Origin of the sequence: Lelliottia jeotgali (assembly GCF_016771845.1) — a bacterium.
GTDB classification, from domain to species: Bacteria; Pseudomonadota; Gammaproteobacteria; order Enterobacterales; family Enterobacteriaceae; genus Enterobacter; species Enterobacter jeotgali.
Genome location: NZ_JAENMQ010000002.1, coordinates 1 through 115,343, shown reverse-complemented (window position 1 = coordinate 115,343; position 115,343 = coordinate 1). Strand labels below are relative to the sequence as shown.

Annotated in this window: 101 protein-coding genes (1 of these 101 running past the window's edge); 59 read left to right on the top strand and 42 right to left on the bottom strand. The window is 54.0% G+C overall.

Going from position 1 to position 115,343, the window contains the following annotated elements:
• The 9 genes from murC to mutT form a co-directional block, all read left to right on the top strand.
• Nucleotides 1-1,281, top strand: partial view of a UDP-N-acetylmuramate--L-alanine ligase gene (gene murC / locus JBO43_RS06970; RefSeq protein WP_095280774.1) — the 3' portion only. Its footprint begins 195 nt before the window's first position; only the last 1,281 of its 1,476 coding nucleotides appear in the window; its start codon lies off the left edge, out of view; its stop codon occupies nucleotides 1,279-1,281.
• Nucleotides 1,274-2,194, top strand: a complete 921-nt coding sequence (locus JBO43_RS06965) for a D-alanine--D-alanine ligase (RefSeq protein WP_202673992.1) — start codon at nucleotides 1,274-1,276, stop codon at nucleotides 2,192-2,194. Before murC ends, JBO43_RS06965 begins: the two co-directional genes overlap by 8 nt.
• Before the next feature lies 1 nt (nucleotide 2,195).
• A complete protein-coding gene (gene ftsQ / locus JBO43_RS06960; protein WP_095280776.1) occupies nucleotides 2,196-3,038 on the top strand; it encodes a cell division protein FtsQ in 843 nt (280 codons plus the stop codon).
• Nucleotides 3,035-4,291 (top strand): cell division protein FtsA, encoded by a 1,257-nt coding sequence (gene ftsA, locus JBO43_RS06955; protein WP_095280777.1) that lies wholly within the window; start codon nucleotides 3,035-3,037, stop codon nucleotides 4,289-4,291. The genes ftsQ and ftsA overlap by 4 nt, the downstream gene beginning before the upstream one ends.
• 110 nt (nucleotides 4,292-4,401) lie before the next feature.
• Nucleotides 4,402-5,553 (top strand): cell division protein FtsZ, encoded by a 1,152-nt coding sequence (gene ftsZ, locus JBO43_RS06950; protein WP_006173842.1) that lies wholly within the window; start codon nucleotides 4,402-4,404, stop codon nucleotides 5,551-5,553.
• A gap of 101 nt (nucleotides 5,554-5,654) precedes the next feature.
• Entirely contained in the window at nucleotides 5,655-6,572 is a 918-nt protein-coding gene (gene lpxC, locus JBO43_RS06945; RefSeq protein ID WP_095280778.1) for a UDP-3-O-acyl-N-acetylglucosamine deacetylase, read from the top strand.
• 275 nt (nucleotides 6,573-6,847) lie between these two features.
• On the top strand, nucleotides 6,848-7,351 hold the full coding sequence (secM, locus tag JBO43_RS06940; RefSeq protein WP_095280779.1) for a secA translation cis-regulator SecM: 504 nt from the start codon (nucleotides 6,848-6,850) through the stop codon (nucleotides 7,349-7,351).
• Between the two features lie 60 nt (nucleotides 7,352-7,411).
• On the top strand, nucleotides 7,412-10,117 hold the full coding sequence (gene secA, locus JBO43_RS06935; RefSeq protein ID WP_103947091.1) for a preprotein translocase subunit SecA: 2,706 nt from the start codon (nucleotides 7,412-7,414) through the stop codon (nucleotides 10,115-10,117).
• 60 nt (nucleotides 10,118-10,177) lie between these two features.
• Nucleotides 10,178-10,579, top strand: coding sequence for an 8-oxo-dGTP diphosphatase MutT (gene mutT, locus JBO43_RS06930; protein ID WP_095280781.1), 402 nt, complete (start codon nucleotides 10,178-10,180; stop codon nucleotides 10,577-10,579).
• 32 nt (nucleotides 10,580-10,611) lie between these two features.
• Here the strand turns inward: mutT and yacG are convergent, their stop codons facing one another.
• Genes yacG through coaE form a run of 3 tightly spaced genes read right to left on the bottom strand, consistent with a single transcriptional unit; the run spans nucleotide 10,612 to nucleotide 12,179 of the window.
• Nucleotides 10,612-10,806 (bottom strand): DNA gyrase inhibitor YacG, encoded by a 195-nt coding sequence (gene yacG / locus JBO43_RS06925; RefSeq protein ID WP_095280782.1) that lies wholly within the window; start codon nucleotides 10,804-10,806, stop codon nucleotides 10,612-10,614.
• 9 nt (nucleotides 10,807-10,815) lie between these two features.
• Nucleotides 10,816-11,559: a cell division protein ZapD gene (zapD, locus tag JBO43_RS06920; protein ID WP_095280783.1), complete on the bottom strand. Its 744-nt coding sequence runs from the start codon at nucleotides 11,557-11,559 to the stop codon at nucleotides 10,816-10,818.
• Nucleotides 11,559-12,179, bottom strand: a complete 621-nt coding sequence (coaE, locus tag JBO43_RS06915) for a dephospho-CoA kinase (protein WP_095280784.1) — start codon at nucleotides 12,177-12,179, stop codon at nucleotides 11,559-11,561. Before coaE ends, zapD begins: the two co-directional genes overlap by 1 nt.
• Nucleotides 12,180-12,407: 228 nt before the next feature.
• Between coaE and JBO43_RS06910 the strand changes: the two genes are divergently transcribed.
• Nucleotides 12,408-13,451: a GMP reductase gene (locus tag JBO43_RS06910; protein ID WP_095280785.1), complete on the top strand. Its 1,044-nt coding sequence runs from the start codon at nucleotides 12,408-12,410 to the stop codon at nucleotides 13,449-13,451.
• Nucleotides 13,452-13,486: 35 nt separating this feature from the next.
• Here the strand turns inward: JBO43_RS06910 and hofC are convergent, their stop codons facing one another.
• The 4 genes from hofC to nadC all read right to left on the bottom strand — a co-directional run bounded on the left by hofC (nucleotide 13,487) and on the right by nadC (nucleotide 17,591).
• A complete protein-coding gene (gene hofC / locus JBO43_RS06905) occupies nucleotides 13,487-14,683 on the bottom strand; it encodes a protein transport protein HofC (RefSeq protein ID WP_202673991.1) in 1,197 nt (398 codons plus the stop codon).
• A complete protein-coding gene (gspE, locus tag JBO43_RS06900) occupies nucleotides 14,673-16,055 on the bottom strand; it encodes a type II secretion system protein GspE (protein ID WP_202673990.1) in 1,383 nt (460 codons plus the stop codon). Before gspE ends, hofC begins: the two co-directional genes overlap by 11 nt.
• Before the next feature lie 12 nt (nucleotides 16,056-16,067).
• Complete coding sequence (gene ppdD, locus JBO43_RS06895) at nucleotides 16,068-16,505, bottom strand: prepilin peptidase-dependent pilin (protein ID WP_095280788.1); 438 nt, start codon at nucleotides 16,503-16,505, stop codon at nucleotides 16,068-16,070.
• A 192-nt stretch (nucleotides 16,506-16,697) separates the two neighbouring features.
• Nucleotides 16,698-17,591 (bottom strand): carboxylating nicotinate-nucleotide diphosphorylase, encoded by an 894-nt coding sequence (nadC, locus tag JBO43_RS06890; RefSeq protein ID WP_202673989.1) that lies wholly within the window; start codon nucleotides 17,589-17,591, stop codon nucleotides 16,698-16,700.
• A gap of 87 nt (nucleotides 17,592-17,678) precedes the next feature.
• Here nadC and ampD point away from each other — a divergent pair, with 87 nt between their 5' ends.
• Nucleotides 17,679-18,242 carry a 1,6-anhydro-N-acetylmuramyl-L-alanine amidase AmpD gene (gene ampD, locus JBO43_RS06885; protein WP_095280790.1) on the top strand — a complete coding sequence of 188 codons (564 nt, stop codon included), beginning with the start codon at nucleotides 17,679-17,681 and terminating at the stop codon, nucleotides 18,240-18,242.
• Nucleotides 18,239-19,093: a beta-lactamase regulator AmpE gene (ampE, locus tag JBO43_RS06880; protein WP_095280791.1), complete on the top strand. Its 855-nt coding sequence runs from the start codon at nucleotides 18,239-18,241 to the stop codon at nucleotides 19,091-19,093. The genes ampD and ampE overlap by 4 nt, the downstream gene beginning before the upstream one ends.
• Nucleotides 19,094-19,111: 18 nt before the next feature.
• On the opposite strand, the gene JBO43_RS06875 is transcribed toward ampE, so the two are convergent.
• The 3 genes from JBO43_RS06875 to aroP all read right to left on the bottom strand — a co-directional run bounded on the left by JBO43_RS06875 (nucleotide 19,112) and on the right by aroP (nucleotide 23,002).
• Entirely contained in the window at nucleotides 19,112-20,062 is a 951-nt protein-coding gene (locus tag JBO43_RS06875) for a glycoside hydrolase family 43 protein (RefSeq protein WP_095280792.1), read from the bottom strand.
• Nucleotides 20,063-20,072: 10 nt separating this feature from the next.
• Nucleotides 20,073-21,470: a glycoside-pentoside-hexuronide (GPH):cation symporter gene (locus JBO43_RS06870; RefSeq protein WP_095280793.1), complete on the bottom strand. Its 1,398-nt coding sequence runs from the start codon at nucleotides 21,468-21,470 to the stop codon at nucleotides 20,073-20,075.
• 161 nt (nucleotides 21,471-21,631) lie between these two features.
• Entirely contained in the window at nucleotides 21,632-23,002 is a 1,371-nt protein-coding gene (gene aroP, locus JBO43_RS06865; protein ID WP_202673988.1) for an aromatic amino acid transporter AroP, read from the bottom strand.
• A gap of 537 nt (nucleotides 23,003-23,539) precedes the next feature.
• Between aroP and pdhR the strand changes: the two genes are divergently transcribed.
• The 4 genes from pdhR to lpdA all read left to right on the top strand — a co-directional run bounded on the left by pdhR (nucleotide 23,540) and on the right by lpdA (nucleotide 30,759).
• A complete protein-coding gene (gene pdhR, locus JBO43_RS06860; RefSeq protein WP_103947083.1) occupies nucleotides 23,540-24,304 on the top strand; it encodes a pyruvate dehydrogenase complex transcriptional repressor PdhR in 765 nt (254 codons plus the stop codon).
• 242 nt (nucleotides 24,305-24,546) lie between these two features.
• Nucleotides 24,547-27,210, top strand: coding sequence for a pyruvate dehydrogenase (acetyl-transferring), homodimeric type (aceE, locus tag JBO43_RS06855; protein ID WP_095280796.1), 2,664 nt, complete (start codon nucleotides 24,547-24,549; stop codon nucleotides 27,208-27,210).
• 14 nt (nucleotides 27,211-27,224) lie between these two features.
• Entirely contained in the window at nucleotides 27,225-29,135 is a 1,911-nt protein-coding gene (gene aceF / locus JBO43_RS06850; RefSeq protein ID WP_202673987.1) for a pyruvate dehydrogenase complex dihydrolipoyllysine-residue acetyltransferase, read from the top strand.
• A gap of 199 nt (nucleotides 29,136-29,334) precedes the next feature.
• The gene (gene lpdA, locus JBO43_RS06845; RefSeq protein ID WP_095280798.1) at nucleotides 29,335-30,759 is read left to right on the top strand and encodes a dihydrolipoyl dehydrogenase; all 1,425 of its coding nucleotides are present in this window, start codon (nucleotides 29,335-29,337) and stop codon (nucleotides 30,757-30,759) included.
• A gap of 41 nt (nucleotides 30,760-30,800) precedes the next feature.
• On the opposite strand, the gene JBO43_RS06840 is transcribed toward lpdA, so the two are convergent.
• Together JBO43_RS06840 and JBO43_RS06835 are read right to left on the bottom strand one after the other, a co-directional pair.
• Nucleotides 30,801-31,595: a DUF2950 family protein gene (locus JBO43_RS06840; protein WP_202673986.1), complete on the bottom strand. Its 795-nt coding sequence runs from the start codon at nucleotides 31,593-31,595 to the stop codon at nucleotides 30,801-30,803.
• A gap of 10 nt (nucleotides 31,596-31,605) precedes the next feature.
• A complete protein-coding gene (locus tag JBO43_RS06835) occupies nucleotides 31,606-33,165 on the bottom strand; it encodes a DUF3300 domain-containing protein (protein WP_202673985.1) in 1,560 nt (519 codons plus the stop codon).
• Between the two features lie 894 nt (nucleotides 33,166-34,059).
• On the opposite strand from JBO43_RS06835, the gene acnB reads away from it, so the two are divergent.
• Together acnB and yacL are read left to right on the top strand one after the other, a co-directional pair.
• The gene (acnB, locus tag JBO43_RS06830) at nucleotides 34,060-36,657 is read left to right on the top strand and encodes a bifunctional aconitate hydratase 2/2-methylisocitrate dehydratase (protein ID WP_095280801.1); all 2,598 of its coding nucleotides are present in this window, start codon (nucleotides 34,060-34,062) and stop codon (nucleotides 36,655-36,657) included.
• Nucleotides 36,658-36,836: 179 nt separating this feature from the next.
• On the top strand, nucleotides 36,837-37,199 hold the full coding sequence (gene yacL / locus JBO43_RS06825; RefSeq protein WP_095280802.1) for a protein YacL: 363 nt from the start codon (nucleotides 36,837-36,839) through the stop codon (nucleotides 37,197-37,199).
• 31 nt (nucleotides 37,200-37,230) lie between these two features.
• On the opposite strand, the gene speD is transcribed toward yacL, so the two are convergent.
• The 3 genes from speD to JBO43_RS06810 form a co-directional block, all read right to left on the bottom strand.
• Entirely contained in the window at nucleotides 37,231-38,025 is a 795-nt protein-coding gene (gene speD / locus JBO43_RS06820; protein ID WP_095280803.1) for an adenosylmethionine decarboxylase, read from the bottom strand.
• Nucleotide 38,026: 1 nt separating this feature from the next.
• The gene (gene speE / locus JBO43_RS06815) at nucleotides 38,027-38,896 is read right to left on the bottom strand and encodes a polyamine aminopropyltransferase (RefSeq protein ID WP_095280804.1); all 870 of its coding nucleotides are present in this window, start codon (nucleotides 38,894-38,896) and stop codon (nucleotides 38,027-38,029) included.
• 117 nt (nucleotides 38,897-39,013) lie between these two features.
• Nucleotides 39,014-39,361 (bottom strand): YacC family pilotin-like protein, encoded by a 348-nt coding sequence (locus JBO43_RS06810; RefSeq protein WP_095284177.1) that lies wholly within the window; start codon nucleotides 39,359-39,361, stop codon nucleotides 39,014-39,016.
• Nucleotides 39,362-39,506: 145 nt separating this feature from the next.
• Between JBO43_RS06810 and cueO the strand changes: the two genes are divergently transcribed.
• Complete coding sequence (gene cueO / locus JBO43_RS06805; RefSeq protein WP_202673984.1) at nucleotides 39,507-41,078, top strand: multicopper oxidase CueO; 1,572 nt, start codon at nucleotides 39,507-39,509, stop codon at nucleotides 41,076-41,078.
• A gap of 138 nt (nucleotides 41,079-41,216) precedes the next feature.
• On the opposite strand, the gene JBO43_RS06800 is transcribed toward cueO, so the two are convergent.
• Nucleotides 41,217-43,607, bottom strand: a complete 2,391-nt coding sequence (locus JBO43_RS06800; protein WP_202673983.1) for a glucose/quinate/shikimate family membrane-bound PQQ-dependent dehydrogenase — start codon at nucleotides 43,605-43,607, stop codon at nucleotides 41,217-41,219.
• A 204-nt stretch (nucleotides 43,608-43,811) separates the two neighbouring features.
• Here JBO43_RS06800 and hpt point away from each other — a divergent pair, with 204 nt between their 5' ends.
• Nucleotides 43,812-44,348 carry a hypoxanthine phosphoribosyltransferase gene (hpt, locus tag JBO43_RS06795; RefSeq protein ID WP_095280807.1) on the top strand — a complete coding sequence of 179 codons (537 nt, stop codon included), beginning with the start codon at nucleotides 43,812-43,814 and terminating at the stop codon, nucleotides 44,346-44,348.
• Nucleotides 44,349-44,561: 213 nt separating this feature from the next.
• On the opposite strand, the gene can is transcribed toward hpt, so the two are convergent.
• Entirely contained in the window at nucleotides 44,562-45,224 is a 663-nt protein-coding gene (can, locus tag JBO43_RS06790; RefSeq protein WP_095280808.1) for a carbonate dehydratase, read from the bottom strand.
• A 107-nt stretch (nucleotides 45,225-45,331) separates the two neighbouring features.
• On the opposite strand from can, the gene JBO43_RS06785 reads away from it, so the two are divergent.
• The 4 genes from JBO43_RS06785 (at nucleotide 45,332) to JBO43_RS06770 (ending at nucleotide 48,884) form a co-directional block, all read left to right on the top strand.
• Nucleotides 45,332-46,258, top strand: a complete 927-nt coding sequence (locus tag JBO43_RS06785; RefSeq protein ID WP_202673982.1) for an ABC transporter ATP-binding protein — start codon at nucleotides 45,332-45,334, stop codon at nucleotides 46,256-46,258.
• Nucleotides 46,255-47,025 (top strand): ABC transporter permease, encoded by a 771-nt coding sequence (locus JBO43_RS06780; protein ID WP_095280810.1) that lies wholly within the window; start codon nucleotides 46,255-46,257, stop codon nucleotides 47,023-47,025. The genes JBO43_RS06785 and JBO43_RS06780 overlap by 4 nt, the downstream gene beginning before the upstream one ends.
• A gap of 107 nt (nucleotides 47,026-47,132) precedes the next feature.
• Nucleotides 47,133-47,573 (top strand): PTS sugar transporter subunit IIA, encoded by a 441-nt coding sequence (locus JBO43_RS06775; RefSeq protein WP_095280811.1) that lies wholly within the window; start codon nucleotides 47,133-47,135, stop codon nucleotides 47,571-47,573.
• A gap of 63 nt (nucleotides 47,574-47,636) precedes the next feature.
• A complete protein-coding gene (locus JBO43_RS06770) occupies nucleotides 47,637-48,884 on the top strand; it encodes a polysaccharide deacetylase family protein (RefSeq protein ID WP_202673981.1) in 1,248 nt (415 codons plus the stop codon).
• Nucleotide 48,885: 1 nt separating this feature from the next.
• On the opposite strand, the gene panD is transcribed toward JBO43_RS06770, so the two are convergent.
• The 9 genes from panD to thpR all read right to left on the bottom strand — a co-directional run bounded on the left by panD (nucleotide 48,886) and on the right by thpR (nucleotide 55,926).
• A complete protein-coding gene (panD, locus tag JBO43_RS06765; RefSeq protein ID WP_095284178.1) occupies nucleotides 48,886-49,266 on the bottom strand; it encodes an aspartate 1-decarboxylase in 381 nt (126 codons plus the stop codon).
• A 111-nt stretch (nucleotides 49,267-49,377) separates the two neighbouring features.
• Nucleotides 49,378-50,232: a pantoate--beta-alanine ligase gene (gene panC / locus JBO43_RS06760; protein WP_095280813.1), complete on the bottom strand. Its 855-nt coding sequence runs from the start codon at nucleotides 50,230-50,232 to the stop codon at nucleotides 49,378-49,380.
• 11 nt (nucleotides 50,233-50,243) lie between these two features.
• Complete coding sequence (panB, locus tag JBO43_RS06755; RefSeq protein WP_202673980.1) at nucleotides 50,244-51,035, bottom strand: 3-methyl-2-oxobutanoate hydroxymethyltransferase; 792 nt, start codon at nucleotides 51,033-51,035, stop codon at nucleotides 50,244-50,246.
• Between the two features lie 122 nt (nucleotides 51,036-51,157).
• On the bottom strand, nucleotides 51,158-51,637 hold the full coding sequence (gene folK, locus JBO43_RS06750; RefSeq protein WP_202673979.1) for a 2-amino-4-hydroxy-6-hydroxymethyldihydropteridine diphosphokinase: 480 nt from the start codon (nucleotides 51,635-51,637) through the stop codon (nucleotides 51,158-51,160).
• Nucleotides 51,634-53,034 (bottom strand): polynucleotide adenylyltransferase PcnB, encoded by a 1,401-nt coding sequence (pcnB, locus tag JBO43_RS06745; RefSeq protein WP_207765889.1) that lies wholly within the window; start codon nucleotides 53,032-53,034, stop codon nucleotides 51,634-51,636. Before pcnB ends, folK begins: the two co-directional genes overlap by 4 nt.
• Nucleotides 53,035-53,085: 51 nt before the next feature.
• Complete coding sequence (gene gluQRS / locus JBO43_RS06740) at nucleotides 53,086-53,976, bottom strand: tRNA glutamyl-Q(34) synthetase GluQRS (RefSeq protein WP_103948066.1); 891 nt, start codon at nucleotides 53,974-53,976, stop codon at nucleotides 53,086-53,088.
• 71 nt (nucleotides 53,977-54,047) lie between these two features.
• Complete coding sequence (gene dksA / locus JBO43_RS06735) at nucleotides 54,048-54,503, bottom strand: RNA polymerase-binding protein DksA (RefSeq protein ID WP_003829221.1); 456 nt, start codon at nucleotides 54,501-54,503, stop codon at nucleotides 54,048-54,050.
• Between the two features lie 174 nt (nucleotides 54,504-54,677).
• On the bottom strand, nucleotides 54,678-55,382 hold the full coding sequence (sfsA, locus tag JBO43_RS06730; protein ID WP_202673978.1) for a DNA/RNA nuclease SfsA: 705 nt from the start codon (nucleotides 55,380-55,382) through the stop codon (nucleotides 54,678-54,680).
• 13 nt (nucleotides 55,383-55,395) lie between these two features.
• Nucleotides 55,396-55,926 carry an RNA 2',3'-cyclic phosphodiesterase gene (gene thpR, locus JBO43_RS06725; protein ID WP_202673977.1) on the bottom strand — a complete coding sequence of 177 codons (531 nt, stop codon included), beginning with the start codon at nucleotides 55,924-55,926 and terminating at the stop codon, nucleotides 55,396-55,398.
• A 73-nt stretch (nucleotides 55,927-55,999) separates the two neighbouring features.
• Here thpR and hrpB point away from each other — a divergent pair, with 73 nt between their 5' ends.
• The 6 genes from hrpB (at nucleotide 56,000) to fhuB (ending at nucleotide 67,299) form a co-directional block, all read left to right on the top strand.
• Nucleotides 56,000-58,429 carry an ATP-dependent helicase HrpB gene (gene hrpB, locus JBO43_RS06720; RefSeq protein ID WP_202673976.1) on the top strand — a complete coding sequence of 810 codons (2,430 nt, stop codon included), beginning with the start codon at nucleotides 56,000-56,002 and terminating at the stop codon, nucleotides 58,427-58,429.
• A 130-nt stretch (nucleotides 58,430-58,559) separates the two neighbouring features.
• Nucleotides 58,560-61,100 (top strand): bifunctional glycosyl transferase/transpeptidase, encoded by a 2,541-nt coding sequence (gene mrcB / locus JBO43_RS06715; protein ID WP_202673975.1) that lies wholly within the window; start codon nucleotides 58,560-58,562, stop codon nucleotides 61,098-61,100.
• Between the two features lie 238 nt (nucleotides 61,101-61,338).
• Entirely contained in the window at nucleotides 61,339-63,585 is a 2,247-nt protein-coding gene (gene fhuA, locus JBO43_RS06710; protein WP_095280821.1) for a ferrichrome porin FhuA, read from the top strand.
• Nucleotides 63,586-63,632: 47 nt separating this feature from the next.
• Nucleotides 63,633-64,430, top strand: a complete 798-nt coding sequence (gene fhuC / locus JBO43_RS06705) for a Fe3+-hydroxamate ABC transporter ATP-binding protein FhuC (protein ID WP_103948051.1) — start codon at nucleotides 63,633-63,635, stop codon at nucleotides 64,428-64,430.
• Complete coding sequence (gene fhuD / locus JBO43_RS06700) at nucleotides 64,430-65,320, top strand: Fe(3+)-hydroxamate ABC transporter substrate-binding protein FhuD (protein WP_103949111.1); 891 nt, start codon at nucleotides 64,430-64,432, stop codon at nucleotides 65,318-65,320. Before fhuC ends, fhuD begins: the two co-directional genes overlap by 1 nt.
• Nucleotides 65,317-67,299: a Fe(3+)-hydroxamate ABC transporter permease FhuB gene (gene fhuB / locus JBO43_RS06695; protein WP_202673974.1), complete on the top strand. Its 1,983-nt coding sequence runs from the start codon at nucleotides 65,317-65,319 to the stop codon at nucleotides 67,297-67,299. The genes fhuD and fhuB overlap by 4 nt, the downstream gene beginning before the upstream one ends.
• A 97-nt stretch (nucleotides 67,300-67,396) precedes the next feature.
• On the opposite strand, the gene hemL is transcribed toward fhuB, so the two are convergent.
• Nucleotides 67,397-68,677, bottom strand: coding sequence for a glutamate-1-semialdehyde 2,1-aminomutase (hemL, locus tag JBO43_RS06690; RefSeq protein WP_202673973.1), 1,281 nt, complete (start codon nucleotides 68,675-68,677; stop codon nucleotides 67,397-67,399).
• Between the two features lie 178 nt (nucleotides 68,678-68,855).
• Between hemL and clcA the strand changes: the two genes are divergently transcribed.
• Together clcA and erpA are read left to right on the top strand one after the other, a co-directional pair.
• Nucleotides 68,856-70,256 (top strand): H(+)/Cl(-) exchange transporter ClcA, encoded by a 1,401-nt coding sequence (clcA, locus tag JBO43_RS06685; protein WP_095280826.1) that lies wholly within the window; start codon nucleotides 68,856-68,858, stop codon nucleotides 70,254-70,256.
• Nucleotides 70,257-70,341: 85 nt separating this feature from the next.
• The gene (erpA, locus tag JBO43_RS06680) at nucleotides 70,342-70,686 is read left to right on the top strand and encodes an iron-sulfur cluster insertion protein ErpA (RefSeq protein WP_095280827.1); all 345 of its coding nucleotides are present in this window, start codon (nucleotides 70,342-70,344) and stop codon (nucleotides 70,684-70,686) included.
• 102 nt (nucleotides 70,687-70,788) lie between these two features.
• Here the strand turns inward: erpA and JBO43_RS06675 are convergent, their stop codons facing one another.
• From JBO43_RS06675 to mtnN, 3 genes are read right to left on the bottom strand one after another with little or no spacing between them, the layout of a single operon-like run.
• Nucleotides 70,789-71,412 carry a TRIC cation channel family protein gene (locus tag JBO43_RS06675; RefSeq protein WP_095280828.1) on the bottom strand — a complete coding sequence of 208 codons (624 nt, stop codon included), beginning with the start codon at nucleotides 71,410-71,412 and terminating at the stop codon, nucleotides 70,789-70,791.
• A 28-nt stretch (nucleotides 71,413-71,440) separates the two neighbouring features.
• Complete coding sequence (gene btuF / locus JBO43_RS06670; RefSeq protein ID WP_202673972.1) at nucleotides 71,441-72,238, bottom strand: vitamin B12 ABC transporter substrate-binding protein BtuF; 798 nt, start codon at nucleotides 72,236-72,238, stop codon at nucleotides 71,441-71,443.
• On the bottom strand, nucleotides 72,231-72,929 hold the full coding sequence (gene mtnN / locus JBO43_RS06665; protein ID WP_202673971.1) for a 5'-methylthioadenosine/S-adenosylhomocysteine nucleosidase: 699 nt from the start codon (nucleotides 72,927-72,929) through the stop codon (nucleotides 72,231-72,233). The genes btuF and mtnN overlap by 8 nt, the downstream gene beginning before the upstream one ends.
• A gap of 82 nt (nucleotides 72,930-73,011) precedes the next feature.
• Between mtnN and dgt the strand changes: the two genes are divergently transcribed.
• The 3 genes from dgt (at nucleotide 73,012) to cdaR (ending at nucleotide 77,416) form a co-directional block, all read left to right on the top strand.
• Nucleotides 73,012-74,526, top strand: a complete 1,515-nt coding sequence (gene dgt, locus JBO43_RS06660; protein ID WP_202673970.1) for a dGTPase — start codon at nucleotides 73,012-73,014, stop codon at nucleotides 74,524-74,526.
• A gap of 130 nt (nucleotides 74,527-74,656) precedes the next feature.
• Entirely contained in the window at nucleotides 74,657-76,105 is a 1,449-nt protein-coding gene (degP, locus tag JBO43_RS06655; RefSeq protein ID WP_095280832.1) for a serine endoprotease DegP, read from the top strand.
• A 153-nt stretch (nucleotides 76,106-76,258) separates the two neighbouring features.
• On the top strand, nucleotides 76,259-77,416 hold the full coding sequence (gene cdaR / locus JBO43_RS06650) for a DNA-binding transcriptional regulator CdaR (RefSeq protein ID WP_095280833.1): 1,158 nt from the start codon (nucleotides 76,259-76,261) through the stop codon (nucleotides 77,414-77,416).
• A 122-nt stretch (nucleotides 77,417-77,538) separates the two neighbouring features.
• On the opposite strand, the gene JBO43_RS06645 is transcribed toward cdaR, so the two are convergent.
• The 4 genes from JBO43_RS06645 to map form a co-directional block, all read right to left on the bottom strand.
• Nucleotides 77,539-77,928 carry a DUF3461 family protein gene (locus JBO43_RS06645; RefSeq protein ID WP_095280834.1) on the bottom strand — a complete coding sequence of 130 codons (390 nt, stop codon included), beginning with the start codon at nucleotides 77,926-77,928 and terminating at the stop codon, nucleotides 77,539-77,541.
• 111 nt (nucleotides 77,929-78,039) lie between these two features.
• Complete coding sequence (gene dapD, locus JBO43_RS06640) at nucleotides 78,040-78,864, bottom strand: 2,3,4,5-tetrahydropyridine-2,6-dicarboxylate N-succinyltransferase (RefSeq protein WP_095280835.1); 825 nt, start codon at nucleotides 78,862-78,864, stop codon at nucleotides 78,040-78,042.
• 34 nt (nucleotides 78,865-78,898) lie between these two features.
• Complete coding sequence (gene glnD, locus JBO43_RS06635; protein ID WP_103949107.1) at nucleotides 78,899-81,574, bottom strand: bifunctional uridylyltransferase/uridylyl-removing protein GlnD; 2,676 nt, start codon at nucleotides 81,572-81,574, stop codon at nucleotides 78,899-78,901.
• Nucleotides 81,575-81,638: 64 nt separating this feature from the next.
• A complete protein-coding gene (gene map / locus JBO43_RS06630; protein ID WP_095280837.1) occupies nucleotides 81,639-82,433 on the bottom strand; it encodes a type I methionyl aminopeptidase in 795 nt (264 codons plus the stop codon).
• 321 nt (nucleotides 82,434-82,754) lie between these two features.
• On the opposite strand from map, the gene rpsB reads away from it, so the two are divergent.
• The 20 genes from rpsB (at nucleotide 82,755) to tilS (ending at nucleotide 106,177) form a co-directional block, all read left to right on the top strand.
• Nucleotides 82,755-83,480 (top strand): 30S ribosomal protein S2, encoded by a 726-nt coding sequence (gene rpsB / locus JBO43_RS06625; RefSeq protein WP_095280838.1) that lies wholly within the window; start codon nucleotides 82,755-82,757, stop codon nucleotides 83,478-83,480.
• Nucleotides 83,481-83,598: 118 nt separating this feature from the next.
• Complete coding sequence (gene tsf, locus JBO43_RS06620) at nucleotides 83,599-84,450, top strand: translation elongation factor Ts (RefSeq protein WP_095280839.1); 852 nt, start codon at nucleotides 83,599-83,601, stop codon at nucleotides 84,448-84,450.
• A gap of 148 nt (nucleotides 84,451-84,598) precedes the next feature.
• Nucleotides 84,599-85,324, top strand: a complete 726-nt coding sequence (gene pyrH / locus JBO43_RS06615; protein WP_095280840.1) for a UMP kinase — start codon at nucleotides 84,599-84,601, stop codon at nucleotides 85,322-85,324.
• Nucleotides 85,325-85,493: 169 nt separating this feature from the next.
• The gene (gene frr, locus JBO43_RS06610) at nucleotides 85,494-86,051 is read left to right on the top strand and encodes a ribosome recycling factor (RefSeq protein WP_095280841.1); all 558 of its coding nucleotides are present in this window, start codon (nucleotides 85,494-85,496) and stop codon (nucleotides 86,049-86,051) included.
• A gap of 97 nt (nucleotides 86,052-86,148) precedes the next feature.
• On the top strand, nucleotides 86,149-87,348 hold the full coding sequence (gene ispC / locus JBO43_RS06605; protein ID WP_202673969.1) for a 1-deoxy-D-xylulose-5-phosphate reductoisomerase: 1,200 nt from the start codon (nucleotides 86,149-86,151) through the stop codon (nucleotides 87,346-87,348).
• Nucleotides 87,349-87,532: 184 nt separating this feature from the next.
• Complete coding sequence (ispU, locus tag JBO43_RS06600) at nucleotides 87,533-88,291, top strand: (2E,6E)-farnesyl-diphosphate-specific ditrans,polycis-undecaprenyl-diphosphate synthase (RefSeq protein ID WP_095280843.1); 759 nt, start codon at nucleotides 87,533-87,535, stop codon at nucleotides 88,289-88,291.
• A 12-nt stretch (nucleotides 88,292-88,303) separates the two neighbouring features.
• A complete protein-coding gene (gene cdsA, locus JBO43_RS06595) occupies nucleotides 88,304-89,161 on the top strand; it encodes a phosphatidate cytidylyltransferase (protein ID WP_202673968.1) in 858 nt (285 codons plus the stop codon).
• Nucleotides 89,162-89,172: 11 nt separating this feature from the next.
• Nucleotides 89,173-90,525 carry a sigma E protease regulator RseP gene (rseP, locus tag JBO43_RS06590; protein WP_095280845.1) on the top strand — a complete coding sequence of 451 codons (1,353 nt, stop codon included), beginning with the start codon at nucleotides 89,173-89,175 and terminating at the stop codon, nucleotides 90,523-90,525.
• Nucleotides 90,526-90,556: 31 nt separating this feature from the next.
• A complete protein-coding gene (bamA, locus tag JBO43_RS06585) occupies nucleotides 90,557-92,974 on the top strand; it encodes an outer membrane protein assembly factor BamA (protein ID WP_095280846.1) in 2,418 nt (805 codons plus the stop codon).
• A 122-nt stretch (nucleotides 92,975-93,096) separates the two neighbouring features.
• Nucleotides 93,097-93,591: a molecular chaperone Skp gene (gene skp / locus JBO43_RS06580; RefSeq protein WP_095280847.1), complete on the top strand. Its 495-nt coding sequence runs from the start codon at nucleotides 93,097-93,099 to the stop codon at nucleotides 93,589-93,591.
• A 3-nt stretch (nucleotides 93,592-93,594) separates the two neighbouring features.
• Nucleotides 93,595-94,620 carry a UDP-3-O-(3-hydroxymyristoyl)glucosamine N-acyltransferase gene (lpxD, locus tag JBO43_RS06575; protein ID WP_095280848.1) on the top strand — a complete coding sequence of 342 codons (1,026 nt, stop codon included), beginning with the start codon at nucleotides 93,595-93,597 and terminating at the stop codon, nucleotides 94,618-94,620.
• 104 nt (nucleotides 94,621-94,724) lie between these two features.
• Nucleotides 94,725-95,180, top strand: a complete 456-nt coding sequence (gene fabZ / locus JBO43_RS06570; protein ID WP_007373234.1) for a 3-hydroxyacyl-ACP dehydratase FabZ — start codon at nucleotides 94,725-94,727, stop codon at nucleotides 95,178-95,180.
• 3 nt (nucleotides 95,181-95,183) lie between these two features.
• Complete coding sequence (lpxA, locus tag JBO43_RS06565) at nucleotides 95,184-95,972, top strand: acyl-ACP--UDP-N-acetylglucosamine O-acyltransferase (RefSeq protein WP_095280849.1); 789 nt, start codon at nucleotides 95,184-95,186, stop codon at nucleotides 95,970-95,972.
• The gene (gene lpxB / locus JBO43_RS06560) at nucleotides 95,972-97,120 is read left to right on the top strand and encodes a lipid-A-disaccharide synthase (RefSeq protein WP_095280850.1); all 1,149 of its coding nucleotides are present in this window, start codon (nucleotides 95,972-95,974) and stop codon (nucleotides 97,118-97,120) included. The genes lpxA and lpxB overlap by 1 nt, the downstream gene beginning before the upstream one ends.
• The gene (gene rnhB, locus JBO43_RS06555) at nucleotides 97,117-97,713 is read left to right on the top strand and encodes a ribonuclease HII (protein ID WP_095280851.1); all 597 of its coding nucleotides are present in this window, start codon (nucleotides 97,117-97,119) and stop codon (nucleotides 97,711-97,713) included. The genes lpxB and rnhB overlap by 4 nt, the downstream gene beginning before the upstream one ends.
• A 38-nt stretch (nucleotides 97,714-97,751) precedes the next feature.
• Complete coding sequence (gene dnaE / locus JBO43_RS06550) at nucleotides 97,752-101,234, top strand: DNA polymerase III subunit alpha (RefSeq protein ID WP_202673967.1); 3,483 nt, start codon at nucleotides 97,752-97,754, stop codon at nucleotides 101,232-101,234.
• A 12-nt stretch (nucleotides 101,235-101,246) separates the two neighbouring features.
• Complete coding sequence (gene accA / locus JBO43_RS06545; RefSeq protein ID WP_095280853.1) at nucleotides 101,247-102,206, top strand: acetyl-CoA carboxylase carboxyl transferase subunit alpha; 960 nt, start codon at nucleotides 101,247-101,249, stop codon at nucleotides 102,204-102,206.
• A 100-nt stretch (nucleotides 102,207-102,306) separates the two neighbouring features.
• On the top strand, nucleotides 102,307-104,445 hold the full coding sequence (locus JBO43_RS06540; RefSeq protein ID WP_095280854.1) for a lysine decarboxylase LdcC: 2,139 nt from the start codon (nucleotides 102,307-102,309) through the stop codon (nucleotides 104,443-104,445).
• A 59-nt stretch (nucleotides 104,446-104,504) separates the two neighbouring features.
• Nucleotides 104,505-104,894, top strand: coding sequence for a VOC family protein (locus JBO43_RS06535; protein ID WP_095280855.1), 390 nt, complete (start codon nucleotides 104,505-104,507; stop codon nucleotides 104,892-104,894).
• On the top strand, nucleotides 104,891-106,177 hold the full coding sequence (gene tilS / locus JBO43_RS06530; RefSeq protein WP_202673966.1) for a tRNA lysidine(34) synthetase TilS: 1,287 nt from the start codon (nucleotides 104,891-104,893) through the stop codon (nucleotides 106,175-106,177). The genes JBO43_RS06535 and tilS overlap by 4 nt, the downstream gene beginning before the upstream one ends.
• Before the next feature lie 28 nt (nucleotides 106,178-106,205).
• On the opposite strand, the gene rof is transcribed toward tilS, so the two are convergent.
• Nucleotides 106,206-106,466 carry a Rho-binding antiterminator gene (gene rof / locus JBO43_RS06525; protein WP_095280857.1) on the bottom strand — a complete coding sequence of 87 codons (261 nt, stop codon included), beginning with the start codon at nucleotides 106,464-106,466 and terminating at the stop codon, nucleotides 106,206-106,208.
• Complete coding sequence (locus JBO43_RS06520) at nucleotides 106,453-106,653, bottom strand: YaeP family protein (protein ID WP_095280858.1); 201 nt, start codon at nucleotides 106,651-106,653, stop codon at nucleotides 106,453-106,455. The genes rof and JBO43_RS06520 overlap by 14 nt, the downstream gene beginning before the upstream one ends.
• 198 nt (nucleotides 106,654-106,851) lie before the next feature.
• On the opposite strand from JBO43_RS06520, the gene JBO43_RS06515 reads away from it, so the two are divergent.
• Genes JBO43_RS06515 through nlpE form a run of 3 tightly spaced genes read left to right on the top strand, consistent with a single transcriptional unit; the run spans nucleotide 106,852 to nucleotide 108,548 of the window.
• A complete protein-coding gene (locus JBO43_RS06515) occupies nucleotides 106,852-107,397 on the top strand; it encodes a YaeQ family protein (RefSeq protein WP_095280859.1) in 546 nt (181 codons plus the stop codon).
• Nucleotides 107,394-107,816, top strand: a complete 423-nt coding sequence (gene arfB, locus JBO43_RS06510) for an alternative ribosome rescue aminoacyl-tRNA hydrolase ArfB (protein ID WP_103949104.1) — start codon at nucleotides 107,394-107,396, stop codon at nucleotides 107,814-107,816. Before JBO43_RS06515 ends, arfB begins: the two co-directional genes overlap by 4 nt.
• Nucleotides 107,817-107,849: 33 nt before the next feature.
• On the top strand, nucleotides 107,850-108,548 hold the full coding sequence (nlpE, locus tag JBO43_RS06505; protein WP_202673965.1) for an envelope stress response activation lipoprotein NlpE: 699 nt from the start codon (nucleotides 107,850-107,852) through the stop codon (nucleotides 108,546-108,548).
• Between the two features lie 42 nt (nucleotides 108,549-108,590).
• Here nlpE and proS read toward each other — a convergent pair whose 3' ends face one another.
• The 6 genes from proS to metN all read right to left on the bottom strand — a co-directional run bounded on the left by proS (nucleotide 108,591) and on the right by metN (nucleotide 114,169).
• The gene (proS, locus tag JBO43_RS06500) at nucleotides 108,591-110,309 is read right to left on the bottom strand and encodes a proline--tRNA ligase (protein WP_202673964.1); all 1,719 of its coding nucleotides are present in this window, start codon (nucleotides 110,307-110,309) and stop codon (nucleotides 108,591-108,593) included.
• A 112-nt stretch (nucleotides 110,310-110,421) separates the two neighbouring features.
• Nucleotides 110,422-111,129: a tRNA (N6-threonylcarbamoyladenosine(37)-N6)-methyltransferase TrmO gene (tsaA, locus tag JBO43_RS06495; RefSeq protein WP_095280863.1), complete on the bottom strand. Its 708-nt coding sequence runs from the start codon at nucleotides 111,127-111,129 to the stop codon at nucleotides 110,422-110,424.
• A complete protein-coding gene (gene rcsF / locus JBO43_RS06490; RefSeq protein ID WP_095280864.1) occupies nucleotides 111,126-111,530 on the bottom strand; it encodes an envelope stress sensor lipoprotein RcsF in 405 nt (134 codons plus the stop codon). Before rcsF ends, tsaA begins: the two co-directional genes overlap by 4 nt.
• A gap of 107 nt (nucleotides 111,531-111,637) precedes the next feature.
• A complete protein-coding gene (metQ, locus tag JBO43_RS06485) occupies nucleotides 111,638-112,453 on the bottom strand; it encodes a methionine ABC transporter substrate-binding lipoprotein MetQ (RefSeq protein ID WP_095280865.1) in 816 nt (271 codons plus the stop codon).
• 38 nt (nucleotides 112,454-112,491) lie between these two features.
• Nucleotides 112,492-113,145, bottom strand: coding sequence for a methionine ABC transporter permease MetI (locus JBO43_RS06480; protein WP_003856130.1), 654 nt, complete (start codon nucleotides 113,143-113,145; stop codon nucleotides 112,492-112,494).
• Nucleotides 113,138-114,169, bottom strand: a complete 1,032-nt coding sequence (gene metN / locus JBO43_RS06475; protein ID WP_095280866.1) for a methionine ABC transporter ATP-binding protein MetN — start codon at nucleotides 114,167-114,169, stop codon at nucleotides 113,138-113,140. Before metN ends, JBO43_RS06480 begins: the two co-directional genes overlap by 8 nt.
• Nucleotides 114,170-114,357: 188 nt before the next feature.
• On the opposite strand from metN, the gene gmhB reads away from it, so the two are divergent.
• A complete protein-coding gene (gene gmhB, locus JBO43_RS06470) occupies nucleotides 114,358-114,924 on the top strand; it encodes a D-glycero-beta-D-manno-heptose 1,7-bisphosphate 7-phosphatase (RefSeq protein WP_095280867.1) in 567 nt (188 codons plus the stop codon).
• The last annotated feature ends 419 nt before the right edge of the window (nucleotides 114,925-115,343 follow it).

Here is a 115,343-nt window from a genome sequence, read left to right as displayed (position 1 = left end):
ACTATCTATTTCAATCATCGCCCTGAAAACGTGCTCGATGCGAGCGTTGTTGTGGTCTCCAGCGCGATCTCTGCCGATAACCCGGAAATTGTAGCCGCGCATGAAGCGCGCATCCCGGTTATTCGTCGTGCAGAAATGCTGGCTGAGCTGATGCGTTTTCGTCATGGCATCGCGGTTGCCGGTACGCACGGCAAAACCACGACCACGGCGATGGTCTCCAGCATTTATGCGGAAGCCGGTCTCGATCCGACATTTGTTAATGGCGGTCTGGTTAAAGCGGCGGGCGTTCATGCGCGGCTCGGCCACAGTCGTTATCTGATTGCGGAAGCTGATGAGAGCGACGCGTCGTTCCTGCATCTGCAGCCGATGGTAGCGATTGTCACCAATATCGAAGCTGACCACATGGATACTTACCAGGGTGACTTCGAAAATTTAAAGCAGACGTTTATTAATTTCCTGCACAATTTGCCGTTTTATGGTCGTGCAGTGATGTGTGTGGACGATCCGGTCATTCGTGAATTACTGCCACGTGTGGGTCGTCATATTACGACTTACGGTTTCAGTGACGATGCAGACGTGCGCGTAGAAGATTACACGCAACGGGGCGCCCAGGGACATTTCACCCTGGTGCGTCAGGATAAAGCCCCGCTGCGCGTGACGCTGAACGCGCCGGGCCGCCACAATGCGCTCAACTCTGCTGCAGCGGTGGCGGTTGCCACTGAAGAAGGCATTGAAGACGAAGACATTTTACGCGCGCTGGAGAGTTTCCAGGGTACAGGACGGCGCTTCGATTTCCTCGGCGAATTCCCGCTGGAACCGGTAAACGGCAAAACGGGCACGGCGATGCTGGTGGATGACTACGGTCATCACCCGACTGAAGTGGATGCAACGATTAAAGCCGCGCGAGCAGGTTGGCCGGACAGAAATCTGGTGATGGTATTCCAGCCGCACCGTTTCACGCGTACGCGCGACCTGTATGACGACTTCGCTAACGTGCTGTCTCAGGTGGATACGCTGCTGATGCTGGACGTTTATTCAGCGGGTGAAACTCCGATTCCGGGCGCAGACAGTCGATCCTTATGTCGTACTATCCGTGGACGCGGTAAGGTAGACCCGATTCTGGTCTCCGATCCGGCGCAAGTGGCTGAAATTCTGGCTCCTGTACTGACCGGTAACGATTTGATTCTGATTCAGGGTGCGGGAAATATCGGCAAAATCGCCCGTAACTTAGCGCAAATCAAACTGACGCCGCAAACCTCTGAGGATGAACGCAATGGCTGATAAGATTGCGGTCCTGTTTGGTGGCACCTCTGCGGAGCGTGACGTTTCCCTGAACTCTGGCGCGGCTGTGCTGGCGGGGTTGCGTGAAGGTGGCGTGAATGCTCATCCGGTTGATCCGAAAGAGACCGACGTCACCCGCCTGAAAGAAATGGGCTTTGCTAAAGTTTTCATCGCTTTGCATGGGCGCGGTGGTGAAGATGGAACCCTGCAAGGGCTATTGGATTTGATCGGTTTGCCTTACACCGGAAGTGGTGTAATGGCCTCCGCGATTTCAATGGACAAACTGCGCAGCAAATTGCTGTGGCAGGGCGCGGGTTTGCCGGTTGCGCCGTGGGTGGCATTGACGCGCCGTGAGTTTGAAATGGGACTTGAAGATAGCGTTAATGCACGCATTGCGCAGCTGGGGTTACCGGTTATTGTAAAACCCAGCCGTGAAGGCTCTAGCGTCGGAATGTCAAAAGTCGAGAAAGCGGGCGATTTGACCTCTGCGTTAGCGTTGGCTTTTCAACATGATGAAGAAGTTCTGATCGAAAAATGGCTCAGCGGGCCAGAATTTACCGTGGCGATGCTCGGTGAAGAAATTTTGCCGTCAATTCGTATCCAACCCGCTGGAACCTTCTATGATTATGAAGCGAAGTATCTCTCTGATGAGACGCAATATTTCTGCCCAAGTGGTCTGGAAGCAGAACGTGAAGCTGAATTGCAGAGCCTGGTGCTCAAAGCCTGGACTGTTTTAGGTTGCCGTGGTTGGGGTCGTATCGACGTGATGCAGGACAGCGACGGGGAATTTTATTTGCTGGAAGCCAATACCTCACCGGGTATGACCAGCCACAGCCTGGTGCCAATGGCGGCACGTCAGGCGGGCATGAGCTTCTCGCAGTTAGTCGTCCGTATTCTGGACCAGGCGGGCTGATATGTCTCAGGCCGCACTGAACACGCGCAACCGTGAAGAGGAAGAAGAATATTCTTCATCTGGTCGGAGTAATGGAACGCGTCTTGCAGGGATTTTATTCCTGCTGGGTGTGCTGTGTACCGTGTTTATCAGCGGCTGGATGGTGTTGGGCTGGATGGAAGATGCACAACGGTTGCCGCTATCAAAACTGGTGGTCACCGGCGAGCGTCATTACACGCGTAACGATGATATTCGCCAGTCGATCCTGGCGCTGGGCTCGCCCGGAACGTTTATGACGCAGGACGTCAACATTATCCAAAGCCAGATTGAAAGGCTGCCGTGGATAAAACAGGCGAGCGTAAGAAAGCAATGGCCTGATGAATTGAAGATTCATCTGGTTGAATATGTGCCCATTGCGCGTTGGAATGATCAGCATATGGTCGACGTAGACGGAAATTCGTTTAGCGTCCCGGCAGATCGTGTCAGCAAGCAAAGTTTACCGATGTTGTCTGGCCCGGAAGGCAGTGAGAACGAAGTGTTACAAGGTTTTCGCGAGATGGGGCAGGTGCTGGCTAAGGACAGATTTGCGTTAAAAGATGCAGCAATGACGGCGCGCCGTTCATGGCAACTGACGTTAACGAATGGGATTAAGCTCAATCTTGGTCGCGGCGACACGATGAAGCGTTTGGCGCGTTTTGTAGAACTGTACCCGGTTTTACAGCAGCAGGCGCAGACCGACGGCAAACGGATAAGCTACGTTGATTTGCGCTATGACTCAGGCGCAGCAGTCGGCTGGGTACCGGCTCCGGTTGAGGAACCTAATCAGCAACAGAATCAGGCACAGGTACAGGCAGAACAACAATGATCAAGGCGACGGACAGAAAACTGGTAGTTGGACTGGAGATTGGCACCGCTAAGGTTGCCGCTTTAGTAGGGGAAGTTCTGCCCGACGGTATGGTCAATATCATTGGCGTGGGCAGTTGCCCGTCCCGTGGTATGGATAAAGGTGGGGTAAACGACCTCGAGTCGGTGGTGAAATGCGTACAGCGCGCCATCGATCAGGCAGAATTAATGGCAGATTGCCAGATTTCCTCCGTCTATCTGGCCCTCTCTGGTAAGCATATAAGCTGCCAGAACGAAATCGGGATGGTGCCGATTTCCGAAGAGGAAGTGACGCAGGAAGACGTTGAAAACGTGGTGCATACGGCTAAATCCGTGCGCGTGCGCGATGAACATCGTGTGCTGCATGTCATCCCACAGGAATATGCGATCGACTATCAAGAGGGTATCAAAAACCCGGTCGGCCTTTCCGGTGTGCGTATGCAGGCAAAAGTGCACTTGATCACATGTCACAACGATATGGCGAAGAACATTGTTAAAGCCGTGGAACGTTGTGGCCTGAAAGTTGACCAACTTATCTTTGCAGGGCTGGCAGCAAGCTATTCGGTGCTGACAGAAGACGAACGTGAACTGGGCGTCTGTGTGGTTGATATCGGTGGTGGTACAATGGATATGGCCGTGTATACCGGCGGTGCATTGCGTCACACCAAAGTTATCCCTTACGCCGGGAATGTAGTGACCAGTGATATCGCCTACGCCTTTGGTACGCCACCGAGCGATGCAGAGGCAATCAAAGTGCGCCACGGTTGTGCGTTAGGTTCTATCGTTGGCAAAGATGAGAGTGTTGAAGTGCCAAGCGTGGGCGGTCGTCCGCCGCGTAGTCTGCAACGGCAGACTCTGGCCGAAGTGATAGAGCCGCGTTATACCGAGCTGCTCAATCTGGTCAACGAAGAGATTTTACAGTTACAGGAACAGCTTCGTCAGCAGGGTGTGAAACACCATCTTGCGGCGGGGATTGTCTTAACCGGTGGTGCAGCGCAAATTGAAGGTCTCGCTGCCTGTGCCCAGCGCGTGTTCCATACGCAAGTCCGTATTGGTGCGCCGCTGAATATTACCGGTTTAACGGATTACGCTCAGGAGCCGTATTACTCAACGGCGGTGGGCCTGCTGCACTACGGGAAAGAGTCCCATTTAAGTGGTGAAGCAGAAGTCGAAAAACGCACGTCGGTCGGTTCTTGGGTCAAGCGACTCAACTCCTGGCTGAGAAAAGAATTTTAATTTTAAAGAGACCGGAGAGAATTAGCGGTCTCAGGCGACAGGCACATACGCGGAAGCATTCAATACGCCCAGGCAGGCAGAATGGTGAAGTGTAAAAACGGAGAGAAACCATGTTTGAACCAATGGAATTAACCAACGACGCGGTGATTAAAGTCATCGGCGTCGGTGGCGGCGGCGGTAACGCTGTCGAGCATATGGTGCGCGAGCGCATCGAAGGTGTTGAGTTCTTTGCTGTGAACACCGACGCTCAGGCACTGCGAAAGACGGCCGTAGGCCAGACTATTCAGATCGGTGGTGGTATCACCAAAGGTCTGGGCGCAGGGGCTAACCCAGAAGTAGGCCGTAATGCGGCTGAAGAAGACCGCGAAGCACTGCGTGCTGCACTTGATGGCGCCGATATGGTGTTTATCGCAGCGGGCATGGGCGGTGGTACCGGTACAGGTGCTGCGCCAGTGGTGGCTGAAGTGGCCAAAGATTTAGGTATTCTGACCGTTGCTGTCGTGACTAAGCCTTTCAACTTTGAAGGCAAGAAGCGTATGGCATTCGCGGAGCAGGGTATCACTGAGCTGTCCAAACACGTGGACTCTCTGATCACTATTCCGAACGACAAACTGCTGAAAGTGCTGGGTCGCGGTATCTCCCTGCTGGACGCGTTTGGCGCTGCGAACGACGTGCTGAAAGGCGCGGTTCAGGGTATCGCTGAGCTGATTACTCGTCCGGGTCTGATGAACGTCGACTTCGCTGACGTGCGCACCGTGATGTCCGAAATGGGCTATGCGATGATGGGCTCTGGCGTAGCGAGCGGTGAAGACCGTGCAGAAGAAGCGGCTGAAATGGCGATCTCTTCTCCACTGCTGGAAGATATCGACTTGTCTGGTGCGCGCGGCGTGCTGGTCAACATTACCGCTGGCTTCGATCTGCGTCTGGACGAATTTGAAACAGTAGGTAACACCATTCGCGCATTCGCTTCTGATAATGCTACTGTGGTTATCGGTACTTCCCTTGACCCGGAAATGAATGATGAACTGCGTGTGACTGTCGTTGCGACCGGTATCGGTATGGACAAACGTCCTGAGATCACCCTGGTCACCAACAAACAGACTCAGCAGCCGGTGATGGATCGCTACCAGCAGCACGGCATGGCGCCGCTGACGCAGGAGCAAAAACCGGCCGCGAAAGTGGTTAACGACAATACGCCGCAAACTGCGAAAGAACCGGATTATCTGGATATCCCAGCGTTCCTGCGTAAGCAAGCTGACTAAGAATTGGCTGGAATTTGGGGATTTTCGCTCTTTGTGCTAAACTGGCCCACCGTTAGTGATATACACTCTCGGTTGGATAAGTAATTTGGCGAGATTATACGATGATCAAACAAAGGACTCTTAAACGTATCGTTCAGGCGACTGGCGTCGGTTTACATACCGGCAAAAAAGTCACACTGACGTTACGCCCTGCGTCGGCCAATACCGGGGTCATCTATCGTCGCACCGACTTGAATCCACCGGTAGATTTTCCGGCTGATGCCAAATCTGTGCGTGATACTATGCTCTGTACTTGCCTGGTGAATGAGCATGACGTGCGGATTTCTACCGTAGAGCACCTGAACGCCGCCCTGGCGGGTCTGGGTATCGACAACATTGTTATTGAAGTCGATGCACCAGAAATCCCAATTATGGACGGTAGTGCTGCTCCGTTCGTTTATCTGCTGCTGGATGCCGGCATCGATGAACTGAACTGCGCGAAGAAATTTGTACGCATTAAAGAGACTGTTCGCGTTCAAGATGGCGACAAATGGGCTGAATTCAAACCGTTTAATGGTTTCTCGTTGGACTTTACCATCGATTTTAACCATCCAGCGATTGATGGCAGCAACCAGCGCTATGCGATGAACTTCTCTGCTGATGCGTTTATGCGTCAGATTAGCCGTGCACGTACTTTCGGTTTCATGCGTGATATCGAATATCTGCAGTCCCGTGGCCTATGCCTGGGCGGCAGCTTCGATTGTGCCATCGTTGTTGACGATTATCGCGTACTGAACGAAGACGGCCTGCGTTTTGAAGATGAATTCGTTCGTCACAAAATGCTGGATGCGATCGGCGACCTGTTCATGTGTGGTCACAATATCATTGGTGCATTCACCGCGTTTAAATCCGGTCATGCATTGAACAACAAATTGTTGCAGGCAGTCCTTGCAAAACAGGAAGCCTGGGAATTTGTGACCTTCGAAGATGAAGCTGAACTGCCTCTGGCATTCAAAGCTCCGAGCACGGTCCTGGCGTAACGGTTAATTCCGTATCGTAAAATCGACTGGTTGACCTGGTACTCTCTCCGACCAGGAAGACCAGTCGTTTTTGTTTCTAGACCTCTGATTTTCTTCCCCGCATGAAATTTGCCCACTAAGCACAGAATGTGCGCGCGTTCGCTGCATTCTTGACCGAATTTCCCTGAGGCATTACGTCATTCCTGCTGCTGTATTATCGCTTTAGTGATAATATCTGTGCGCTAAATAATATCTGAACGCATGCCTGTACTGGCCTGCATACGATGGTGGATTAGGTGAGCGGAATACTAACGCGCTGGCGACAATTTGGCAGACGTTACTTCTGGCCGCATCTCTTATTAGGGATGGTCGCGGCGAGCTTCGGCTTGCCTGTGCTCAGCCACAGCGCAGAAGCGGCAACGCCTGCAAACACCACCACAACTAAACACGATCTCTCCACGCGGGTTAATTTCACTAACCTCGCGCTGCTTGAAGCCAATCGCCGCCCTAACTTTACGGTCGATTACTGGCATCAACATGCTATCCGGACCGTCATTCGCCATCTTTCATTTGCGATGGCACCGCAGGCTGTGCCTGTCGTAGAAGAATCACTGCCCGTTCAGGCACAACATCTTGCTCTGCTGGATACGCTCAATGCGCTGTTGACGCAAGAAAGCAAACCGCCAGTGATCGTTCGTCAGATGACGAATACCGCTTTTATTCCACACGCTGCCTTTTCGGTGTCGGCCTGGATTAGCCAGGTGCAGGGCATCCGCGCCGGGCCACAACGCCTCAGCTAAATTAACTGTTTTTCAATACCTTAATTTATCTGCCCATGATGGGGCGTGTGAGAATTTATTATGCTAATCAAATTATTAACCAAAGTTTTCGGTAGCCGTAACGATCGTACCCTGCGCCGTATGCGCAAAGCGGTCATCGTCATTAATGGTATGGAACCGGAGATGGAAAAACTCTCCGATGACGAACTGAAAGCGAAAACCGGTGAATTCCGTGAGCGCCTGGCAAAAGGCGCAACCCTGGAAAGCCTGATTCCGGAAGCTTTCGCCGTGGTTCGTGAAGCGAGTAAACGCGTGTTCGGCATGCGTCACTTTGACGTACAGCTGCTCGGCGGTATGGTTCTGAACGAACGCTGCATCGCAGAAATGCGTACTGGTGAAGGTAAAACCCTGACCGCAACGCTGCCTGCATACCTGAACGCACTGACCGGTAAAGGCGTTCACGTCGTCACCGTCAACGACTACCTGGCGCAGCGTGACGCCGAAAACAACCGTCCACTGTTCGAATTCCTCGGCATGTCCGTGGGTATCAACATGTCTGGCCTGCCTGCTCCGGCGAAGCGCGAAGCTTATGGCGCGGACATTACCTACGGCACCAACAACGAATACGGTTTTGACTACCTGCGCGACAATATGGCGTTCAGCCCGGAAGAGCGCGTACAGCGCAAACTGCACTACGCGCTGGTGGATGAGGTCGACTCAATCCTGATCGATGAAGCTCGTACTCCGCTGATCATCTCTGGTCCGGCTGAAGACAGCTCTGAGATGTACCGCAAAGTCGACAAAATCATTCCGCATCTGATTCGTCAGGAGAAAGAAGATTCTGATACGTTCCAGGGCGAAGGCCACTTCTCCGTTGACGAAAAAGCGCGTCAGGTGAACCTGACCGAACGCGGTCTGGTTCAGATTGAAGAGCTGCTGGTTGAGCAGGGCATTATGGATGAAGGCGAGTCACTTTACTCTCCGACCAACATTATGCTGATGCACCATGTGACTGCCGCACTGCGCGCTCACGTGCTGTTCACCCGAGATGTGGATTACATCGTGAAAGACGGCGAAGTGATCATCGTTGATGAACATACCGGTCGTACCATGCAGGGCCGTCGCTGGTCTGATGGTCTGCACCAGGCTGTGGAAGCCAAAGAAGGCGTGGATATTCAGAACGAAAACCAGACGCTGGCTTCTATCACCTTCCAGAACTACTTCCGTCTGTACGAAAAACTGGCGGGCATGACCGGTACTGCAGATACCGAAGCGTTCGAATTCAGCTCCATCTACAAACTGGATACCGTTGTCGTCCCGACTAACCGCCCAATGATCCGTAAAGATATGCCGGATCTGGTGTACATGACCGAAGCGGAAAAAATTCAGGCGATCATCGAAGATATCCGCGAGCGTACCGCTGCAGGTCAACCGGTACTGGTGGGTACCATCTCGATCGAGAAATCCGAAGTGGTTTCTCATGAACTCGATAAAGCGGGTATCAAGCACAACGTACTGAACGCTAAATTCCACGCCAAAGAAGCAGATATCGTTGCTCAGGCCGGTTATCCGGCGGCGGTTACCATCGCCACCAACATGGCAGGTCGTGGTACCGATATTATGCTGGGTGGTAGCTGGCAGGCCGAATTGGCCGAGCTGGAAAACCCAACTCCAGAACAAATTGCGCAGATCAAAGCTGACTGGCAGGTGCGTCACGATGCGGTACTGGCATCTGGTGGTCTGCACATTATCGGCACCGAGCGTCACGAATCTCGTCGTATCGACAACCAGCTGCGTGGTCGTGCGGGTCGTCAGGGTGATGCTGGTTCTTCACGCTTCTACCTGTCAATGGAAGATGCGCTGATGCGTATTTTCGCCTCTGACCGCGTGTCTGGTATGATGCGCAAACTGGGCATGAAACCAGGTGAAGCAATCGAACACCCGTGGGTGACCAAAGCAATTGCCAACGCCCAGCGTAAAGTGGAAAGTCGCAACTTCGATATTCGTAAGCAACTGCTGGAATATGATGACGTTGCGAACGATCAGCGCCGTGCGATCTACTCCCAGCGTAACGAACTGCTGGACGTGTCTGATGTGAGCGAAACCATCAACAGCATCCGCGAAGATGTCTTTAAAGCGACTATTGATGCGTACATTCCGCCACAGTCTCTGGAAGAAATGTGGGACATCGAAGGCCTGCAGGAACGTCTGAAAAACGACTTCGACCTCGAACTGCCGATCAAAGAGTGGCTGGACAAAGAGCCTGAGCTGCACGAAGAGACGCTGCGCGAACGTATTCTGGAAACAGCGATTACTGTTTACAAGCAGAAGGAAGAAGTCGTTGGCATTGAGATGATGCGTCACTTCGAGAAAGGCGTCATGCTGCAGACGCTGGATTCCCTGTGGAAAGAGCATCTGGCAGCGATGGACTATCTGCGTCAAGGTATCCATTTGCGTGGCTATGCGCAGAAAGATCCTAAGCAGGAGTACAAGCGTGAATCCTTCGCGATGTTCGCTTCAATGCTGGAGTCACTGAAGTACGAAGTGATTAGCACCCTGAGTAAAGTTCAGGTGCGTATGCCGGAAGAAGTAGAAGCAATGGAACAGCAGCGTCGTGAAGAAGCTGAGCGCCTGGCACAGATGCAACAGCTGAGCCACCAGACTGACGAAGATGAAGCCGCAGCGGCGATTGCTGCCCAGACGGGCGATCGCAAAGTGGGTCGTAACGATCCATGCCCATGTGGTTCCGGTAAAAAATATAAAGCGTGTCATGGCCGTCTGAGCTAAACGCACATCACTAATCGAAAAGGCGCAGAGATCTGCGCCTTTTTTATGGAAGTCACACATATGAAAGTACTGCAAATCGCTGTCGGGATTATTCGTAACCCGCAAAACCAGATCTTCATTACTCAGCGTGCCGCTGATGCCCATATGGCCAACAAGTGGGAATTTCCGGGCGGTAAAATCGAATCAGGTGAAACGCCGGAACAGGCGCTGGTGCGAGAGCTTCAGGAAGAGGTGGGAATTACTGCGCTGGAACCAACGTTGTTCGATAAGCTCGAATATCAATTCCCGGACAGGCACATTACGTTGTGGTTCTGGATGGTTGAACGCTGGGAAGGCGAACCTTGGGGTAAAGAAGGGCAGCCTGGCAGTTGGTTGGCGTTGGAGGCACTGGACGCCGAGAAATTCCCGCCCGCTAATGAACCAGTAATCGCCAGACTGACCCAGGAACTGAAGGCCTGCTAAGCACGTTGCCAGCAGGCACAACAAAGAAGAGGTTACTGTTGCTCTTCGCTCCAGTCGTCGCTATCTGATAAATCGCCCTCGCTCGGGATGCGTTTCTCTTCTGCGGCCCATTCACCCAGATCGATTAACTGGCAGCGTTTGCAGCAGAACGGGCGAAACGGGCTAATCTCGCCCCAAATAACAGCTTTCCCACAGGTCGGGCAGCTTACGGTAATAATTTCAGACATCAATATTCCTTAGCAGCAAGCCAGTTCAAAATCGAGACGTTCTGGCACTGTGCCATTTTCGCTATCCAGCGGCATAAAGCGAATCGCGAAGCGACTTTTATGCCCGGAAATCTGCGGATAAAGTTGTTCGCTGAGCGACAGATTCAGTCGCAGCAGATCGGCGTCGTCACCATTATCCTGGTAAAAACCATTGAGGCTGGTCTGTTTGCGAAACGGTGCAGAGTGGCGTACGAGATCAAGGATTAGTGTCAATGCCTGGTTCATTGGTTCCAGACTATCCATCCAGCTCTTCACCTGCACATCACGCTGTTCCTGCTGCATATGCAGCCACATGTGCAGCGTCGGCAGATCAAAGCTACAGCATCCGCCTGGAATACTCAGGCGCTGGCGTACCAGGGCAATCAGGCGGTCTTCACGCAGGAACTGCCCCACGCGAGGCGCTGCCATCAGAACTGTGCTGCTTTGTTTCAACTGCAGTCGCAGGGAATCAATTCGGCTCTGATCGACGCCCGGGACTTCAGCCCACCCCTGTAATTTACGCTGTTGGCGCTCAAGTTCTTTCAGTAACTCTGTACGAACATCACCGCGTTCAATGACATCCAGCAGATCGCCAACGTTGCGAAAAAAATGTAGTGCCGCAGCATGATCGGCAATAGGGCGATGGTGTGACATCTGCTGAATCAGAAATTCGATGCGCAACCAGGTGCGCATTTTTTCATTGAGTGGGTGCTCAAAAAGGATGTGCGTATTCATTATGGTTTTTCCTGTGCTACGGCCTGCGCGGCGTAGGTCAGATATTGGGCGTGCAGGCGGGCGACATCCGACGCAATGGAATCGGGTGCGCCATCATTATCAATAACATCATCTGCGACGGCAAGGCGCTCTTCGCGTGTTGCCTGCGCAGCAAGAATTTGTTCAGCATGTTGGCGAGAGACATTATCGCGCAGCATGGTTCGCTTAAGCTGTGTCTCAGGCGACACATCGATCACCAGAATACGATCGGCCTTATGCTGAAGCTGATTTTCAACGAGCAAGGGAACAACCCAGAGTACATAAGGCGACGTGGCTTCAGCGATCTGGCGCTGAGTTTCCTGGTGAATCATGGGGTGCAGGAGGGCGTTGAGCCAGGTTTTTTCTGCGGGTTGCGAAAAGATACTCTCGCGCAGCAGGCGTCTGTTCAGCGTGCCGTCGGCATTCATGATGTTGGGCCCGAAATGTGCAGCGATAGCATTAAGCCCAGGTGAATGAGGCTCTACCACCTGACGGGCAATGATATCGGCATCAATAATCGCAATACCCAAGCGTGAAAAAGCGTCAGCAACGGTGCTTTTGCCACTACCGATACCGCCTGTTAACGCAACAACGTACCCCATTAAATCAAATCCTGGGAATTATTCATTTTTAAAATCAGCTGCTTAGAAATTAAACTTACCGGAGCGGATGGTTAACTCTGTTTACCTGCTTTTGACCAGGTAAATTTATAGGATTGTAGCGTAAAAAAAGAGAAATTCGCAGTCTTGCGGAGCACGTATTAGTGCGTATGATAACGTCACTGGAGTTGTGCTTTGACTATATTTGCCTCTAACCCCAGGAACCCGCACATGCGTATCGAAGAAGATCTGAAGTTAGGTTTCAAAGACGTTCTTATCCGCCCTAAACGCTCTACGCTGAAAAGCCGCTCAGACGTTGAACTCGAACGTCAATTCACCTTTAAACACTCCGGTCAGACCTGGTCTGGCGTGCCTGTTATTGCTGCCAATATGGATACCGTGGGTACCTTTGCGATGGCAACGGCGCTGGCGAGTTTCGATATTCTGACTGCAGTGCACAAACACTACAGCAACGAAGAGTGGAATGCATTTGCGGCTTCCGCTTCTGATGATGTTAAGAAACACGTGATGGTGTCCACGGGTACATCTGACGCTGATTTCGAGAAAACCAAACAAATTCTGGTGGATAATCCAGAGTTTAATTTCGTTTGTATCGACGTAGCGAATGGCTATTCCGAACATTTCGTTCAGTTTGTCAGCAAAGCACGCGCGGCCTGGCCAACCAAAACCATCATCGCGGGTAACGTTGTGACCGGCGAGATGTGTGAAGAGCTGATTCTGTCCGGCGCGGATATCGTGAAAGTGGGGATCGGCCCTGGCTCTGTCTGCACCACGCGTGTCAAAACAGGTGTCGGCTATCCGCAGCTGTCCGCCGTGATTGAGTGTGCCGATGCGGCCCACGGCCTGGGCGGTCAGATCATCAGCGACGGCGGCTGCACCATGCCGGGCGATGTTGCAAAAGCCTTCGGTGGCGGCGCAGATTTCGTGATGCTGGGCGGTATGTTGGCCGGTCATGAAGAGAGCGGTGGTACCGTAGTTGAAGAAAACGGTGAGAAATTCATGCTGTTCTACGGAATGAGTTCTGAATCCGCTATGAATCGCCACGTCGGCGGCGTTGCGCAGTACCGTGCAGCAGAAGGCAAAACCGTGAAACTGTCCCTGCGCGGTCCGGTTGAGAATACCGCTCGTGATGTTCTCGGTGGCCTGCGTTCTGCCTGTACCTACGTCGGTGCATCTCGTCTGAAAGAGTTGACCAAACGCACGACGTTTATCCGCGTTCAGGAACAAGAAAACCGCGTTTTCAACAGCCTGTAATCGCTGTTCCGCTGGTGCGCACCTGTGCACCAGCGTTATCCCGCACTCATCGCATCGCCTAAATGGAAAATTGGCAGATACATTGCCACCACCAGTGTTCCGATAATGATGCCTGTCACAATTAACAGCAGTGGTTCTAACAGCGACGCGAGATTATCCGCGTGCTGGAATGTTTGTTCATTATGATGATGAGCTAGATTTGCCAGCATCGTATCCAGTGAGCCAGAAACCTCCCCTGTTCGCACAAGCTGAATGCACAGAGGGGTGAAAATTCGCGCTTCACTGAGTGAGGACCCAATAGGTGCTCCTTGCGCCACCCGCTCCCTGGCGCCCCGCAGTGCTTCTTGCCAGAATATGCCCGCAACCGATTCTTCTGCACTTTCCAGCCCCTGTAAGAAGGCGATCCCCGCCTGTTGGGTTAGCGATAATACGGTAAATATTTGGCTTAGTTTTTGTCCGCGTACCAATACTCCCATAACAGGTAGACGCAAAACCAGACGCTGACTAAAACGCTGCCAGCCTGGGTGGTGTCGTAAGCCACGCATCATGAATGCCGGAAACAGCATCACGAAGAATAGAGCAATGATGTGCTGATGGACGAAATCAGCAAACCCCATTACCAATTGTGTTAGCAAAGGGAGGGGCGTATTGAACGTTTGATAGATGGCGGCGAATTCAGGTAACACTAATGTCACCATCGCCAGCACCACAACCACCGCGAGAGCCAGAATGATCAGCGGATAACGCAGGGCCTTTTTGACTTTCATACTGAGCAATCGCTGTGATTTTTGCTGCTGAGCCAACTGACTACAGCACTCTTCCAGTTTTCCGGTCAGTTCCCCGGTTTTCATCATTGAGATATAAAGCGGAGGAAATACCTCAGGCCATTTTTTCAGGGCTTCAGAGAATGCGCAGCCTGCGCTGAGATCGTTCGCAAGTCTGGCTAAAAGCGCCTGCCATTGTTTCATCGGATGTTGATCAGCCAGCATTTGCAGGCTGTAGGCGAGTGTAAGCCCGGCCTGAAGCAGCGCGGCAAGTTGGCGGAAAATCTCATAGCAATGTTGAGGCTGCCATTTCTTCAGCATAAGCGTGCGAGACAGTGACAGCGGGCAAAGTGCCTCATATGACAACTGACTAAAGGCTGCTTCTCGATTCACCGCCCAAAGGGTGCCTTGCTGAAGTTCCCCCTGTAAGGTGAGGGCGCGCCAGCGCCAGAGATGATTAGCAGCCATCGGGCAACCCCAAAACGCGGACTATCTCTTTCAGAGTGGTATGTCCTTGTTCCACGGCCATGCAGCCGTGTTCGAAGAGCGTGGTCATGCCTGTCCCCCTTGCTGTGAGGTCTATCTCTTCAATCGACGTACCGCTAGCTATCGCCTGACGAATATCACTGTTGACCGAGAGCACTTCAAACAGAGCGACGCGACCATAAAAGCCGTGATAACAGCGATCGCAGCCTACCGGTTGCCAGTGAGGAAGTTCACGTGGCCAGACGGTCTTAGGCAATTTTGCTTTCATCTCACCCTCTTTTCGACAATGAATGCACAGGCGGCGTACCAGCCTTTGCGCTACCACCAGCGTCAGGGCGGATGACACCATCCAGCGGGCAACACCCATCTGCTGCAATCGTATCAATGTCTCGGTGGTGGAGTTGGTGTGCAATGTTGAGAGCACCAAATGCCCCGTCTGGGCGGCATTGATGGCGATTTCAGCCGTTTCACCATCGCGTATTTCGCCCACCATGATGATGTCCGGGTCCTGGCGTAGCAGTGCTCGAAGCACGCTTTGAAACGTCAGTCCTGCTCGTGGATTGATTTGTGTTTGGTTCAACCCTGCGAGAGGGATCTCTACCGGATCTTCTACACTACAAATATTCACGTCCTGAGCGTTTAGGGCTTGCAGTGCACTGTAGAGCGTGACGGTTTTTCCACTTCCGGTCGGGCCGGTCACCAATAAAAGTCCTTGCGGCTGATAAAGTGCTTCTGCAAAAAGCATCCGTTGGGAATCAGTCATGCCTAATGCGCCAAGTTCCAGTGCCTGTTGCACTTGATGAAGTAAACGCAAAACGATTTTTTCGCCCCCGCGACAAGGAAGCGTGGCGATACGAAAAGAGACTGCACTGCCCGTCAACTCAACGGTAAATTGACCATCCTGCGGCAGGCGGCGTTCTGCAATATCCAGTTCACCCAGTACCTTCAGCCGAGCGATGAGCGTCGTCGCTAATGCTGCTCTTAACGGGGGTTGTGGATAAAGCACGCCATCAATACGCAAGCGGATTTGCCAACTCTCCCCGGCAGGCTCGATATGGATATCGGACGCGCGCTGACTCAGCGCCTGCTGAAGCGTGCGGTTAAGAATATCGACAGCGGAGCTGACGGGAGTGGTTATCGGTAAATGTGCCTGGGATGATGTCTGCTGATATTTCTCCATCCGCTCTTTCGTCCAGCATTCAATATCAATCCGCTTTTGCGTGGCGAAGCGCAGAGCCTCCATCATCTGTGATGCTGGAGTGTCCAGCACGGCAATACTGACCATTTCATCGTTATTGCTTAATAGCAATGCATGATGGCGCTGGCACAGCAGCATTAGTTGTTCTGAATTCATCATCCGCCCCTTTTATTTATTGTCGAAGCGAAAAACATCTTCACACGCTTGTTTCAGGGCGCTGTCATTAGCGATATTGCAGTCTCGCGTCCAGCCGGTTATCCCGTTTCCGTCGTTCCAGATTGGGGCTAAAACCACTTCCAGACCGTTCAGACTCTCCTGACCTGTCAGAGCTACTGAGCCTTTGGCGACGCTCATCGCTGAGGTGTAACGCGTTGTTGTCGGTGAGGAGATCCCGTTGGTTCCACCATCGCAGCTATCGACACCGCCATGATCGAGTGCGCAAAGTTCTATAGCTGTGCGATAGGGCATAAAGGTTTGCAACATATCCGTCAGTGCGGCTTTGCGAAGATAGTTCTGGTATGCGGGAACGCCGATGGCGCTGAGAATCGCGATAATGCCAATGACCACCATTAGCTCAATGAGGGTAAATCCTTGTTGTCTGTTCATGTCTGCTCCTTGGGTTTCGTGGCGCAACTGTGGCAGTGCGCGAAAGTAAAAACGAGGAGCAATAAGGAGATTGTGAAGGGAGGTTCAGAGGATTTTAAAGCAGTTGCATGAAGGCATAAAAATTTTGCGAGAAGCGCCGTAAACGGTGGATTAACTTCGCTCTCCCGGTAGAAGAGAGCGAAGAATCACGTATTATTTGAAGCGCATAGAGAGGTCGAGTGCTTGTACGTGTTTGGTGAGTGCGCCTACGGAGATAAAGTCCACGCCCGTTTCAGCGAATTCACGCAGGGTTTCATGCGTAACGTTGCCGGAGACTTCCAGCTGCGCCTGACCATTGGTGCGTTTGACGGCTTCGCGCATTTGTTCGATTTCGAAGTTGTCGAGCATGATGATGTCCGCCCCGGCTTTGAGTGCGGCGTCTAATTCATCCATGTTTTCAACTTCGACTTCGACAGGCACGTCAGGATGCAGCCAGAAGGCTTTTTCGACCGCCTGGCGTACCGAACCAGACGCGATAATGTGGTTCTCTTTGATCAGGAAGGCATCGGATAATCCCAGACGATGGTTTGCGCCACCGCCGCACAGAACCGCATATTTTAGCGCCGTACGCAGGCCGGGAAGCGTTTTACGAGTATCGAGCAACTGAGTTTTAGTGCCAGCCAGAAGCTCAACGTAGCGACGAACGGCGCTCGCCACGCCAGACAATGTCTGGACGAAGTTCAGAGCGGTACGTTCACCTGTCAACAGCACGCGGGACGGGCCATTGAGTTCAAAAAGAGGTTGATTGGCGCTGATGCTGTCGCCATCCTGAACGTGCCAGGTTATCTGTACGTCGTCGCCAGCGAGCTGGGTAAAGACCTCTTCTACCCAGCGCTTGCCGCAGAATACGCCGTCTTCGCGAGTGATAATCACTGCGTGGGAGCGCGTCTCTTTTGGTAGCAATTGTGCGGTAATATCGTTATCGGCATTCACCTCTCCGCCCAGATCTTCGCGCAGCGCATGGGCGACGCTTGCCGGGATATCGAGGTTAATACGTTCCAGAAGCGCGTCACGTCGGTGGTCGGGGTTGTAGCGGCGAGGCGGCATGATAAAACTCCAAATTGGTAACGAATCATAAGATTGAAACATGCTACTCTGAACCGAGAATCTGCACCATATATAAGGAGAGCCAGCATGCAGTTACAAGACGGATGGCTGGTGGATGCGCGGCACGTACCGTCGCCGCACCATGATGGCCGCCCGGAGGATGAAACGCCCTCACTGCTGGTGGTCCACAATATTAGCCTACCACCGGGTGAATTTGGCGGTCCGTGGATCGACGCATTATTCACCGGAACAATCGATCCTAATGCCCATCCTTTTTTTGCTGAAATTGCCCATCTGCGCGTTTCGGCACATTGTCTGATTCGACGCGACGGTGAAATCGTCCAGTATGTTCCTTTCGATAAACGTGCGTGGCACGCCGGTGTCTCTGTGTATCAAGGGCGTGAACGCTGTAACGATTTTTCGATTGGTATTGAGCTGGAAGGCACAGATACTACGCCTTACACCAATGCGCAGTATCTGGCTTTGGCTGCGGTGACGCGTGCTTTGTCCGCGCTATACCCAAAAATTGCTGAAAATATCACCGGGCATAGCGATATTGCACCCGTGAGAAAAACCGATCCCGGCCCGGCGTTTGACTGGTCCCGGTTTCGCGCCATGCTTACCGCTTCGTCAGATAAGGAGATGACATGACGTTGTTTACCATGCTGCTGGTGATGATCGCTGAACGGTTATTTAAACTGGGCGAGCACTGGCATTTGGATCACCGGATGGAAGTATTCTTCCGCCGGATTAAACATTTTTCGATGCTGCGCACCCTCCTGATGACCGCTGTGGTGATGGGCGTGGTATTTCTGTTGCTGCGTGCGCTGCATGGCCTCTTTTTCAACGTGCCGCTGCTGGTAGTGTGGATCTTGCTTGGCGTACTGTGTATCGGTGCCGGAAAAGTGCGGTTGCACTATCATGCCTATCTGAAAGCCGCATCGCGTGACGATAGCCACGCGCGTGGCGCGATGGCGAGCGAACTGACGCTTATTCACGGCGTGCCGCCGGACTGCAATGAGCGCGATTATCTGCGCGAGCTGCAAAATGCCCTGTTGTGGATCAACTTCCGCTATTATCTCGCGCCGCTGTTCTGGTTTGTCGTGGGCGGCCCGTGGGGCCCGGTGTTCCTGATGGGATACGCTTTCTTACGCGCCTGGCAGACCTGGCTGGCGCGCTATCTGACACCGCACGAGCGTCTGCTGTCGGGCATCGACGCGATTTTACACGTGCTGGACTGGCTGCCGGTTCGTCTGGTCGGTGTGGTCTATGCCTTAATCGGTCACGGCGAAAAAGCACTTCCGGCGTGGTTTGCCTCCCTAGCCGATCGTCATACTTCTCAGTATCAGGTGCTGACGCGCCTGGCGCAGTTCTCACTGGCGCGTGAACCACACACGGATAAAGTCGAAACCCCGAAAGCGGCGGTGTCGATGGCGAAGAAAACTTCGTTTGTGATTGTGGTGCTGGTGGCGTTACTGACCATTTACGGCACGCTGGTGTAAGCCAGCGCACCGCATTCCTCAATACGTATCCGCAGGCGGGATGCCAAAATCAGGCATCCCGTTTTTGTCCCAGCGAACTAACTTCAGGCGGGTATGACGATTCGGATCGTAAAGCGGATCGCCTTCAATTTCTGTGTAGTTTCGTGCGTGATACACCAGCACATCTTCGCCGTCCGGCGTTTGCGTAAAGCTGTTGTGCCCAGGCCCGTACTGGCGATTTTCGTAGCTGGTGGTAAACACCGGTCGCGGTGCTTTGTGCCAGTTGGCTGGATTGCGCGGATCGGCGCTTTTATCAATCCACAATAGCCCCATGCAGTAGTTCTCATCCGTCGCGCTGGCAGAGTAGCTGATAAATAGCGTATTGCTATGCTCCAGCACCGCCGGGCCTTCGTTGACCCAAAACCCCCGACATTCCCAGTCGTATTCCGGTTTGCTGAGCATGATGGGCTCACCTTTGAGCGTCCACGGGTTTTCCATTTCGCACAGATAGAGATTGGAGTTACCGGAAATATGGGGTGCTTTTTGCGCCCACAGATACCAACGTTTGCCCTGATGCACGAAGGTGGTGGCATCGAGCGCAAACGTATCAAACGGCGTGACGATTTGTCCTTTTTCGACCCACTTCCCACTCAGCGGATCGCTGTCTGCGCATTCCAGCGCGAACATCCGGTGCTGGAACATATTCAGTTGGTCGAGAGCTTGGGTGCGCGCGGCGGCAAAATAGATGTACCACTTGCCGTCAATGTAATGCAGTTCCGGCGCCCAGATCAGCTCACTCATCGGGCCGGTATCCGGTTTACGCCAGACCACCACTTCTTCTGCGCTACGTAACCCTTCCAGCGAGTCGGCGCGACGGATCTCCAGCCGGTCGTACTCTGGTACTGAGGCGATGAAATAATAAAGCCCGTCGTGATGCAGAATATACGGGTCGGCACGTTGTTCGATAAACGGGTTTGGCCAGTGACGCATAGGGCTTTCCTTATTTAGTCTCTACAGCTTTGAGTTCCTGGTAATCATTCAGCTCGCGATAGTTATTACGGCGTTTTTCCAGGTCCTCCTGGATCTGCTTCATCATTTCGCGGTCAACTTTCAGCAGGCGAACCACGCCAGCAGTAATCAAATAACCCACGCCCGGAATGATGGTAAACAGCAGGACAATCCCGTTAGTGGCATCGGCGCTTTGTGCTTTTGCTCCGGAATCATAACCGTACCAGGAGAGCAGGAATCCAACCATTGCACCGGCAATCGCCAGCCCGAGTTTGAGGAAGAAGATATTGCCGGAAAAACTGATCCCGGTGATGCGTTTCCCGGTTTTCCACTCACCGTAGTCGTCCACATCCGCCATCAGCGACCAGTGCAGCGGGGAAGGGATCTGATGCAGAATATTGAGCAGGAAATAGAGTACGACGATGGTGGTCGTGGCTTTCGGGTCGAAGAAGTAGAACGCGCAGGAGAAAATCGCCAGTGCGATATTGGTCCAGAAGAACACTTTCAGCTTACACCAGCGGTCGGTCAGGGTTTTCGCAAAAATACTGCCGAGCATCATGCCCACCACGCCGAGGCTGATAAACAGGGTGGCGAAATGGGTGCTTTGTCCCATTACCCAGGTGACGTAATACATGGTCGCCGCCATGCGGATAAAGCCCGGACAGACGTTGCACAGGGTCAGCAGCAGGATGCGCACCCACTGATCGTTCTTCCACACATCTTTCAGATCGTTTTTCAGCTCATCATTGGTTTGCACCGCAGGGCGAATACGTTCCCGTACGGTCGAGAAACTGAACAGGAACATGCAGGTGCCAATCAGCGCCAGCACGGTCATCGCCATTTGATAACCTTTGGCTTTGTCGTCGCCGCCAAAATACTCCACCATTGGCAGCAGCGTTAACGAGAGCAGCAGCGTGGCAATCCCGACCATTACAAAGCGGTACGACTGACAGGCCACGCGCTCTTTAGGGTCGTTGGTGATCACCCCGCCCAGCGAGCAGTATGGGATGTTAATTGCCGTGTAGGTGAGAGACAGCAGGAAGTAAGTGACAAACGCATAGATAACTTTGCTGTTGTAAGTCCACTCTGGGGTGGTGAACATCAGGATGCTGAACAGAGCATAGGGGAAGGCAATCCACAGCAGCCATGGACGAAATCGACCATATTTACTGCGGGTGCGATCGGCAATCGCGCCCATTATCGGGTCGGTGATGGCATCGATGACCCGCACTGACAGCAGCAGTACGCCGACCAGTGCCGGTGCCAGCCCAAAGATATCCGTATAAAAATAGTTAACAAACAACATGATGGCGCCAAAGATGATATTGCATCCCGCGTCGCCCATCCCATAGCCGATCTTTTCTTTTACTGACAGCTTATTGTTATCCATCGACAGATCTCCGAGTTTCGGTATGGAGAGAATTATTCGCTGGCGAAGGAATATATGCGTTGCAGGATAAGGGCGGTGATATGGATGAAATGGCTGTTGGTGAGAATTTGTGAGGCAGGTAACACGCTCTGTGCCGCAATCGGGCACAGAGCGAGACACGATTAATGCGCTTTTACGGTTTTGGCATTTTTCTGTTTAAACATGTAGCCCACACCCAGTATCGCAATCCACACCGGGATCAGATACACGGAGATGGCCATGCCTGGGGTGATCAGCATGATGACCAGTACCGCCGCCATAAAGACCAGGCAGACCCAGTTGCCGAGGGGATAAAGCAGGGCCGGGAAGCGGGTTTTCACACCTTGTTTCTGCTTGGCGCGACGGAATTTAATGTGCGCCAGGCTGATCATCGCCCAGTTGATCACCAGTGCGGAGACCACAAGTGCCATCAGCAGACCAAAGGCAGATTCCGGTGCCAGGTAGTTAATCAGTACGCACAGTGCGGTAACCAGCGCGGACACCATAATGGAGTTCACCGGTACGCCACGTTTATCCACGTTAAGCAGCGCTTTTGGTGCGTTGCCCTGCTGAGCCAGGCCGAACAGCATACGGCTGTTGCAGTATACGCAGCTGTTATAGACGGATAGCGCAGCGGTCAGCACCACGATGTTCAGCGCGTTCGCCACAAAAATGTCGCCCAGTTCATGGAAGATCAATACGAACGGACTGGTGTCTGCGGTCACGCGCGTCCACGGCAGCAGGGAAAGCAGAACCGCCAGGGAGCCCACATAGAAAATCAGAATACGGTAGATAACCTGGTTGGTGGCTTTCGGGATGCTCTGCTCAGGATTATCGGCTTCAGCTGCGGTAATACCCACCAACTCCAGCCCACCGAATGAGAACATAATGATCGCCATCATCATCACCAGACCGGTCATGCCGTGAGGCAGGAACCCGCCTTGCTCCCACAGGTTACGCACAGTGGCCTGCGGGCCGCCGTTGCCGCTGAACAGCAGCCAGCCGCCGAAGATGATCATCGCGACCACGGCGATGACTTTGATAATGGCAAACCAGAACTCCATCTCACCAAACACTTTAACGTTGGTCAGGTTGATGGCGTTGATGATCACGAAGAAGGCCGCCGCTGAAGCCCATGTAGGGATCTCCGGATACCAGAACTGAATGTACTTACCGACGGCAGTCAGTTCCGCCATGGCAACCAGAACGTACAGGACCCAGTAGTTCCAGCCCGATGCGAAACCGGCAAAGCTGCCCCAGTATTTGTAGGCAAAGTGGCTAAAGGAGCCTGCTACCGGCTCTTCAACGACCATTTCGCCCAGCTGGCGCATAATAAGGAAGGCAATAAAGCCTGCGATGGCGTAACCCAGAATAATGCCCGGACCTGCCGACTGAATGACGGATGCGCTGCCCAGAAAAAGGCCGGTACCGATAGCGCCACCCAACGCGATGAGCTGTATATGGCGGTTTTTAAGGCCGCGCTTTAGCTGATCGCCATGCTGTTGAGCTTCCATTTGAAACCTCGTGTGTGGTTGTTATGTTCACGCTCGGGCGTGTGTAATTATGAAAGTCCATTTTCTGTATTTATTTCTTTACGGTTAAGTTAACCGAAAAAATCGGAGATGGCTTCCGTTGACGCCAGAATAGTGGTAAGCGACCGCGAATGCACCTGCTTTATGAAGGGATGTGGATCGCTTGAATAAAAAGAAAGCATTTGTAAATAGTGCCGATTCACTCCCGTACCCAACCTATAGAATAAAAATGCTCCATAAGTGGGCTAATTTTCATTATTTACCTTGTTGAATCGCTTCAGATTGCAAATTCCCTCGTTTCAATATGGTTAAAACACCCTCTTTAGTAGTAACCAGTTCATTTGTGCAAAGTTACATTTCTGAAACGTTATTTCTGTAAGGTTGTTAAAATGTGCAGGGTTTACTGATTTCAATCAAAACCAAGATGGACAGAAGGTGAATACTTTGTTACTTTAGCGATACGAACATGAAATTGGTAAGACCAATTTACTCCGGGCAAAAAGGCGTAAGACAGGGAATATGGCCTACAGCAAAATTCGCCAACCAAAACTATCGGATGTGATAGAGCAGCAGCTGGAGTTTTTAATCCTCGAAGGGACTCTGCGCCCCGGTGAAAAACTCCCGCCTGAACGCGAACTGGCAAAACAGTTCGACGTTTCTCGTCCCTCTCTGCGCGAGGCAATTCAACGTCTCGAAGCGAAGGGCTTGCTGCTTCGTCGTCAGGGCGGTGGAACTTTTGTGCAAAACAGCCTGTGGCAGAGCTTCAGCGATCCGCTGGTAGAGCTTCTATCTGACCACCCAGAATCCCAGTTTGACCTGCTTGAAACCCGTCACGCGCTTGAGGGCATCGCTGCATATTACGCGGCCCTGCGCAGCAATGATGAAGATCGTGAACGTATTCGCGAGCTTCATCAGGCCATTGAACGGGCCCAGCAGTCAGGCGATCTCGACGCCGAGTCCGATGCCGTCGTCCAGTATCAAATTGCCGTCACCGAAGCGGCGCACAATGTGGTGCTGCTCCATCTGCTTCGCTGCATGGAGCCGATGCTGGCACAGAATGTTCGACAAAATTTTGAATTGTTGTACGCCCGCCGGGAGATGCTCCCGTTGGTCAGCAACCATCGCACCCGAGTATTCGAGGCGATAATGGCCGGGGAACCGGAGCAGGCGCGTGAAGCGTCGCACCGTCACCTGGCTTTCATTGAGGAAATCTTGCTGGACCGCAGCCGTGAACAGAGTCGTCGAGAACGTTCACTTCGCCGCATACAGCAACGAAAGGATTAAGCGCCAGGCATTTTTAGAGCGCGGCAACTAAACGCAGAACCTGTCTTATTGTGCTTTTAGTTTTCGAAATAGTTCGAGTTGTATCGCGGCGGCAAGCGCGCGAATCCTGGGAGCATAGTTAACTATGTGACCAGGGTGAGGCAGCGCAGCCAACAAAGAGACAGCCTGAAATAGGAAGAAAAAGAGCACAATGGGACAGGTTCCAGACAAATCAACGTATTAGATAGATAAGGAATACCCCCATGTCAGAACGTCTCCAAAATGACGTGGATCCGATCGAAACTCGCGACTGGCTACAAGCGATCGAATCGGTCATCCGTGAAGAAGGTGTTGAGCGCGCTCAGTATCTGATTGATCAGCTGCTTTCAGAAGCCCGTAAAGGTGGCGTGAAAGTAGCTTCAGGTGCAGGGGCTAGCAACTACGTAAACACGATTGCCGTCGAAGACGAACCGGAATACCCGGGCAATCTGGATCTGGAACGTCGTATTCGTTCTGCCATCCGCTGGAACGCGATCATGACCGTTCTGCGCGCATCCAAGAAAGACCTGGAACTGGGCGGCCACATGGCTTCCTTCCAGTCTTCTGCGACCGTATACGAAGTGTGCTTCAACCACTTCTTCCGCGCGCGCACCGAGAAAGACGGCGGCGACCTGGTGTACTTCCAGGGCCACATCTCTCCGGGCGTTTACGCACGTGCGTTCCTGGAAGGTCGTCTGACTGAAGAGCAGATGAACAACTTCCGTCAGGAAGTTCACGGTAAAGGTCTGTCCTCTTACCCGCACCCTAAACTGATGCCTGAATTCTGGCAGTTCCCGACCGTTTCTATGGGGCTGGGTCCAATCGGTGCAATCTACCAGGCTAAATTCCTGAAATATCTGGAACACCGTGGCCTGAAAGACACTTCTCAGCAGACCGTTTACGCCTTCCTGGGCGACGGCGAAATGGATGAGCCAGAATCTAAAGGTGCGATCACCATCGCCACCCGTGAGAAGCTGGACAACCTGTGCTTCATCATCAACTGTAACCTGCAGCGTCTGGATGGTCCGGTAACCGGCAACGGCAAGATCATCAACGAACTGGAAGGCATCTTCAGCGGTGCTGGCTGGAACGTGGTTAAAGTGATGTGGGGTGGTCGTTGGGATGAGCTGCTGCGTAAAGACACCAGCGGTAAACTGATCCAGCTGATGAACGAAACCGTTGACGGCGACTATCAGACCTTCAAATCCAAAAACGGTGCTTACGTTCGTGAACACTTCTTCGGTAAATACCCTGAAACCGCAGCGCTGGTTGCAGACTGGTCTGACGATCAGATCTGGGCTCTGAACCGCGGCGGCCACGATCCGAAGAAAGTCTACGCAGCACTGAAAAACGCTCAAGACACCAAAGGCAAAGCAACAGTTATCCTGGCACATACCATCAAAGGTTATGGCATGGGTGACACCGCTGAAGGTAAAAACATTGCTCACCAGGTGAAGAAAATGAACATGGACGGCGTGCGTTATATCCGCGACCGTTTCAACGTTCCTGTCACCGACGAGCAGGTTGAAAACCTGTCTTACATCACCTTCCCGGAAGGTTCTGAAGAACACACCTACCTGCATGCACAGCGTCAGAAACTGAACGGCTACCTGCCGTCCCGTCAAGTGAACTTCACTGAGAAACTGGAACTGCCGGTTCTGGAAGACTTCTCCCAACTGCTGGAAGAGCAGAACAAAGAGATCTCTACCACTATCGCTTTCGTTCGTGCCCTGAACGTGATGCTGAAGAACAAGTCGATCAAAGATCGTCTGGTGCCAATCATCGCCGATGAAGCGCGTACTTTCGGTATGGAAGGTCTGTTCCGTCAGATCGGTATTTACAGCCCGAACGGCCAGCAGTACACCCCGCAGGACCGTGAGCAGGTTGCATACTACAAAGAAGACGAGAAAGGCCAGATTCTGCAGGAAGGGATCAACGAGCTGGGTGCAGGCGCATCCTGGTTGGCTGCTGCGACCTCTTACAGCACCAACAACCTGCCGATGATTCCATTCTACATTTACTATTCAATGTTCGGTTTCCAGCGTATCGGTGACCTGTGCTGGCAGGCTGGCGACCAACAGGCTCGCGGCTTCCTGGTCGGTGGTACTTCCGGTCGTACAACGCTGAACGGTGAAGGTCTGCAGCACGAAGATGGTCACAGCCATATTCAGTCGCTGACTATCCCGAACTGTATCTCTTATGACCCGTCTTACGCGTACGAAGTAGCAGTCATCATGCATGACGGCCTGGTTCGTATGTACGGTGAAGCGCAAGAGAACGTTTATTACTACATCACCACTCTGAACGAAAACTACCACATGCCGGCTATGCCAGCAGGTGCCGAGGAAGGTATCCGTAAAGGTATCTACAAACTCGAAACCATCGCGGGTAGCAAAGGTAAAGTTCAGCTGCTGGGCTCCGGTTCTATCCTGCGTCACGTACGTGAAGCAGCGCAGATCCTGGCGAACGACTACGGCGTTGGCTCCGACGTGTACAGCGTGACCTCCTTCACTGAACTGGCGCGTGATGGCCAGGATTGTGAGCGCTGGAACATGCTGCACCCGATGGAAACTCCACGTGTACCGTACATCGCTCAGGTAATGAACGACGCACCGGCAGTGGCATCTACTGACTATATGAAACTGTTCGCCGAGCAGGTTCGTACTTATGTACCGGCTGACGATTACCGCGTACTGGGTACCGACGGCTTCGGTCGCTCTGACAGCCGCGAAAACCTGCGTCACCACTTCGAAGTTGACTCTTCTTACGTGGTTGTAGCAGCGCTGGGCGAACTGGCTAAACGTGGCGAAATCGATAAGAAAGTGGTTGCAGAAGCAATTACCAAATTCAACATCGATGCAGATAAAGTTAACCCGCGTCTGGCGTAAGAGGTAAAAGAATAATGGCTATCGAAATCAATGTACCGGACATCGGGGCTGATGAAGTTGAAATCACCGAGATCCTGGTCAAAGTAGGCGACAAAGTTGAAGCTGAACAGTCGCTGATCACTGTAGAAGGCGATAAAGCCTCTATGGAAGTCCCGTCTCCTCAGGCTGGCATCGTTAAAGAGATCAAAGTCTCTGTTGGCGACAAAACCGAGACCGGCAAACTGATCATGATTTTCGATTCCGCCGACGGTGCAGCAGCTGCTGCACCTGCGCAGGAAGAGAAGAAAGAAGCAGCGGCTCCGGCGGCTGCACCTGCGGCTGCGGCTGCAAAAGACGTTAACGTGCCGGACATCGGCGGTGACGAAGTCGAAGTGACTGAGATCATGGTGAAAGTGGGCGACACCGTTGCCGCTGAACAATCCCTGCTCACCGTAGAAGGCGACAAAGCCTCTATGGAAGTCCCGGCTCCGTTCGCGGGCGTGGTCAAAGAGATCAAAATCAACACCGGTGACAAAGTGTCTACCGGCTCCCTGATTATGGTCTTCGAAGTAGCGGGCGCAGCACCTGCTGCGGCTCCAGCACAGGCAGCTGCTCCGGCAGCAGCGGCGGCACCAGCAGCGTCTGGCGCGAAAGACGTTAACGTTCCGGATATCGGCGGTGACGAAGTTGAAGTGACTGAAGTGATGGTGAAAGTGGGCGACAAAGTTGCCGCTGAGCAGTCACTGATCACCGTAGAAGGCGACAAAGCCTCTATGGAAGTCCCGGCTCCGTTCGCAGGTACCGTGAAAGAAATCAAAATCAGCACCGGCGACAAAGTGTCTACCGGCTCTCTGATCATGGTCTTCGAAGTGGAAGGCGCTGCGCCTGCCGCGGCTCCGGCTGCTGCGCCAGCACCTGCTGCTGCCGCTCCGGCTCCTGCTGCTGCCGCTCCGGCTCCTGCTGCAAAAGCAGCGGCACCGGCGGCGAAATCCGAAGGCAAATCTGAGTTTGCTGAAAACGACGCGTACGTTCACGCCACTCCGCTGATTCGTCGCCTGGCGCGCGAATTCGGTGTGAACCTGGCGAAAGTGAAAGGGACTGGCCGTAAAGGTCGTATCCTGCGCGAAGACGTTCAGACTTACGTGAAAGAAGCGGTGAAACGCGCTGAAGCGGCACCTGCTACTGCCACCGGCGGCGGTATTCCGGGCATGCTGCCTTGGCCGAAAGTGGACTTCAGCAAGTTTGGTGAAATCGAAGAAGTGGAACTGGGTCGTATCCAGAAAATCTCTGGTGCTAACCTGAGCCGTAACTGGGTGATGATCCCGCACGTTACGCACTTCGACAAAACCGATATCACCGATCTGGAAGCGTTCCGTAAACAGCAGAACGCCGAAGCTGAAAAACGTAAACTGGACGTGAAATTCACCCCAGTGGTCTTCATCATGAAAGCCGTTGCGGCAGCGCTTGAGCAGATGCCACGTTTCAACAGCTCTCTGTCTGAAGATGCACAACGTCTGACGCTGAAAAAATACATCAACATCGGTGTTGCGGTTGATACGCCAAATGGTCTGGTTGTTCCGGTCTTCAAAGACGTGAACAAGAAGAGCATTACTGAGCTGTCCCGTGAACTGACAGTGATCTCCAAGAAAGCGCGTGATGGTAAGCTGACAGCCGGCGAAATGCAGGGCGGTTGCTTCACTATCTCCAGCATCGGCGGCCTGGGTACCACCCACTTCGCGCCGATTGTTAACGCGCCAGAAGTGGCGATCCTCGGTGTGTCTAAGTCCGCGATGGAACCAGTGTGGAATGGTAAAGAGTTTGTGCCGCGTCTGATGATGCCAATCTCTCTCTCCTTCGACCACCGCGTGATCGACGGTGCTGATGGTGCTCGCTTCATTACCATCATCAACAACACCCTGAGCGATATTCGCCGCCTGGTGATGTAATCGCAAAAGCCGGCCAGTCGGCCGGCTTTTTGTCTTGTAATCTCATGATAATTGTGAGGTTATGGGTAAAGACAAGAATTCATGAGCCGTTTGTTGTTTCAAAATTGTTAACAATTTTGTAAAATACGGGCGGATAGAACGTCCCGGTGGATGAAGGGCGACAAGTACCTGGACCGCCGGAAATCAATAAGAGGTCATGATGAGTACTGAAATCAAAACTCAGGTCGTGGTACTTGGGGCAGGTCCTGCAGGTTACTCTGCTGCCTTCCGTTGCGCTGATTTAGGTCTGGAAACCGTTATCGTAGAACGTTACAGCACCCTCGGTGGTGTTTGTCTGAACGTCGGTTGTATCCCTTCTAAAGCACTGCTGCACGTAGCAAAAGTTATCGAAGAAGCCAAAGCACTGGCTGACCACGGTATCGTCTTCGGCGAGCCGAAAACCGATATCGACAAGATTCGTACCTGGAAAGAAAAAGTGATCACTCAGCTGACCGGAGGTCTGGCTGGCATGGCCAAAGGCCGTAAAGTGAAAGTGGTCAACGGTCTGGGTAAATTCACCGGGGCAAACACCCTGGAAGTGGAAGGCGAAAACGGCAAAACCGTGATCAACTTTGACAATGCGATCATCGCGGCGGGCTCCCGTCCGATCGAACTGCCGTTCATTCCGCATGAAGATCCACGCGTATGGGATTCCACCGACGCTCTGGAACTGAAAACCGTTCCAAAACGCCTGCTGGTTATGGGTGGCGGTATCATCGGTCTGGAAATGGGTACCGTATACCACGCGCTGGGTTCAGAGATTGACGTGGTTGAAATGTTCGACCAGGTTATCCCGGCTGCCGATAAAGACATCGTTAAAGTCTTCACCAAACGCATCAGCAAGAAATTCAACCTGATGCTGGAAACCAAAGTGACTGCCGTTGAAGCGAAAGAAGACGGTATTTACGTTTCCATGGAAGGCAAAAAAGCCCCTGCTGAAGCGCAGCGTTACGACGCAGTGCTGGTGGCTATCGGTCGTGTACCGAACGGCAAAAACCTGGATGCAGGCGCGGCTGGCGTTGAAGTTGACGACCGTGGCTTTATCCGTGTCGACAAACAGCTGCGCACCAACGTGCCGCACATCTTTGCTATCGGCGATATCGTCGGTCAGCCAATGCTGGCGCACAAAGGTGTTCACGAAGGCCACGTTGCCGCTGAAGTCATCGCGGGCATGAAGCACTACTTCGACCCGAAAGTGATCCCATCGATCGCCTACACTGAGCCAGAAGTTGCCTGGGTGGGTCTGACCGAAAAAGAAGCGAAAGAAAAAGGCATCAGCTACGAAACCGCCACCTTCCCGTGGGCTGCTTCTGGCCGTGCGATCGCTTCTGATTGCGCCGATGGCGTGACCAAACTGATCTTCGACAAAGAGACTCACCGTGTCATCGGTGGTGCGATTGTCGGCACCAACGGCGGCGAGCTGCTGGGTGAGATCGGTCTGGCTATCGAAATGGGCTGCGACGCTGAAGACATCGCGCTGACCATCCACGCGCACCCGACTCTGCATGAGTCAGTGGGCCTGGCGGCAGAGATCTTCGAAGGTAGCATCACCGACCTGCCGAACGCGAAAGCCAAGAAGAAGTAATCTTCTGAATGTGAAAAAGCCGCTCAACTGAGCGGCTTTTTTTATGGCGCTACGGCCTGCCACCCCTTATCCGGATGATAAGTCTTTATCTCCTGCGCTTTTTTCTGCGACTCCTTGCCCAGATCCGTCTGATATACCTGATCTTCACCGTTCACTATAAAACTCATCACTCCGGTCTGCCCGTAGCTGACGGGCCAGGCGATCATCGCAAAGCCGTTATTGCTGTCCGGAAGAATACGGAATTGATAGCCGTGATATCCGGTGCCTGGCACCTGCGGGCTGAATGCCGGACCAAGTGGACTCGGTGCTTCACCGGGTACTGCAGGCCAGTACAAGCCATCTTTTTTCCCTTCTGAGCTGATCACTTTTTTCGCGTACTGATGATTGAGCGCGAAATAGCTTTCCTGAGCATCGACATAGGCGTGAAGGGCTTCAATGGCGGCGAGTTCGTTGCGACCGATTTCACGCGTCAGGATTTCCTCTGAAGCTTTTTGCATATCAAACTGCCAGCCGGAGGCGCGTTTCACCGCCGGAATGGGCAGTTGCCAGTCGCTGTCGCCCACGTTCAGATGCGCAATATCACCTTCGACCACCGTACGATGGCTCACTTTCCAGTCTCGCAGGAAACGGTCAACGGCATCGGGATCGACACCTTCTGGTGGCAGAAAATCACGCCAGTCATCGCCGAGCAGATTTTTCATCTCGCCTTCGTTTTGCGCGTTGATCGCCTTGGCCAGTGCGCTGGTCGCCTCTTCTGGGTTAGTGAAGCTCTGCTGTGCGAGAGTGAACGTCGAGACCATCAACAGCATCATCCCACTGAGTAATTTCTTTTTCATGTTGTTGTCCTTAGCGATGACGGAATTCACGATGTTCACTACGGCCCGCAGGCATTTGCCGTGGCTGCTGACGGTTCTGGTTGTGCGAGGCGAGCTGGCGACTCTGATTGCCACGCTGCTGCTGTGCCTGCCAGTTTGCTGACCGGCTATCGTTCCCGCTCAAGGCATTGGCTCGGGGTTGCGTATTTCGCTGCTGGCTGGTTTGCGCAGCCGGCCTGTTTTGTCGTTGCGTCTGCGTTTGGCGATTTTCGCGCTGCGCTGTGTTATTCGCCCTTTGCGCGGTCTGCGGTTTGCTGTTGTCGTAACCACGGTAATTATTGCGCTGGGAAATCTGCTTCAGCTGATTGTTGGCCGCCTGACGCTGAGCGTCTTTCGTTGCCGGACGCTGGGTTTGCGAAAGGTTTTTCCCGGTGGATTGCTGAACCTGAGCCAGTGCCGCCTGGCGCTGACTGTCGCGGTTAACCGGTTTTTGTTGAGTCGTACTCAGTCCCGTTGCGCTGTTTGTCGAATGGAAACGATTGTTCAGCTGATGAGTCGGGTAAGGAACGCCTTCGCGGTAAGCAGGATTATGCTGCCAGGTACGGTTATTTTCGTTCAGCCGCTGCCCGCTGATTTTATTGAAATTATCCACGTTGATATTGATGTTGTTATCGCCGTTACGGTTATAGCCGCCGTTGTGGTGGTCGTAATCATCGTGGTCATGGTGATGATAATCGTCGTCATCGTCCCAGTCGATATTACTGAAAATGGCGTAGGTCGTTGCGACGCCGAGGCTAAAGCCCAGGCCTTTTACCAGGCTATCGGTAAATTGCTCGCCCGGAGAAGGGGGCAGATAAACCGGCGGATAGCTGGTACTTGGCCAGGTGCCGTAAACCGTGTTGGGGTTGTACGTTGGGACGTAAACCACCTGCGGATCGGCGGATTCGATCTTGATTACCGTTGGGCTGGTTGTCGTTGTGACAGCCGTTGAGCCCGATGTGGTGCTGGTTGCGGGAGCCGCTTTCTTCACGCTCGTCACCGTTTGCTGCGGTGTCGATTGCAGTGCGCCCGTTTGTTGGGCAAGCAGGCGCAAACGCTGGACGGAATCCATCACATCTTTCGGTTGTGCGAGGAAGGCATCGCCGAGACTTTGTATCCACGGCGGGTTTTCACCCATCAGCGACATCAGTTGAGGGAAAGCGACCAGCGATTTTACGCTCGGGTCCCACGGCTGATTACTCACCGCCTGAATCGCCGCATCGCCCTGCATTTTGGGGTTATCTTTCGACCACTGCGCCGCCTGAATAACGTTGGCCGGATAGGTCGAGGCCATCAGGATTTGCGACAGTAGGGCATCAGGATAGAGCGCAACAGGCGCCGTCAATTGATCGATTTGCGCGGCGGTATAGGTCGGTGCGACAACCGGTGCGGGGGGAGGGCTTACGGCCTGAGGAGCGGCGGGAGTTGCCGTTACCGAAGGTGTTGAAACCGTTTCAGGCGCTCGACTCTTCACATACATAACACCGGATGCGGCTAACAGCCCGGCACTGCACAGCAGGACCAGAAGGTGTGGCTTAAAGGGCAACTTCATAGTGTGACTCCAGCGTAAGCAGTGTCGATGGGCGTTCTTGTTGCCGCGAGTATATTCACCCGTGGTTTGCCGTTTTGACGTTTCTTGGGAAACGGCGGAAGTGTCCGGATAAAGAGTGTGAGCATTTATGACACAAATTATATCCGATGGAGGAAAAGACGTCGGAGATTCAGAAGGCCGCCCTTGCGAGCGGCCAGTAGCTAGTTGCCGAGATTGACCACCAACAGCACCGTGATGTCGGAAATATTCCAGCCACCATGCAGCGCCGTCAGCAGTAAACTGGTCACAACGATCAGCGCATAAACATATCGCCTCTCCATTGCGTGCGTTCCTTTGCAGGGCTACGCGGATTCCTTCTTCACCGGGAAAGGCAGAACCAGGCAAGTTGATGATTGCCACGTAGGTTACGGAACTGCTCCCGGGCCCGGTGACTGGTTGCTACACCAGCGAAGCAGGCCGGAGTGGACATTAGCGTATTAATTATTGTGAAAGAAGCTGTGAAATGGCATTACTTTGATTTTCAACTGAAAGCGGAAGAGGCTACGCAAAAAGAAAAACAGAACTTGCACCGCACCGAATGAAAGAGCAAAATTCGCTGTGTTGATGATTGCCGCACAACCTGCCAGCCCGGTGTGCTACCACCGCAAGGCAACAACTAAACCGCTGAAAGGCGGTTTTTTTGTACCCGAAAAATGACACTTTCTTCTCGCTACACCATCCTTAACGATTCAGCAAATTATTCAATGTTGCTTTTTTGTAAACGGATTAACACTGTGCAGAAATCCTGCTATGCTGCCCGACGCGGTATCGGGCATTTACCCTACAAACTGCTGTCTCACAGGAGCGTGAAGAGAACGCCGACCGCATATGACAATGAGAGCGAGGAGAACCGTCGTGCTAGAAGAATACCGTAAGCACGTAGCAGAACGTGCCGCCGAGGGAATTGTACCGAAACCCTTAGATGCAACCCAGATGGCCGGCCTCGTCGAGCTGCTGAAGAATCCGCCTGCGGGCGAAGAAGAATTCCTGTTAGATCTGTTGATCAACCGCGTTCCGCCTGGCGTTGATGAAGCCGCGTATGTAAAAGCCGGATTCCTTGCTGCCGTTGCCAAAGGCGAAGCCACCTCCCCACTGGTCACTCCTGAAAAAGCGATTGAACTGCTCGGCACGATGCAGGGCGGCTACAATATTCACCCGCTAATTGATGCCCTAGAAAGCGAAAAGCTGGCACCGATTGCCGCTAAAGCCCTGTCTCAGACGCTGCTGATGTTTGATAACTTCTACGATGTGGAAGAGAAAGCAAAAGCGGGCAACCCTCATGCGAAGCAGGTGATGCAATCCTGGGCGGATGCCGAATGGTTCCTGAACCGCCCGGCACTGGCTGAAAAAATCACTGTCACCGTCTTTAAAGTGACCGGTGAAACCAACACCGATGACCTGTCTCCGGCCCCGGATGCCTGGTCTCGCCCGGATATCCCACTGCACGCTTTGGCGATGCTGAAAAACGCCCGCGAAGGCATTAATCCAGATCAGCCGGGTGTTGTTGGCCCAATCAAACAGATCGAAGAATTAAATAAGAAAGGTTTCCCGCTGGCTTACGTCGGTGATGTTGTCGGTACCGGTTCTTCGCGCAAATCCGCAACCAACTCCGTGCTGTGGTTCATGGGCGATGATATCCCTCATGTGCCGAACAAGCGCGGCGGTGGCCTGTGTCTTGGCGGTAAAATCGCACCTATCTTCTTCAATACTATGGAAGACGCGGGCGCGCTGCCGATCGAAGTCGATGTGAATGACCTGAACATGGGCGACGTGATTGACGTTTACCCGTTCAAAGGTGAAGTGCGCAACCACGAAACCAACGAACTGCTGGCCAGCTTCGAACTGAAAACTGATGTGCTGATCGATGAAGTGCGTGCCGGTGGCCGTATTCCACTGATCATCGGTCGTGGTCTGACAACCAAAGCGCGTGAAGCGCTGGGTCTGCCACACAGCGATGTGTTCCGTCAGGCGAAAGATGTTGCCGAGAGCAATCGCGGCTTCTCCCTGGCACAGAAAATGGTCGGTCGCGCTTGCGGCGTAGCCGGTGTGCGTCCGGGTGCGTACTGCGAACCAAAAATGACCTCCGTCGGTTCTCAGGACACCACCGGTCCAATGACCCGTGATGAGCTGAAAGATCTGGCGTGTCTGGGCTTCTCGTCTGACCTGGTGATGCAGTCCTTCTGCCACACGGCGGCCTATCCGAAGCCAGTTGACGTGACCACTCACCACACCCTGCCAGACTTCATCATGAACCGTGGCGGCGTGTCGTTGCGTCCGGGCGATGGTGTTATCCACTCCTGGCTGAACCGTATGCTGCTTCCGGATACCGTCGGTACCGGTGGTGACTCCCATACTCGTTTCCCGATCGGTATCTCCTTCCCGGCGGGTTCTGGCCTGGTGGCGTTTGCCGCTGCGACAGGCGTCATGCCGCTGGACATGCCGGAATCCGTTCTGGTGCGCTTCAAAGGCAAAATGCAGCCGGGCATTACGCTGCGCGATCTGGTGCACGCGATCCCGCTGTACGCGATCAAGCAGGGTCTGCTGACCGTTGAGAAGAAAGGGAAGATCAACATCTTCTCTGGCCGTATTCTGGAGATCGAAGGTCTGCCGGATCTGAAAGTCGAGCAGGCGTTTGAGCTGACCGATGCCTCCGCTGAGCGTTCTGCTGCTGGCTGTACCATTAAGCTCAATCAGGAGCCGATCGTTGAGTATCTCAGCTCTAACATCGTGCTGCTGAAGTGGATGATCGCAGAAGGTTACGGCGATCGTCGTACGCTGGAGCGTCGTGTTCAGGGGATGGAAAAATGGCTGGCGGAACCTAATCTGCTCGAAGCAGATGCTGACGCAGAATATGCGGCAGTGATCGACATCGATCTGGCGGATATCAAAGAGCCAATCCTGTGTGCGCCGAACGATCCTGACGATGCACGTCTGCTTTCTGATGTGCAGGGCGATAAGATTGACGAAGTGTTCATCGGTTCTTGCATGACCAATATCGGTCACTTCCGCGCGGCAGGTAAGCTGCTGGATGCGCATAAAGGCCAGCTGCCAACTCGTCTTTGGGTCGCTCCGCCAACGCGTATGGATGCGGCACAGCTGACGGAAGAAGGCTACTACAGCGTGTTTGGTAAGAGCGGTGCGCGTATCGAAATCCCTGGCTGTTCCCTGTGTATGGGTAACCAGGCGCGTGTGGCAGACGGTTCAACGGTGGTTTCCACCTCGACCCGTAACTTCCCGAACCGTTTAGGGACCGGCGCGAACGTCTATCTGGCGTCTGCGGAACTGGCGGCTGTTGCGGCGCTGATCGGCAAACTGCCGACGCCGGAAGAGTATCAGACCTATGTGGCTCAGGTTGATAAGACAGCGGTAGATACCTATCGCTATCTGAACTTCGATAAACTTTCTCAGTACACCGAGAAAGCGGACGGCGTGATCTTCCAGACTGCTGTATAACTGTTTTCTCCCTCTCCCGTGGGAGAGGGCCGGGGTGAGGGCATCAGCCCGCACAATCCCCCCAAAAAACCCCGCGTTTTTCACGCGGGGTTTTTATTTTCCACTCCTGACACCCGTCCCGCTTTTTATCTCCTCTCTATCTGCGATAATTAGGCAATGGCTTTGCAGAGGAAAACATCATGGATTACGAATTTCTGCGCGATATCACCGGAGTGGTGAAAGTGCGTATGTCGATGGGCCACGAAGTGGTCGGGCACTGGTTTAACGAAGAAGTGAAAGAGAACCTTGCCCTGCTTGATGAAGTGGAACAGGCGGCGGGCACGGTGAAAGGGAGCGAGCGCTCATGGCAGCGCGTCGGACATGAATATACTCTGTGGATGGACGGTGAAGAGGTCATGGTTCGCGCCAATCAGCTTGAGTTTTCAGGCGATGAGATCGAAGAGGGGATGAGCTACTACGACGAAGAGAGCCTGTCGCTCTGCGGCGTCGAGGACTTTTTGCAGGTTGTCGCGGCGTACCGTGATTTTATGAAACAGAAGTAAACCAGCGGAGCATCCGTGCTCCCCGTGCGTTTTACACGGCCGGAATATTGCGGCCGTAATAGATTTCGCGCATCTCTTTCCAGAGCAAATCGGTGATCACCTTCCGCTCTTCTTCGCTTAAATCTTCTGGCTTCGTGTGGAACATGTAGTGCTTCAGGTCGAACTCCTTCAGTAACATCTTGGTGTGGAAGATGTTTTCCTGGTACACGTTCACGTCCATCATGTCGTACAGCGCCTTCATGTCGTCTGACATAAAGTTCTGAATCGAGTTAATTTCATGGTCGATAAAATGTTTCATCCCGTTGATATCACGGGTGAAACCGCGCACACGATAATCGACGGTGACGATATCAGATTCCAGCTGGTGGATGAGATAGTTCAGCGCGTTGAGCGGTGAAATCACGCCACAGGTCGACACCTCGATGTCGGCGCGGAAGGTGCACAGCCCGCCTTCAGGATGGCTCTCCGGGTAGGTATGGACGCAGATGTGGCTCTTATCGAGATGGGCGACTACTGCCTCTGGCAACGGGCCAGGATGCTCTGTTGGGTCGATAAGCTTGGGATCAATCGGCTCTTCGCTCACCAGGATAGTGACGCTCGCGCCCTGCGGTTCATAGTCCTGACGGGCAATGTTCAGGATATTAGCCCCGATGATGGAGCAGGTTTCTGACAGGATCTCGGTCAGTCGGTTGGCGTTGTAGAGTTCATCGATATAGGCGATATAACCATCGCGCTCCTCCGCTGTTTTGACGTAGCAGATATCGTAAATACAAAAACTCAGGCTTTTGGTCAGGTTGTTAAAGCCATGCAGTTTCAGCTTTTTCAATTTAGTTCACCCCCTTAGAAGACAGCGCGTCGTGCAGATACTGCGGCAAGGCAAAAGCGGCGGTGTGGACTGCCGGATTATAGTAACGACATTTGAGGTGTGCCTGATGGAATCGGGCCTGAATGATCTCCGTTGAGAGATGGCGTAGCGCCTCGTTATCCGTCGCCCAGGCAAAGGTCATGATGCCACCGTAATAGGTTGGGATCGCCGCCTGATAAAAGCTTACATCACCGAAGTAATTGCTGAGCTTGCGATGACTATCGATGGCTTCGTCCTGCTGCAGGAAACACACACCGTTCTGGGCGACGAAAACACCGCCAGGGTTAAGGCAACGTTTGCAGCCTTCGTAGAAGGATGACGTGAAGAGCGTCGCGCCCGGCCCAATAGGATCGGTGCAGTCGGAGATGATCACATCGAAAGTCTGGCTGGTCTGATTCACAAAGTTGACGCCATCGTCGATCACCAACGAAAAGCGCGGATCGTCGTAGCTGCCCGCATTGTGGTTCGGCAGATACTGGCGGCAGAAGGAGACGACACCGGCGTCGATTTCGACCATCGTAATCGTCTCGACGGTCTTATGACGGGACACTTCGCGCAGCATTGCGCCATCGCCACCGCCAATAATCAGCACGTGTTTTGCGTGGCCGTGCGCCAGCAGCGGCACGTGGGTCATCATTTCGTGATAGATAAACTCATCGCGCTCGGTGGTTTGCACCACGCCGTCCAGCGCCATGACGCGCCCAAATGCTGCGTTCTCGAAGATGACCAGATCCTGATGATCGGTTTTCTCATGATAAAGCACGTTATCAACGGCAAAGTACTGACCAAACTGGTCATGCAGCGTTTCGTGCCACAGGGTTTTCTCGGTCACAGGCTGATACCTCCTTTGTTAACATCCATTACACCCACGCAAAATGGGCGCAACATCATAGCCAACAATGACCGCGCATGCACGGCCATCATGTTTAACAAAGGGGCGTCGGGAAGGTTACTTCACGTAGGCGAGCAGGCTCAGCGAATCGCGGGCCAGCGCTTTGCATTTTTTCGCGACCGGGATGCCGATGCCGCTTAAATCGCGGTAGCTGTCTTCGCCGAGTGCCTTCATGTCAAAGCTATCGTAGTTGCTGAGATCCCATTGGTTTTGCTGGGCAAAAAAGACCAGTGCGCGACGAATTTGCCCGTTGGGTAAATTCTGGTATCCACAATCGTTTTTCAGGAAAACAAAAACTGCCGTTAAATCGGCCATATCTTCTGCTTCGTTTTCACTCAGCGCATAACTGTTCGCACTTGTCGCCACCAGGCAGGCGAACAAAATTGTCCTGAAAAACGTCTTCATTGCTTCTACCACTGCATCACGGAAATTAAACGTTAGCATACTTGATACCAGCCCGACGATCTTTATTATTGCCACTTTACTTGACCTTCCGCTTAGGGGAGGGTTTAAGCTCAAAATATCGCCTGCACGGAAAAAAGGAATGAACATGCAACGTCGTGATTTTTTGAAATATTCGGCTGTAATAGGGGCTGCCAGCGCATTACCTTTATGGAGTCGCGCGGTGTTTGCCGCCGACAGACCGGCGCTCCCGATCCCCGATTTACTGACCGCAGACGCACGTAGCCGCATTCAGCTGATCGTTCAGTCAGGAAAATCCACCTTTGGACCACATCAAGCCACGACATGGGGATATAACGGTAACTTGCTCGGCCCGGCGCTTCAGCTGCGCAGGGGAAAAGAGGTAACGGTGAATATTCACAATACGCTGGCGGAAGAGACGACGTTGCACTGGCACGGCCTGGAGATCCCCGGTGAAGTGGATGGCGGCCCGCAGGGCGTGATTAAAGCGGGCGGTGAGCGTACCGTGACCTTTACCCCAGACCAGCACGCCGCGACCTGCTGGTTCCACCCGCATCAGCATGGCAAAACCGGGCATCAGGTAGCGATGGGGCTGGCGGGATTAGTGCTTATCGAAGATGACGAAAGTCGATTGCTGCGCCTGCCAAAACAGTGGGGCATCGACGATGTGCCGGTGATTGTGCAGGACAAAAAGTTTACCGCCGACGGGCAGATCGACTATCAGCTGGACGTGATGAGCGCAGCCGTCGGTTGGTTTGGCGATACGCTTCTGACCAACGGTGCGATTTACCCCCAGCACGCGGCACCGAAAGGCTGGCTGCGTCTGCGTCTGCTCAACGGCTGTAACGCCCGCTCCCTGAATTTTGCGACCAGCGACCAGCGTCCACTGTACGTGGTGGCGAGCGACGGCGGGCTGTTAGCCGAGCCGGTGAAAGTCAGCGAGCTGCCGATGCTGATGGGCGAGCGCTTTGAAGTGCTGGTGGATATAAGCGACGGCAAGCCGTTTGATCTCGTCACACTGCCGGTGAGTCAGATGGGGATGGCTGTAGCCCCGTTCGATAAGCCACATCCGGTGCTGCGCATTCAGCCTTTGCTGGTCACGGCCTCTGGCGTATTGCCAGACGCGCTTGCCGCCGTGCCAGCGCTGCCGTCACTCGACGGCTTAACCCAGCGCAAACTCCAGCTGTCGATGGACCCGATGCTCGACATGATGGGCATGCAGGCGCTGATGACTAAATATGGCGACCAGGCGATGGCCGGGATGCACCACGATCAGCCGATGGGTCATATGAATATGGATCATGGCAAGATGGGCAACATGGGCCATATGAATCATGGCGGCGGGAAAGGGTTTGATTTCCACAACGCCAACCGTATCAACGGTCAGGCCTTCGATATGAACACGCCGATGTTTGCGGCCCAAAAAGGGCAGTACGAGCGCTGGGTGATTTCAGGCGAGGGCGACATGATGCTGCATCCGTTCCACATTCACGGCACACAGTTCCGCATTTTGTCCGAGAACGGTAAAGCGCCAGCGGCCCATCGTAAGGGCTGGAAAGATACGGTGCGAGTGGAAGGTGGCGTCAGCGAAGTGCTGGTGAAGTTCGAACATGATGCGCCGAAGGAGTTTGCCTATATGGCGCACTGTCATCTGCTGGAGCATGAAGATACGGGGATGATGCTCGGCTTTACGGTGTAAATTCGTGCGGTTTGATGCCCTCACCCCGACCCTCTCCCACAGGGAGAGGGGAAAACCGGGCAGATTATCACTCTTCAGGAAGAACGCACTGAACGGTCCCCTCTCCCTTGAGGGAGAGGGCTAGGGTGAGGGGGAAAATTACTTCACATCATCCGGCAACGCATACGCGACAATATAATCGCCCATCTTGGTGCCAAACGAGCCGTGACCACCCGCTGAAATGACAACGTACTGCTTGCCATTCACTTCGTAGGTCATCGGTGTGGCCTGTCCGCCTGCTGGCAGACGGCCTTGCCACAGTTTCTCACCGTTGGTCATGTTATACGCACGCAGATAGTTATCTGCGGTTGCGGCGATGAACAGGACGTTACCAGCGGTAGAGATCGGGCCGCCGAGCATCGGCATCCCCATATTGAACGGCACCGGAACCGGCATCGGGAACGGCATGCTGTCCTGCGGTGTGCCAATACGTTTTTTCCATACGACCTGATTGGTTTTCAGATCCAGCGCGGAGATATAACCCCAGGCAGGCTGTTTACACGGCAGGCCAAACGGAGAAAGGAACGGGTTCAGCGTCACGCCAAACGGCACGCCGTACTGCGGCTGAATACCGGCTTCGGTACCGCTGCCTTTCGCATCTTTCGGCTGCTCCATCGGGTTACCAGGACCGCGTGGGATCAGCTTCGAGACAAACGGCAATGCCATCGGGTTAGCAATCGCTACCTGACGGTTTGGATCGACTGAGATACCGCCCCACTCAAACATCCCCAGGTTCCCTGGGAAGACCAACGTGCCTTGCTCAGACGGCGGTGTGAAGATGCCTTCATAGCGCAGCTGATGGAACATCACGCGGCACACCAGCTGGTCGAACATCGTGGCGCCCCACATGTCCGCGCCGGTCAGATCTTTCTTCGGACGGAAGCTCAGGTCAGAGAATGGCTGCGTTTTTGAAACGTAGTCGCCTTTCGCCGCACCCTGCGGTACTGGTTTTTCTGGAGCCGGAACCACCAGTTTGCCGTTGGTCCTGTCCAGTACGAAGATGTTGCCGGTTTTCGCCGGAGCGTAAATCACCGGAACCGTTTTACCGTCGACGGTAATGTCGGCCAGCGTCGGCTGGGACGGCATATCCATATCCCACAGATCGTGGTGAACGGTTTGATAGCTCCAGGCCAGTTTCCCGGTCGTGGCGTTCAGCGCCACAATCGCGCTGGCGTAGCGTTCCTGCTCTGGCGTACGGTTTCCGCCCCAGATATCTGGCGTGGTCACGCCCATCGGCAGATAGACCAGATCCAGCTTCGCGTCATACGCCGCCGGTGCCCAGGAGTTAGGAGAGTTAAAGGTAAAGGTATGTTCATCCGACGGGATCGCATTGGGATCTTTCGCGCCCGGATCGAAGGCCCACAGCAGTTTCCCGGTATTCACGTCGAAACCGCGAATCACGCCAGAGGTTTCACGGGTAGAGAAGTTATCCGTGACTGAGCCGGCAATGACGATGGTTTTATCGGTGATGATCGGCGGAGACGTCGGCTCATACAGGCCCGGCGTGGTATCCGGCATGTTGGTCTGCAGATTGAGGATACCTTTGTTGGCAAAGGTTTCGCACAGTTTGCCGGTTTCGGCATTGATGGCAAACAGACGGCCATCGTTCACCGGCAGCATGATACGGCGAGGACAATCAGCCACAACTTCCGGGGAGGCCGTTTCCGCGCGCGCTTCGTGGTAAGAGACACCGCGACAGGTCACGTGCTGGAACGAGGTATTGGTGTTCAGCTGCGGGTCAAAGTGCCACTTCTCCTTACCCGTCGCCGCATCCAGCGCGAACAGACGCTGGTGAGCAGTACACAGGTAAAGCATGTCGCCCACTTTGATCGGCGTGACTTCGTTGGTCAGTTCACCCGGATCGTTCGGCTGCTTCAGATCGCCGGTGCGGAAAGTCCAGGCTTCTTTCAGGTTTTTCACGTTATCGGCGTTGATTTGCTTCAGCGGCGAGTAGCGTTGTCCTTCCTGATTACGGCCATACGCCGGCCAGTCACCGTCTGCCACCTGAGAAATGGCGGCAGCAGGAGTGGAATCAGCGCTGAGGGTGCCTTTCACTTCCTGCGGATCGTTAAACCCGGCCCAGGTCAGAATGCCACCCGTGATGAGCAGGGCAACGACCAGTGCGCTCACGGCACCGCTGGACGGAACCAGCAGGCGACGCCAGACGAACGGCAGAATCAACCAGATACCGAAGAAGACGAGGATGTCGCTACGCGGCGTGAGCGCCCAGAAGTCGAAGCCGACCTCCCAGACACCCCAGACCATCGTTGCGAGCAGTAATGCTGCGTAAAGCCACAGCGCGGAACGTTTACGACGCAAAAGCAGGACGGTCACACCTATCATGACCAGGCCCGCAATCGGGTAGTACCAGGAGCCGCCTAACGCGACCAGCCATACGCCACCGGCTAACAGATACAGCGCGCAGAAAGCGGCAAATGCGGCTGTTAACGTTACCAGTAGACGCGGCTGTGGAGATTTTGTTTCAGCCATAGAAAAGTACTCTGTAGTTTGTTAATTATTTGATAGCAATTAATTATAGGTATTAACAAGTGTGATCGGAATCACAAAATGAGCTTTTTGTAACTCATGCGCCAGGCGAATCCATTTGCTGGTATACTGCTGAACTTGTGAATCATTGCCGGACGTATCTACATCCGCAGTGATAGATTGGTTTTAAATCATACGGTTAGTAATATGAAACATACTGTTGAAGTGATGATCCCGGAAGCCGAGATCAAAGCGCGTATCGCCGAACTGGGTCGTCAAATCACCGAACGTTATCAGGACAGCGGCAGCGATATGGTGCTGGTAGGCCTGCTGCGCGGCTCTTTCATGTTCATGGCAGACCTGTGCCGTGAAGTTCAGGTGTCCCATGAAGTGGATTTCATGACCGCCTCCAGCTACGGCAGCGGGATGTCGACCACCCGTGATGTCAAGATCCTGAAAGACCTGGACGAAGACATTCGCGGCAAAGACGTGTTAATCGTAGAAGACATTATCGATTCCGGTAACACCCTTTCTAAAGTGCGCGAGATCCTGAGCCTGCGTGGACCAAAATCCCTCGCGATTTGCACCCTGCTGGATAAACCGACGCGTCGTGAAGTGGACGTCCCGGTTGAATTTGTCGGTTTCTCGATCCCGGATGAGTTCGTGGTGGGTTACGGCATTGATTACGCACAGCGCTATCGCCATCTGCCGTATGTTGGAAAAGTGGTTCTGCTGGACGAGTAAGACTGATGTGGGTGCGGTCTGATGCCCTCACCCCAACTCTCTCCCACAGGGAGAGGGTCAACAAGGCCGGGTAAGGCGAAGCCACTACCCGGTACAATGTTGATGTTTCTGCGGAATTTCGCCCGGTGGCGCTGCGCTTACCGGGCCTACAAAAGCGTGAACGGTGAATCGTAGGCCGGGTAAGGCGAAGCCGCCACCCGGCTTTTTTACAGGTTATTTATGGTTAACGTGCTTGAGCTTCAGGTTGGCAATGCCGGAACGATAGCGTTGTTCCAGGGTTTCGCGGTTGGTGGCGGTCACTTCCAGGTTACGCAGTAATCCGTCATGAATACCGTACGCCCAGCCGTGAACCGAGACTTTCTGCCCGCGCTTCCATGCCGACTGCATAATCGTGGAATGACCCAGGTTATAAACCTGCTCCATCACGTTCAGCTCGCAGAGGGTATCGAGGCGGCGCTCCTGCGGCATTTCGCCCAGCAGTGAGCTATGTTTGAACCAGATATCGCGAATGTGCAGCAGCCAGTTATCGATTAGCCCTAGCTCCGGGTTTTCGACCGCCGCCTGCACGCCACCGCAGCCGTAGTGGCCGCAAATAATGATGTGCTCCACTTCCAGCACGTCGACTGCGTACTGTACGACGGAAAGACAATTGAGATCGGTGTGAATGACCAGGTTGGCAACGTTACGGTGAACAAAAAGTTCACCCGAATCAAGGCCTGTCAGGCGTTCTGCCGGGACGCGGCTGTCAGAGCAGCCAATCCACAAAAAGCGTGGATTCTGCGCTTTCGCCAGCTTCTCAAAAAATCCCGGATCCTCTTCTACCAGCATTTTTGACCATAGTGCATTGTTGCTGATGAGTGTATCTATGTCATTCATAGAGGTTAACGACCTGTAACCGAGTAATAGCGTTGCGCTAATATAGGGTAACTCGACTTTTATTGAAACCACACAACGTGTGTCAGAACTATAGGTAAGTTTAATTCATGACAATTGCACTTGAGCTAAAGCAGCTTAAAAAAGTCTATTCTGGCGGCGTTCAGGCGCTGCGTGGAATCGATCTGCAGGTCGAAGCGGGGGATTTCTACGCGCTGCTGGGGCCGAATGGCGCAGGGAAATCCACCACCATCGGCATCATCAGTTCACTGGTGAATAAATCTTCCGGCAGCGTCGCGGTATTTGGTTATGACCTCGATAAAGACGTGGTGAACGCCAAGCGTCAGCTGGGACTGGTGCCGCAGGAGTTCAACTTCAACCCGTTTGAAACCGTGCAGCAAATCGTCGTTAACCAGGCCGGTTATTACGGCGTTGAGCGTCAGGACGCCATCGAGCGCAGCGAAAAGTACCTCAAACAGCTCGATCTGTGGGAAAAGCGCGGCGAACGTGCGCGGATGCTCTCAGGCGGTATGAAGCGCCGTCTGATGATCGCCCGTGCGCTGATGCACGAACCAAAGCTGTTGATCCTCGATGAACCCACTGCGGGCGTCGATATCGAATTGCGCCGCTCGATGTGGGGCTTCCTGAAGGATCTGAATGACAAAGGCACCACCATCATTCTGACCACTCACTACCTCGAAGAAGCTGAAATGCTGTGCCGCAATATCGGTATCATTCAGCGCGGCGAGCTGGTGGAAAACACCTCGATGAAAAACCTGCTGTCGAAACTGAAATCTGAAACTTTCATTCTCGATCTGGCGGCGAAAAGCCCGTTGCCGAAGCTGGAGGGCTATCAGTATCGACTGGTAGATACTTCCACCCTGGAAGTCGAAGTGCTGCGTGAGCAGGGCATCAACAGCGTCTTCGCGCAGCTGAGCGCGCAGGGCATTCAGGTATTGAGTATGCGTAACAAAGCCAACCGACTGGAAGAACTGTTTGTCTCTCTGGTTAACGATAAACAAGGAGAGCAGGCATGACACATCTTTACTGGGTGGCGCTCAAGAGTATCTGGGCCAAAGAGATCAACCGCTTTATGCGCATCTGGGTGCAGACCCTGGTGCCGCCGGTGATCACCATGACGCTCTATTTCATCATCTTCGGTAATCTGATTGGTTCCCGCATTGGTGAAATGCACGGTTTTACCTACATGCAGTTTATCGTTCCGGGCCTGATCATGATGGCAGTGATCACCAACGCTTACGCCAACGTGGCCTCGTCGTTCTTCAGCGCTAAGTTCCAGCGCAATATTGAAGAACTGCTGGTGGCCCCGGTGCCGACGCACGTGATTATCGCCGGTTATGTCGGCGGTGGCGTGGCGCGCGGGCTGGCGGTCGGGATTTTGGTCACGGCCATTTCGCTGTTCTTCGTCCCGTTCCAGGTGCATTCATGGATGTTCGTGGCGCTGACCTTGCTGATGACAGCGATCCTGTTCTCGCTGGCCGGTTTGCTGAATGCGGTGTTCGCCACCACGTTCGATGACATCAGCCTGATCCCAACCTTCGTCCTGACGCCGCTGACCTATCTCGGTGGGGTGTTCTACTCCCTGACGCTGCTGCCGCCGTTCTGGCAGGCGCTGTCGCACCTCAACCCGATTGTCTACATGATCAGCGGGTTCCGCTTTGGGTTCCTCGGTATTACCGACGTACCGCTGTTTACCACCGTCATCGTGCTGGCCGTCTTCATCATTGCTTTCTATATTCTGTGCTGGTATCTGATCCAGCGCGGGCGCGGACTGCGCACCTAAATATCCTACCCGGCAGCGCACAACCTGCCGGGTCATTTTCTTGATAGTTATCACCCTAAATCAACCTTCACTCCGCTAAACTACTTTCCCCGTTAAGGAGAGACGCTATGCTGGGTTGGGTAATTACCTGTCACGATGACGATGCCCAGGCAATGATCGATCGCCTGGAAAAGAAGTTTGGCCCGCTGCCGCAGTGTTGGGTGGTCAATTACTGGCGTGGACTGAGCACCAATATGCTGAGCCGCATGATGTGCGATGCTCTGCATCAGACGGACACCGGCGAAGGGGTGATCTTTCTGACCGATAAATCCGGTGCTGCACCTTATCGTGCTGCCGCATTGTTAAGCCACAAACATGAAAACTGCGAAGTGATTTCCGGTATTAACTACCCGTTGCTGGAGATGATGTACCCGCTGCGTCAGACGCTCAGCAGCGCGGAGTTCCGCGACACGCTGGTTGGGCAGGAAATACCTGGTGTCAGCAGTCTCTGGCATCAGCAGCAGAAAAACCCGCCTTTCGTCCTGCTCCACGATCTGTATAAGAATTAAACATTGGTATTGATGTCGCTTTTGCTACAATGGCGACTGATTTTTTGTGTCGATAATAATCCCATGTTTATGCGCGTTTTTTTCCTTCTGATGCTGCTGGTTTCCGGCGGTGCGTCGGCCAGTTTATTAAGCCAGCAAGGCTTACCCGCTCAATATATGCAAACCACCGAAGATGCGGCGATCTGGGCGCAGGTGGGCAACGAGGTAGTGAACGTCGGCAATGTCCGCGCGGGGCAAATTCTCGCGGTGGTCCCGACAGCAGCGGACTATTACGAATTTCGCTTCGGCTTTGGCACCGGTTTTATCGACAAAGGCCACCTCGAAAAGGTGCAGGGGAAACAGCGCGTACAGGACAGCCTGGGCGATCTCAACAAGCCGCTCAGCAATCAGAATCTCATCACCTGGAAAGACACTCCGGTTTACAACGCCCCCAACAGCGGCAGCGCTCCGTTTGGTACGCTCAGTTCAAACCTGCGCTATCCCATTCTCAGTAAGCTGAAAGACAGGCTTAACCAGACGTGGTTCCAGATTCGCATGGGCAACCGGCTTGCGTGGGTAAGCAGCCTGGATGCCCAGGAAGACAACGGCATTCCGGTGATTACCTATCATCATATCCTGCGCGACGAAGAGAATACCCGTTTCCGCCATACCTCCACGACCACCAGCGTGCGCGCGTTCAATAACCAGATGACCTGGCTGCGCGATCAGGGCTATACCACCCTGACGATGTATCAGCTGGAAGGCTATGTGCGCAATAAGATGAACCTGCCCGCGCGGGCGGTGGTGATCACCTTTGATGACGGTCTGAAGTCGGTCAACCGTTACGCCTGGCCGATTCTGAAGCAGTACGGTTTTAAAGCGACGGCGTTTATTATCTCGTCGCGAATCAAAGGCCACCCGCAGAAGTGGGATCCTAAATCACTGCAGTTTATGAGCGTGTCGGAGCTGAAAGAGATCCAGGATGTGTTTGATATCCAGTCGCATACCCACTTCCTGCATCGCGTCGACGCCAACAAACATCCGATTTTGCTGAGCCGCAGCGCACATGTGATCTTGTTTGATTTTGAACGCTCGCGCCGCGCGCTGGCGCAGTTCAATCCGCACGTGCTCTATCTCTCGTATCCGTTCGGTGGGTACGATGACAAAGCGGTGAAAGCGGCGAACGAGGCCGGTTTTCATCTGGCGGTGACGACGGTGAAAGGGAAGGTGAAGCCGGGGGATAATCCGTTCTTACTCAAACGCCTGTACATCTTAAGAACGGATTCGCTGGAGACGATGTCGCGGCTGGTAAGCAACCAGCCGCAGGGGTAAATCAGGCAACCTGAACCGGGACCGCTTTCGCGGTGCGTTTCATCTCGTTGTCGCCGTCAAAATAGGCCACTTTCGGCTGCCAGCTGCGCGCCTGCTCGTCCGGCATGGTGACGTAGGTGGCGATAATCAGGATATCACCCACGTCCGCACAGTGTGCCGCCGCGCCGTTCACGGAGATGATTTTCGAGCCGCGTTCACCGGCAATCGCATAGGTCGAGAAGCGTTTGCCGTTGGTGACGTTGTAAATATCAATGGCTTCGTATTCAAGAATACCCGCCGCCTCAAGGAAATCCTGGTCAATCGCGCAGGAACCTTCGTAATGCAGGTCTGCCTGCGTCACTTTGACGCGGTGAAGCTTACCTTGCAGCATTGTGCGAATCATAACGTTACCTTTACTCTTCATGCAGTCCCTCTCCGGCTGGAGAGGGCAGGGTGAGGGGAAACATTCCCCAGGCAAATATCAGCGCAGTATTGCCCGATTTTTAGTCGCTGTCTACTGCGTCAGTTCAACCACTTTATTGTCGATCAGACGTGCCTGGCCCAGCCACGCGGCTACCAAAATCACGGCGCGTTTGCTGGTCTCTGAAAGCTCCAGCAGAGTGTCGGCATCGCGGATTTGCACGTCGTCAGCACGCAGCCCTTTTTCGTTCAATTCTTGTTCCGCAATGGCGATAATCTCTTCCGCCGTCAGCTCGTTTGCGCTGAGTTTTTCCGCCATTGCATTCATGACTTTGCTGAGTCCCGGCGCGATTTTTCGCTGGTCAGCGGTCAGATAACCGTTGCGGGAGCTGAGCGCCAGACCGTCTTTCGCGCGCACAATCGGCACGCCGACGATCTCGATGTCGTAGCCCATGTCCGCGACCATTTTGCGGATCAGCGCCAACTGCTGGAAATCTTTCTCGCCGAAGCAGGCGATATCCGGCTGTACCAGATTAAAGAGTTTGCTGACGATCGTCGAAACGCCACGGAAATGCCCCGGACGGCTGGCCCCTTCGAGCATCGTTGAAATGCCCGGCACGTCAACGAAAGTCGCCCCTTCGGTACCTTGCGGATAGATATCGCCAGGCGCAGGCGAGAAGACGAAGTCGACGTGGTGTTTTTTGAGCTTTTCGCAATCTTCCTGCAGCGTGCGCGGGTAACGCGCCAGATCGTCGGCGCGGTCAAACTGCATCGGGTTCACGAAGATAGAGACCACCACCACATCGGCGCGGGCTTTGGCCTCTTCGACCAGTTTCATGTGGCCGTCATGCAGATTACCCATAGTCGGGACCAGAGCGATACGTTTACCTTCCTGACGCAGGCGGCGAATGTGCTGGCGCAGCAGCGGCAGGGTTTCAATGATTAGCACAACGAGACTCCTTAATGGAAACTGTGTTCTTCACCCGGGTAAACACCGGATTCGACGTCGGCAATATACTGCCTGACCGCAGCGCGCATGTCGCCCGCTGTGCTTAAGAAATTCTTCGCAAATTTAGGAATGTGGCCGCCGGTAATGCCGAAGGCGTCGTGCATCACCAGGATCTGCCCGTCAGTCACGTTGCCTGCGCCAATGCCGATTACCGGAATGGAGAGCGCTTCGGTGACGCGTTTAGCCAGTTCAACAGGCACGCACTCCAGCACCAGCAGCTGCGCACCGGCAGCTTCCAGCGCCAGGGCATCGTCCAACAGAATTTGCCCGGCGTCGCCGCGACCCTGAACTTTATACCCGCCGAAGATATTCACCGACTGCGGCGTTAATCCGAGATGGCCGCACACCGGTACCGCGCGCTCGGTCAGCTTTTTAACGGTCTCAACCAGCCAGGCACCGCCTTCGATTTTCACCATATTGGCACCCGCGCGCATTACCGCGGCGGCGTTTTCAAAGGCTTGTTCAGGTGTGGCATAAGCCATGAAAGGAAGGTCAGAAAGTAACAGGCAATTTGGTGCACCGCGGCGTACGGCGCGGGTGTGATAAGCAATCTCTTCTACCGTCACTGGCAGGGTGGAATCATGTCCTTGTACCGTCATCCCTAACGAGTCGCCGACCAGCATGACGTTAATGCCTTCATCAGCAAACAGTTTGGCAAAGCTGTAGTCATAAGCAGTAATCGTGGCGAAGCGTCTTTTTTCCTGTTTGCATTTCTGCAATAAGGCGATGGTGGTTGGTTTCATAATGTGTCCTGATAGCCCAAAACGAATCTTTGCGCATTCTATCAGTAACATTCAGGGGAACAATGATTTTAGGCAACCGATTAACAGCAAATGTTTTGTGGGTAATCAGCAAAAAAAACGGTTTACCAGAGGGCGGGTTTGTCGGCGTTGAGTTGCTGCAAAATCGCCTGTAACGATTCGCCAGTAGGGAAGGTGAGTTGCGGGGCAACGTCGAAAAGCGGCCAGAGCATAAAACCGCGATTTTTCATGTCGTAATGCGGCACCGTCAGGCGTTCTGTATGAATCACTTCATCGCCAAATAGCATGATATCGAGATCCAGCGTGCGCGGTCCCCAGCGTTCTGCTTTGCGCTGACGGCCCTGGGTGAGCTCAATACGCTGGGTATTATCCAGCAGCGTATCGGCATCGAGGGAGGTTTCAAGCACCACGGCGGCGTTCAGGTAATCAGGCTGATCCTGCGGCCCAAGCGGCGGAGTGCGGTAAAACGCAGAAACCGCCACCAGGCGGCTCTGTGGGATTTCGCTTAACGCCTGAACGGCAGCGTTAACCTGCTCCAGAGGAGAGGCCAGATTGCTGCCGATGGCGATATAAGCAAGCGTCATGCACTGCCTTCGCGGCGCGGTGCGCGTTTACGCGGGCGGCGATGACGGCGACGCGGCTCAGGCTCTTCGTCGAGATTGGTCAGCATCCCTTTTTGTTCCGGCGGTGCGGAAACCTGGAACTCACCCCACCACTGAACCAGACTTTGCAGCTCTTTGTTGTTTTCGATCTCAGCGCGCAGCGCCAGCAGATCGTAAGCCGCACGGAATTTTGGATGCTCCATCAGCTTCCACGCGCGCTTGCCCTGACGGCGAGACATGCGTAACTGCAACTGCCAGATATCGCGAACCAGCGTGGTGATGCGCTTAGGAATCGCCAGCGTACGGCAGGCTTCATCCAGCACGTCGTTCGCGGCCAGCGCGAAAGCGTCGTAATAGGCCAGACCGCTTTCCTGAGCAATTTTCTGCGCAGTTTCCAGCAGCGGATACCAGAACATCGCCGCAAACAGGAACGCCGGATTCACGCGCATATCGTTATGAATGCGGGTGTCGGTGTTTTTCAGCACCTGCGCGATAATGCGTTCCATCGGGCTGTCACCGTTTTCGGTGAAGTAGCGCACAATGGTCGGGAACAGCGGCTGGAACAGGCTGTTTTCACGCAGCAGTTTATAGGTTTCATACCCATAACCGGCTTGCAGCATTTTCAGCGCTTCTTCGAACAGGCGCGCCGGTGGCACGTCGTTGATAAGCGTCGCCAGACGTGGGATCGGCTCGGCGGTTTCCGCACTGATTTGCATATTCAGCTTGGCGGCAAAGCGCACGGCGCGAAGCATACGCACCGGATCTTCGCGATAGCGCGTTTCTGGATTGCCGATCAGGCGAATCACGCCGTCTTTCAGATCCTGCACGCCGCCGACGAAATCACGCACCGTGAAATCGGCCACGCTGTAATAAAGGCTGTTGATGGTGAAATCGCGACGCTGGGCATCTTCTTCGATAGAACCAAAGATGTTGTCACGCAGCAGCATGCCGTTCTGGCCGCGCTGAGACGTAGTGCGATCCGGTGTTCCGCCCGCTTCGTGGTGACCACGGAAGGTGGCCACTTCGATAATTTCCGGGCCAAACATCACGTGAGCAAGACGGAAACGACGGCCTACCAGACGGCAGTTGCGGAATAATTTACGCACCTGCTCCGGCGTGGCGCTGGTCGTCACGTCAAAATCTTTTGGTTTTTTGCCAAGCAGTAAATCGCGGACCCCGCCGCCCACGAGATAGGCCTCGTATCCTGCTTTATTCAGACGATAGAGCACCTTGAGGGCATTTTCACTGATATCTTTGCGGGAAATAGTGTGCTGCTCACGCGGAATAACCGACATATGTGATTGAGCGATAGCGTCATTTGCTACGCTCTCATCGCGGCTTAGCACCTTACGGCAAAAATTAGCGACTCGAGTAAAAATAGTACACCTCGGTAGTGTGTTTTCATTGATCCGAAAAAAAATAGCGGCTAATCATAGCTCAGCGAGACGCATTTGAGAATGCTGGATTTTAGGCACCGCAGACAGCGACCAGCTATCGACAGCTTTTTTCAGCAATTCTTCAACGGATAGATCCTGCCATTCCTGGGTTACATTCTGGTTTAGAAATCGTAAAGCGTCGATCAAAACAGGGCGCGGATCGCCATCGGGTAACGCTGGCGCGTGATTCTGCTTTGAAAGTTTATTGCCTTGTTCATTCACGGCCAGCGGCAGATGAATATAATCCGGCGTCTGCCAGCCAAACTGCTGATACAAAGAAATTTGCCGCACTGTGGGTTCAATCAAATCTGCACCGCGCACAATTTCGGTCACGCCCTGAAAATGATCGTCGACGACCACAGCAAGATTATAAGCAAATAAGCCATCGCGACGATGAATAATAAAATCTTCCCGCGCCAGACGCTCATCGGCGTTAATTTCACCGAGCAGTACATCTTGAAATCGGGTCACGGGATGATGTTGCAACAAACGGACTGCTGCATTTTCTGGCCCATTGTTCAGAGTACGGCAATGACCGTCGTACACACCGCCAGCGCTCTGAATTCGCGCGCGGGTGCAGGTGCAATAATAAGAAAGCCCTTGTTCATAGAGCCACTTCAGGCGTTCGCGGTAGGCGTCGTGACGTTGCGATTGCCACAGTACGTCGCCGTCCCAGTTAAGGCCGTAATGTTCCAGCTGACGCAGGATGGTTTCTGCTGCACCGGGAACTTCACGAGGGGGATCAATATCTTCAATACGCACGCGCCAGATACCGTGCTGAGAACGTGCTTGCAGGTAGCTGCCGAGAGCGGCAATGAGCGAACCAAAATGCAGCTCACCGGAGGGAGATGGCGCAAAGCGCCCGATATAGTCAGATTGAGGCATATTCACGACAGACAAAAAGCCACAAGGCGGGATTAACTCCCGCCTTTATGATCGTTACGACAGGGTCGGGATTAACCCGCCATCTGTTTTTCGCGGATTTCAGCCAGCGTTTTGCAGTCGATGCACAGATCGGCAGTTGGACGCGCTTCCAGGCGACGAATGCCAATTTCTACACCGCATGATTCGCAGTAGCCAAAATCTTCGTCCTCGACCTTCTTCAGCGTTTTCTCAATCTTTTTGATGAGTTTGCGCTCGCGGTCACGGTTACGCAGTTCGAGGCTGAACTCTTCTTCCTGAGCGGCACGGTCTACCGGATCCGGGAAGTTGGCTGCTTCGTCTTGCATATGTGTAACGGTGCGATCGACTTCATCCCGAAGCTGATTACGCCATGCTTCAAGAATACGCCTGAAGTGAGACAGCTGGGCTTCGTTCATATACTCTTCGCCCGGCTTCTCCTGGTATGGCTCCACCCCAGCGATGGCGAGAATACTCAGGGACGATGTTTTACGGTTTTGCCCTTCTTGCATGTTGCTTCTCCTTAACACGCACTATCGATCCCCGTGTGGGGGAAAAATCAGGTCGCTATAAATAGCAGATGCTTTTCCGTAAGGCAATTATCTATACGTAACACTTGACAAGCCTGTGAGGAAAAGCGTATTTGCGCACGCGGCCAGAACACCAAATAGTCATCTTCTAACCCCTTATAACACAACGGGGAGCGTCGACTTCAGAGTCATATTATCGGCAGAAAGTTCCGCTTTATAAGCGAAAACTTCTACCCCCTGCTTTTGTGCCTCATTCAACAATTGTGCGTACTTCGGGTCAATGTGGCGGGCCGGAGAGAATCGTTCAATTGCTGAATGCAAGACGGCAAACAACAATACGGCGCGCTTGCCCGCCGCCGCAACACTTATCAACTCTCGCAGATGCTTTTGGCCGCGTAGCGTCACCGCATCCGGAAAGTAACCGTTATCCCTGTCTGCTAACGTCACTGATTTGACTTCAATATAGCACTCCGGGCGGTCATTCGCCTGGAGCATAAAGTCAATTCTGCTGCCTTCCTCGCCATATTTCACTTCGCCTTTAATCTGGCTGTATCCCGTAAGCTCAGGAATCAGCCCGGCGTCGATGGCCTCTTTTACCAGAGGATTCGCACGCTGGGTATTCACGCATATAAATGCACCGTCCTGAGTCTCGGTAATTTCCCAGGTGTGCGCATATTTGCGTTTAGGATTATCGGACGTAGAGTACCAGACCGTGTCACCCGGCGTAGCGCAGCCGGTCATCGCCCCGGTATTTGGGCAGTGCAGCGTCAAGTGCTCGCCTTCGGGCGTCACGACGTCGGCGAGAAAACGCTTATAGCGCTGAATCAGAGTGGCTTGCTGTAAAGCAGGGGTAAACTTCATCGTGAATCCTTGATTAGTCGCTCAACGGCCAGCGCGTGAGTCGCGTATAGCGGGTGCGTCCCTGGCTGAATACCGATTCATAAAGCACAAATTCCGTTACCGGAAAACTCCAGCTAAAGCCGGGCGCGGGAATAGCGACGGCATGGTTGGTGTTGCGCAGCAGGGTGATATGCGGGTGAAACGGCTGTGGACTTTGATAGCAGCCGCTGCGTGCGGCCTGAGCGCGCAGTAAATTCGCCAGCTGCAACAAACCGCGCGGCGGCTGACGCGTGCCGAGCCATACCACGCGAGAACGCAGCCACTGGCCGGCGTCATCCAGATTCAACGTAAAACCCGGCTGGCGGATGCGCCCGGCCATCGCCGACAGCGCCTGCTGCTTCTCCGCGCTCACCTCACCGAGAAACGCCAGCGTCAGATGTAAATTGGCGGCCGCCACCGGGCGGCCCGCTTCTGCCGGGAAATTCGCGGCGCGCCAGCGAACAATTTGCCGCTGTATTTTTGCAGGTGGCTCGATGGCGAAAAACAGGCGTTTCGGCTCAGACATAAGGGGGGCTCGGTAATGATATGCGGCGATGCTACAATGTCCGCCGCCTAATGTTAACCCTCTGGAGCTGTTCGTGTCCTTATTGCCGGTCGCCGCCGTACTGCCTGAGCTACTTGCCGCCTTACGACATGCCCCTCAGATCCTGCTGAATGCGCCAACGGGCGCGGGTAAATCGACCTGGTTGCCGCTGCAAATCCTCAAAGAGGGGAATATTCCCGGAAAAATTATTCTGCTGGAGCCGCGCAGGCTGGCGGCCCGCAACGTGGCGCAGCGGCTCGCTGAACTGCTGGGCGAAAAGCCGGGCGAAACGGTCGGGTATCGTATGCGCGCCGAAACCTGCGTCAGCGCCGCGACGCGTCTCGAAGTGGTGACCGAGGGCATTCTCACTCGAATGCTGCAGAACGATCCGGAGTTGAGCGGCGTTGGTCTGGTGATCCTCGATGAATTCCACGAGCGCAGCCTGCAGGCCGATCTGGCGCTGGCGCTGCTGCTCGATGTGCAGCAAGGGCTGCGCGACGATCTCAAATTGTTAATCATGTCCGCGACGCTGGATAACGCACGTTTGCAGCAGATGCTGCCTGATGCCCCCGTGATTTCATCCGAAGGGCGGGCGTTTCCCGTCGATCGTCGCTATCAATCGTTACCCGCTCATCAGCGTTTTGATGAAGCCGTTGCTATTGCCACCGCAGAGTTACTGCGTCACGAGCCCGGCTCGCTGCTGCTGTTTTTACCCGGCGTCAGTGAAATTCAGCGCGTCCAGGAAAAGCTCGCTTCCCGCGTCGGCAGCGATGTCATGCTCTGCCCGCTATACGGCGCACTTTCGCTGAACGAACAGCGCAAAGCGATCCTTCCTGCACCCGCCGGGCAGCGCAAAGTGGTGTTGGCGACTAATATTGCCGAGACCAGTTTAACCATTGAAGGTATTCGTCTGGTGGTCGATACCGCGCAGGAGCGGGTAGCGAGTTTCGATCCCCGTACTGGCCTGACGCGTCTTCTGACACAGCGCATCAGCCAGGCGTCGATGATTCAGCGTGCGGGCCGCGCCGGGCGACTGGAGCCGGGGATTTGCCTGCATCTCATCGGCGCGGAACAGGCAGAACGCGCGACAGTGCAGGGCTCGCCGGAAATCCTGCAAAGCGATCTTTCCGGGCTACTGCTGGAATTACTGCAATGGGGTTGCCTGGATCCGAGCCAACTGACCTGGCTCGACCAGCCGCCAGCAGTGCATCTGGCGGCGGCACGTCGATTGCTCACGCAGCTCGGCGCGCTGGAGAATGAACGCCTGTCGTCACGCGGTCAGAAAATGGCGACGCTAGGCAACGAACCGCGTCTGGCGGCGATGCTGGTGGCGGCAAAAAATGATGACGAAGTGGCAAGCGCCGCGAAACTTGCGGCGATTCTGGAAGAGCCTCCGCGTGGCGGAAGCAGCGATCTGGCCTCGGCATTTTCGCGCAATCAGCCTAACTGGCAGCAGCGCGCGCAGCGGCTTAGCCAGCGCCTGAACAGTCGCGGTGGTGCGCTGGACAGCGATCTTATCGCCGGTCTGCTGGCGCAGGCTTTCCCCGACCGGATTGCGCGCCGTCGCGGGCTGGACGGTCGTTATCAGCTGGCGAACGGCATGGGCGCCATGCTCGACAGCGACGACGCGCTGACCCGCCACGAGTGGCTTATCGCCCCGCTGCTGTTGCAGGGGAGTTCATCCCCGGATGCGCGTATTTTGCAGGCTATCGCCGTGGACATTGAGGTTCTGACTCGCACCTGCCCGCAGCTGTTGCAGCAATCGGACACTATCGAGTGGGACGATGCGCAGGGCACGCTGAAAGCGTTTCGCCGCAGCCAGATTGGCAGGTTGACTGTCAGCGTAAAACCGCTGGCGAAGCCCTCCGAAGAGGAACTGCATCAGGCGATGCTCAATGGCATTCGCGATAAAGGGCTGAACGTGCTCAACTGGACGCCGGAGGCCGAACAATATCGCCTGCGGTTGCACTGTGCCGCGCGCTGGTTGCCGCAATACGCGTGGCCGGCGGTTGACGACGAGTCGCTGTTGGCCTCGCTGGAATCGTGGTTATTGCCGCAAATGAGCGGCGTGCATTCTCTGAGAGCCCTGAAATCGCTGGATGTGAAGCGGGCGCTTGAGAATTTACTCGACTGGTCATTACGTCAACGTCTGGATAGTGAGTTGCCTGGGCATTACACTGTGCCGACCGGAAGCCGGATTGCCATTCGATATCATGAGGATAATCCCCCGGCTCTGGCGGTGCGGATGCAGGAGATGTTTGGCGAAGCGACTACGCCGTCGATTGCCGAAGGGCGCGTTTCGCTGGTGCTGGAGCTGTTGTCGCCCGCCCATCGTCCGCTGCAAATCACCCGCGACCTGGGCGCGTTCTGGGCCGGAAGTTATCGTGAAGTGCAGAAAGAGATGAAAGGGCGCTACCCGAAACACGTCTGGCCGGACGATCCGGCGAATACCGCGCCGACGCGGCGCACGAAGAAGTATTCATAGGTGTGTGCGGTTTGATCCCCTCTCCCTTGAGGGTGAGGGGGGTTAATGTTTTTGAGAGATTTCTTCTTTCACCGCTGGGTGGAAGAAAAGAGAATCGGGCCATTGCGCCTGAATGTTGCGGAGAGAAAGCATGGCGGGGAATGACCGCGAGCCAATAGGACGTAAGGGTAAACCTGCGCGTCCGGCGAAGGAAAAAATCAGCCGTCGTCGCCTCAGAGATGAGGATTATGACGATGACTATGAAGACGATGATGAGGATGAGCCGATGCCACGCAAGGCTAAAGGCAAAGGGGGCAAACCTCGCGGCAGACGCGGCTGGTTCTGGCTGCTGCTGAAGCTGTTTATTGTATTTGTCGTTCTGATGGCAATTTATGGCGTGTATCTGGATCAGAAGATCCGCAGCCGTATCGACGGTAAAGTCTGGCAGTTGCCTGCGGCGGTCTATGGCCGCATGGTCAACCTTGAGCCAGACATGTCCATCAGCAAGAACGAAATGGTCAAACTGCTGGAAGCTACGCAGTACCGCCAGGTGACGAAGATGACCCGTCCCGGCGAATTTACTGTGCAGGCGGGCAGCATTGAGATGATCCGTCGTCCGTTTGATTTCCCGGACAGTAAAGAGGGGCAGGTGCGCGCGCGTCTGACCTTTGACGGCGATCATCTGGAAACTATCGAAAACCTGGACAGCAACCGTCAGTTCGGTTTCTTCCGTCTCGATCCGCGCCTGATCACCATGCTCTCCTCGCCAAACGGCGAGCAGCGTCTGTTCGTGGCGCGTAATGGCTTCCCGGATCTGCTGGTGGATACTCTGCTGGCGACAGAAGACCGTCACTTCTACGAGCACGACGGCGTGAGCCTGTACTCGATTGGTCGTGCGGTACTGGCGAACCTGACGGCTGGCCGTACGGTGCAGGGGGCGAGTACCCTGACCCAGCAGCTGGTGAAAAACCTGTTCCTCTCCAGCGAACGCTCCTACTGGCGTAAGGCCAACGAAGCGTACATGGCTGTGCTGATGGACGCCCGCTACAGCAAAGATCGCATTCTTGAGCTGTATATGAACGAGGTGTACCTCGGTCAGAGTGGCGATAACGAGATCCGCGGCTTCCCGCTGGCGAGCCTGTACTACTTTGGTCGTCCGGTGGAAGAGCTGAGCCTCGACCAGCAGGCACTGCTGGTGGGCATGGTGAAAGGCGCGTCGATCTACAACCCGTGGCGCAACCCGAAACTGGCGCTGGAGCGTCGTAACCTGGTTCTGCGCTTGCTGCAACAGCAGCAGGTTATCGATCAGGAGCTGTACGACATGCTGAGTGCCCGTCCGCTGGGCGTTCAGCCGCGCGGCGGCGTGATTTCACCTCAGCCTGCGTTTATGCAGATGGTGCGTCAGGAGCTGCAAACTAAGCTCGGCGACAAAGTGAAAGATCTCTCCGGCGTGAAGATCTTTACCACCTTTGATTCCGTGGCGCAGGACGCCGCCGAGAAAGCCGCCGTTGACGGTATTCCGGCGCTGAAAAAACAGCGTAAGTTGAGCGATCTGGAAACCGCGATGGTGGTGGTCGACCGCTACAGCGGCGAAGTGCGCGCGATGGTCGGCGGAGCAGAGCCGCAGTTCGCGGGCTACAACCGTGCGATGCAGGCGCGTCGTTCGATTGGTTCCCTGGCCAAACCGGCAACGTATCTCACCGCGCTGAGCCAGCCGAATCAGTACCGACTGAACACCTGGATTGCCGATGCACCGATTGCGCTGCGTCAGCCGAACGGCCAGGTGTGGTCTCCGCAGAACGACGATAAACAGTTCAGCGGACAGGTGATGCTGGTGGATGCGCTCACGCGTTCCATGAACGTCCCGACGGTGAATCTCGGTATGGCGCTGGGCTTGCCAGCGATTACCGATACCTGGGAAAAACTGGGTGTGCCGAAAGATCAGCTTCATGCGGTTCCGGCGATGATTCTGGGGGCGCTGAACCTGACACCAATCGAAGTAGCGCAGGCGTTCCAGACCATTGCCAGCGGCGGTAACCGTGCGCAGCTTTCTGCGGTGCGCTCGGTGATTGCCGAAGACGGCACGGTGCTGTATCAGAGCTTCCCGCAGGCGGAACGCGTGGTTCCGGCGCAGGCGGCGTACATGACGCTGTGGACCATGCAGCAGGTGGTGCAGCGCGGTACGGGTCGTCAGCTTGGCGCGAAATATCCGGGCCTGCATCTGGCGGGTAAAACCGGGACCACCAACAACAACGTCGATACCTGGTTCGCCGGTATTGATGGCCGTGAAGTGGTGATTACCTGGGTGGGACGCGACAACAACCAGCCGACCAAGCTGTATGGTGCCAGCGGGGCGATGTCGATTTACCAGCGCTACCTGACCAACCAGTCGCCGGTGCCGCTGAACCTGACACCGCCGGAAGATATCGTCGATATGGGCGTGGATGAATCCGGTAACTTCGTCTGCGGCGGCGGGATGCGAACGCTTCCGGTATGGACGGACAAACCGGAATCCCTGTGCCAGCAAAGCCAGCCTGAACAGCCGACGGGCAATCCGTTTGAGCAGTCTCAGCCTCAACAGCAGCAGCCGCAGCAACAGCAGCAGCCGCAGCAACAGCAGCAGCCGCAGAATGAGAAGAAAGACAGCGACGGCGTCGCGGGCTGGATCAAAGACATGTTCGGCAGTAACTAAGTCTGTGAATACCCTCTCCTGCGGGAGAGGGGATTTATTCACGCATACAAAACATATTCCTAACCCTTATTTAATCCTGTTTTAACCCCTCATTTTCCCTCTGGTTATTTCTTATACCCTCAATTCTTGTAGGGCCGCATATCGCTTGCTATGCCGCCAGCGTTTCGCATATTATTCTGCGGTCATAATAATAATTCTCGTTTACGTTATCATTCACTCTTTCATCAGAGATATACCAATGGCGTCCAAAACTGCTCAGCCAATGAGTCCTTCACTGCGTAAAATCGCAGTCGTTGTAGCCACAGCGGTGGGTGGCATGTCTGCTTTTGCACATGCGGCTGAAACCACGAAAAAAGAAGAAACGATTACTGTAACGGCGGCTCCTGCTGCGACAGAAAGTGCATGGGGCCCGGCGGCAACGATCGCGGCACGTCAGTCTGCGACCGGCACCAAAACCGATACTCCGATTCAGAAAGTTCCACAGTCTATTTCTGTGGTGACCGCCGAAGAGATGGCACTGCACCAGCCGCGCTCGGTGAAAGAGGCGTTGAGCTACACCCCTGGTGTTGCGGTTGGTACGCGCGGTGCGTCCAACACTTATGACTATCTGGTAATTCGCGGTTTTGCCGCTGATGGTCAGAGCCAGAACAACTACCTCGACGGTATGAAGATGCAGGGCAACTTCTATAACGACGCGGTAATCGACCCTTATATGCTGGAGCGCGCTGAAATCATGCGCGGTCCGGTTTCCGTCCTGTACGGAAAAAGCAGCCCAGGCGGTTTGTTGAATATGGTGAGTAAGCGTCCGATGACGGAACCGCTGAAAGAGATCCAGTTCAAAGTCGGCACCGACAGCCTGTTCCAGACTGGGTTTGACTTCAGCGATGCGATTGATGATGACGGCGTGTATTCCTACCGCCTGACCGGTATCGCGCGTTCGAATAATGCCCAGCAGGAGCGTGCGGAAGAGCAGCGTTATGCCATCGCGCCATCGTTCTCCTGGCGCCCGGATGACAAAACCAACTTCACCTTCCTCTCTTATTTCCAGAACGAACCGGAAACCGGTTATTACGGCTGGTTGCCAAAAGAAGGGACGGTTGATCCGCTGCCGAACGGTAGCCGTCTGCCAACCGATTTCAACGAAGGTGCGAAGAACAATACCTACTCCCGTAACCAGAAAATGGTTGGGTACAGCTTCGACCACGAATTCAACGATACCTTCACTGTGCGTCAGAACCTGCGCTTTGCTGAGAACAAAACCTCGCAAAACAGCGTGTACGGTTACGGCGTCTGCTCCGATCCGGCGAACGCAGGCAGCAAGCAGTGCGCGGCATTAGCGCCAGCGGACAAAGGTCATTACCTGGCACGTAAGTACGTGAAGGATGACGAGAAGCTGCAAAACTTCACCGTCGATACCCAGTTGCAAAGCAAATTTGCCACCGGCGCGTGGGACCACACCCTGCTGACCGGCGTTGACTTTATGCGTATGCGTAACGACATCAACGCCTGGTTCGGTTACGACGACTCCGTACCGTTACTGGATCTCTACAACCCGGTGTACACCGATTTCGATTTCAACTCGAAAGATCCGGCGACATCAGGTCCGTATCAGATCCTGAATCGCCAGAAGCAAACGGGTCTGTACGTACAGGATCAGGCGCAGTGGGATAAAGTGCTGGTCACTCTGGGCGGTCGTTATGACTGGGCCGATCAGGAATCCTACAACCGTGTTTACAACACCACATCCAAGCGTGACGATACTCAGTTTACCTGGCGTGGCGGCGTTAACTACCTGTTTGATAACGGCGTAACCCCGTACTTCAGCTACAGCGAATCCTTCGAACCGGCTTCTCAGACCGATGCGCAGGGTAAACTGTTCTCACCTTCTAAAGGTAAGCAGTACGAAGCGGGCGTGAAATACGTGCCGAGCGATCGTCCAATCGTGTTGACCGGTGCTATTTACCAACTGACCAAAACCAACAACCTGATGGCTGATCCTGCGGGCTCATTCTTCTCCGTTGAAGGCGGCGAAATCCGTTCACGCGGCGTGGAAATCGAAGCCAAAGCGGCGCTGTCTGCCAGTGTTAACGTGGTCGGTTCTTACACTTATACCGATGCGGAATACACCACTGACACCAACTACAAAGGCAACACCCCAGCGCAGGTGCCAAAACACATGGCTTCCCTGTGGGGCGACTACACCTTCTTTGATGGCGCGCTGTCTGGCCTGACCGTCGGTACCGGCGGACGTCTGACCGGTTCCAGCTACGGCGACCCGGCGAACTCCTTCAAAGTGGGCAGTTACACTGTTGTCGATGCCCTGGTACGCTACGATCTGGCGCGCTTCGGCATGGCGGGCTCTAACGTCGCGGTTCACGTCAACAACCTATTGGATCGTGAATACGTCGCGAGCTGCTTCAACACCTACGGCTGCTTCTGGGGTGCTGAACGCCAGGTTGTCGCCACGGCGACCTTCCGCTTCTAATCTCTTTTCGGGCACGGTTCGCCGTGCCCTTTAACAAGTTGGCCACTATGCAGGAAAATAAAACGCACTCCGATACCACGTTTGCGCTTGATAACACCTCCTTTCGCGTCCCTGGACGCACGCTGCTGCATCCGCTCTCTTTGACATTCCCTGTCGGTAAAGTCACAGGCCTTATTGGTCACAACGGTTCGGGTAAATCCACATTGCTGAAAATGTTGGGTCGCCATCAGCCGCCGTCCGAAGGAGAAATCCTGCTCGACGGACAGCCGCTCGACAGCTGGAAAAGCAAAGCGTTTGCCCGCAAGGTCGCCTATCTGCCGCAGCAACTGCCGCAGGCTGAAGGGATGACCGTGCGCGAGCTGGTGGCGATTGGACGTTATCCGTGGCACGGCGCGCTCGGACGTTTTGGGGTGGCTGACAGAGAGAAAGTGGAAGAAGCTATTTCCCTGGTGGGATTAAAACCTCTGGCGCACCGTCTGGTGGATAGCCTTTCGGGCGGCGAGCGCCAGCGCGCGTGGATTGCGATGCTGGTGGCGCAGGACAGCAACTGCCTGCTGCTCGACGAACCAACCTCGGCGCTGGACATCGCTCATCAGGTGGATGTTCTGGCCTTGATTCATCGCCTCAGCCAGCAGAAAGGGCTGACGGTGATTGCGGTTCTGCACGATATCAACATGGCCGCACGCTACTGCGATTATCTGGTGGCCCTGCGCGGCGGCGAGATGATTGCCCAGGGCACGCCTGCTGAGCTAATGCGCGGCGAGACGCTGGAACTGATCTACGGTATTCCAATGGGTATCCTGCCGCATCCGGCAGGGGCTGCACCGGTGAGCTTTGTGTATTGATGCTGGATCCAACTTTGATAAGTCGCCGTCGATTACTGACGGCGCTGGCGCTTTCGCCACTGCTGTTAAAAATGAATACCGCGCGCGCGGCAGCCATCGATCCGCACCGCATCGTGGCGCTGGAATGGCTGCCGGTTGAGCTGATGCTGGCCCTGGGCATCGCGCCCTACGGTGTGGCGGATATTCCCAACTACAACATGTGGGTCAACGAGCCGAAAATCCCTGCCTCGACTATCGACATTGGCCTGCGCACCGAGCCGAATCTCGAGCTGCTGACGCAGATGAAACCCTCTTATCTGGTCTGGTCGGCGGGCTACGGTCCTTCACCAGAAACGCTGGCGCGTATTGCGCCGGGCCGAGGTTTTACTTTCAGCGACGGGAAAAAACCGCTGACGATGGCGCGTCACTCGATCAACGAAATGGCCCAGCTTCTGGACCGCGAAGCGGCGGCAAAAGAGCACCTCGACCATTTCGATAGTTTTATCGACGCGCTCAAACCACGTTTTGCCGCGCGTGGCGACCGTCCGTTGCTAATGGTCACGCTGCTGGATGCGCGTCACGTGCTGGTGTTTGGCAAAAACTGCCTGTTCCAGGAAGTGCTTGATCGTTTCAATATTCATAATGCCTGGGAAGGGGAGATGACCTTCTGGGGCAGCACTACCGTCGGCATCGACCGTCTGGCGCAGTTCCGCGATGTGGATGTGCTCTGTTTCGATCATGGCAATGACCGCGAGATGCAAAGCCTGATGGCGACGCCGCTGTGGCAGGCGATGCCGTTCGTGCGCGAGCAGCGTTTCCAGCGCGTGCCTGCGGTGTGGTTCTACGGAGCGACGCTGTCAGCAATGCACTTTGCCCGCGTGCTTGACGGCGCTCTGGGAGGCAAGGCATGAAGTCACGGATCGCACCATTCCCTGCGCTGTTATTGAGCGTCGTTTTCGTCGCCGCACTGATCTTAACCTGGTCAAATCTGTCGATTGCGCTGCCGCGCGGGCAGTGGGGCCAGGCGTTCTCCGTACCGGATATCGATAACATCCAGCAGATGCTGTTCCACTACAGCCTGTTGCCGCGTCTGGCCATTTCCTTACTGGTGGGCGCGGGGCTGGGGCTGGTCGGCGTGCTGTTCCAGCAGGTGTTGCGTAACCCACTGGCGGAACCGACCACGCTCGGCGTCGCCACTGGCGCACAGCTCGGAATTACGATTACTACGCTCTGGGCGCTGCCCGGCGCACTCACCAGCCAGTTTGCTGCGCTGGCGGGGGCCTGCGTGGTGGGCGCGCTGGTGTTTGGCGTGGCGTGGGGGAAACGACTTTCTCCGGTGACACTGATTCTGGCCGGTCTGGTGGTGAGTCTCTACTGCGGAGCGATCAACCAGCTGCTGGTGCTGTTCCATCACGACCAGCTGCAAAGCATGTTCCTGTGGAGTACCGGGACGCTGACGCAGACCGACTGGAGTATTGTGCAGCGTCTGTGGCCGCAGCTGATCGGCGGCGTATTACTGACCTTGCTGCTGCTGCGCCCGCTGACCCTGATGGGGCTGGACGACGGCGTGGCGCGTAATCTGGGACTGGCCCTTTCGCTGGCGCGCCTCGCGGCGCTGACGCTGGCGATTGTGCTCAGCGCCCTGCTGGTGAATGCGGTCGGGATCATCGGCTTTATTGGGCTGTTTGCACCGCTGCTGGCGAAGATGCTCGGCGCACGTCGTCTGCTGTCGCGCCTGATGCTGGCCCCGCTGATCGGGGCGCTGATCCTCTGGCTTTCAGATCAAATCATTCTCTGGCTGGCGCGCGTGTGGATGGAAGTCTCCACCGGCTCCGTGACTGCCCTGATTGGTGCGCCGCTGCTGCTGTGGCTGCTGCCGCGCCTGCGCAGTATGAGCGCTCCGGCGATGGATGCTGGCGATAAAGTTTACGCCGAGCGTCAGCATATTCAGTGGTTCGTTCTGACGGGCCTGATTGTGCTGCTGATCGTCGCGTACATTGCGCTCTCTCTGGGGCGTGACGCCAGCGGCTGGCACTGGGCGACCGGCCCGATGCTGGATGAACTTATGCAGTGGCGCTGGCCGCGTATTTTCTCCGCGCTCATTGCTGGCGTGATGCTGGCGGTGGCGGGGTGCATTATTCAGCGTCTGACCGGCAACCCGATGGCCAGCCCGGAAGTGTTAGGGATCAGCTCCGGCGCGGCGTTTGGCGTGGTGATGATGCTGTTCTTCGTGCCGGGCGACGCCTTTGGCTGGCTGATGCCTGCGGGGAGTATCGGTGCCGCCGCGACGCTGATGATCATTATGATCGCCGCGGGGCGTGGAGGCTTTTCACCGCACCGGATGTTGCTTGCGGGTATGGCGCTCAGCACCGCGTTTACCATGCTGCTGATGATGCTCCAGGCCAGCGGCGATCCGCGTATGGCGCAGATCCTGACCTGGATCTCCGGCTCGACCTACAGCGCAACGGGCGCGCAGGTAATGCATTCCGGGATCGCGATGGTGCTGCTGCTGGCGATCACGCCGCTATTACGTCGATGGATGACAATCCTGCCGTTGGGCGGCGAAACGGCGCGGGCGGTAGGTGTTGCGCTGACGCCGTCGCGGGTTGGATTGTTGCTACTGGCCGCCTGTTTGACCGCCGTCGCGACCATGACCATTGGCCCGCTGAGCTTTGTCGGTCTGATGGCGCCACACATCGCGCGCATGATGGGCTTTCGCCGCACGATGCCGCATATCGTCATGTCGGCGCTGGTCGGTGGGATGATGCTGGTGATTGCCGACTGGCTGGGCCGGATGGTGCTGTTCCCGTATCAGATTCCGGCAGGACTACTATCGACCTTCATTGGGGCGCCGTACTTTATTTATTTGCTCAGGAAGCAGAGCAGATAATAAAAAGCCGGGTGGCGCTAACGCTTACCCGGCCTACAGGAAAGGCATGGTTTTGTAGGCCGGGTAAGGCGAAGTCGCCACCCGGCAAATACACCCATCAAAGTTTTGCAAACACCTTACGCGCCGCGTCGATGGTGTTGTTGATATCTTCTTCGCTGTGCGCGACTGACATAAAGCCTGCTTCGAACGCCGACGGTGCCAGATACACACCTTCTTCCAGCATCAGATGGAAGAAACGCTTAAAGCGCTCAACGTCGCACTTCACCACGTCCTGATAACTCGTCACGGTTTCCGCATCGGTGAAGAAAATCCCGAACATACCGCCGACATGGTTCACCACCAGCGGAATGCCTTTCTCTTCTGCGGCTTCCAGCAGACCGTTAGCCAGCTGCGTGGTCCGTTCGGTCAGGGTTTCGTGAATTCCTGGCTGCGCCACTTCGGTCAGACAGGCGAAACCGGCGGCCATCGCAATCGGGTTGCCGGACAGCGTTCCCGCCTGATAAACCGGGCCGGTTGGCGCCAGAGCTTCCATCACGTCTTTACGTCCGCCGAATGCGCCCACCGGCATACCGCCGCCGATGATTTTGCCCAGACAGGTCAGGTCTGGTACCACGTCGTAATAAGATTGTGCGCCCGCCAGCGCCACGCGGAAGCCAGTCATCACTTCGTCGATGATCAGCAGTGCGCCGAATTCGTCGCACAGGGCGCGCAGGCCCGGCAGGAATTCTGGCTGCGGCGGGATGCAGTTCATGTTACCCGCGACCGGTTCCACGATGATGCAGGCAACTTCTTGCGGGTACTGCTCGAAGGCGGCACGAACCGTGTCCAGATCGTTATAGGTGCAGGTCAGAGTGTGTTTGGCGAAATCTGCCGGAACGCCCGGAGAGTTCGGCTGGCCGAGGGTCAGCGCGCCGGAACCGGCTTTCACCAGCAGGCAATCGGCGTGGCCGTGGTAGCAGCCTTCAAATTTGATGATTTTGTCGCGGTCGGTAAAGCCACGCGCCAGACGAATCGCGCTCATGGTCGCTTCCGTACCGGAGTTCACCATGCGTACCATGTCCATAGTCGGGACCAGTTCGGTCACCAGCTCCGCCATTTTGACTTCCATCTCGGTTGGTGCGCCGAAACTCAGACCGCGCTGCGCCGCTTCAATCACCGCATTGCGAATGGTTGGGTGGTTATGACCCAGCACCATCGGACCCCAGGAGCCGACATAATCGATATAGGCTTTGCCATCCACATCGTACAGATACGCGCCGTCCGCACGTTCGATGAACAGCGGCGTGCCGCCGACGCCGGTAAAGGCGCGAACGGGAGAGTTGACCCCGCCTGGGATTAGCTCGCGTGCAGCACTGTAGAGGTTTTCAGACTTACTCATAGCGTCGTTCCTGGTTCGTAGAAAAGGGTTAAGCTAGCTATTCTAAGGGATTCGCCGATGCTTATAAAATTTTTGCCCTTATGATCCTAAACAATTGTTAAGGATTTTTCAGGCGACGGGCTGCGCCAGGGACATTAAAATCCCTGCGTGATTTGTATTACCAATAAAAGAACCCGTGATGACAGCACAAAACTCCTCGTTTGAAGAACAGCAATTTGCGCGCCTGCGACGCCGGGCCAGCGTTCGACGTTTACTGAATCGCGATAAAACCCCGCTGATGATTCTGGTGATGGCGGCGGTTGTCGGCACGCTGGCCGGGCTGGTCGGTGTGGCGTTTGAGAAAGCCGTCAATGGCGTGCAGAACTGGCGCATCGGCACGCTGGGCGGCGTGGCAGATACCCCGTGGCTATTGTGGTCGCTGGCGTTTGGGCTGTCGGCAATTCTGGCAATGGTCGGCTATTTCCTGGTGCGCAAATTTGCCCCGGAGGCAGGCGGGTCAGGTATTCCAGAAATCGAAGGCGCGCTGGAAGAGTTACGTCCGGTGCGCTGGTGGCGCGTTATTCCGGTTAAATTTATCGGCGGGATGGGCACGCTCGGGGCGGGGATGGTGCTGGGGCGTGAAGGGCCAACGGTGCAGCTTGGCGGGAATATCGGGCGCATGGTGGGGGATATTTTCCGCATGCGCAGCGGCGAGGCGCGGCATACGCTGCTGGCAACCGGTGCGGCGGCAGGGCTGTCGGCGGCGTTTAACGCGCCGCTGGCTGGGATCTTGTTTATCATCGAAGAGATGCGCCCGCAGTTTCGCTACAACCTTATCTCGATAAAAGCCGTCTTCACCGGCGTGATCATGTCGAGCATTGTGTTCCGCATTTTTAACGGCGAATCGGCGGTGATTGAAGTGGGTAAACTCACCAATGCGCCGGTGAATACGCTGTGGCTGTATTTGATTCTGGGGATGATTTTCGGCGTGCTGGGGCCGCTGTTTAATTTCCTGGTGCTTAAAACCCAGGATATGTTCCAGCGTATTCACGGCGGGAATATCACCAAGTGGGTGTTGATCGGCGGTTTACTTGGCGGCCTGTGCGGCGTGTTGGGCGTGATCCAGCCGGGTTCGGCGGGCGGCGGGTTTAGTCTGATCCCTATCGCTATGGCGGGGAATTTTAGTCTCGGCATGCTGCTGTTCCTGTTTATCTCCCGCGTGGTGACGACGCTGCTGTGCTTCTCTTCCGGTGCGCCGGGTGGGATTTTTGCCCCGATGTTGGCGCTGGGAATGCTGCTTGGCACCGCGTTCGGCATGGCCGCTGCCGCAGGATTTCCGGCGTATGAGCTGATGCCTGGCACTTTTGCGATTGCCGGAATGGGGGCGCTGCTGGCAGCCTCTTTGCGTGCGCCGCTGACCGCTATCGTGCTGGTTCTGGAGATGACGGATAATTATCAGCTCATTTTGCCAATGATCATTACCTGCCTCGGGGCGACACTATTAGCCCAATTCCTGGGCGGAAAGCCGCTATACTCCACCATTCTTGCTCGTACTCTGGCGAAACAAGAGGCGGCACTGGCTGAGAAGCAGAATACTTGAATGAATTACCAGGGTATTAGATAATGAAAAAAAGAATTGGATGTTTTTTAATCCGATTCAGTAGCAGTATTCATGGGAGCAAAAAATGAGTGATGACGTAGCGCTGCCGTTGCAGTTTACCGAAGCAGCAGCCATTAAAGTGAAAAGCCTGATTGCGGATGAAGATAATCCGGAGCTGAAACTGCGTGTGTATATTACCGGCGGCGGTTGCAGCGGCTTCCAGTATGGTTTCACCTTTGACGATCAGGTAAACGACGGTGATATGACAATTGAGAAGCAGGGCGTCGCGCTGGTCGTTGACCCGATGAGCCTGCAATATCTGGTCGGCGGCGCGGTGGATTACACCGAAGGCCTGGAAGGATCGCGCTTTGTGGTGACCAACCCGAACGCTAAAAGCACCTGCGGGTGTGGTTCTTCGTTTAGCATTTAATGATGCGCGGGGATGGTGCGGTTTGATGCCCTCACCCCGGCCCTCTCCCACGGGGAGAGGGAGAAAACACTAAAAAGGCAACCTCGTGGTTGCCTTTTGCTTTTACCTTCCGTTCTCATCCAATGCAAACGTCGGTAGCTTCAGGTGCCAGCGAATAGCCGCCAGTCGAATCACCAGCGTCACCACCATGCCGATCATCGCCGCCGTTTCCAGCTCAACGCCAAAGGTGTAAAACGCCGTCGCGTGGACAATCCCGCCGATAATACAGGCGGTGGCATAGATTTCAGTGCGCAGAATCATCGGGACTTCACGGGCCAGAATATCGCGGATAATCCCTCCGCCGACGCCGGTCAGCACGCCCATGCAAATCGCCACCAGTGGTCCTGTACCCGCCATAAAAGCTTTATTGACGCCGATGCCGACAAACACCGCCAGACCCACCGCATCCAGTACCGGCAGAATCCATTTCGGTAAGCGACGCGGCTGGCGCACCAGCACGATCGTCAGCATACAGGTCACCATCGCGACGACCAGATCGGTCGGATCTCTCACCCAAAATACCGGACCGTGATCGAGGGCCATATCGCGGATCGTTCCCCCGCCGACTGCCGTTACCACGCCAAGCACCAATACGCCAAACGGATCCATGCGTAATTTGCCCGCCAGCAAAACGCCGGAGATAGCAAAAACGGCTGTGCCAAGGATATCCAGCCAATAAACGAGCATTTTTCAATCCTCAGACGATGAGGGTTAATTACTGGCTCTGCGCGAGGGCAGAGCAGAGTTGTTTTGCGGCGAGGATAATACGCGGGCTTGCGCGTTCAAACCAGTCACTGTGCAGGGCGATAACCGGAATTTTTAGCTGGCTTTGCCAGAATTGTTCTATTTTCGGAATCTCGCTCGCATTCCCAATCACCACAATCGCTTGTGGCTGACGCGCAATCACCTGTTCGCGGCTGACCTGCGGCCACGGAACGCGGCTGGCTGCGAAGATATTTTCACCGCCGCACACTTCCAGAACCTGATTCTGAATCGACCCTTTACCGGTGGTAAACAGCGGCTGGCTGCCAAATTGCAGGAAAACGCGCTTTTTCACTGGCGTGTCATATTTTGCCTTCAGTGCAGCATAGTCGTTAAGCAACTGCTGCGCGGCCTGCTGGGCTTTTTTCGGCGTTGGGCTCCAGGGCGCTAAATCACGCAGCGCCTGCGCCACTTGCTCAATGCTGATGGCATCGACCCACAGCACTTTTATCCCAAGCGCTGAGAGCTGATTGACCTGCCGCTCGGCGTTTCCGCCGCGCCAGGCCAGCACCAGATCCGGTTTGAGCGCAACAATGCGTTCAAGGTTCATCCCTTGCCAGGTCGAGACCTCTTCAATCTTTTTCGCTTCCGGGGGATAGTCTGAAAAGCTGCTGACGCCCACTGGCGTGATCCCAGCGGCGAAAGCCAGTTCCGTATTGGCGGGGGAGAGGGTAATGACGCGAGGCGCGGCAGCGAGCCACGCCGGTGCCAGCAGAAAGAGGGCGACCAGCGCCCTTACACACTTAGCCACGCGCCAGTTTCTGCACCAGGGTTTCGACCATGATGGTGGACTGTTTAGCAGCAACCGCCAGGAACTCGTCGAAGCTCAGGTGGGATTGCTGATCGGCCACGTCGGAGATGGCGCGAACCACCACGAACGGTACGCTGAAGTTATGGCACACGTGCGCAATCGCGGTCGCTTCCATTTCAACGGCAATCGCCTGCGGGAAGTTGTGGCGGATTTTCGCCAGACCCACGGAACCATTGATGAAGGCGTCGCCGCTGACGATCAGGCCGCGTACGGCGTTGAGGTTCAGCTCGGCGATGCAGCTTTCTGCGGCAGCTACCAGCTTATCGTCGGCTTTAAAACCTGCCGGACAACCAGGCAGCTGGCCGTACTCGTAACCGAATGCTGTGACATCGGCATCGTGATAACGCGCTTCATCGGAGACCACGATATCGCCCACTTTCAGGGTAGGAGCCAGACCGCCCGCAGAACCGGTATTGATGATCACGCCCGGTTTGCAGCGCTCAAGCAGCAGGGTCGCGCCCAGTGCTGCCGCTACTTTACCGATGCCTGATTTCAGCAGAGCGACGTCAGTTCCGTTCAGCTGGCCGGTGTAGATTTCACAGCCACCCAGAGTGAGGGTCTGACAGTTCTCAATTTTGTCACGCAGCAGCGTAACTTCTTCTTCCATTGCACCAATAATGCCGATTTTCATAGATTTACTCGCGATGTGCCTTGTTAAGATGCATAGTCTATCATGCGCATCAGGGGAAACGCATTCTCAGGCGGGGGAGCTCATGGCACCAATCGATTTTCGCAATAAAATTAACTGGCATCGTCGTTTCCGTTCTCCGCAGGGAGAAAAGAGTGAACACGAGATCCTGCGTATTTTTGAAAGCGATCGCGGGCGCATAGTCAATTCGCCGGCGATCCGCCGCTTGCAGCAAAAAACTCAGGTGTTTCCACTGGAGCGCAACGCCGCTGTCCGCACGCGTCTGACCCATTCTATGGAAGTACAGCAGGTCGGGCGCTACATTGCCAAAGAGATTTTAAGCCGTCTGAAAGAGCAGCGTTTGCTCGAAACCTACGGTCTGGATGAGCTGACCGGGCCGTTCGAAAGCATCGTTGAGATGGCCTGCCTGATGCACGACATCGGCAATCCGCCGTTTGGTCATTTCGGTGAAGCGGCGATTAACGACTGGTTTAAACAAAAACTGTTTCCCTCAGATGCAGCAAGCCAGCCCCTCAGCGACGATCGCTGTATCGTCAGAGCCCTAAAACTGCGTGAAGGCGAAGAGACCTTAAACGACCTGCGGCGCAAGGTGCGTCAGGATCTTTGTCAGTTTGAAGGGAATGCGCAGGGGATTCGGCTGGTGCATTCTCTGATGCGAATGAACCTGACGTGGGCGCAGGTCGGCTGTATTCTTAAATATACCCGCCCGGCGTGGTGGATGGGCGAACCGCCCGCGACGCACAGCTATTTAATGAAAAAGCCCGGCTATTATTTATCTGAAGAACGCTATATTGAAAGGCTGCGTAAAGAACTTTCTTTGACCCCACATGGCCGCTTTACATTGACGTGGATTATGGAAGCCGCAGACGATATATCCTATTGCGTGGCCGATCTGGAAGATGCCGTCGAAAAAAGAATATTTAGCGTTGAAGAACTTTATCAGCACCTTTATGAGGCCTGGGGCAAGCACGAGAAAGGCTCACTGTTTTCTCAGGTCGTCGAAAACGCGTGGGAAAAATCGCGCTCCAATTCATTGAGTCGCAGTACCGAAGATCAGTTCTTTATGTATTTGCGGGTCAACACGTTAAATAAACTGGTGCCCTACGCGGCGGCGCGTTTTATCGATAATTTACCGGACATTTTTAGCGGCGAGTTTAATCATGCGCTGCTGGAAGACGACAGCGATTTTAGCCAACTGCTTGAGTTGTATAAGCACGTTGCGATGCGCCATGTTTTCAGTCACCCGGATGTTGAACAGCTGGAATTACAGGGCTATCGGGTGATTAGCGGCCTGCTGGAAATTTATCGTCCGCTGCTGCAATTATCCGTCGATGAATTTACCGAGCTGGTGGAAAAAGATCGCGTTAAGCGCCTGCCGATTGAAACCCGTCTGCTGCATAAACTCTCGACCCGTCATCGTCTTGCCTACGTCGAAGCAGTGAGTAAAATCGATCGTGATTCCGTGCAGTGGCCCGTTATGGAATATTATTATCGCTGTCGACTTATTCAGGACTATATCAGCGGAATGACCGATTTGTATGCATGGGATGAATACCGCCGTCTGATGGCAGTGGAATAAGGAATGAGTTTTGTAAAGACGACCAATAAATTTTTACTTTTTCCAGAAACTTAATCCTGGAACTTCAGGCTATAAAACGAATCTGATGTACACAGCAATTTTGCGTTATCTGTAAATCGAGATTGAGAATATGAAAAAAACCACATTAGCAATGAGTGCACTGGCTCTGAGTTTAGGTTTAGCGTTATCCCCTCTGACTGCCACCGCAGCCGAGACCGCGTCTTCGGCAGCAACCGCGCAGCAGATGCCAAGCCTTGCCCCGATGCTCGAAAAAGTGATGCCATCGGTGGTGAGTATTAACGTTGAGGGGAGCACAACCGTTAATACACCGCGCATGCCGCGCAACTTCCAGCAGTTCTTCGGTGATAACTCACCGTTCTGCCAGGACGGTTCCCCGTTCCAGAGTTCACCGTTCTGTCAGGGTGGCGGCGCGGGTGATGATACCCCAGGCGGCGGTAACGGCGGCGGACAGCAGCAGAAATTCATGGCGCTCGGCTCAGGTGTCATCATTGACGCAGCCAAAGGCTATGTCGTCACCAATAACCACGTTGTCGACAATGCCAGCACCATCAAAGTCCAGCTGAGCGATGGCCGTAAGTTTGATGCCAAAGTGGTGGGTAAAGACCCACGCTCAGACATCGCCCTGATTCAGATTCAGGATCCGAAAAACCTGACGGCGATTAAACTGGCCGATTCCGACGCTCTGCGCGTGGGTGATTACACCGTGGCCATCGGCAACCCGTTTGGTCTGGGTGAAACCGTGACCTCTGGTATCGTTTCTGCGCTGGGCCGTAGCGGCCTGAACGCGGAAAACTATGAAAACTTTATCCAGACCGATGCAGCAATTAACCGTGGTAACTCCGGCGGTGCGTTGGTTAACCTGAACGGTGAATTGATCGGGATTAACACCGCGATCCTGGCACCGGACGGCGGTAACATCGGTATCGGCTTTGCGATCCCGAGCAACATGGTGAAAAACCTGACCGGTCAGATGGTTGAGTTTGGCCAGGTGAAACGTGGTGAGCTGGGTATTCTGGGTACCGAACTGAACTCAGAACTGGCGAAAGCGATGAAAGTGGACGCTCAGCGCGGCGCATTCGTCAGCCAGGTCATGCCGAACTCCTCTGCGGCGAAGGCCGGTATCAAGGCGGGTGATGTTATTACCACGCTGAATGGCAAGCCAATCAGCAGCTTCGCGGCGCTGCGTGCTGAAGTCGGCTCTATGCCGGTCGGCAGCAAAGTGTCTCTCGGCCTGCTGCGCGATGGCAAACCGGTCAACGTGAGCCTGGAACTGCAGCAGAGCAGCCAGAATCAGGTTGATTCCAGCACCATCTTCAGCGGTATTGAAGGTGCGGATATGAGCAACAAAGGCGCGGATAAAGGAGTGGTGGTGAGCGACGTGAAAGCCAACACCCCGGCGGCGCGTATTGGCCTGAAAAAAGGCGATGTGATTATCGGTGCGAACCAGCAGCCGGTGAAAAACATTGCGGAACTGCGCAAAATTCTCGACAGCAAACCAACGGTGCTGGCGCTGAATATTCAGCGTGGTGACACCACTCTGTACCTGTTGATGCAGTAATCCCCTCAGCCCCTGCCTGCACTCAGGCAGGGGCTTTTCCTTTTCTGTGACCCTTTCCACAAGTCCATACTTCTCTCACTGACTTTGTGCATTCGCACAATGCGACGCCCTTTGAACTCCCCTATGCTTGAGCTCTGCTCACAGGAGGGTTACATGGCTGGCTGGCATCTTGATACCAAAATGGCGCAGGAAATCGTGGCACGAACCATGCGCATCATTGATACCAATATCAACGTAATGGATGCCCGTGGGCGAATTATCGGCAGCGGCGATCGTGAACGCATTGGGGAATTGCACGAAGGTGCGCTTCTGGTGCTCTCTCAGGGACGAGTGGTGGATATCGACGATGCGGTTGCGCGGCATCTGCACGGTGTGCGTCAGGGAATCAATCTGCCTCTGCGACTGGAAGGGGAAATCGTCGGCGTTATCGGTCTGACTGGCGAACCGGAATCCCTGCGCAAATACGGTGAGCTGGTGTGTATGACCGCCGAGATGATGCTGGAACAGTCGCGTCTGATGCATCTTCTGGCTCAGGACAGCCGCCTGCGCGAAGAATTGGTGATGAACCTGATTCAGGCTGAAGAGCACACGCCTGCACTGACGGAATGGGCGCAGCGTTTGGGTATCGACCTGAATCAGCCGCGCGTGGTGGCGGTCATTGAAGTGGACAGCGGTCAGCTCGGCGTGGACAGCGCGATGGCGGAGTTGCAGCAGCTGCAAAACGCGCTGGCTACTCCGGAGCGCAATAACCTCGTGGCGATTGTGTCGCTGACGGAGATGGTGGTTCTGAAACCGGCGCTCAATCAGTTTGGCCGCTGGGACGCTGAAGACCACCGTCGTCGCGTGGATCAACTTATCGCACGGATGAAAGAGAACGGTCAGCTGCGTTTTCGCGTCGCGCTCGGCAACTATTTCACCGGGCCGGGCAGCATCGCGCGGTCGTGGCGAACGGCGCGTACCACCATGATGGTGGGCAAGCAACGAATGCCCGAAAGCCGGGGCTATTTCTATCAGGATTTGATGTTACCGGTGCTGCTCGACAGTTTACGCGGTGGCTGGCAGGCCAATGAACTGGCGCGACCGCTGGTGCGTCTGAAAGCAATGGATAATAACGGGCTTCTGCGCCGTACGTTGCAGGCCTGGTTTCGCCATAACGTGCAACCGCTGGCGACCTCGAAAGCGCTGTTTATTCACCGCAATACGCTGGAATACCGGTTGAATCGTATATCAGAACTGACGGGCTTAGATTTGGGGAATTTCGATGACAGACTGCTGCTGTATGTGGCGTTGCAGCTGGATGAACAAAGGTGATGTTGTTGGAACGTAGGCCCGGTAAGCGCAGCGCCACCGGGCGTTTAACCGCACGAATCTCGCCTATGTGCCGGGTGGCGGCTTCGCCTTACCCGGCCTACAGGGAGACCGCACCACAGCATTTACTTCCCGCGCGTTAACTTCTCAAGATCAGATTCGATTTCGCTGATCTTGTTAGTCACAACACTTTCCAGATGACGCAGATCGTCGAGGATCTTACGTTTAAGGTCGACTTCGGTGCGATCGCGCTGGCAGATCTGATCGAGTTCATCAATAACATAGCGCAGGTTCGGGCTGATTTCCTGAACCTCTTTATACCCCTGACCAATGCCATCGGCGACGACGGTTTTACGTTGACGCGGGTATTTGAACTTCACGCTCTTTGCGAAAAACTCTCCTTTGTCCTTGTGAAAATAGATTTTCAGAATATCGTTGTTCGCTTCCTGGCGGAGGCTGTAACGATCAATTTCATCAGGATTGGTAATGCCCAGACTTTTCAGATTATCGTACATAGCGGTACCCTTGATCTCAACATAACCTATGAATAATTAACGAAAAAATCTATCTTCGCCACCATCAGATGTAAAAAAAGCGGGGTGGCCCCCGCTTTTTGTTATACCCGATTAATCGATGGTACGCAGCAGTTCGTTGATGCCGACTTTGCCGCGCGTTTTCGCATCGACTTTTTTCACGATAACCGCACAGTACAGGCTGTATTTGCCATCTTTCGACGGCAGGTTGCCGGAGACGACAACAGAACCGGCCGGTACGCGACCGTAATGCACTTCACCGGTTTCACGATCGTAAATGCGGGTGCTCTGACCAATGTAAACGCCCATCGAGATAACTGAGCCTTCTTCCACGATAACGCCTTCAACCACTTCGGAACGCGCACCGATGAAGCAGTTATCTTCGATGATGGTTGGGTTGGCCTGCAGTGGCTCAAGAACACCACCGATGCCGACGCCACCGGACAGGTGAACGTTTTTACCGATCTGCGCGCAAGAACCGACGGTTGCCCATGTATCCACCATCGAGCCTTCATCAACATACGCACCGATGTTGACGTAAGACGGCATCAATACGGTGTTGCGTGCGATGTATGCGCCCTGGCGAACGGCCGCAGGCGGAACCACGCGGAAACCTTCTTTCTGGAAACGCGCTTCGTCGTAATCAGCGAATTTCATCGGCACTTTATCGAAGTAGCGGCTTTCTGCTCCGTCGATAACCTGGTTATCGTTAATGCGGAAAGAGAGCAGCACGGCCATCTTCAGCCACTGATGAGTTACCCACTGGCCGTTAATTTTTTCCGCGACACGCAGCGCGCCGGAATCAAGCAGAGAAATCACCTGATTCACCGCTTCGCGGGTGACGGTATCCACATTTGCCGGGGTAATTTCGGCGCGACGCTCAAAGGCGGACTCAATAACGTTCTGTAACTGCTGCATTGTTTTTACTCTTTCCATTTCACTAAAAAACACGTCACCCTTTATCGTTTGGATTGAGGGCTGCTGTCAACCGTTGTTGTACCTCAAGTTGCAGCTGATTATTAAGGGCACGCCGGTCGGCGGTGGCGATTATGAATAAATCTTCTACTCGCTCACCAATGGTTGTAATTCGGGCGCCATGCAGCGAAATTCCCAGATCCGCAAAAACCTGACCAACCCGCGCCAGCAGGCCCGGCTGGTCCAGCGCGATCAGCTCGAGGAACGATTTCCGGTCTGTGTGTGTTGGCAGGAAATTGACCTCTGTATCAACCGTGAAATGACGCAATTTGGCCGGCTGACGACGGGGTTGCGGCGGCTGCCAGCTGTGCTGGGTAATCGCCTGTTCCAGACCGAAGCGAATGCCTTCGTGACGATCGGAAGAGAGCGGGCTGCCGTCCGGCTCCAGCACGATAAACGTATCCATCGCCATGCCGTCGCGGGTGGTAAAGATCTGCGCGTCATGAACGCTCAGATTGCGCCGGTCGAGTTCGGCGCAAACGGCGGCAAACAGATAAGCCCTGTCCGGACTCCAGATAAAGATCTCCGTGCCGCCGCGCGTGGCCTGCGGGCTCAGCAGGATCAGCGGTTTTTTCAGGTCGTGCTTCAACAGATGTCGCGCGTGCCAGGCGAGCTGATGTGGGCTGTGACGCACAAAATAGTTGGCCCGACAGCGCGACCAGATCTGGTGCAGCGCTTCTTCATCAATGTTATCCATTCGCAGCAACGCCAGCGCCTGAAGCTGATGATGGCGCACGCGCTCGCGCATATCCGGTGTGTTTTGCATCCCGCGGCGCAGCTGTTTTTCGGTGGCGAAATAGAGCTCACGCAACAGGCTCTGCTTCCAGCTGTTCCACAGGGTTTCGTTGGTAGCGCAGATATCCGCAACAGTCAGGCAGACCAGGAAACGCAGGCGGTTTTCCGTTTGCACGATTTCGGCGAACTGCTTGATCACTTCCGGGTCCTGGATATCGCGGCGCTGCGCGGTGACGGACATCAACAGGTGATGGCGTACCAGCCAGGCGACCAGTTGCGTTTCGCGGGAGTTAAGCCCGTGTAGTTCGGCAAATTTCAGCACGTCCTGTGCGCCGAGCACCGAATGATCGCCCCCGCGACCTTTGGCGATATCGTGGAACAGGGCGGCAATCAGAATCAACTCTGGGTGGCTGAGGCGCGGCCACAGCTCAACGCACAGCGGATGTTTTGCGCGCGTCTCTTCTTTGGCGAAACTTTCCAGTTTCAGCATCACGCGAATGGTGTGTTCATCTACCGTGTAAGCATGGAAGAGGTCAAACTGCATCTGGCCGACGATGTGCGACCACTGCGGCATGTAGGCCCAGAGCACGCTGTGGCGGTGCATCGGCAGCAGCCCACGGCTGACCGCACCGGGGTGGCGCAACATGCTCAGGAATAACGAACGCGCCTCCGGGATATAGCATAAAGGCTGCGTCAGATGCCGACGGGCATGGCGCAGATGGCGCAACGTAGTGGAGTAGATCCCGGTGATCGTGCTGTTGCGCACCATCGTGTAGAACATCCGCAGGATTGCTTCCGGCTCGCGGATAAACAGCGTTTCATCGCGCAGATCGATAAGCGTACCGCGCAGCTGAAATTCGTCATCAATCGGGCGCGGTTTTTCATCGGTAGTCAGCGCCAGGATCGCTTCGTCGAACAGCTGCAACAGCATCTGATTGAGTTCAGACACGCGGCGAGTCACGCGGAAGAAATCCTTCATCATGTGCTCAACCGGCTCGTTACCTTCCCCGCTGTAGTTCAGGCGCTGGGCGACGCTGAGCTGGCGGTCAAACAGCAGGCGGTTGTCATAGCGGGTGACTTCCAGATGCAGTGCAAAACGGATGCGCCACAGCAGATGCAGACATTCGTTCAGTTCGTTGCGTTCGGCTTCGGTTAAAAAGCCAAAGCCGACCATTTCGTCCATCGATGTCGCACCAAAATGGCGGCGGGCGACCCACTGCAGAGTATGAATATCCCGCAGGCCGCCTGGGCTGCTTTTGATATCCGGTTCGAGGTTATAGCTGGTGCCGTGATAGCGCTGGTGGCGGACATTTTGCTCTTCAACCTTGGCGGCAAAAAAGCGTTCTGATGGCCAGAAACCGTCGCTGAAAATGTGCTTTTGCAGTTCAAGGAACAGCGCGACATCGCCGATCAGCAGGCGCGTTTCAATCAGGTTGGTGGCGACGGTAAGATCCGACAGTCCTTCGAGCAGACACTCTTCGAGCGTGCGGACGCTGTGGCCGACTTCCAGCTTCACGTCCCACAGCAGCGTCAGCAGTTCACCCACTTTTTGCGCCTGCTCGTCGGACAGTTTTTTGCGGCTCAGTACCAGCAGGTCGATGTCGGAAAGCGGGTGCAGTTCACCGCGTCCGTAACCGCCGACCGCAACCAGTGCGACGTCACTGATCTGGCCGAAGCCGTAATCGATCCACAGGCGCTGCAGCAGCTGATCGATAAATTCGGTGCGCGCTTCGATAAGCTCTTCTGCCGAAATGCCTTCATCAAAGGCTTTTCCCAGCCAGCGCTGAAAAACGTCGATATGCGCTTTGATATCCGCCACCGTGAGCTCGCGCTGTGGCCAGACGCCGGGGTTGTCCGGCTGGTCGGGCAGGGTGGGCAGAGCTGTGTTCGGATACTGTTCGGGTAAAAGGTTACTCATCTCGTGCGTCACCCATAAGTAAAAGCTATAGCCATTAAAAAAGCCGGCATTTGCCGGCTTCTTATTATTCGTTGTGCGAGAGTATCGCCGGGATGGTGTCATCCTTTCGCAACGTCATAATTTCGCAGCCGTTGTCTGTTACCACAATAGTATGCTCGTACTGCGCAGACAAGCTTCTGTCTTTGGTTTTTACCGTCCAGCCATCTTTCATGGTGCGGATGCGGTAGTCGCCGGAGTTCACCATCGGTTCGATGGTGAAGGTCATGCCTTTTTGCAGAACCACGCCGCCGTCATCCGCATCGTAGTGCAGAACCTGAGGTTCTTCATGGAAGACACGGCCAATGCCGTGCCCGCAGTATTCGCGCACCACGGAGAAACCTTCCGCTTCGACGAATTTCTGAATGGCAGCACCGAGGGTACGCAGGCGGATACCCGGCTTCACCATTTTCAGCGCCAGGTAGAGGCTTTCCTGGGTGATGCGGCACAGACGCTCGCCGAGAATGGTCGGTTTGCCGACGATAAACATTTTGGAGGTATCGCCGTGATACTCATCTTTGATAACGGTCACGTCAATGTTAACGATATCGCCATCTTTCAGCAGTTTCTCGTCATCCGGAATACCGTGGCACACTACTTCATTAATAGAGATGCAAACGGATTTCGGGAAGCCGTGATAGCCGAGGCAAGCGGAAACCGCGTGCTGCTCGTTGACAATATAGTCGTTACAAATGCGATCCAGCTCACCGGTGCTGACGCCCGGTTTGATGTACGGCTCGATCATTTCCAGCACTTCAGCGGCCAGACGACCGGCGACGCGCATCTTTTCAATTTCTTCAGGGGTCTTAATAGAGATAGCCATGTAATCTGTCCATCGGTGTCGATTTTTTCGACAATACTAGTCTAAGTGTTGTCAATGGTACCAGTCTGGAGCGCCGCCTGCCAAATTGAGAATCATTAACAGCACACTCCGTCAACAACTGTTGGTGTCTGGTAGTGTTTTGTGGTATAAAGCGCGCCGGACTTCCGATCCATTTCATCTACACAAGATGGACCAGAAGCGACAATCTCACTTTGTGTAAATAACACACACGTATCGGCACATATTCCGGGGTGCCCTTTGGGGTCGGTAATATGGGATACGTGGAGGCATAACCCCAACTTTTAAATAGAGGTTTTAAACATGGCAACTGTTTCCATGCGCGACATGCTCAAGGCTGGTGTTCACTTCGGTCACCAGACCCGTTACTGGAACCCGAAAATGAAGCCTTTCATCTTCGGCGCGCGTAACAAAGTTCACATCATCAACCTTGAGAAAACTGTACCAATGTTCAACGAAGCCCTGGCTGAGCTGAGCAAGATCTCTTCCCGTAAAGGTAAGATTCTGTTTGTTGGTACTAAACGCGCTGCAAGCGAAGCTGTGAAAGAAGCTGCAAACAGCTGCGATCAGTTCTTCGTGAACCATCGCTGGTTGGGCGGCATGCTGACCAACTGGAAAACTGTTCGTCAGTCCATCAAGCGCCTGAAAGATCTGGAAATCCAGTCTCAGGACGGTACTTTCGATAAGCTGACCAAGAAAGAAGCGCTGATGCGTACTCGTGAGCTGGACAAGCTGGAAAACAGCCTGGGCGGTATCAAAGACATGGGCGGTCTGCCAGACGCTCTGTTCGTTATCGATGCTGACCACGAGCACATCGCAATCAAAGAAGCGAACAACCTGGGTATTCCAGTGTTCTCTATCGTTGATACCAACTCCGATCCGGACGGCGTTGACTTCGTTATCCCGGGTAACGACGATGCAATCCGTGCAGTTACACTGTACCTGAGCGCTGTTGCAGCTACCGTTCGTGAAGGCCGTTCCCAGGATCTGGCTTCTCAGGCGGAAGAAAGCTTCGTAGAAGCTGAATAATAAGGTCCTCCCTTATTTAGTACCGTGTATAAATAGGGGCCTCTTTCTGGCCCCTTTTTCACTTTTAAGACTGTCTGGTTTTTTAACCGGGCAGGACATCTCTCCCGAGGATTAAAGAATGGCTGAAATTACCGCATCCCTGGTAAAAGAGCTGCGCGAGCGTACTGGCGCAGGCATGATGGATTGCAAAAAAGCGCTGACTGAAGCGAACGGCGACATCGAGCTGGCAATCGAAAACATGCGTAAATCCGGCGCAATCAAAGCGGCGAAAAAAGCTGGTAACGTTGCAGCTGATGGCGTGATCATCACTAAGATCAACGGCAACTACAGCATCATTCTGGAAGTTAACTGCCAGACTGACTTCGTTGCTAAAGACGGTGGCTTCCAGGCATTTGCTAACAAAGTTCTGGACGCAGCTGTTGCAGGCAAAATCACTGACGTTGACGTTCTGAAAGCACAGTTCGAAGAAGAACGTGTTGCCCTGGTTGCTAAAATCGGTGAGAACATCAACATCCGTCGCGTTGCTGCACTGGAAGGCGAAGTACTGGGTTCATACCAGCACGGCGCACGTATCGGTGTACTGGTAGCGGCTAAAGGCGCTGACGAAGAGCTGGTTAAACAGCTGGCTATGCACATCGCTGCAAGCAAACCAGAATTCGTTAAACCAGAAGACGTGTCTGCTGAAGTAGTAGAAAAAGAGTACCAGGTTCAGCTGGACATCGCCATGCAGTCTGGCAAGCCAAAAGAAATCGCAGAGAAAATGGTTGAAGGCCGCATGAAGAAATTCACCGGCGAAGTTTCTCTGACTGGCCAGCCTTTCGTAATGGATCCAAGCAAGTCTGTTGCTCAGCTGCTGAAAGAGCACAACGCTGATGTGACTGGCTTCATCCGCTTCGAAGTGGGCGAAGGCATCGAGAAAGTTGAAACTGACTTCGCAGCAGAAGTTGCTGCAATGTCCAAGCAGTCTTAATGATTGCGAAGGAGCCGCCTGAGGGCGGCTTCTTTTTGCCCCTCGTGTGTAAATCAGACAGAGCCCGCTAGTTTCTGTGCTGATATGCGACATACAATGTCGCCAGAATTAACCCCATCTTAATCGTTGACAGTCTCAGGAAAGAAACATGGCTACCAATGCAAAACCCGTGTACAAACGCATTCTGCTTAAGCTGAGTGGCGAAGCACTGCAGGGAACAGAAGGCTTCGGTATTGACGCAAGCATTCTCGACCGCATGGCACAGGAAATCAAAGAACTGGTTGAACTGGGTATCCAGGTTGGCGTGGTGATTGGCGGTGGCAACCTTTTCCGTGGCGCTGGTCTGGCGAAAGCGGGTATGAATCGTGTTGTGGGCGACCACATGGGTATGCTGGCAACCGTGATGAATGGCCTGGCAATGCGTGATGCGCTTCATCGTGCTTATGTGAACGCCCGCCTGATGTCCGCTATTCCGCTGAATGGCGTGTGTGACAATTACAGCTGGGCAGAGGCGATCAGCCTGCTGCGCAATAACCGCGTGGTGATCCTCTCCGCCGGTACTGGTAACCCATTCTTTACGACTGACTCCGCTGCGTGCCTTCGCGGGATCGAGATCGAAGCAGACGTTGTGCTGAAAGCGACCAAAGTGGATGGCGTGTTTACTGCCGATCCGGCAACTGATCCGACTGCGACCATGTACGAACAGCTGAGCTACAACGAAGTGCTGGATAAAGAGCTGAAAGTGATGGATCTTGCCGCCTTCACGCTGGCTCGTGACCACAAATTACCGATTCGTGTTTTCAACATGAATAAGCCTGGTGCACTGCGTCGCGTAGTGATGGGCGAAAAAGAAGGCACTTTGATCACGGAGTAATATCCGTTGACGACAAATCAAGGTAAGATTCCGCATTACTTTGTAGTGGGTTTGTTACCTGGACGCGCCTTTGGCGTTGTCATGAATTAAACGCGACTATACTTAGCACACCCATAGCGGCTGTGCTGGCGGATAGTCTGCCTGAGACTAGTTTTCAAGGATTCGTAACGTGATTAACGACATCAGAAAAGATGCTGAAACACGCATGGAAAAGTGCGTAGAAGCGTTCAAAAACCAAATCAGCAAAGTGCGTACTGGTCGCGCTTCTCCAAGCCTGCTCGATGGCATTGTGGTTGAATACTACGGTACTCCAACTCCGCTGCGTCAGCTGGCAAGCGTCACAGTTGAAGACACCCGTACCCTGAAAATCAACGTTTTCGATCGTTCTCTGGGCCCGGCTGTTGAGAAAGCGATCATGGCTTCCGATTTGGGTCTGAACCCAAGCTCTGCGGGTACTGATATCCGTGTTCCACTGCCTCCGCTGACAGAAGAACGTCGTAAAGAGCTGATTAAAGTGGTTCGTGGCGAAGCTGAAGGCGCTCGCGTTGCCGTACGTAACGTACGTCGTGATGCTAACGATAAAGTGAAAGCGCTGCTGAAAGAAAAAGAAATCAGCGAAGATGACGATCGTCGCTCCCAGGACGACGTGCAGAAAATGACCGATGCAGCGATCAAGAAAGTTGACGCGGCGCTGGCAGATAAAGAAGCGGAACTGATGCAGTTCTGATTTCTGACGTCATCTGATAAAACGCCGTACAGAAAGTCCTGTGACTTTGCTGGCGGCGTTTTGCTTTTATATGGTCTAACTTTTTTCCGGGCATCTCATGAAGCATTTAACTCTCCTCGGCTCGACCGGCTCAATCGGTTGCAGCACTCTCGACGTTGTTCGTCATAACCCTGAACACTACACGGTGGCCGCTCTTGTGGCCGGAAAGAACGTGCAGCGTATGGTTGAGCAATGTCTGGAGTTTACTCCCCGCTATGCGGTGATGGATGACGAGGAAAGTGCTCGCCAGGTCAAAACGCTGCTGGCGGAGAATGGCAGTCGTACGAAAGTTCTGAGTGGCCAACAGGCGGCGTGTGAAATGGCAGCGCTGAACGAGGTGGACCTGGTGATGGCGGCTATTGTGGGTGCGGCCGGGCTGCTGCCAACGCTTGCTGCTATTGATGCCGGTAAAACGGTACTGCTGGCAAATAAAGAGTCACTGGTCACCTGTGGTCGCCTGTTTATGGACGCGGTAAAGGCGCGCGGTGCGCGACTTTTACCGGTAGATAGCGAACATAACGCCATTTTTCAGAGTTTGCCGCAACCGTTTCAGGAAAACCTGGGTTACGCTTCCCTTGAGCAGAATGGCGTTGTGTCGATTCTGCTTACCGGGTCTGGTGGCCCGTTCCGTGAAACGCCGATGTCTGAGCTGGCTTCAATGACGCCCGCTCAGGCCTGTCGGCATCCGAACTGGTCGATGGGACGTAAAATTTCCGTCGATTCCGCCACTATGATGAACAAAGGTCTGGAATACATTGAAGCCCGCTGGCTGTTTAATGCGTCGGCGAAACAGATGGAAGTGCTCATCCACCCACAGTCTGTGATTCATTCTATGGTGCGTTATCAGGACGGCAGCGTGCTTGCGCAATTGGGTGAACCGGATATGCGCACGCCAATTGCTCACTCCATGGCGTGGCCAAACCGTGTTATCTCTGGGGCAAAACCGCTCGATTTTTGCAAAATCAGCGCATTGACCTTCAGCGAACCTGACTACGATCGCTACCCTTGTCTGAAGCTGGCGATGAACGCCTTCGATCAGGGGCAAGCGGCGACGACGGCACTCAACGCGGCCAATGAAATTACCGTCGAAGCATTTCTGCAACAGCGAATCCGCTTTACAGATATTGCGACACTCAATTTGTCGGTTCTTGAAGCGATAGATCTGCGTGAACCACAGAGTGTGGAAGAAGTGCTGGCAGTCGATGCTGCAGCGCGCGTTGTTGCGCACCAACAAGTGACACGTCTCGCAAGCTCGTGATAATCCACCCACTAGTGGTCGTGCTATTTGTTAGCGTTGGGCTTCAGTGATATAGTCTGCGCCACCTGATTGCAGGCATTTGACTTTGAGTGGTCAGGCAAGCCGTGGTTTACACGGCTTTTTTGTGGAAAGGCTTCAGTATTCCTGAGTACCGTTAAATCCTTTCAGGGACTAAAAACGCGTTATGTTGTCTGCGAATCAACCAATAAGCGAAAACTTGCCAGCTCATGGCTGTCGCCATGTAGCAATCATCATGGATGGCAACGGCCGCTGGGCGAAAAGACAAGGGAAGATACGAGCCTTTGGGCATAAAGCTGGGGCGAAATCTGTTCGCCGCGCCGTTTCTTTTGCCGCCAATAACGGCATTGATGCGTTAACGCTCTATGCTTTCAGCAGTGAAAACTGGAATCGACCGCCGCAGGAAGTGACTGCGTTGATGGAATTGTTTGTGTGGGCGCTCGACAGCGAAGTAAAAAGCCTGCACCGCCACAACGTACGCTTGCGCATTATCGGCGATACCAGTCGTTTTAACTCACGTCTGCAGGAACGCATTCGTAAAGCGGAAGCGGTGACCGAAAATAATACCGGTCTGACGCTGAATATCGCGGCGAATTACGGTGGACGTTGGGACATTATCCAGGGTGTTCGGCATTTGGCTGAGCAAGTTCAGGAAGGGCTGTTAAGACCCGACCAGATTGATGAAGAGGCGCTGGGTCAGCAAATCTGCATGAACGAACTGGCACCCGTGGATTTGGTTATTAGGACAGGGGGAGAACATCGAATTAGTAACTTTTTGCTTTGGCAAATTGCCTACGCCGAACTTTACTTTACGGATGTTCTTTGGCCCGATTTTGATGAACAAGACTTTGAAGGTGCGTTGAATGCCTTTGCCAATCGTGAGCGTCGCTTCGGCGGTACTGAGCCTGGCACCGAAAAAGTCTGATGGGGGTAGCTTTTGCTGAAGTATCGCCTGATTTCCGCTTTTGTATTAATACCCATCGTTATCGCGGCGCTGTTTTTGCTGCCGCCGGTGGGATTTGCCATTGTCACGTTAGTGGTGTGTATGCTCGCGGCGTGGGAATGGGGGCAGCTTAGCGGCTTTACTTCGCGCACTCAGCGGGTATGGCTGGCAGTACTCTGTGGCCTGTTACTGGCGCTGATGCTGTTTCTGTTGCCTGAATATCATCACGATATTCATCAGCCATTGATCGTAGGTTCCCTGTGGGCCTCGCTGGGCTGGTGGGTTGCCGCATTACTGCTGGTGCTTTTTTATCCCGGTTCTGCAACGTTCTGGCGCAATTCTAAAACGCTGCGTCTGATTTTTGGCCTGCTCACAATTATTCCTTTTTTCTGGGGTATGCTTGTGCTGCGCGTCTGGCACTATGACGATAACCACTACAGCGGCTCACTGTGGCTTCTTTATGTGATGATTCTCGTCTGGGGCGCTGACTCCGGTGCCTATATGTTTGGCAAACTGTTCGGCAAACATAAACTGGCGCCGAAAGTGTCGCCTGGCAAAACCTGGCAGGGGTTCATTGGTGGGCTGTTTACGGCCGCGTTAATCTCCTGGGGTTATAGCGTGTGGGCAAATCTTGAAGTCGCTCCAGGTACGCTCCTGATTTGTTCCATTTTCGCTGCACTGGCATCAGTATTGGGTGATTTGACCGAGAGTATGTTTAAGCGCGAAGCAGGGATCAAAGACAGCGGCCACCTCATTCCAGGACATGGTGGAATACTGGACCGTATTGATAGCCTCACGGCTGCGGTACCGGTGTTTGCATGCCTGTTGTTGCTGGTATTTGGCACGATTTAACGGAAGGTTTTATGCTGAGCATCCTTTGGAATTTGGCGGCGTTCATTGTTGCACTTGGTGTACTGATCACCGTGCACGAGTTTGGCCATTTCTGGGTTGCCCGGCGTTGCGGAGTGCGGGTCGAGCGTTTTTCTATTGGCTTCGGTAAATCACTGTGGCGTCGTACTGACCGACAGGGAACCGAGTTTGTTATTGCGCTTATCCCACTCGGCGGCTACGTCAAAATGCTTGATGAGCGTGTAGAGCCAGTCGCCCCCGAAATGCGACATTACGCGTTCAATAACAAAACGGTAGGCCAACGCGCCGCTATCATTGCTGCCGGACCGGTAGCCAACTTCATCTTCGCCGTTTTCGCCTATTGGCTGGTGTTTATCATCGGTGTCCCTGGTGTTCGTCCGGTTGTTGGCGAAATAACCGCCAACTCCGTCGCAGCAACAGCGCAAATTGCGCCAGGTATGGAACTTAAAGCAATCGATGGTATCGAAACCCCTGATTGGGATGCCGTAAGGCTGCAATTGGTTTCGAAAATCGGCGATGACCAGACCACTATCAGTGTTTCACCGTTTGGGGCCAATCAGCGTCAGGACAAAGTCCTCGATTTACGTCACTGGACTTTTGAGCCTGACAAAGAAGATCCTGTTGCTGCATTAGGGATTCGCCCTCGTGGTGCACAGATTGAACCTGTGTTAGCTGAAGTGCAGGCTGATTCGGCTGCAAGTAAAGCAGGTTTGCAAGCGGGCGATAGGATCGTTAAAGTCGATGGTCAGCCGTTAACACAATGGATGACCTTTGTTATTCTGGTGCGCGATAATCCTGGCACACCGCTGGCAGTCGAAATTGAACGGCAGGGGAGTCCGCTCTCTTTGACGCTCATCCCGGACACCAAGCCGGGTGGTGGTAAGGCAGAAGGATTTGCTGGCGTAGTGCCAAAAGTGATCCCGCTGCCAGATGAGTACAAAACAATACGCCAGTATGGACCGTTTAGCGCCATCCTTGAAGCCACGGATAAAACATGGCAACTGATGAAGCTTACGGTCAACATGTTGGGGAAATTGATAACCGGTGACGTAAAACTGAACAACCTCAGTGGGCCGATTTCTATCGCTCAAGGGGCTGGGATGTCAGCAGAATACGGGGTGATTTACTATCTCATGTTTCTCGCGCTCATTAGCGTGAACCTCGGGATAATCAACCTGTTCCCGCTTCCCGTTTTAGACGGTGGGCATCTGCTGTTTTTAGCGATTGAAAAGCTAAAAGGTGGGCCGGTATCCGAGCGAGTTCAAGACTTTAGTTATCGCATTGGCTCGATACTGCTGGTGCTGTTAATGGGGCTTGCGCTTTTCAATGATTTCTCTCGGTTGTAAGAGAGATAGTTAGGAAGAATGCATAATAACGATGGCGATGAAAAAGTTGCTCATAGCGTCGCTGCTGTTTAGCAGCGCAACCGTATACGGTGCTGAAGGGTTCGTAGTGAAGGATATTCATTTCGAAGGCCTTCAGCGTGTCGCCGTCGGTGCGGCCCTCCTCAGTATGCCAGTTCGCCAGGGCGACACGGTTAATGATGAAGATATCAGTAATACCATTCGCGCATTGTTTGCCACTGGCAACTTTGAGGACGTCCGCGTCCTGCGTGATGGTGATACGCTGCTGGTTCAGGTGAAAGAACGCCCAACGATTGCCAGTATCACTTTCTCCGGTAACAAATCGGTGAAAGACGATATGCTCAAGCAAAACCTTGAAGCATCGGGTGTTCGTGTGGGTGAATCTCTGGACCGCACAACCCTGTCTGATATCGAAAAAGGACTGGAAGACTTCTACTACAGCGTCGGTAAATACAGCGCAAGCGTCAAAGCTGTTGTCACCCCACTGCCGCGTAACCGCGTCGATCTGAAGCTCGTCTTCCAGGAAGGCGTCTCTGCGAAGATCCAGCAGATCAACATCGTGGGCAACCACGCGTTCAGTACGGACGAGCTGATCTCCACCTTCCAGCTGCGCGATGAAGTGCCGTGGTGGAACGTGGTCGGCGATCGTAAATACCAGAAACAGAAGCTGGCGGGCGATCTTGAAACCCTGCGTAGCTATTATCTGGATCGCGGATACGCTCGTTTCAACATCGACTCTACTCAGGTCAGTCTGACTCCGGACAAGAAAGGGATCTACATTACGGTTAACATTACTGAAGGCGAGCAGTACAAACTTTCAGGTGTTGAAGTCAGTGGAAACCTGGCGGGTCACTCTGCTGAGATCGAGAGTCTGACTAAGCTCCAGCCGGGCGAGCTGTATAGCGGCGCGAAAGTGACCAAAATGGAAGACGGCATTAAAAAGCTGCTCGGCCGTTATGGTTACGCCTATCCGCGTGTACAAACCCAGCCTGAAATCAACGATACGGATAAAACCGTTAAGCTCCACGTCAACGTTGATGCGGGCAACCGCTTCTATGTGCGTAAGATTCGCTTTGAAGGTAACGATACCTCCAAAGATTCCGTACTGCGTCGCGAAATGCGCCAGATGGAAGGCGCATGGCTGGGCAGCGATCTGGTTGACCAGGGTAAAGAACGTCTGAACCGTCTGGGTTACTTTGAAACAGTTGATACAGACACTCAGCGTGTATCAGGCAGCCCGGATCAGGTAGACGTTGTTTATAAAGTAAAAGAACGTAACACCGGTAGCTTTAACTTCGGTGTGGGCTACGGCACAGAAAGTGGCGTGAGCTTCCAGGTTGGCGTTCAGCAGGATAACTGGTTAGGTACAGGGTATTCCGTTGGTATCAATGGTACCAAGAACGACTACCAGACCTATTCCGAGTTCTCTGTTACTAACCCGTACTTCACCGTTGACGGTGTCAGTCTGGGTGGTCGTATTTTCTATAACGACTTTAAAGCAGATGACGCGGATCTGTCCTCATACACCAACAAAAGTTATGGTCTTGATGGCACCCTCGGTTTCCCGATAAATGAATACAACACCCTGCGTGCTGGTTTAGGTTACGTGCATAACGACCTGTCCAATATGCAACCACAGGTGGCCATGTGGCGTTATCTCGATTCAATCGGGCAGAAGGCAAGCACCTCTAGCGACAACAACGGTTTCGCTGCTGATGACTTCACCTTTAACTACGGCTGGACCTATAACCGTCTTGACCGTGGCTTCTTCCCGACTGAAGGTTCTCGCGTTAACCTCAACGGTAAAGTGACGGTTCCGGGTTCTGATAACGAGTTCTACAAACTCACGCTGGATACCGCGTCTTACTTCCCGATTGATGACGACCACAAGTGGGTTGTTCTGGGTCGTACCCGTTGGGGTTACGGTGATGGTTTAGGTGGCAAAGAATTGCCATTCTATGAGAACTTCTATGCAGGTGGTTCCAGCACCGTACGTGGCTTCCAGTCCAATAACATTGGTCCGAAAGCGGTTTACTACGGCGGTAACGACACTGATAACTGCGATAAAAAATCGTCTTCAGAAGTCTGTAGTTCTGATGATGCGGTGGGCGGTAACGCCATGGGTGTTGCGAGCCTTGAGTTCATTACACCAACTCCGTTTATCAGCGATAAGTATGCGAACTCAGTACGTACTTCGTTCTTCTGGGATGCAGGTACCGTGTGGGATACCAACTGGCAGAACACGGCTCAGATGAAAGCTGCGGGTGTGCCGGATTATAGCGATCCGAGCAATATTCGCATGTCTGCAGGTATCGCATTACAATGGATGTCACCGTTGGGGCCGTTGGTCTTCTCCTACGCCCAGCCGTTTAAGAAATACGATGGAGACAAAGCGGAGCAGTTCCAGTTTAACATTGGTAAAACCTGGTAATAATCCGTTGCAATGGAATGCGTTGGCAGTGTAGCGCTGACAACCGGCGATCGCACAGACGATCGCCTTGCCACGCAAAGAACGGTACCTTCGGGTACCAATGGGATGGTAAGGAGTTTATTGTGAAAAAGTGGTTATTAGCTGCAGGTCTGGGTTTGGCGATGGTAACTTCTGCTCAGGCAGCGGACAAAATTGCAATCGTGAACATGGGTAATCTTTTCCAGCAGGTTGCACAGAAAACGGGTGTTTCTGCGACTCTGGAAAACGAATTCAAAGGCCGTGCTGGCGAACTGCAGGGTATGGAAAACGACCTTCAGTCCAAAATGCAGCGTTTGCAGCGTGATGGTTCTACCATGAAAGCTGCCGATCGTAGCAAGCTGGAAAAAGACGTAATGGCACAGCGTCAGACTTTCTCTCAGAAAGCGCAGGCTTTCGAACAGGATCGTCAGCGTCGTTCTAACGAAGAACGCGGCAAACTGGTTACTCGTATCCAGAGCGCTGTGAAAGCGGTTGCAGCCGATCAGAACATCGATCTGGTTGTTGATGCAAACGCCGTTGCTTTCAATGGTAGCGATGTGAAAGACATCACTGCTGATGTTCTGAAACAGGTTAAATAAGTAATGCCTTCAATTCGACTGGCTGATCTCGCTCAGCAGTTGGATGCAGAATTACACGGTGATGGCGATATCGTCATCACCGCTGTTGCGTCCATGCAATCTGCTAAAGCAGGCACAATAACGTTCATGGTAAGCCCTAAGTACCGTGAGCACCTGGCTCAATGCCAGGCGTCTGCTGTCGTTCTGACGCAGGACGACCTTCCGTTTGCCACCTCAAGTGCACTGGTAGTGAAAAATCCCTACCTGACCTACGCACGTATGGCTCAAATTCTTGATACCACGCCGCAGCCGGCGCAGAACATTGCTGCCAGTGCAGTGATTGATCCTTCGGCTAAGCTGGGTAACAACGTCTCAATTGGCCCAAATGCCGTTATCGAATCCGATGTTGTTCTCGGTGATAATGTGGTGATTGGTGCAGGTTGCTTCGTTGGTAAACACACAAAAATTGGCGCAGGTACCCGCTTGTGGGCCAATGTATCCGTTTATCATGAGATCGAAATCGGCGAGAATTGCCTGATCCAGTCAAGTACCGTAATCGGTTCAGACGGCTTTGGCTATGCTAACGATCGGGGTAACTGGATTAAGATCCCTCAGCTCGGCCGCGTGATTATCGGCGATCGCGTTGAGATCGGTGCCTGCACTACCATTGACCGCGGTGCGCTCGACGACACCATTATTGGCAATGGTGTTATCATTGATAACCAATGTCAGATTGCGCATAACGTTGTGATTGGCGACAATACGGCAGTTGCGGGTGGCGTAATCATGGCAGGCAGCTTGAAAATTGGCCGTTACTGCATGATCGGTGGTGCCAGCGTGATTAATGGGCATATGGAAATATGCGACAAAGTCACGGTGACAGGCATGGGTATGGTGATGCGTCCTATCACTGAACCGGGTGTCTACTCCTCCGGCATTCCGCTGCAACCGAACAAAGTGTGGCGTAAAACCGCAGCCCTGGTGATGAACATTGATGATATGAGTAAGCGCCTCAAAGCGATTGAGCGCAAAATCGATCAACAAGACTAAAGGTTCATCCCTATAACGCTAAATTTCCCGGCCTGTCGGCTTTCTTATAAACCGGCAGGCCGTGTTATTATTGCTATTCAGTAAATTTTGACAGGAAGAGTATTTTGACTACCGACACTCATACTCTGCATATTGAAGAGATTTTAGAGCTTCTGCCGCACCGCTACCCGTTCTTGCTGGTAGATCGTGTGTTGGATTTTGAAGAAGGTCGTTTTCTGCGCGCAGTGAAAAATGTCTCAGTAAATGAGCCATTCTTCCAGGGACATTTCCCTGGTAAACCTATCTTCCCGGGTGTTTTGATCCTGGAAGCGATGGCACAGGCGACCGGTATTTTGGCGTTTAAAAGCGTCGGGAAACTGGAGCCGGGTGAACTGTATTACTTCGCGGGTATTGATGAAGCGCGCTTTAAGCGTCCAGTCGTACCTGGTGATCAGATGATCATGGAAGTGACTTTTGAGAAAACGCGCCGTGGTCTGACGCGCTTCAAAGGCGTTGCGCTGGTTGACGGCAAAGTTGTTTGCGAAGCTACCATGATGTGCGCGCGTAGCCGGGAGGCCTGATACGTGATTGATAAATCTGCCTTTATTCATCCTACCGCCATTGTGGAAGAGGGTGCCGTAATTGGTGCCAACGCTCACATTGGTCCTTTTTGTATTGTTGGGCCCCATGTCATTATTGGCGAGGGTACCGTACTGAAGTCTCATGTTGTGGTAAATGGTCATACGACCATTGGCCGCGATAATGAGATCTATCAGTTTGCCTCCATTGGCGAAGTTAACCAGGATCTTAAATATGCTGGCGAACCGACCCGTGTGGAAATAGGCGATCGTAATCGCATTCGCGAAAGCGTCACCATTCATCGTGGCACATTACAGGGTGGTGGATTGACGAAGGTGGGCAGTGACAACCTCTTTATGGTGAATGCGCACATTGCTCATGACTGTACTGTGGGTAGCCGCTGTATCCTCGCCAACAACGCAACGCTGGCGGGACACGTATCGGTTGATGATTTCGCAATCATTGGCGGCATGACCGCAGTCCATCAGTTCTGCATCATTGGTGCACACGTGATGGTCGGCGGTTGCTCCGGTGTGGCACAAGATGTCCCACCGTATGTGATTGCGCAGGGCAACCATGCGACGCCGTTTGGCGTCAACATTGAAGGTCTCAAGCGTCGTGGCTTCAGCCGCGAAGCTATCACCGCGATCCGCAACGCGTACAAACTTCTGTACCGTAGCGGCAAAACGCTGGAAGAGGCCAAGCCAGAAGTTGCAGAGCTGGCAGAACAGCACCCTGAAGTGAAAGCGTTCACCGAATTCTTTGAACGCTCAACTCGCGGTCTGATTCGTTAATGGTCGACAATCGTCCATTAACGATAGCCTTGGTCGCCGGAGAAACCTCCGGCGATATTCTTGGTGCAGGTCTAATCCGCGCACTCAAGGCTCGCGTACCTAACGCTCGCTTTGTCGGCGTTGCCGGTCCGCTGATGCAGGCCGAAGGCTGCGAAGCCTGGTACGAAATGGAAGAGCTGGCGGTGATGGGCATTGTGGAAGTGCTGGGCCGTTTGCGCCGTTTACTGCACATTCGCGCCGATCTTACCCGTCGTTTTACCGACCTCAAACCCGATGTGTTTGTCGGCATCGATGCCCCTGATTTCAATATCACCCTTGAAGGGAACCTGAAAAAGCAGGGTATCAAAACGATCCACTACGTCAGTCCGTCCGTCTGGGCGTGGCGACAGAAACGCGTTTTCAAAATAGGCAGATCGACCGATCTGGTGCTGGCATTCCTGCCTTTCGAAAAAGCGTTTTACGATAGATTCAATGTTCCGTGCCGCTTTATCGGTCACACTATGGCAGACGCCATGCCGCTTGATCCCGATAAAAATGCGGCGCGCGATGTTCTTGGCATCCCGCATGATGCCCACTGTCTGGCCCTGCTGCCAGGAAGTCGCGGTGCAGAAGTGGAAATGCTTAGCGCCGATTTCCTGAAAACGGCGCAAATCCTCCGGAAGACTTATCCCGATCTGGAAGTGGTAGTGCCGCTGGTGAATGCGAAACGCCGCGAGCAGTTCGAGCGCATCAAAGCCGAAGTGGCGCCAGACCTGCACATCCATCTGCTGGATGGCAAAGGCCGTGAGGCAATGGTCGCCAGCGATGCTGCGCTGCTTGCTTCGGGCACGGCGGCGCTGGAGTGTATGCTCGCCAAATGTCCGATGGTGGTGGGTTATCGCATGAAGCCGTTTACCTTCTGGCTGGCGAAACGCTTGGTGAAAACGGATTATGTATCGTTGCCTAACCTGCTGGCCGGGCGCGAGCTGGTGAAAGAGTTATTGCAGGATGAGTGTCAGCCGCAGGCCTTAGCCGATGCGCTGCAGCCATTACTGGCAGATGGCAAAACCAGTCACCAGATGCATGACACTTTCCGCGAATTGCACCAGCAGATTCGCTGTAATGCCGATGAGCAAGCGGCTGATGCGGTGCTGGAGTTAGCAAAATGATGGAATTTATTTATCCGCACACGCATCTGGTGGCGGGTGTGGACGAAGTCGGGCGCGGTCCGCTGGTCGGCGCGGTGGTGACTGCTGCCGTCATCCTCGACCCTCATCGTCCGATTATCGGGCTTAATGACTCGAAAAAGCTTTCCGAAAAGCGCCGTCTGGCGCTCTTTGATGAGATCAAAGAAAAAGCATTAGCCTGGAGCTTAGGCCGCGCTGAGCCTGAAGAGATCGACACGCTAAATATTTTACATGCCACCATGCTGGCGATGCAGCGTGCTGTTGCTGGACTAAAAATTACTCCAGAATATGTACTGATTGACGGAAACCGTTGTCCTGCGCTACCTATGCCTTCACTGGCGGTGGTGAAGGGCGATAGCCGCGTGCCTGAAATCAGCGCGGCATCTATTATTGCTAAAGTCACGCGCGATGCTGAAATGGCCGCGCTGGACGTCACTTTTCCCCAGTATGGCTTTGCCCAGCACAAGGGGTATCCGACCGCTTTCCATCTGGAAAGACTGGCTGAACACGGCGCAACTGAACATCATCGACGCAGTTTTGGTCCGGTGAAACGCGCACTGGGACTGGTGTCCTGAATCAATACGCAAGCAATTAAGTAACGCGGAATCTGAAGATGGCTGAACCACGTTTCGTACACCTGCGGGTGCATAGCGACTACTCCATGATTGATGGGCTGGCGAAGACCGGGCCGCTGGTAAAAAAGGCGGCCTCGCTTGGCATGCCTGCGCTGGCGATCACCGATTTCACTAACCTTTGCGGTCTGGTGAAGTTCTACGGAACGGCACATGGCTCAGGTCTGAAGCCTATTGTCGGTGCAGATTTTCACGTGCAGAGCGATCTGATCGGCGATGAGCTGACGCAAATTTCTGTGCTTGCCATGAATAACACAGGTTACCAAAACCTGACGCTGCTGATCTCCCGCGCCTACCAGCGCGGCTACGGTGCAGCAGGCCCGTGGATCGACCGCGAGTGGCTGGCAGAGCTGAATGAAGGCTTATTGCTCATCTCTGGTGGCCGCATGGGTGATGTCGGCAAAAGCCTGATCCGTGGCAATAGCGTGCTGGTCGATCAGTGCGTCGCATTTTACGAAGAACACTTCGCGGATCGTTTCTATCTGGAACTGATCCGTACCGGTCGACCTGATGAGGAAAGCTACCTGCATGCGGCGGTGGCCCTTGCGGAAGAGCGCGGTTTACCGGTGGTTGCGACTAACGACGTGCGTTTCCTTGAACCGGGTGATTTTGATGCGCATGAAATCCGCGTGGCGATTCACGATGGTTTTACGCTCGACGATCCCAAACGCCCGCGCAATTACTCTTCGCAGCAGTACATGCGTAACGAAGATGAGATGTGTGAGCTGTTCGCAGACATCCCGGAAGCGCTGGAAAATAGCGTAGAAATTGCCCGTCGCTGTAACGTCACCGTTCGTTTGGGCGAGTACTTCCTGCCTCAGTTCCCGACCGGTGATATGACCACGGAAGATTTCCTGGTTGTGAAATCGAAAGAGGGCTTGGAAGACCGTCTGGAATTCCTGTTCCCGGATCCTGTAATCCGCGCAGAAAAACGTCCACCATATGACGAACGTCTGGATATCGAACTCCAGGTGATTAACCAGATGGGGTTCCCTGGCTACTTCCTTATCGTAATGGAATTTATCCAGTGGTCGAAGGATAACGGCGTGCCGGTTGGCCCTGGCCGTGGTTCCGGTGCGGGTTCGCTTGTGGCCTACGCGCTAAAAATTACTGACCTCGATCCGCTTGAATTTGACCTGCTGTTCGAACGTTTCCTTAACCCCGAACGTGTCTCAATGCCCGACTTTGACGTCGACTTCTGCATGGAGAAACGCGATCAGGTCATTGAGCACGTCGCGGATATGTATGGCCGTGATGCGGTATCACAAATTATTACCTTCGGTACGATGGCGGCGAAAGCCGTTATCCGTGACGTGGGTCGCGTGCTGGGCCATCCGTATGGTTTCGTCGATCGCATCTCTAAACTGGTGCCACCCGATCCGGGCATGACGCTGGCGAAGGCCTTCGAAGCGGAACCGCAGCTGCCGGAAATCTACGAAGCTGACGAAGAGGTCAAAGCGCTGATTGATATGGCGCGCAAGTTGGAAGGTGTCACGCGTAACGCCGGTAAGCACGCCGGTGGTGTGGTTATCGCGCCGACGAAAATTACCGATTTTGCGCCGCTGTATTGCGACGAATCGGGCCAGCATCCGGTCACCCAGTTCGATAAAAATGACGTTGAGTACGCCGGCCTGGTGAAATTCGACTTCCTGGGTTTGCGAACGCTCACTATCATCGACTGGGCGTTGAAGATGATCAACCCGCGCCGGGCCAAACAGGGCCTGGAGCCGATTGATATCGCCGCCATTCCGCTCGATGACAAGAAAAGCTTCGACATGCTGCAACGCTCGGAAACCACTGCGGTGTTCCAGCTCGAATCGCGCGGCATGAAAGATCTGATTAAGCGTCTGCAGCCCGACTGCTTCGAAGATATGATCGCACTGGTAGCCCTGTTCCGTCCGGGCCCGTTACAGTCAGGGATGGTTGATAACTTTATCGACCGTAAGCACGGTCGCGAAGAAATCTCCTACCCTGACGTTCAGTGGCAGCATGAGTGCCTGAAACCTGTTCTTGAGCCAACGTACGGTATTATCCTGTACCAGGAACAGGTGATGCAGATTGCCCAGGAGCTCTCGGGCTATACCCTTGGCGGCGCGGATATGCTGCGTCGTGCGATGGGTAAGAAAAAGCCGGAGGAGATGGCCAAGCAGCGCGGCACCTTTGAAGAGGGCGCGAAAAGCCGTGGCGTAGACGGTGAGCTGGCGATGAAAATCTTCGACCTGGTGGAGAAATTCGCCGGTTATGGATTTAACAAATCGCACTCCGCTGCTTATGCGCTGGTTTCGTATCAAACCCTGTGGCTGAAAGCACACTATCCGGCAGAATTTATGGCGGCGGTAATGACCGCTGATATGGATAACACCGAGAAAGTGGTTGGCCTGGTCGATGAATGCTGGCGTATGGGGCTGAAAATCTTGCCGCCGGATATTAACGCCGGGATGTACCATTTCCACGTCAACGACGACGGTGAAATAGTTTACGGTATCGGTGCTATCAAAGGCGTGGGCGAAGGCCCAATCGAAGCGATCATCGATGCGCGTAACAATGGCGGTTATTTCCGCGAACTGTTCGATCTTTGTGCCCGAACTGATACCAAAAAACTGAACCGTCGAGTACTGGAAAAACTGATTATGTCCGGGGCGTTTGACCGCCTCGGCCCGCATCGCGCGGCGCTGATGAATTCCCTCGGTGACGCGCTGAAAGCGGCTGACCAGCACGCGAAAGCGGAAGCGATTGGTCAGGCAGATATGTTTGGTGTGCTGGCGGAAGAGCCTGAGCAGATTGAGCAGTCTTATGCCAACTGTCAGCCGTGGCCAGAACATACAGTGCTGGAAGGAGAGCGTGAAACGTTAGGCTTGTACCTGACGGGGCATCCGATCAACCAGTATCTGAAAGAAATTGAGCGCTATGTCGGAGGCTACAGGCTAAAAGACATGCATCCGACGGAACGTGGTAAAATGACCACGGCGGCGGGGCTCGTCATTGCGGCGCGGGTTATGGTCACCAAGCGCGGTAATCGCATCGGCATCTGTACTCTGGATGACCGTTCCGGGCGGCTGGAGGTGATGTTATTCACCGAAGCGCTGGAAAAATACCAGCATTTGCTGGAAAACGACCGCATACTTATCGTCAGCGGACAGGTCAGCTTTGATGACTTCAGCGGCGGGCTTAAAATGATGGCCCGTGAAGTGATGGATATTGACGAAGCCCGGGAAAAATATGCTCGCGGGCTTGCTATCTCGCTGACGGACAGGCAAATTGATGACCAGCTTTTAAACCGACTCCGTCAGTCTCTGGAACCCCATCGATCGGGGACCATTCCAGTACATCTCTACTATCAGAGGGCGGATGCACGTGCGCGATTGCGCTTTGGTGCAACGTGGCGTGTCTCTCCGAGCGATCGTTTACTCAACGATCTCCGTGGCCTCATTGGTTCGGAGCAGGTGGAACTGGAGTTTGACTAATACAGGAATACTATGAGTCTGAATTTCCTTGATTTCGAACAGCCGATTGCAGAGCTGGAAGCGAAAATCGATTCTTTGACAGCGGTAAGCCGTCAGGATGAAAAACTGGATATTAACATCGACGAAGAAGTGCATCGTCTGCGTGAAAAAAGCGTAGAACTGACGCGCAAAATCTTTGCCGATCTCGGCGCATGGCAGATTGCCCAGCTGGCTCGTCATCCACAGCGCCCGTACACCCTGGATTATGTCCGCCTGGCGTTTGATGAATTTGACGAACTGGCAGGCGATCGCGCTTATGCTGACGACAAAGCCATTGTCGGCGGTATCGCACGTCTGGATGGTCGCCCGGTGATGATCATTGGTCATCAGAAAGGCCGTGAAACCAAAGAGAAGATTCGTCGTAACTTTGGTATGCCAGCACCGGAAGGTTACCGTAAGGCACTGCGCCTGATGGAAATGGCCGAACGCTTTAACATGCCGATCGTGACCTTTATCGATACTCCTGGTGCATACCCAGGCGTCGGTGCAGAAGAGCGCGGTCAGTCTGAAGCCATCGCGCGCAACCTGCGTGAAATGTCTCGTCTGTCGGTCCCGGTGATCTGTACCGTGATCGGTGAAGGCGGTTCCGGTGGCGCACTGGCTATCGGTGTGGGCGATAAAGTGAATATGCTGCAGTACAGCACCTATTCCGTTATCTCTCCGGAAGGCTGCGCGTCCATTCTGTGGAAGAGCGCAGATAAAGCGCCGCTGGCGGCGGAAGCGATGGGTATTATCGCGCCACGTCTGAAAGAGCTGAAGCTTATCGATACCGTGATCCCAGAACCGCTGGGCGGCGCGCATCGTAAGCCAGAAGTGATGGCGGCTTCCCTTAAAGCGCAGCTGCTGGCCGATTTGGCCGATCTCGATGTGCTGAGCAAAGAAGACCTGCTCAACCGTCGTTATCAGCGCCTGATGAACTACGGTTACGCGTAATCTGCACAATAATCTTAAAAGCCGCACACTGTTGCGGCTTTTTTTTTACCTGCCGTTTACCTCGGCTATGCTTATCTAATATTTTTCAAGGAGGTAGACCATGAATATTATTGCCATCATGGGTCCGCATGGCGTCTTTTATAAAGATGAGCCGATCAAGGAGCTGGAAAAATCATTACAGTCTCGCGGATTCCAGCTTATCTGGCCGCATAACAGTGCCGATCTGCTTAAGGTTATCGAGCATAACCCACGTATCTGTGGCGTCGTCTTTGACTGGGATGAGTACGACCTGGAATTGTGCAGCGATATCAATCAGCTCAATGAATATCTGCCGCTGTATGCGTTCATCAATACTCATTCGACGATGGACGTCAGCGCTCACGATATGCGCATGGCGCTGTGGTTTTTTGAATACGCACTCGGAGCAGCCGAGGATATTGCGACGCGCATCGAGCAATATACCCGTGAATACCTCGATAACATCACGCCTCCTTTTACCCGCGCACTGTTCAACTATGTGAAAGAAGGCAAATACACCTTCTGCACGCCAGGTCATATGGCGGGAACGGCATACCAGAAAAGCCCGGTTGGTTGTCTGTTCTATGATTTCTTTGGCGGTAACACGCTGAAAGCGGATGTTTCGATCTCGGTGACGGAACTCGGCTCGCTCCTGGACCACACCGGCCCGCATCTGGAGGCGGAAGAGTACATCGCCCGCACCTTCGGCGCCGAACAAAGTTATATGGTGACCAACGGCACGTCGACGTCTAATAAGATTGTTGGCATGTACGCCGCACCTGCCGGAAGCACGCTGCTGATTGATCGCAACTGCCACAAATCGCTGGCGCATCTGCTGATGATGAGCGATGTCGTCCCGCTCTGGCTGTCGCCAACGCGAAACGCGCTGGGGATTTTGGGCGGCATTCCGCGCCGTGAGTTTTCCCACGCGGCGATTGAACAGAAAGTTGCATCGGTTGCGGGCGCAAGTTGGCCTATTCATGCGGTGATTACCAACTCGACCTATGACGGGCTGCTATACAACACCAACTGGATCAAGCAGACGCTTGACGTATCATCGATTCACTTTGATTCGGCCTGGGTTCCCTATACCAATTTCCACCCGATTTATGCGGGAAAAAGCGGGATGAGCGGCGAACGGATACCGGGCAAAGTATTCTTCGAAACTCAGTCGACACATAAAATGCTGGCGGCGTTCTCGCAGGCTTCGCTTATTCACATCAAGGGCGAATACGACGAAGACACTTTCAACGAAGCTTTCATGATGCACACTACCACTTCGCCAAGCTATCCACTGGTGGCCTCGATAGAAACGGCGGCAGCGATGTTGCGCGGCAATCCGGGTAAACGCTTGATTAACCGTTCAGTGGAACGGGCGCTGCATTTCCGTAAAGAAGTACAGCGACTCAAAGATGAGGCCGACGGCTGGTTCTTTGATATCTGGCAACCGGAAGAGATTGATGAAGCCGAATGCTGGTCCGTTGCACCTGACGAAAGCTGGCATGGATTCCGCGATGCGGATGCGGATCATATGTTCCTCGATCCGGTGAAAGTCACCATTCTTACGCCGGGGATGGACGAGCAAGGAACGATGAGCGACGAAGGGATCCCCGCTGCGCTGGTGGCGAAATTTCTTGATGAACGCGGCGTAGTGGTGGAAAAAACGGGCCCATACAATCTGCTCTTCTTGTTCAGCATCGGGATCGATAAAACCCGTGCAATGGGGCTGCTGCGGGGACTAATGGAGTTCAAACGCGCCTACGACCTGAATCTGCGGGTGAAAAACATGCTCCCGGATCTGTACGCTGAAGATCCTGATTTTTATCGCAACATGCGGATCCAGGATCTGGCTCAGGGGATCCATAAGCTGATCCGCCAGCACGATCTGCCGCGTCTTATGCTTCAGGCGTTTGACGTTTTGCCAGAGATGAAACTGACCCCGCACAAAGCCTGGCAACGTCAGGTAAAAGGCGAAGTGGAAACTATCGAGCTGGAAAATCTGGTGGGACGCATATCGGCCAATATGATCCTGCCTTATCCGCCTGGCGTTCCGCTATTGATGCCGGGCGAGATGATCACCGAGCAAAGCCGGGCGGTGCTCGATTTCCTGCTCATGTTGTGTTCCGTCGGTCGTCATTATCCCGGTTTTGAGACAGATATTCACGGTGCGAAGCGCGACGAAAACGGCACTTATTGGGTGCGAGTCTTAAAAAATAGCTAAGCGCTTGCGTGCTCAGGGTTTTCGGTTGTAACGTTTGGGCCTTATCAAAAGGAGAGGCTATGCTGGGTTTAAAACAGGTTCACCATATTGCGATTATTGCGACCGATTACGCTCACAGTAAGGCGTTCTATTGCGACATTCTCGGATTCACGCTGATGAGCGAAGCTTATCGCGCTGAACGCGATTCGTGGAAAGGTGACCTGGCGTTGAACGGGCAGTATGTGATTGAGCTTTTCTCCTTTCCTTTCCCACCTGCGCGCCCGTCGCGACCAGAAGCCTGTGGGCTTCGCCATCTCGCCTTCAGCGTCGATAATATTGAGCAGGCGGTGAAGCATCTTGAAGGGCATGGCGTGAAGTGCGAAGCCATTCGCATCGATCCGTTTACCAATAAGCGCTTTACCTTTTTCAACGATCCTGATGGCCTGCCGCTGGAGCTTTATCAGCAGTGACGTTACTTGCAATCGCTCAGTCTGTTTCTCCGTACCGTCAGTTGGTGGTGGGGTTTAGCGGTGGCCTGGACTCTACCGTCCTGTTACATCGCCTGATGCTGTGGCGTGAAAAACAGCCCGATGTCCAGATCCGTGCTATTCATATCCATCACGGGCTCAGTGCGAATGCCAATGAATGGGTGGCCCACTGCGAGACGCTTTGCCAGACGTGGAATATCCCGCTGATCGTTGAACGCGTGACGCTTAAGGACGAAGGACTTGGGACGGAGGCGCAGGCACGTAAGGCACGGTATGCCGCCTTTGAGCACGCGCTTCGGCCCGGTGAAGCCATCGTGACGGCGCAGCATCTCGACGATCAGTGTGAGACGTTTTTACTGGCGCTTAAGCGAGGCAGCGGCCCGGCGGGATTATCGGCGATGGCTGAGCGCAGCAAATTTGCCGGGACATACCTGCTGCGTCCTTTGCTGAACGAAACCCGTTCATCGCTGGAACATTGGGCGCGTGTGCACAATCTGCGCTGGATAGAAGATGAAAGTAATCAGGACGATGGCTACGATCGTAACTTCTTACGTCTGCGTATTTTGCCCGAACTTTCTCAGCGTTGGCCGCATTTTGCCGAGTCGACGGCAAGAAGTGCGCAATTATGTGCAGAGCAGGAAAGCTTGTTGGACGAACTGCTGAGCGAGGAGCTGGCGAACCTGGTGTCGGAAGAGGGGGCGCTGAGTATTTCTCCGCTGGAATCGATGAGCGTGGTGCGCCGAGGGGCGTTAGTTCGTCGCTGGCTTGCGGGTCATCACGCGCAAATGCCCTCGCGCGACATGCTCAAGCGAATCTGGGATGAAGTGGCTCAGGCGCGTGAAGATGCCAACCCGTGTCTGCATCTTAATGGTTTTGAAATCAGACGCTTCAAAGCGCAGCTCTGGTGGGTTAAGCATCAGCCGTCGCTGACAGATAACATCATCTCCTGGCCTGATATTCACGAACCGCTGAATCTACCGCACAGGGCGGGTCTGGTTGCTCTTAATGCGCCCGGAAATGTGCGTTTGCCAGCAGTGGGGGAGCAGGTGACGATCCGCTTTAAAGCCAGCGGGAATTTGCATATTGTGGGCCGCAACGGTGGCCGCAAGCTGAAAAAAATCTGGCAGGAGTGCAACGTCCCGCCCTGGCTTCGCGACACCACGCCTTTATTATTTTATGGTGAAACGCTGATTGCGGCGGCGGGAGTCTTTGTCACGCAGGATGGCTGGGCGGAAGAGGGGTTGAGATTCGAGCGGAAGGCGTAACGGGCAGCGAACTGCCCGTTACAGAAAATTACTCTTCGCTCACCACGACGGTGCCGATATCTGGATGACTGAAGCTGGCGATTTTATCGAGGCGAAGTTCACGCGTTTTCCCGGCATCTTCGACGACCAGATATTCAACGTTCTTGCGTGAGACCAGGTCACTCGCTTTTGCTTTCAACTCCTCGCCGTCTTTTAACGCCAGCGCCAGAACCAGGTGATTCTGACAGGCGAGCTCGAGGTTGTCGTAGTCATCGCAGTTGATGGGTTGATAGGTATCATTCATTGACATAATCGCTCACCAGTAAATTCGCAGCAGCATACGCCGCTTTTTCCCTGACCGATTCTGAAAGGCTGGCGTCCGACGCCACTTCATTCAGCACTTTCAATACACAGCCCAACGCATCGGGGATATACCCCAGATCTCCGCTGGCAATTTCCGCATACCTTTTGCGAATTAACTCACAATAATTTTCCACATCCCCTCCTGCCAGCGCACTGACGTTACTGTGAGATACACTTAAGCCTACGAAGATAAACTCGGTTTAGCAAGGTGACTATACCATACTCATTCAAGCAATATCAGCGCCTTGATATTGCTGCGATTCACCGCGAGGTAACAGCCTTTTGGCTGGAATTTCGCTACAATGTGCGCCTGATTCGAATGGAGTTCTCTCATGGCGCTGAAAGCGACAATTTATAAAGCGGTAGTCAACGTTGCTGACCTTGACCGCAACCAGTTTCTCGATGCGTCGTTAACGCTGGCTCGTCACCCGTCAGAAACGCAGGAACGCATGATGCTGCGCCTGCTGGCGTGGATCAAATACGCCAATGAACGGCTGCAATTTACGCGTGGACTGAGCGCCGAAGAAGAGCCAGAAGCCTGGCTGCGCAACGATCATATGGGCATTGATTTGTGGATTGAGCTCGGCTTGCCGGACGAACGTCGCATCAAAAAGGCCTGCACGCAGTCCGCAGAAGTGGCGATTTTTGCCTATAATCAGCGTGCTGCGGAAATCTGGTGGCAGCAAAACCAGCGCAAATGCGCCCAGTATTCACACCTTTCAGTGTGGTATCTGGACGATGAACAACTGGCGAAATTGACTGAGTTTGCCGCCCGTACTATGGCGCTGCAGGCGACGATCCAGGATGGCGCTATCTGGCTGTCTGATTCTCAGAATAATCTGGAAATTCATCTTACCGCGTGGCAGTCACCGTCATGATTGTGGTGTCCCGAACCGTCACTATCCCCGACAATGAGTTTGAGATAACGGCGATCCGGGCTCAGGGCGCGGGTGGACAGCATGTGAATAAAGCCTCAACGGCGATTCATCTGCGCTTTGACATTCGGGCCTCCAGCCTGCCAGAGTCCTATAAAGAAGCCTTGCTCGCCGCCAGCCATCACCTCATTACCAGCGATGGCATTATCATTATTAAGGCGCAAGAGTATCGCAGTCAGGAATTGAATCGAGAAGCCGCACTTTCCCGGCTGGTGGCGGTCATACAGGAACTGACTACAGTTCAGAAAAGTCGCCGCGCCACGCGACCGACGCGAGCCTCAAAAGAGCGTCGGTTGTCTTCGAAAGCGCAAAAATCCACGGTAAAATCACTGCGTGGAAAAGTTCGTCGGTCTCAGGATTGATAAACCGGATACCATTTTTATAAGGAATTCATCGTGAAAACAGCGATATGGTCAGTTATTGCCGCATCAACGCTTTTTGCCCTCATTGGGTGTAATAATCGTGCTGAGATGCAGACTTTACAACCGACACAGTCGGAAGAGTTAAAACCGATGCAGCAGAGCTGGCGCGGTGTTCTGCCTTGCGCCGATTGCGAAGGCATTGAAACGACATTGTACCTGGAAAAGGATGGTTCATGGGTAATGAACCAGCGCTATCAGGGGGCGAAAGAACCGTCATCCTTTGCCACTTATGGCAAGTGGGCGCGCACCGCTGAGAAACTGATTTTGACGGATTCCGAAGGCGAGAAAACCTATTTCCGCGCCAAAGGTGAGGGCATGGAGATGCTCGATCGTGAAGGTAATCCGATCGAATCTCAGTTTAACTACACGTTAGCGCCAGTCAAAGCGGCTCTGCCCTCCACGCCGATGGCGATGCGCGGCATGTATTTCTACATGGCAGATGCAGCAGTCTTCACCGATTGTGCAACGGGCAAAAAAGTCAGTGTGGCAAACAATGCGCAGCTAGAACGTGATTATGCCGTGGCGCGCGGGAATGACAGCAAGCCAGTGTTGTTGACAGTAGACGGTCACTTCACGCTGCAGCCGAACCCGGATAGCGGCGAGATGGTGAAAACGCTGGTAACGGATAAGAGTGCGAAGTTTGCGGCGGGTAAAGACTGCGACAGCAAATAAGACTGAAAAGAAAAACCCCGCAATCGCGGGGTTTTTTGTGGCTTAACCTTTGATGGCTTTCACCAGGTAATCAAGGACATCGCCGGTCTTGATCATCTGCTTCTCGCCGCTGCGACGGTATTTGTATTCAATCTCGTCGCTGTCGAGGTTACGGTCGCCGATAACGACAGTGTGCGGAATGCCGATCAGTTCCATATCCGCAAACATCACGCCCGGACGCTCTTTACGGTCATCCATCAGCACTTCGATACCCTGCGCACGCAGTTCGCTGTAAAGCTTCTCAGCCAGTTCCTGAACACGGTAAGACTTGTGCATGTTCATCGGCAAAATCGCGACCTGGAACGGGGCGATATTGTCTGGCCAGACGATGCCGCGTTCGTCGTGGTTCTGCTCAATGGCAGCTGCCACCACGCGAGTCACACCGATACCGTAGCAACCCATGGTCAGGATCTGGTTACGACCGTCTTCACCCTGAACGGCTGCGTTCAGCGCCTGGGAGTACTTGGTCCCGAGCTGGAAGATATGGCCCACTTCGATACCGCGTTTGATCATCAGCGTACCCTGGCCGTCCGGGCTTGGATCGCCAGCTACCACGTTACGGATATCTGCCACTTCTGGCGTCGCGGTGTCGCGATCCCAGTTGATGCCGAAGTAGTGCTTACCGTCGATGTTCGCGCCAGCAGAGAAATCGCTCATGGCGGCAACGGTGCGGTCAATCACAACCGGAATTGGCAGATTAACCGGACCCAGAGAGCCTGGGCCTGCATTCACTACAGCACGGATTTCCGCTTCGTTAGCGAAAGTCAGCGGACTCGCGACCTGCGGCAGTTTTTCTGCTTTGACTTCGTTCAGCTCGTGATCGCCACGCACCAGCAGGGCAACCAGCGGATACGCGCTGCCTTCAACGGATTTCACCAGCAGGGTTTTCACCGTTTTCTCGATCGGCAGATTGAACTGCTCAACCAGCTCGGCGATGGTTTTGGCGTTCGGGGTGTCGACCAGCTTCATCTCTTCCGTCGCCGCCGCACGTGGTGTGGCAGGGGCCAGCGCTTCTGCGAATTCAATATTCGCCGCGTAGTCAGAGGTGTCGGAGAAGATCACATCGTCTTCGCCGCTCTGCGCCAGCACCTGGAATTCGTGGGAGGCGCTGCCGCCGATAGAACCGGTGTCAGCCTGTACCGCGCGGAAATCCAGACCCATACGGGAGAAGATCTTGCTGTAGGCGCCGTACATCACGTCGTAAGTTTCCTGCAGGGATTCCTGAGAAGTATGGAAAGAGTAGGCATCTTTCATCAGGAATTCGCGGGAACGCATCACGCCGAAACGTGGGCGAACTTCGTCGCGGAATTTGGTCTGGATCTGGAAGAAGTTCAGCGGCAGCTGTTTGTACGAGTTCAGCTCGTTACGGATCAGGTCGGTGATCACTTCTTCATGCGTTGGGCCGAGCACAAACGGGCGCTCGCCACGATCAACAAAGCGCAGCAGCTCTGGGCCGTACTGCTCCCAGCGACCACTTTCCATCCACAGGTCAGCAGGCTGAACCACAGGCATGGACACCTCGATAGCACCGGCGTTGTTCATCTCTTCACGCACGATGTTTTCGACTTTTTTCAGGACGCGCAGGCCGGTCGGCAACCAGGTATACAACCCAGAGGCCAGCTTGCGGATCATCCCGGCGCGCAGCATCAGCTGATGGCTGATGACTTCGGCGTCGGCAGGTGTCTCCTTCAGTGTGGAGAGCAGATATTGGCTAGTACGCATGTTGTTACGGTTCCATTTCGACGATTGGACCAGGCTGAAACGTCAGACTGACACAAAAAAAGTGGTTTAGTTTACCAGTGTGGCAAAGATGCCAAAAGAGAGGAAAATAAAATTAGCGCACTTCCAGCGCAAACACTTCAAAACCTGACTCGGTGACGCGCCAGCGCACATTAAAATCGAGCAACAGGACGGCGTAAGTTTTGCCAGCTTCTTCCTCTTTTTTATACGCGGGTCGTGGATCTTGCGCCAGGACTTCAACAATAAAGGCTTTCAGGCGAGGGTAGCGCTTTTCCAGGAGCAGAAGTTGCGCGTCAACATCGGGCGTAAAACCGACGGGCATATCGGCGACCGGTGCCTGCTGAGCGTAGCTCGCGCGCGCATCTGGCAGCGCTTCGGCAAAGGGCAGATAGGGTTTGATATCCACTACCGGCGTACCGTCGACCAAATCCAGACTGCCTAACTGCAGGATCACCTGATCCTTTTGACAGCGAATATCTTTTAGCTCAACCAACGACATCCCGACAGGGTTCGGGCGGAAGGTCGAACGCGTAGCAAACACCCCCATTCTGGCATTCCCACCCAGGCGGGGAGGGCGCACCGTCGGACGCCAGCCGCCTTCCATCGTTTGATGAAAGATGAACAGCACCCACAGATGGCTAAATGCCTCAAGCCCACGCACGGCGTCGGCCTGATTATAAGGAGGAATTAAGTGAAGTTCACCGCCGCCGCTTTTAACCAGACCCGGCTGGCGCGGTACGGCAAACTTCTCTTTATAAGGCGAGCGGATAACACCTATCTGCTCAAACTGAAATGCACTCATTTCGCCGTGACGTTAAGGGCATTGCCCATGCACACCGCCTGACGATAGCAGCCTGGCGTGCCGCTGGTGACTTCACAGCTGTGCAGCAGGACGGCGTTAGCTTTCATTTTGGCGGCGTTAATCTGCAGACGTTTACGCGCGGTTGGGATGTTTGGCGGAGAGTCCTGATTGCTTGCCTGGCAGGATTCGCCGGTGACTTCACCCAGATCGCGGAATGGTTTGCCAATTAAGTCTTCAGCTTTGGTGTAGATTCTTACCGGTGCAGGGCGCGGTGCCTTCGGCTTGGCTGGCTCCACCTTCGGTGGGGTTGCAGTGCTTTTAACAGGTTCAACAGGAGATCTGCTTAGCATTGAACAGCCGCTCAGCATGAGTGCTAAAAGACAGATCGGTAAAGCACGCATAATATTTCCTCAATGAATAATCAAATCGTCAGTTATTGAATCAGTTGCCCGCATAAATGACAAGACGGGCTTTCGCCCGTCATGAATGATATTACAGAAAGGTCAGATTACCAGCCTTTAACAGCGCCGCCGTTAAACACTTTGTTGGCTTCCTGGTAAACTTCGTCAGACTGGTATGCCTGTACGAATTTTTTCACATTTTCCGCGTCTTTGTTGTCTTCGCGGCTCACGATCAGGTTCACGTATGGGGAGTCTTTGTCTTCAACGAAGATACCGTCTTTCGCTGGTGTCAGACCAATCTGGCTGGCGTAAGTGGTGTTGATCACGGCCAGTGCAATCTGCGCGTCGTCCAGAGAACGTGGCAGCTGCGGTGCTTCCAGCTCAACCAGCTTCAGGTTTTTCGGGTTTTCAGTTACATCCAGTACGGTTGGCAGCAAGCCCACGCCGTCTTTCAGTTTGATCAGACCCACTTTCTGCAGCAGCAGCAGGGAGCGGCCCAGGTTAGTTGGATCGTTAGGAATCGCGACCTGAGAACCCGGCTGCAGCTCTTCCAGAGATTTGATTTTTTTAGAGTAGCCCGCGATTGGGTAAACGAAGGTATTCGCGACGGCAACCAGTTTGTAGCCACGGTCTTTGATCTGCTGATCCAGATACGGTTTGTGCTGGAAAGCGTTAGCGTCGATGTCGCCTTTGCTCAGCGCTTCGTTAGGCAGAACGTAATCGTTAAAGGTAACCAGCTCAACGTCCAGACCATATTTCTCTTTTGCCACTTTTTGTGCAACTTCAGCAACCTGCTGCTCAGCGCCAACAATGACACCGACTTTAATGTGGTTTGGATCTTTTTCGTCCTGACCGCAACCCACCAGAGCCAGAGAGCCAATCAGCGCGCCTACTGCGGCAAAGGTCTTCAATTTAAACGTCATGTCATATCCTTAATTCGTCGAGTTTGCGTTGTGTAACGTTATTTATGAGTAACAGCCCGGACGATGCGATCGCCTGAGAATTGAATGAGATAAACCAGCACAACCAGCAATACCAGAACCGTGTTCATTACGGTAGCGTTATAACCAATATAACCGTATTGATAGCCGATCTGCCCCAGGCCGCCAGCCCCAACGGCGCCGCCCATGGCGGAATAACCTACGAGGGTGATCAGCGTAATGGTTGCCGCATTCACCAGGCCCGGCAGCGCTTCAGGTAACAGAACTTTGCGTACGATCTGCATCGGCGTCGCGCCCATAGCACGAGAGGCTTCAATCAGACCGGTTGGAATTTCCAGCAGGGCGTTTTCAACCATACGCGCGATGAATGGTGCGGCGCCTACGGTCAGCGGAACGATAGCCGCCTGCAAACCAATAGATGTTCCCACGATGACTCGGGTAAATGGAATCATCCACACCAGCAGGATAATAAAAGGAATCGAGCGGAAGATATTCACCAGCGCAGAGAGCGTGCGGTAAAGCTTCGCGTTTTCGATAATCTGCCCAGGACGCGTGACGTACAACAGCACGCCAACCGGCAAGCCAATCACGAAACCAAAGAATCCAGATACGAAGGTCATTGCCAGCGTCTCCCAAACGCCGCGAACCAGCAGCCACATCATCGGCTCAGACATAACCCAGTACCTCTACTTTTACATGGTGTTCCTGCAGCCAGGCGATCGCGGCTTGCGTCTCTTCTTGTGTTCCGTGCATTTCCGTCAGCATGATGCCGAACTTCACGCCACCGGCGTAATCCATCTGCGCACTAATAATGTTGTTGTTCACATTGAAGCGGCGCGCAGTTTCGGAAAGCAGCGGGGCGTCAACGGACTGACCGGTAAATTCCATGCGCAGCATTGGAACGCTGTCTGGACCAGATTCTGTTTTTAAACGCGCCAGATAATCTTCCGGGATATCCAGGTGCAGCGTGGACTGAATGAACTGCTGTGCCAGTGGTGTTTTCGGGTGCGAGAACACTTCGCTCACCGTGTCCTGTTCAATCAATTCACCGTTGCTGATTACCGCGACACAGTCGCAAATGCGCTTCACAACGTCCATCTCATGAGTAATAAGGAGAATGGTCAGCCCGAGGCGGCGGTTAATGTCTTTCAATAATTCGAGGATAGAACGGGTGGTGGCAGGATCCAGTGCGCTGGTGGCTTCGTCGCAGAGCAGCACTTTCGGATTGCTTGCCAGCGCACGTGCAATCGCCACGCGCTGTTTCTGGCCACCGGACAGATTGGCTGGGTAGCTGTCGTGCTTATCAGACAGTCCGACCAAATCCAGCAGCTCGGTCACCCGGCGTTTCACTTCTTCCTTAGGGGTGTTGTCCAGCTCCAGTGGCAGCGCGACGTTACCAAAAACGGTGCGCGAGGCCAGCAGGTTAAAGTGCTGGAAGATCATGCCAATCTGACGACGGGCTTGAGTTAATTCTTTTTCAGAAAGTTTGGTTAATTCTTGGCCGCCAACCTGGACGCTGCCTTCGGTCGGACGCTCGAGCAGGTTAACGCAGCGGATGAGCGTACTTTTACCGGCACCCGAAGCGCCAATGACGCCATAAATCTGTCCAGCCGGAACGTGCAGGCTGACGTTGTTCAGCGCCTGAATCGTTCGGGTTCCTTGCTGGAACACTTTGGTGATATTGGAAAGTTTAATCATTAGATTATTTTTATCGTATGTAAGTTAGCCGTGGCATTTTCTTCTGCCAGATACGGGGTTCAGCCGTAAACAAAATGGATGTTAAGGCATCCAGACGTCTAAATCAATGTCACTGTGCGCGATGAGCACTTTCTTGCGTGGTGAAACGTGAGATAATAGCGGGACATGCCTTTTTCAGGAGTAAACCCGTGGCAAAATCAGTACCCGCAATTTTTCTCGATCGTGACGGCACTATTAATGTCGATCATGGTTACGTGCACGAGATTGATGCGTTCGAATTTATCGACGGCGTTATTGATGCCATGCGCGAACTCAAAGCGATGGGCTATGCGCTGGTGGTGGTGACCAATCAGTCCGGGATCGCCCGGGGTAAATTTACCGAAGCGCAATTCGAAACGCTGACCGAATGGATGGACTGGTCATTGGCCGATCGCGACGTCGAGCTGGATGGTATCTATTACTGCCCGCATCACCCACAGGGATCGGTGGAAGAATATCGCCAGACGTGCGATTGCCGCAAACCACATCCGGGGATGTTTATCTCCGCGCAGGAATTCCTACACATTGATATGGCGTCTTCTTATATGGTGGGCGACAAACTGGAAGATATGCAGGCGGCAACCGCTGCGGGTGTGGGGACCAAAGTGTTAGTTCGCACTGGCAAGCCTGTCACACCAGAAGCTGAAAGCGCAGCGGATATGGTGCTGAACAGCCTCGCTGAGTTGCCAAAAGCGCTCAAAGCGCAGCAAAAATAGGCGTTGTGTTGAAAATGTGAGCGGTTGAAATAAAATTGTATTTTTCCGCTTGTCATTCCTCGGAAGCTCCCTATAATGCGCCTCCATCGACACGGCAGATGTGAATCACTTCACACAAACAGCCGGGTCGGTTGAAGAGAAAAAATCCTGAAATTCAGGGTTGACTCTGAAAGAGGAAAGCGTAATATACGCCACCTCGCAACGGTGAGCGAAAGCCGCGTTGCACTGCTCTTTAACAATTTATCAGACAATCTGTGTGGGCACTCAAAGTGACATGGATTCTAAACGTCGCAAGACGCTAAATGAATACCAAAGTCTCTGAGTGAACATACGTAATTCATTACGAAGTTTAATTCACGAGCATCAAACTTAAATTGAAGAGTTTGATCATGGCTCAGATTGAACGCTGGCGGCAGGCC

Coding starts and splice junctions, on each gene's coding strand:
- JBO43_RS06965 (WP_202673992.1), top strand. CDS start 1,274: ATGGCTGATAAGATTGCGGTCCTGTTTGGTGGCACCTCTGCGGAGCGT.
- ftsQ (WP_095280776.1), top strand. CDS start 2,196: ATGTCTCAGGCCGCACTGAACACGCGCAACCGTGAAGAGGAAGAAGAA.
- ftsA (WP_095280777.1), top strand. CDS start 3,035: ATGATCAAGGCGACGGACAGAAAACTGGTAGTTGGACTGGAGATTGGC.
- ftsZ (WP_006173842.1), top strand. CDS start 4,402: ATGTTTGAACCAATGGAATTAACCAACGACGCGGTGATTAAAGTCATC.
- lpxC (WP_095280778.1), top strand. CDS start 5,655: ATGATCAAACAAAGGACTCTTAAACGTATCGTTCAGGCGACTGGCGTC.
- secA (WP_103947091.1), top strand. CDS start 7,412: ATGCTAATCAAATTATTAACCAAAGTTTTCGGTAGCCGTAACGATCGT.
- mutT (WP_095280781.1), top strand. CDS start 10,178: ATGAAAGTACTGCAAATCGCTGTCGGGATTATTCGTAACCCGCAAAAC.
- yacG (WP_095280782.1), bottom strand. CDS start 10,806: ATGTCTGAAATTATTACCGTAAGCTGCCCGACCTGTGGGAAAGCTGTT.
- zapD (WP_095280783.1), bottom strand. CDS start 11,559: ATGAATACGCACATCCTTTTTGAGCACCCACTCAATGAAAAAATGCGC.
- coaE (WP_095280784.1), bottom strand. CDS start 12,179: ATGGGGTACGTTGTTGCGTTAACAGGCGGTATCGGTAGTGGCAAAAGC.
- JBO43_RS06910 (WP_095280785.1), top strand. CDS start 12,408: ATGCGTATCGAAGAAGATCTGAAGTTAGGTTTCAAAGACGTTCTTATC.
- hofC (WP_202673991.1), bottom strand. CDS start 14,683: ATGGCTGCTAATCATCTCTGGCGCTGGCGCGCCCTCACCTTACAGGGG.
- gspE (WP_202673990.1), bottom strand. CDS start 16,055: ATGAATTCAGAACAACTAATGCTGCTGTGCCAGCGCCATCATGCATTG.
- ppdD (WP_095280788.1), bottom strand. CDS start 16,505: ATGAACAGACAACAAGGATTTACCCTCATTGAGCTAATGGTGGTCATT.
- nadC (WP_202673989.1), bottom strand. CDS start 17,591: ATGCCGCCTCGCCGCTACAACCCCGACCACCGACGTGACGCGCTTCTG.
- ampD (WP_095280790.1), top strand. CDS start 17,679: ATGCAGTTACAAGACGGATGGCTGGTGGATGCGCGGCACGTACCGTCG.
- ampE (WP_095280791.1), top strand. CDS start 18,239: ATGACGTTGTTTACCATGCTGCTGGTGATGATCGCTGAACGGTTATTT.
- JBO43_RS06875 (WP_095280792.1), bottom strand. CDS start 20,062: ATGCGTCACTGGCCAAACCCGTTTATCGAACAACGTGCCGACCCGTAT.
- JBO43_RS06870 (WP_095280793.1), bottom strand. CDS start 21,470: ATGGATAACAATAAGCTGTCAGTAAAAGAAAAGATCGGCTATGGGATG.
- aroP (WP_202673988.1), bottom strand. CDS start 23,002: ATGGAAGCTCAACAGCATGGCGATCAGCTAAAGCGCGGCCTTAAAAAC.
- pdhR (WP_103947083.1), top strand. CDS start 23,540: ATGGCCTACAGCAAAATTCGCCAACCAAAACTATCGGATGTGATAGAG.
- aceE (WP_095280796.1), top strand. CDS start 24,547: ATGTCAGAACGTCTCCAAAATGACGTGGATCCGATCGAAACTCGCGAC.
- aceF (WP_202673987.1), top strand. CDS start 27,225: ATGGCTATCGAAATCAATGTACCGGACATCGGGGCTGATGAAGTTGAA.
- lpdA (WP_095280798.1), top strand. CDS start 29,335: ATGAGTACTGAAATCAAAACTCAGGTCGTGGTACTTGGGGCAGGTCCT.
- JBO43_RS06840 (WP_202673986.1), bottom strand. CDS start 31,595: ATGAAAAAGAAATTACTCAGTGGGATGATGCTGTTGATGGTCTCGACG.
- JBO43_RS06835 (WP_202673985.1), bottom strand. CDS start 33,165: ATGAAGTTGCCCTTTAAGCCACACCTTCTGGTCCTGCTGTGCAGTGCC.
- yacL (WP_095280802.1), top strand. CDS start 36,837: ATGGATTACGAATTTCTGCGCGATATCACCGGAGTGGTGAAAGTGCGT.
- JBO43_RS06810 (WP_095284177.1), bottom strand. CDS start 39,361: ATGAAGACGTTTTTCAGGACAATTTTGTTCGCCTGCCTGGTGGCGACA.
- cueO (WP_202673984.1), top strand. CDS start 39,507: ATGCAACGTCGTGATTTTTTGAAATATTCGGCTGTAATAGGGGCTGCC.
- JBO43_RS06800 (WP_202673983.1), bottom strand. CDS start 43,607: ATGGCTGAAACAAAATCTCCACAGCCGCGTCTACTGGTAACGTTAACA.
- hpt (WP_095280807.1), top strand. CDS start 43,812: ATGAAACATACTGTTGAAGTGATGATCCCGGAAGCCGAGATCAAAGCG.
- can (WP_095280808.1), bottom strand. CDS start 45,224: ATGAATGACATAGATACACTCATCAGCAACAATGCACTATGGTCAAAA.
- JBO43_RS06785 (WP_202673982.1), top strand. CDS start 45,332: ATGACAATTGCACTTGAGCTAAAGCAGCTTAAAAAAGTCTATTCTGGC.
- JBO43_RS06780 (WP_095280810.1), top strand. CDS start 46,255: ATGACACATCTTTACTGGGTGGCGCTCAAGAGTATCTGGGCCAAAGAG.
- JBO43_RS06775 (WP_095280811.1), top strand. CDS start 47,133: ATGCTGGGTTGGGTAATTACCTGTCACGATGACGATGCCCAGGCAATG.
- JBO43_RS06770 (WP_202673981.1), top strand. CDS start 47,637: ATGTTTATGCGCGTTTTTTTCCTTCTGATGCTGCTGGTTTCCGGCGGT.
- panD (WP_095284178.1), bottom strand. CDS start 49,266: ATGATTCGCACAATGCTGCAAGGTAAGCTTCACCGCGTCAAAGTGACG.
- panB (WP_202673980.1), bottom strand. CDS start 51,035: ATGAAACCAACCACCATCGCCTTATTGCAGAAATGCAAACAGGAAAAA.
- folK (WP_202673979.1), bottom strand. CDS start 51,637: ATGACGCTTGCTTATATCGCCATCGGCAGCAATCTGGCCTCTCCTCTG.
- gluQRS (WP_103948066.1), bottom strand. CDS start 53,976: ATGCCTCAATCTGACTATATCGGGCGCTTTGCGCCATCTCCCTCCGGT.
- dksA (WP_003829221.1), bottom strand. CDS start 54,503: ATGCAAGAAGGGCAAAACCGTAAAACATCGTCCCTGAGTATTCTCGCC.
- sfsA (WP_202673978.1), bottom strand. CDS start 55,382: ATGAAGTTTACCCCTGCTTTACAGCAAGCCACTCTGATTCAGCGCTAT.
- thpR (WP_202673977.1), bottom strand. CDS start 55,926: ATGTCTGAGCCGAAACGCCTGTTTTTCGCCATCGAGCCACCTGCAAAA.
- mrcB (WP_202673975.1), top strand. CDS start 58,560: ATGGCGGGGAATGACCGCGAGCCAATAGGACGTAAGGGTAAACCTGCG.
- fhuA (WP_095280821.1), top strand. CDS start 61,339: ATGGCGTCCAAAACTGCTCAGCCAATGAGTCCTTCACTGCGTAAAATC.
- fhuC (WP_103948051.1), top strand. CDS start 63,633: ATGCAGGAAAATAAAACGCACTCCGATACCACGTTTGCGCTTGATAAC.
- fhuD (WP_103949111.1), top strand. CDS start 64,430: ATGCTGGATCCAACTTTGATAAGTCGCCGTCGATTACTGACGGCGCTG.
- fhuB (WP_202673974.1), top strand. CDS start 65,317: ATGAAGTCACGGATCGCACCATTCCCTGCGCTGTTATTGAGCGTCGTT.
- hemL (WP_202673973.1), bottom strand. CDS start 68,677: ATGAGTAAGTCTGAAAACCTCTACAGTGCTGCACGCGAGCTAATCCCA.
- clcA (WP_095280826.1), top strand. CDS start 68,856: ATGACAGCACAAAACTCCTCGTTTGAAGAACAGCAATTTGCGCGCCTG.
- erpA (WP_095280827.1), top strand. CDS start 70,342: ATGAGTGATGACGTAGCGCTGCCGTTGCAGTTTACCGAAGCAGCAGCC.
- JBO43_RS06675 (WP_095280828.1), bottom strand. CDS start 71,412: ATGCTCGTTTATTGGCTGGATATCCTTGGCACAGCCGTTTTTGCTATC.
- mtnN (WP_202673971.1), bottom strand. CDS start 72,929: ATGAAAATCGGCATTATTGGTGCAATGGAAGAAGAAGTTACGCTGCTG.
- dgt (WP_202673970.1), top strand. CDS start 73,012: ATGGCACCAATCGATTTTCGCAATAAAATTAACTGGCATCGTCGTTTC.
- degP (WP_095280832.1), top strand. CDS start 74,657: ATGAAAAAAACCACATTAGCAATGAGTGCACTGGCTCTGAGTTTAGGT.
- cdaR (WP_095280833.1), top strand. CDS start 76,259: ATGGCTGGCTGGCATCTTGATACCAAAATGGCGCAGGAAATCGTGGCA.
- JBO43_RS06645 (WP_095280834.1), bottom strand. CDS start 77,928: ATGTACGATAATCTGAAAAGTCTGGGCATTACCAATCCTGATGAAATT.
- dapD (WP_095280835.1), bottom strand. CDS start 78,864: ATGCAGCAGTTACAGAACGTTATTGAGTCCGCCTTTGAGCGTCGCGCC.
- glnD (WP_103949107.1), bottom strand. CDS start 81,574: ATGAGTAACCTTTTACCCGAACAGTATCCGAACACAGCTCTGCCCACC.
- map (WP_095280837.1), bottom strand. CDS start 82,433: ATGGCTATCTCTATTAAGACCCCTGAAGAAATTGAAAAGATGCGCGTC.
- rpsB (WP_095280838.1), top strand. CDS start 82,755: ATGGCAACTGTTTCCATGCGCGACATGCTCAAGGCTGGTGTTCACTTC.
- tsf (WP_095280839.1), top strand. CDS start 83,599: ATGGCTGAAATTACCGCATCCCTGGTAAAAGAGCTGCGCGAGCGTACT.
- pyrH (WP_095280840.1), top strand. CDS start 84,599: ATGGCTACCAATGCAAAACCCGTGTACAAACGCATTCTGCTTAAGCTG.
- ispC (WP_202673969.1), top strand. CDS start 86,149: ATGAAGCATTTAACTCTCCTCGGCTCGACCGGCTCAATCGGTTGCAGC.
- ispU (WP_095280843.1), top strand. CDS start 87,533: ATGTTGTCTGCGAATCAACCAATAAGCGAAAACTTGCCAGCTCATGGC.
- rseP (WP_095280845.1), top strand. CDS start 89,173: ATGCTGAGCATCCTTTGGAATTTGGCGGCGTTCATTGTTGCACTTGGT.
- bamA (WP_095280846.1), top strand. CDS start 90,557: ATGGCGATGAAAAAGTTGCTCATAGCGTCGCTGCTGTTTAGCAGCGCA.
- lpxD (WP_095280848.1), top strand. CDS start 93,595: ATGCCTTCAATTCGACTGGCTGATCTCGCTCAGCAGTTGGATGCAGAA.
- lpxB (WP_095280850.1), top strand. CDS start 95,972: ATGGTCGACAATCGTCCATTAACGATAGCCTTGGTCGCCGGAGAAACC.
- rnhB (WP_095280851.1), top strand. CDS start 97,117: ATGATGGAATTTATTTATCCGCACACGCATCTGGTGGCGGGTGTGGAC.
- dnaE (WP_202673967.1), top strand. CDS start 97,752: ATGGCTGAACCACGTTTCGTACACCTGCGGGTGCATAGCGACTACTCC.
- accA (WP_095280853.1), top strand. CDS start 101,247: ATGAGTCTGAATTTCCTTGATTTCGAACAGCCGATTGCAGAGCTGGAA.
- JBO43_RS06540 (WP_095280854.1), top strand. CDS start 102,307: ATGAATATTATTGCCATCATGGGTCCGCATGGCGTCTTTTATAAAGAT.
- JBO43_RS06535 (WP_095280855.1), top strand. CDS start 104,505: ATGCTGGGTTTAAAACAGGTTCACCATATTGCGATTATTGCGACCGAT.
- rof (WP_095280857.1), bottom strand. CDS start 106,466: ATGTCAATGAATGATACCTATCAACCCATCAACTGCGATGACTACGAC.
- JBO43_RS06515 (WP_095280859.1), top strand. CDS start 106,852: ATGGCGCTGAAAGCGACAATTTATAAAGCGGTAGTCAACGTTGCTGAC.
- arfB (WP_103949104.1), top strand. CDS start 107,394: ATGATTGTGGTGTCCCGAACCGTCACTATCCCCGACAATGAGTTTGAG.
- proS (WP_202673964.1), bottom strand. CDS start 110,309: ATGCGTACTAGCCAATATCTGCTCTCCACACTGAAGGAGACACCTGCC.
- tsaA (WP_095280863.1), bottom strand. CDS start 111,129: ATGAGTGCATTTCAGTTTGAGCAGATAGGTGTTATCCGCTCGCCTTAT.
- rcsF (WP_095280864.1), bottom strand. CDS start 111,530: ATGCGTGCTTTACCGATCTGTCTTTTAGCACTCATGCTGAGCGGCTGT.
- metQ (WP_095280865.1), bottom strand. CDS start 112,453: ATGACGTTTAAATTGAAGACCTTTGCCGCAGTAGGCGCGCTGATTGGC.
- JBO43_RS06480 (WP_003856130.1), bottom strand. CDS start 113,145: ATGTCTGAGCCGATGATGTGGCTGCTGGTTCGCGGCGTTTGGGAGACG.
- metN (WP_095280866.1), bottom strand. CDS start 114,169: ATGATTAAACTTTCCAATATCACCAAAGTGTTCCAGCAAGGAACCCGA.